This window comes from Martinezella paranaensis (assembly GCF_014200235.1).
In the GTDB taxonomy this organism is placed as follows: domain Bacteria; phylum Pseudomonadota; class Alphaproteobacteria; order Rhizobiales; family Rhizobiaceae; genus Rhizobium; species Rhizobium paranaense.
The window spans coordinates 55,842-168,008 of sequence record NZ_JACHBI010000003.1; the positions used below are offsets into that span (position 1 = coordinate 55,842).

The 112,167-nt window shown below is 58.8% G+C and carries 117 protein-coding genes, 1 tRNA gene and 1 riboswitch (2 of these 119 running past the window's edge); of the genes, 84 read left to right on the top strand and 34 right to left on the bottom strand.

From position 1 onward, the window contains the following. On the bottom strand, positions 1-332 hold the beginning of the coding sequence (gene carB / locus GGD50_RS09125) for a carbamoyl-phosphate synthase large subunit (RefSeq protein WP_107108621.1). The gene continues 3,154 nt to the left of window position 1, outside the view; the window shows 332 of its 3,486 coding nt (coding positions 1-332); its start codon is at positions 330-332; its stop codon lies beyond the left edge, outside the window. Between the two features lie 171 nt (positions 333-503). Continuing rightward, positions 504-1,328: a LytTR family DNA-binding domain-containing protein gene (locus GGD50_RS09130; protein ID WP_107108620.1), complete on the bottom strand. Its 825-nt coding sequence runs from the start codon at positions 1,326-1,328 to the stop codon at positions 504-506. An 85-nt stretch (positions 1,329-1,413) separates the two neighbouring features. Here GGD50_RS09130 and GGD50_RS09135 point away from each other — a divergent pair, with 85 nt between their 5' ends. Next, positions 1,414-1,908, top strand: coding sequence for a DUF2306 domain-containing protein (locus GGD50_RS09135; RefSeq protein WP_107108840.1), 495 nt, complete (start codon positions 1,414-1,416; stop codon positions 1,906-1,908). A gap of 79 nt (positions 1,909-1,987) precedes the next feature. Next, positions 1,988-2,923, top strand: a complete 936-nt coding sequence (gene ypfJ / locus GGD50_RS09140; protein WP_107108619.1) for a KPN_02809 family neutral zinc metallopeptidase — start codon at positions 1,988-1,990, stop codon at positions 2,921-2,923. A 19-nt stretch (positions 2,924-2,942) separates the two neighbouring features. Here the strand turns inward: ypfJ and GGD50_RS09145 are convergent, their stop codons facing one another. Beyond that, the gene (locus tag GGD50_RS09145; protein WP_107108618.1) at positions 2,943-3,935 is read right to left on the bottom strand and encodes an aldo/keto reductase; all 993 of its coding nucleotides are present in this window, start codon (positions 3,933-3,935) and stop codon (positions 2,943-2,945) included. Between the two features lie 117 nt (positions 3,936-4,052). On the opposite strand from GGD50_RS09145, the gene GGD50_RS09150 reads away from it, so the two are divergent. From GGD50_RS09150 to GGD50_RS09165, 4 genes are all read left to right on the top strand, one after another. Continuing rightward, the gene (locus GGD50_RS09150; protein WP_107108617.1) at positions 4,053-4,964 is read left to right on the top strand and encodes a LysR family transcriptional regulator; all 912 of its coding nucleotides are present in this window, start codon (positions 4,053-4,055) and stop codon (positions 4,962-4,964) included. Positions 4,965-5,126: 162 nt separating this feature from the next. Continuing rightward, positions 5,127-6,383, top strand: coding sequence for a TCR/Tet family MFS transporter (locus GGD50_RS09155; protein WP_107108616.1), 1,257 nt, complete (start codon positions 5,127-5,129; stop codon positions 6,381-6,383). A gap of 145 nt (positions 6,384-6,528) precedes the next feature. After that, positions 6,529-7,926, top strand: a complete 1,398-nt coding sequence (locus GGD50_RS09160) for an MATE family efflux transporter (RefSeq protein WP_107108615.1) — start codon at positions 6,529-6,531, stop codon at positions 7,924-7,926. A gap of 96 nt (positions 7,927-8,022) precedes the next feature. Further along, a complete protein-coding gene (locus GGD50_RS09165) occupies positions 8,023-8,595 on the top strand; it encodes an EVE domain-containing protein (RefSeq protein ID WP_107108614.1) in 573 nt (190 codons plus the stop codon). A 201-nt stretch (positions 8,596-8,796) separates the two neighbouring features. Here GGD50_RS09165 and carA read toward each other — a convergent pair whose 3' ends face one another. Then, positions 8,797-10,005 carry a glutamine-hydrolyzing carbamoyl-phosphate synthase small subunit gene (carA, locus tag GGD50_RS09170; protein ID WP_107108839.1) on the bottom strand — a complete coding sequence of 403 codons (1,209 nt, stop codon included), beginning with the start codon at positions 10,003-10,005 and terminating at the stop codon, positions 8,797-8,799. Between the two features lie 55 nt (positions 10,006-10,060). On the opposite strand from carA, the gene GGD50_RS09175 reads away from it, so the two are divergent. Beyond that, entirely contained in the window at positions 10,061-10,222 is a 162-nt protein-coding gene (locus tag GGD50_RS09175; RefSeq protein WP_181316078.1) for a hypothetical protein, read from the top strand. 91 nt (positions 10,223-10,313) lie between these two features. Continuing rightward, positions 10,314-10,766 (top strand): GatB/YqeY domain-containing protein, encoded by a 453-nt coding sequence (locus GGD50_RS09180; protein WP_107108613.1) that lies wholly within the window; start codon positions 10,314-10,316, stop codon positions 10,764-10,766. Here the strand turns inward: GGD50_RS09180 and GGD50_RS09185 are convergent. Next, a complete protein-coding gene (locus GGD50_RS09185) occupies positions 10,747-11,649 on the bottom strand; it encodes a hypothetical protein (RefSeq protein ID WP_246451106.1) in 903 nt (300 codons plus the stop codon). The two genes, GGD50_RS09180 and GGD50_RS09185, sit on opposite strands and share 20 nt — an antisense overlap. Positions 11,650-11,993: 344 nt before the next feature. Next, positions 11,994-12,236 carry a DUF1344 domain-containing protein gene (locus GGD50_RS09190; protein ID WP_107108612.1) on the bottom strand — a complete coding sequence of 81 codons (243 nt, stop codon included), beginning with the start codon at positions 12,234-12,236 and terminating at the stop codon, positions 11,994-11,996. Positions 12,237-12,806: 570 nt separating this feature from the next. Here GGD50_RS09190 and dnaG point away from each other — a divergent pair. Beyond that, entirely contained in the window at positions 12,807-14,798 is a 1,992-nt protein-coding gene (gene dnaG, locus GGD50_RS09195) for a DNA primase (RefSeq protein WP_107108611.1), read from the top strand. Positions 14,799-14,804: 6 nt separating this feature from the next. Beyond that, positions 14,805-16,685, top strand: coding sequence for a DNA helicase RecQ (recQ, locus tag GGD50_RS09200; protein ID WP_107108610.1), 1,881 nt, complete (start codon positions 14,805-14,807; stop codon positions 16,683-16,685). A gap of 17 nt (positions 16,686-16,702) precedes the next feature. Here recQ and GGD50_RS09205 read toward each other — a convergent pair whose 3' ends face one another. After that, on the bottom strand, positions 16,703-17,125 hold the full coding sequence (locus GGD50_RS09205; protein WP_107108609.1) for a type II toxin-antitoxin system VapC family toxin: 423 nt from the start codon (positions 17,123-17,125) through the stop codon (positions 16,703-16,705). After that, positions 17,125-17,370 (bottom strand): type II toxin-antitoxin system VapB family antitoxin, encoded by a 246-nt coding sequence (locus GGD50_RS09210; RefSeq protein ID WP_107108608.1) that lies wholly within the window; start codon positions 17,368-17,370, stop codon positions 17,125-17,127. Before GGD50_RS09210 ends, GGD50_RS09205 begins: the two co-directional genes overlap by 1 nt. 168 nt (positions 17,371-17,538) lie before the next feature. Between GGD50_RS09210 and GGD50_RS09215 the strand changes: the two genes are divergently transcribed. The 11 genes from GGD50_RS09215 to GGD50_RS09265 all read left to right on the top strand — a co-directional run bounded on the left by GGD50_RS09215 (position 17,539) and on the right by GGD50_RS09265 (position 30,957). Continuing rightward, on the top strand, positions 17,539-18,726 hold the full coding sequence (locus GGD50_RS09215; RefSeq protein WP_107108607.1) for a glycine C-acetyltransferase: 1,188 nt from the start codon (positions 17,539-17,541) through the stop codon (positions 18,724-18,726). A gap of 21 nt (positions 18,727-18,747) precedes the next feature. Further along, positions 18,748-19,785: an L-threonine 3-dehydrogenase gene (tdh, locus tag GGD50_RS09220; RefSeq protein ID WP_107108606.1), complete on the top strand. Its 1,038-nt coding sequence runs from the start codon at positions 18,748-18,750 to the stop codon at positions 19,783-19,785. A gap of 444 nt (positions 19,786-20,229) precedes the next feature. Next, the gene (rpoD, locus tag GGD50_RS09225; RefSeq protein ID WP_107108605.1) at positions 20,230-22,293 is read left to right on the top strand and encodes an RNA polymerase sigma factor RpoD; all 2,064 of its coding nucleotides are present in this window, start codon (positions 20,230-20,232) and stop codon (positions 22,291-22,293) included. 367 nt (positions 22,294-22,660) lie between these two features. Beyond that, positions 22,661-24,331 (top strand): DUF930 domain-containing protein, encoded by a 1,671-nt coding sequence (locus tag GGD50_RS09230; protein WP_107108604.1) that lies wholly within the window; start codon positions 22,661-22,663, stop codon positions 24,329-24,331. Between the two features lie 131 nt (positions 24,332-24,462). Further along, positions 24,463-25,428: a DMT family transporter gene (locus GGD50_RS09235; protein ID WP_107108603.1), complete on the top strand. Its 966-nt coding sequence runs from the start codon at positions 24,463-24,465 to the stop codon at positions 25,426-25,428. 254 nt (positions 25,429-25,682) lie between these two features. After that, positions 25,683-25,976 (top strand): GYD domain-containing protein, encoded by a 294-nt coding sequence (locus tag GGD50_RS09240; protein ID WP_107108602.1) that lies wholly within the window; start codon positions 25,683-25,685, stop codon positions 25,974-25,976. Between the two features lie 143 nt (positions 25,977-26,119). Next, positions 26,120-26,776, top strand: a complete 657-nt coding sequence (locus GGD50_RS09245) for a glutathione S-transferase family protein (RefSeq protein WP_107108601.1) — start codon at positions 26,120-26,122, stop codon at positions 26,774-26,776. Further along, positions 26,773-27,582 carry an AraC family transcriptional regulator gene (locus GGD50_RS09250; RefSeq protein WP_107108600.1) on the top strand — a complete coding sequence of 270 codons (810 nt, stop codon included), beginning with the start codon at positions 26,773-26,775 and terminating at the stop codon, positions 27,580-27,582. Before GGD50_RS09245 ends, GGD50_RS09250 begins: the two co-directional genes overlap by 4 nt. An 83-nt stretch (positions 27,583-27,665) precedes the next feature. Continuing rightward, positions 27,666-28,358, top strand: coding sequence for a B3/B4 domain-containing protein (locus GGD50_RS09255; RefSeq protein WP_107108599.1), 693 nt, complete (start codon positions 27,666-27,668; stop codon positions 28,356-28,358). Positions 28,359-28,507: 149 nt separating this feature from the next. After that, a complete protein-coding gene (locus tag GGD50_RS09260) occupies positions 28,508-29,737 on the top strand; it encodes an MFS transporter (protein ID WP_107108598.1) in 1,230 nt (409 codons plus the stop codon). Positions 29,738-30,030: 293 nt separating this feature from the next. Further along, positions 30,031-30,957, top strand: coding sequence for a LysR substrate-binding domain-containing protein (locus GGD50_RS09265; RefSeq protein WP_107108596.1), 927 nt, complete (start codon positions 30,031-30,033; stop codon positions 30,955-30,957). Between the two features lie 13 nt (positions 30,958-30,970). Here GGD50_RS09265 and GGD50_RS09270 read toward each other — a convergent pair whose 3' ends face one another. Beyond that, the gene (locus GGD50_RS09270) at positions 30,971-31,363 is read right to left on the bottom strand and encodes a GNAT family N-acetyltransferase (protein WP_107108837.1); all 393 of its coding nucleotides are present in this window, start codon (positions 31,361-31,363) and stop codon (positions 30,971-30,973) included. A 178-nt stretch (positions 31,364-31,541) separates the two neighbouring features. Here GGD50_RS09270 and GGD50_RS09275 point away from each other — a divergent pair, with 178 nt between their 5' ends. The 3 genes from GGD50_RS09275 to GGD50_RS09285 all read left to right on the top strand — a co-directional run bounded on the left by GGD50_RS09275 (position 31,542) and on the right by GGD50_RS09285 (position 33,071). Continuing rightward, positions 31,542-31,895, top strand: coding sequence for a DUF1428 domain-containing protein (locus GGD50_RS09275; protein WP_107108595.1), 354 nt, complete (start codon positions 31,542-31,544; stop codon positions 31,893-31,895). Between the two features lie 87 nt (positions 31,896-31,982). After that, a complete protein-coding gene (locus tag GGD50_RS09280; protein WP_107108836.1) occupies positions 31,983-32,420 on the top strand; it encodes a secondary thiamine-phosphate synthase enzyme YjbQ in 438 nt (145 codons plus the stop codon). Positions 32,421-32,732: 312 nt separating this feature from the next. Then, the gene (locus GGD50_RS09285; protein ID WP_107108594.1) at positions 32,733-33,071 is read left to right on the top strand and encodes a hypothetical protein; all 339 of its coding nucleotides are present in this window, start codon (positions 32,733-32,735) and stop codon (positions 33,069-33,071) included. 129 nt (positions 33,072-33,200) lie between these two features. Here the strand turns inward: GGD50_RS09285 and GGD50_RS09290 are convergent, their stop codons facing one another. Next, positions 33,201-33,941, bottom strand: a complete 741-nt coding sequence (locus GGD50_RS09290) for an SIMPL domain-containing protein (protein WP_107108593.1) — start codon at positions 33,939-33,941, stop codon at positions 33,201-33,203. A 164-nt stretch (positions 33,942-34,105) separates the two neighbouring features. On the opposite strand from GGD50_RS09290, the gene GGD50_RS09295 reads away from it, so the two are divergent. Beyond that, a tRNA-Ile gene (locus GGD50_RS09295) sits at positions 34,106-34,181 on the top strand. Positions 34,182-34,936: 755 nt separating this feature from the next. Beyond that, positions 34,937-35,407, top strand: coding sequence for an MEKHLA domain-containing protein (locus GGD50_RS09300; RefSeq protein WP_107108592.1), 471 nt, complete (start codon positions 34,937-34,939; stop codon positions 35,405-35,407). Positions 35,408-35,487: 80 nt separating this feature from the next. Here the strand turns inward: GGD50_RS09300 and GGD50_RS09305 are convergent, their stop codons facing one another. The 3 genes from GGD50_RS09305 to GGD50_RS09310 form a co-directional block, all read right to left on the bottom strand. Next, a complete protein-coding gene (locus tag GGD50_RS09305; protein WP_246451107.1) occupies positions 35,488-35,868 on the bottom strand; it encodes a hypothetical protein in 381 nt (126 codons plus the stop codon). A 2-nt stretch (positions 35,869-35,870) separates the two neighbouring features. Then, on the bottom strand, positions 35,871-36,203 hold the full coding sequence (locus GGD50_RS32540; protein ID WP_246451109.1) for a hypothetical protein: 333 nt from the start codon (positions 36,201-36,203) through the stop codon (positions 35,871-35,873). Between the two features lie 292 nt (positions 36,204-36,495). Then, positions 36,496-37,287, bottom strand: coding sequence for a S24 family peptidase (locus GGD50_RS09310; RefSeq protein WP_107108589.1), 792 nt, complete (start codon positions 37,285-37,287; stop codon positions 36,496-36,498). Between the two features lie 158 nt (positions 37,288-37,445). On the opposite strand from GGD50_RS09310, the gene GGD50_RS09315 reads away from it, so the two are divergent. The 5 genes from GGD50_RS09315 to GGD50_RS09335 all read left to right on the top strand — a co-directional run bounded on the left by GGD50_RS09315 (position 37,446) and on the right by GGD50_RS09335 (position 39,379). Continuing rightward, positions 37,446-37,640, top strand: coding sequence for a hypothetical protein (locus GGD50_RS09315; protein ID WP_181316077.1), 195 nt, complete (start codon positions 37,446-37,448; stop codon positions 37,638-37,640). Next, on the top strand, positions 37,637-37,888 hold the full coding sequence (locus GGD50_RS09320; RefSeq protein WP_107108588.1) for a hypothetical protein: 252 nt from the start codon (positions 37,637-37,639) through the stop codon (positions 37,886-37,888). The genes GGD50_RS09315 and GGD50_RS09320 overlap by 4 nt, the downstream gene beginning before the upstream one ends. A gap of 88 nt (positions 37,889-37,976) precedes the next feature. Next, positions 37,977-38,267 (top strand): hypothetical protein, encoded by a 291-nt coding sequence (locus GGD50_RS09325; protein ID WP_107108587.1) that lies wholly within the window; start codon positions 37,977-37,979, stop codon positions 38,265-38,267. 55 nt (positions 38,268-38,322) lie between these two features. Continuing rightward, on the top strand, positions 38,323-38,739 hold the full coding sequence (locus GGD50_RS09330; protein ID WP_107108586.1) for a hypothetical protein: 417 nt from the start codon (positions 38,323-38,325) through the stop codon (positions 38,737-38,739). Next, positions 38,714-39,379: a DUF6362 family protein gene (locus GGD50_RS09335; RefSeq protein ID WP_107108585.1), complete on the top strand. Its 666-nt coding sequence runs from the start codon at positions 38,714-38,716 to the stop codon at positions 39,377-39,379. The genes GGD50_RS09330 and GGD50_RS09335 overlap by 26 nt, the downstream gene beginning before the upstream one ends. Before the next feature lie 53 nt (positions 39,380-39,432). Here GGD50_RS09335 and GGD50_RS09340 read toward each other — a convergent pair whose 3' ends face one another. Further along, positions 39,433-40,125, bottom strand: coding sequence for a class I SAM-dependent methyltransferase (locus tag GGD50_RS09340; RefSeq protein ID WP_107108584.1), 693 nt, complete (start codon positions 40,123-40,125; stop codon positions 39,433-39,435). A gap of 292 nt (positions 40,126-40,417) precedes the next feature. Here GGD50_RS09340 and GGD50_RS09345 point away from each other — a divergent pair, with 292 nt between their 5' ends. The 13 genes from GGD50_RS09345 to GGD50_RS32715 all read left to right on the top strand — a co-directional run bounded on the left by GGD50_RS09345 (position 40,418) and on the right by GGD50_RS32715 (position 49,652). Then, a complete protein-coding gene (locus GGD50_RS09345) occupies positions 40,418-40,765 on the top strand; it encodes a hypothetical protein (RefSeq protein ID WP_107108833.1) in 348 nt (115 codons plus the stop codon). Further along, positions 40,722-42,206, top strand: coding sequence for a phage terminase large subunit (gene terL / locus GGD50_RS09350; protein WP_181316076.1), 1,485 nt, complete (start codon positions 40,722-40,724; stop codon positions 42,204-42,206). Before GGD50_RS09345 ends, terL begins: the two co-directional genes overlap by 44 nt. Positions 42,207-42,252: 46 nt before the next feature. Then, a complete protein-coding gene (locus GGD50_RS09355; RefSeq protein ID WP_107108583.1) occupies positions 42,253-43,653 on the top strand; it encodes a DUF1073 domain-containing protein in 1,401 nt (466 codons plus the stop codon). Positions 43,654-43,702: 49 nt separating this feature from the next. Beyond that, positions 43,703-44,818: a DUF2213 domain-containing protein gene (locus tag GGD50_RS09360; RefSeq protein ID WP_107108582.1), complete on the top strand. Its 1,116-nt coding sequence runs from the start codon at positions 43,703-43,705 to the stop codon at positions 44,816-44,818. A 27-nt stretch (positions 44,819-44,845) separates the two neighbouring features. After that, entirely contained in the window at positions 44,846-45,316 is a 471-nt protein-coding gene (locus GGD50_RS09365) for a structural cement protein Gp24 (RefSeq protein ID WP_107108581.1), read from the top strand. Positions 45,317-45,319: 3 nt separating this feature from the next. Then, positions 45,320-46,291, top strand: a complete 972-nt coding sequence (locus GGD50_RS09370) for a DUF2184 domain-containing protein (protein ID WP_107108580.1) — start codon at positions 45,320-45,322, stop codon at positions 46,289-46,291. Positions 46,292-46,360: 69 nt separating this feature from the next. After that, a complete protein-coding gene (locus GGD50_RS09375; protein WP_107108579.1) occupies positions 46,361-46,858 on the top strand; it encodes a DnaT-like ssDNA-binding protein in 498 nt (165 codons plus the stop codon). Continuing rightward, positions 46,858-47,214 (top strand): hypothetical protein, encoded by a 357-nt coding sequence (locus GGD50_RS09380; RefSeq protein ID WP_107108578.1) that lies wholly within the window; start codon positions 46,858-46,860, stop codon positions 47,212-47,214. The genes GGD50_RS09375 and GGD50_RS09380 overlap by 1 nt, the downstream gene beginning before the upstream one ends. 249 nt (positions 47,215-47,463) lie before the next feature. Further along, positions 47,464-47,883, top strand: a complete 420-nt coding sequence (locus GGD50_RS09385; protein WP_107108577.1) for a hypothetical protein — start codon at positions 47,464-47,466, stop codon at positions 47,881-47,883. A 36-nt stretch (positions 47,884-47,919) separates the two neighbouring features. Further along, the gene (locus GGD50_RS09390) at positions 47,920-48,351 is read left to right on the top strand and encodes a phage tail terminator-like protein (protein ID WP_107108576.1); all 432 of its coding nucleotides are present in this window, start codon (positions 47,920-47,922) and stop codon (positions 48,349-48,351) included. A 3-nt stretch (positions 48,352-48,354) separates the two neighbouring features. Further along, complete coding sequence (locus tag GGD50_RS09395; RefSeq protein ID WP_107108575.1) at positions 48,355-48,840, top strand: hypothetical protein; 486 nt, start codon at positions 48,355-48,357, stop codon at positions 48,838-48,840. A gap of 81 nt (positions 48,841-48,921) precedes the next feature. Further along, positions 48,922-49,323, top strand: a complete 402-nt coding sequence (locus tag GGD50_RS09400; protein WP_107108574.1) for a hypothetical protein — start codon at positions 48,922-48,924, stop codon at positions 49,321-49,323. A 23-nt stretch (positions 49,324-49,346) separates the two neighbouring features. Beyond that, positions 49,347-49,652: a phage tail assembly chaperone gene (locus tag GGD50_RS32715; RefSeq protein ID WP_107108573.1), complete on the top strand. Its 306-nt coding sequence runs from the start codon at positions 49,347-49,349 to the stop codon at positions 49,650-49,652. A gap of 206 nt (positions 49,653-49,858) precedes the next feature. On the opposite strand, the gene GGD50_RS09410 is transcribed toward GGD50_RS32715, so the two are convergent. Further along, the gene (locus tag GGD50_RS09410) at positions 49,859-50,536 is read right to left on the bottom strand and encodes a transposase (RefSeq protein ID WP_107108572.1); all 678 of its coding nucleotides are present in this window, start codon (positions 50,534-50,536) and stop codon (positions 49,859-49,861) included. A gap of 91 nt (positions 50,537-50,627) precedes the next feature. Continuing rightward, positions 50,628-50,951 (bottom strand): hypothetical protein, encoded by a 324-nt coding sequence (locus GGD50_RS09415; RefSeq protein ID WP_107108571.1) that lies wholly within the window; start codon positions 50,949-50,951, stop codon positions 50,628-50,630. A 110-nt stretch (positions 50,952-51,061) separates the two neighbouring features. Between GGD50_RS09415 and GGD50_RS09420 the strand changes: the two genes are divergently transcribed. Beyond that, entirely contained in the window at positions 51,062-51,265 is a 204-nt protein-coding gene (locus GGD50_RS09420) for a hypothetical protein (protein ID WP_146143996.1), read from the top strand. 29 nt (positions 51,266-51,294) lie between these two features. Here GGD50_RS09420 and GGD50_RS09425 read toward each other — a convergent pair whose 3' ends face one another. Beyond that, positions 51,295-51,849: a hypothetical protein gene (locus GGD50_RS09425; protein ID WP_107108570.1), complete on the bottom strand. Its 555-nt coding sequence runs from the start codon at positions 51,847-51,849 to the stop codon at positions 51,295-51,297. Between the two features lie 61 nt (positions 51,850-51,910). Between GGD50_RS09425 and GGD50_RS32550 the strand changes: the two genes are divergently transcribed. The 21 genes from GGD50_RS32550 (at position 51,911) to GGD50_RS09525 (ending at position 74,443) form a co-directional block, all read left to right on the top strand. Further along, a complete protein-coding gene (locus tag GGD50_RS32550; protein WP_210203684.1) occupies positions 51,911-54,424 on the top strand; it encodes a hypothetical protein in 2,514 nt (837 codons plus the stop codon). Beyond that, positions 54,424-55,068 carry a hypothetical protein gene (locus GGD50_RS09435; RefSeq protein WP_107108568.1) on the top strand — a complete coding sequence of 215 codons (645 nt, stop codon included), beginning with the start codon at positions 54,424-54,426 and terminating at the stop codon, positions 55,066-55,068. Before GGD50_RS32550 ends, GGD50_RS09435 begins: the two co-directional genes overlap by 1 nt. 3 nt (positions 55,069-55,071) lie before the next feature. Next, entirely contained in the window at positions 55,072-55,692 is a 621-nt protein-coding gene (locus tag GGD50_RS09440; protein WP_107108567.1) for a hypothetical protein, read from the top strand. Further along, on the top strand, positions 55,689-56,117 hold the full coding sequence (locus GGD50_RS09445) for a DUF6950 family protein (RefSeq protein ID WP_107108566.1): 429 nt from the start codon (positions 55,689-55,691) through the stop codon (positions 56,115-56,117). Before GGD50_RS09440 ends, GGD50_RS09445 begins: the two co-directional genes overlap by 4 nt. 104 nt (positions 56,118-56,221) lie before the next feature. Continuing rightward, positions 56,222-61,687 (top strand): phage tail protein, encoded by a 5,466-nt coding sequence (locus tag GGD50_RS09450; protein ID WP_183937685.1) that lies wholly within the window; start codon positions 56,222-56,224, stop codon positions 61,685-61,687. 4 nt (positions 61,688-61,691) lie between these two features. Then, positions 61,692-62,123, top strand: a complete 432-nt coding sequence (locus GGD50_RS09455; RefSeq protein ID WP_183937687.1) for a hypothetical protein — start codon at positions 61,692-61,694, stop codon at positions 62,121-62,123. Then, on the top strand, positions 62,113-62,565 hold the full coding sequence (locus GGD50_RS09460) for a hypothetical protein (RefSeq protein ID WP_183937689.1): 453 nt from the start codon (positions 62,113-62,115) through the stop codon (positions 62,563-62,565). Before GGD50_RS09455 ends, GGD50_RS09460 begins: the two co-directional genes overlap by 11 nt. Next, positions 62,552-63,205, top strand: coding sequence for a DUF4376 domain-containing protein (locus GGD50_RS09465; RefSeq protein ID WP_183937692.1), 654 nt, complete (start codon positions 62,552-62,554; stop codon positions 63,203-63,205). Before GGD50_RS09460 ends, GGD50_RS09465 begins: the two co-directional genes overlap by 14 nt. 138 nt (positions 63,206-63,343) lie before the next feature. Next, a complete protein-coding gene (locus GGD50_RS32720; RefSeq protein ID WP_246451143.1) occupies positions 63,344-63,673 on the top strand; it encodes a hypothetical protein in 330 nt (109 codons plus the stop codon). Beyond that, positions 63,657-63,977, top strand: a complete 321-nt coding sequence (locus GGD50_RS32725; protein ID WP_246451112.1) for a hypothetical protein — start codon at positions 63,657-63,659, stop codon at positions 63,975-63,977. The genes GGD50_RS32720 and GGD50_RS32725 overlap by 17 nt, the downstream gene beginning before the upstream one ends. A 60-nt stretch (positions 63,978-64,037) precedes the next feature. After that, complete coding sequence (locus GGD50_RS09475) at positions 64,038-64,355, top strand: cell wall anchor protein (protein WP_183937694.1); 318 nt, start codon at positions 64,038-64,040, stop codon at positions 64,353-64,355. Between the two features lie 27 nt (positions 64,356-64,382). Further along, a complete protein-coding gene (locus GGD50_RS09480) occupies positions 64,383-64,634 on the top strand; it encodes a hypothetical protein (protein WP_183937696.1) in 252 nt (83 codons plus the stop codon). A 71-nt stretch (positions 64,635-64,705) separates the two neighbouring features. Next, positions 64,706-65,035: a hypothetical protein gene (locus GGD50_RS09485; RefSeq protein WP_183937698.1), complete on the top strand. Its 330-nt coding sequence runs from the start codon at positions 64,706-64,708 to the stop codon at positions 65,033-65,035. Positions 65,036-65,327: 292 nt separating this feature from the next. Then, positions 65,328-66,413 carry an NAD(P)H-dependent flavin oxidoreductase gene (locus tag GGD50_RS09490; protein ID WP_183937700.1) on the top strand — a complete coding sequence of 362 codons (1,086 nt, stop codon included), beginning with the start codon at positions 65,328-65,330 and terminating at the stop codon, positions 66,411-66,413. A 105-nt stretch (positions 66,414-66,518) separates the two neighbouring features. Beyond that, positions 66,519-68,039 carry an arabinosylfuranosidase ArfA gene (gene arfA / locus GGD50_RS09495; protein WP_183937701.1) on the top strand — a complete coding sequence of 507 codons (1,521 nt, stop codon included), beginning with the start codon at positions 66,519-66,521 and terminating at the stop codon, positions 68,037-68,039. A 74-nt stretch (positions 68,040-68,113) separates the two neighbouring features. Further along, positions 68,114-69,250, top strand: coding sequence for an ABC transporter ATP-binding protein (locus GGD50_RS09500; RefSeq protein ID WP_183937703.1), 1,137 nt, complete (start codon positions 68,114-68,116; stop codon positions 69,248-69,250). Between the two features lie 164 nt (positions 69,251-69,414). Beyond that, on the top strand, positions 69,415-70,683 hold the full coding sequence (locus GGD50_RS09505; RefSeq protein WP_183937705.1) for an ABC transporter substrate-binding protein: 1,269 nt from the start codon (positions 69,415-69,417) through the stop codon (positions 70,681-70,683). A 65-nt stretch (positions 70,684-70,748) separates the two neighbouring features. Further along, positions 70,749-71,630: a carbohydrate ABC transporter permease gene (locus GGD50_RS09510; protein WP_183937706.1), complete on the top strand. Its 882-nt coding sequence runs from the start codon at positions 70,749-70,751 to the stop codon at positions 71,628-71,630. Further along, positions 71,630-72,454, top strand: a complete 825-nt coding sequence (locus tag GGD50_RS09515) for a carbohydrate ABC transporter permease (protein ID WP_183937708.1) — start codon at positions 71,630-71,632, stop codon at positions 72,452-72,454. The genes GGD50_RS09510 and GGD50_RS09515 overlap by 1 nt, the downstream gene beginning before the upstream one ends. A 137-nt stretch (positions 72,455-72,591) precedes the next feature. After that, entirely contained in the window at positions 72,592-73,515 is a 924-nt protein-coding gene (locus GGD50_RS09520) for an ArsR/SmtB family transcription factor (protein ID WP_183937710.1), read from the top strand. A gap of 67 nt (positions 73,516-73,582) precedes the next feature. Next, the gene (locus GGD50_RS09525) at positions 73,583-74,443 is read left to right on the top strand and encodes a sugar phosphate isomerase/epimerase family protein (RefSeq protein WP_183937711.1); all 861 of its coding nucleotides are present in this window, start codon (positions 73,583-73,585) and stop codon (positions 74,441-74,443) included. A gap of 148 nt (positions 74,444-74,591) precedes the next feature. On the opposite strand, the gene GGD50_RS09530 is transcribed toward GGD50_RS09525, so the two are convergent. From GGD50_RS09530 to GGD50_RS09545, 4 genes are all read right to left on the bottom strand, one after another. After that, the gene (locus GGD50_RS09530) at positions 74,592-74,798 is read right to left on the bottom strand and encodes a hypothetical protein (protein ID WP_183937713.1); all 207 of its coding nucleotides are present in this window, start codon (positions 74,796-74,798) and stop codon (positions 74,592-74,594) included. Positions 74,799-74,956: 158 nt separating this feature from the next. Then, a complete protein-coding gene (locus GGD50_RS09535; protein WP_183937715.1) occupies positions 74,957-75,103 on the bottom strand; it encodes a hypothetical protein in 147 nt (48 codons plus the stop codon). Further along, positions 75,100-75,396: a hypothetical protein gene (locus GGD50_RS09540; protein WP_183937717.1), complete on the bottom strand. Its 297-nt coding sequence runs from the start codon at positions 75,394-75,396 to the stop codon at positions 75,100-75,102. The genes GGD50_RS09535 and GGD50_RS09540 overlap by 4 nt, the downstream gene beginning before the upstream one ends. Positions 75,397-75,530: 134 nt before the next feature. Further along, positions 75,531-76,505, bottom strand: coding sequence for a polysaccharide lyase family 20 protein (locus tag GGD50_RS09545; RefSeq protein ID WP_183937726.1), 975 nt, complete (start codon positions 76,503-76,505; stop codon positions 75,531-75,533). 206 nt (positions 76,506-76,711) lie between these two features. On the opposite strand from GGD50_RS09545, the gene GGD50_RS09550 reads away from it, so the two are divergent. Next, positions 76,712-77,200 (top strand): heme-degrading domain-containing protein, encoded by a 489-nt coding sequence (locus GGD50_RS09550; protein ID WP_183937728.1) that lies wholly within the window; start codon positions 76,712-76,714, stop codon positions 77,198-77,200. Positions 77,201-77,243: 43 nt separating this feature from the next. Here the strand turns inward: GGD50_RS09550 and GGD50_RS09555 are convergent, their stop codons facing one another. Then, complete coding sequence (locus GGD50_RS09555) at positions 77,244-78,500, bottom strand: AGE family epimerase/isomerase (RefSeq protein WP_183937730.1); 1,257 nt, start codon at positions 78,498-78,500, stop codon at positions 77,244-77,246. A 270-nt stretch (positions 78,501-78,770) separates the two neighbouring features. Here GGD50_RS09555 and metH point away from each other — a divergent pair, with 270 nt between their 5' ends. Further along, a complete protein-coding gene (gene metH, locus GGD50_RS09560) occupies positions 78,771-82,547 on the top strand; it encodes a methionine synthase (RefSeq protein WP_183937732.1) in 3,777 nt (1,258 codons plus the stop codon). 78 nt (positions 82,548-82,625) lie between these two features. On the opposite strand, the gene GGD50_RS09565 is transcribed toward metH, so the two are convergent. Beyond that, entirely contained in the window at positions 82,626-83,390 is a 765-nt protein-coding gene (locus GGD50_RS09565) for a GntR family transcriptional regulator (RefSeq protein ID WP_183937734.1), read from the bottom strand. Next, positions 83,387-84,271, bottom strand: coding sequence for a glucosamine kinase nucleotide-binding domain-containing protein (locus GGD50_RS09570; RefSeq protein ID WP_183937736.1), 885 nt, complete (start codon positions 84,269-84,271; stop codon positions 83,387-83,389). The genes GGD50_RS09565 and GGD50_RS09570 overlap by 4 nt, the downstream gene beginning before the upstream one ends. Positions 84,272-84,817: 546 nt before the next feature. On the opposite strand from GGD50_RS09570, the gene GGD50_RS09575 reads away from it, so the two are divergent. The 7 genes from GGD50_RS09575 (at position 84,818) to phnF (ending at position 91,848) form a co-directional block, all read left to right on the top strand. Then, complete coding sequence (locus tag GGD50_RS09575) at positions 84,818-86,077, top strand: ABC transporter substrate-binding protein (protein ID WP_183937738.1); 1,260 nt, start codon at positions 84,818-84,820, stop codon at positions 86,075-86,077. A 309-nt stretch (positions 86,078-86,386) separates the two neighbouring features. Beyond that, positions 86,387-87,340, top strand: coding sequence for a carbohydrate ABC transporter permease (locus tag GGD50_RS09580; protein WP_183937740.1), 954 nt, complete (start codon positions 86,387-86,389; stop codon positions 87,338-87,340). A gap of 12 nt (positions 87,341-87,352) precedes the next feature. Next, positions 87,353-88,192 (top strand): carbohydrate ABC transporter permease, encoded by an 840-nt coding sequence (locus GGD50_RS09585; RefSeq protein WP_107108519.1) that lies wholly within the window; start codon positions 87,353-87,355, stop codon positions 88,190-88,192. Next, complete coding sequence (locus GGD50_RS09590; protein WP_107108518.1) at positions 88,189-89,253, top strand: Gfo/Idh/MocA family protein; 1,065 nt, start codon at positions 88,189-88,191, stop codon at positions 89,251-89,253. Before GGD50_RS09585 ends, GGD50_RS09590 begins: the two co-directional genes overlap by 4 nt. A 13-nt stretch (positions 89,254-89,266) precedes the next feature. Further along, positions 89,267-90,271, top strand: a complete 1,005-nt coding sequence (locus tag GGD50_RS09595; protein WP_107108517.1) for an ABC transporter ATP-binding protein — start codon at positions 89,267-89,269, stop codon at positions 90,269-90,271. Between the two features lie 160 nt (positions 90,272-90,431). After that, positions 90,432-91,118: a class I SAM-dependent methyltransferase gene (locus tag GGD50_RS09600; protein WP_107108516.1), complete on the top strand. Its 687-nt coding sequence runs from the start codon at positions 90,432-90,434 to the stop codon at positions 91,116-91,118. A gap of 1 nt (position 91,119) precedes the next feature. Then, the gene (phnF, locus tag GGD50_RS09605; RefSeq protein ID WP_107108515.1) at positions 91,120-91,848 is read left to right on the top strand and encodes a phosphonate metabolism transcriptional regulator PhnF; all 729 of its coding nucleotides are present in this window, start codon (positions 91,120-91,122) and stop codon (positions 91,846-91,848) included. A gap of 5 nt (positions 91,849-91,853) precedes the next feature. Here phnF and GGD50_RS09610 read toward each other — a convergent pair whose 3' ends face one another. The 7 genes from GGD50_RS09610 to GGD50_RS09640 all read right to left on the bottom strand — a co-directional run bounded on the left by GGD50_RS09610 (position 91,854) and on the right by GGD50_RS09640 (position 98,068). After that, a complete protein-coding gene (locus tag GGD50_RS09610) occupies positions 91,854-92,204 on the bottom strand; it encodes a VOC family protein (RefSeq protein WP_107108514.1) in 351 nt (116 codons plus the stop codon). A 59-nt stretch (positions 92,205-92,263) separates the two neighbouring features. Then, a complete protein-coding gene (locus tag GGD50_RS09615) occupies positions 92,264-92,740 on the bottom strand; it encodes a 6,7-dimethyl-8-ribityllumazine synthase (RefSeq protein WP_107108513.1) in 477 nt (158 codons plus the stop codon). 90 nt (positions 92,741-92,830) lie between these two features. Next, positions 92,831-92,977, bottom strand: a riboswitch (FMN riboswitch). A 102-nt stretch (positions 92,978-93,079) separates the two neighbouring features. Further along, positions 93,080-94,141 carry an ABC transporter ATP-binding protein gene (locus GGD50_RS09620; RefSeq protein WP_107108512.1) on the bottom strand — a complete coding sequence of 354 codons (1,062 nt, stop codon included), beginning with the start codon at positions 94,139-94,141 and terminating at the stop codon, positions 93,080-93,082. 11 nt (positions 94,142-94,152) lie between these two features. Beyond that, positions 94,153-94,941, bottom strand: a complete 789-nt coding sequence (locus tag GGD50_RS09625; RefSeq protein ID WP_107108511.1) for an ABC transporter permease — start codon at positions 94,939-94,941, stop codon at positions 94,153-94,155. Next, complete coding sequence (locus GGD50_RS09630) at positions 94,938-95,831, bottom strand: ABC transporter permease (RefSeq protein ID WP_107108510.1); 894 nt, start codon at positions 95,829-95,831, stop codon at positions 94,938-94,940. The genes GGD50_RS09625 and GGD50_RS09630 overlap by 4 nt, the downstream gene beginning before the upstream one ends. Before the next feature lie 72 nt (positions 95,832-95,903). Then, positions 95,904-97,007, bottom strand: a complete 1,104-nt coding sequence (locus GGD50_RS09635; protein WP_107108509.1) for an ABC transporter substrate-binding protein — start codon at positions 97,005-97,007, stop codon at positions 95,904-95,906. A 188-nt stretch (positions 97,008-97,195) separates the two neighbouring features. Beyond that, the gene (locus GGD50_RS09640) at positions 97,196-98,068 is read right to left on the bottom strand and encodes a MurR/RpiR family transcriptional regulator (protein WP_107108508.1); all 873 of its coding nucleotides are present in this window, start codon (positions 98,066-98,068) and stop codon (positions 97,196-97,198) included. A gap of 175 nt (positions 98,069-98,243) precedes the next feature. Here GGD50_RS09640 and GGD50_RS09645 point away from each other — a divergent pair, with 175 nt between their 5' ends. The 6 genes from GGD50_RS09645 to GGD50_RS09670 all read left to right on the top strand — a co-directional run bounded on the left by GGD50_RS09645 (position 98,244) and on the right by GGD50_RS09670 (position 105,910). Continuing rightward, positions 98,244-99,014 (top strand): N-formylglutamate amidohydrolase, encoded by a 771-nt coding sequence (locus tag GGD50_RS09645; RefSeq protein ID WP_181316071.1) that lies wholly within the window; start codon positions 98,244-98,246, stop codon positions 99,012-99,014. A gap of 130 nt (positions 99,015-99,144) precedes the next feature. Further along, on the top strand, positions 99,145-100,716 hold the full coding sequence (locus GGD50_RS09650; RefSeq protein WP_107108506.1) for an amino acid permease: 1,572 nt from the start codon (positions 99,145-99,147) through the stop codon (positions 100,714-100,716). 149 nt (positions 100,717-100,865) lie between these two features. Beyond that, positions 100,866-102,236: a glutamine synthetase family protein gene (locus GGD50_RS09655; protein WP_107108505.1), complete on the top strand. Its 1,371-nt coding sequence runs from the start codon at positions 100,866-100,868 to the stop codon at positions 102,234-102,236. Positions 102,237-102,398: 162 nt separating this feature from the next. Further along, positions 102,399-103,784, top strand: coding sequence for an aldehyde dehydrogenase family protein (locus GGD50_RS09660; protein WP_107108504.1), 1,386 nt, complete (start codon positions 102,399-102,401; stop codon positions 103,782-103,784). Continuing rightward, the gene (locus GGD50_RS09665) at positions 103,781-104,929 is read left to right on the top strand and encodes an iron-containing alcohol dehydrogenase (protein WP_107108503.1); all 1,149 of its coding nucleotides are present in this window, start codon (positions 103,781-103,783) and stop codon (positions 104,927-104,929) included. The genes GGD50_RS09660 and GGD50_RS09665 overlap by 4 nt, the downstream gene beginning before the upstream one ends. A gap of 264 nt (positions 104,930-105,193) precedes the next feature. After that, positions 105,194-105,910 (top strand): ParA family protein, encoded by a 717-nt coding sequence (locus GGD50_RS09670; protein ID WP_107108502.1) that lies wholly within the window; start codon positions 105,194-105,196, stop codon positions 105,908-105,910. A gap of 69 nt (positions 105,911-105,979) precedes the next feature. Here the strand turns inward: GGD50_RS09670 and GGD50_RS09675 are convergent, their stop codons facing one another. Continuing rightward, entirely contained in the window at positions 105,980-107,452 is a 1,473-nt protein-coding gene (locus GGD50_RS09675) for a L,D-transpeptidase (protein WP_107108501.1), read from the bottom strand. Between the two features lie 229 nt (positions 107,453-107,681). Here GGD50_RS09675 and GGD50_RS09680 point away from each other — a divergent pair, with 229 nt between their 5' ends. The 3 genes from GGD50_RS09680 to GGD50_RS09690 all read left to right on the top strand — a co-directional run bounded on the left by GGD50_RS09680 (position 107,682) and on the right by GGD50_RS09690 (position 109,372). Continuing rightward, a complete protein-coding gene (locus GGD50_RS09680) occupies positions 107,682-108,521 on the top strand; it encodes a DUF4432 family protein (protein ID WP_107108500.1) in 840 nt (279 codons plus the stop codon). 74 nt (positions 108,522-108,595) lie between these two features. Continuing rightward, on the top strand, positions 108,596-108,934 hold the full coding sequence (locus GGD50_RS09685) for a protein tyrosine phosphatase family protein (RefSeq protein ID WP_107108499.1): 339 nt from the start codon (positions 108,596-108,598) through the stop codon (positions 108,932-108,934). 93 nt (positions 108,935-109,027) lie between these two features. Next, complete coding sequence (locus GGD50_RS09690; RefSeq protein ID WP_107108498.1) at positions 109,028-109,372, top strand: RidA family protein; 345 nt, start codon at positions 109,028-109,030, stop codon at positions 109,370-109,372. A gap of 86 nt (positions 109,373-109,458) precedes the next feature. On the opposite strand, the gene GGD50_RS09695 is transcribed toward GGD50_RS09690, so the two are convergent. Together GGD50_RS09695 and caiB are read right to left on the bottom strand one after the other, a co-directional pair. Continuing rightward, on the bottom strand, positions 109,459-111,117 hold the full coding sequence (locus GGD50_RS09695) for a thiamine pyrophosphate-binding protein (protein ID WP_107108497.1): 1,659 nt from the start codon (positions 111,115-111,117) through the stop codon (positions 109,459-109,461). Next, on the bottom strand, positions 111,114-112,167 hold the 3' portion of the coding sequence (gene caiB / locus GGD50_RS09700; RefSeq protein WP_107108496.1) for a succinate--glutarate CoA-transferase. Its footprint extends 152 nt past the window's final position; 1,054 of the gene's 1,206 nt are visible here — the last part of the coding sequence; its start codon lies off the right edge, out of view — the gene reads right to left on this strand; the stop codon is at positions 111,114-111,116. Before caiB ends, GGD50_RS09695 begins: the two co-directional genes overlap by 4 nt.

Genomic DNA, 112,167 nt, shown 5'->3' on the forward strand with positions numbered 1-112,167 from the left:
TAGCGGTCGAGCACGCCCATGCGCTTCAGCGAAAGCGCCGTGTTGAGGGCCGTCTGGCCGCCCATGGTCGGCAGCAGCGCATCCGGGCGTTCCTTGGCGATGATCTTGGCGACCACTTCCGGCGTGATCGGCTCGACATAGGTCGCGTCCGCCAGGCCCGGATCGGTCATGATCGTCGCCGGGTTGGAGTTGACGAGGATGACGCGGTAGCCTTCCTCCCTAAGCGCCTTGCAGGCCTGCGTGCCGGAATAATCGAACTCGCAAGCTTGGCCAATGACGATCGGTCCTGCACCGATGATGAGGATCGATTTGATATCTTGGCGCTTCGGCATGGGCTCTCATCCGTTTTTTCGTTGCGCGAAAAACCGGCCAGGGTGGGAGATCACCGGCCGGGGCGCATGGGCAAGTCTTTTCAGGCTAGAAGCGGCTTATAGGCAAATGTATTTGCAAACGGAACCCCATAAATCGCGGAATCGACATGAATTCTACAGCCTTTGCCGCCATTAGCCAAAACGACGTTGGACAGCTTCGACATAGGAGCGGCTGACGGGCATCTCAACGCCGTCACGTGCGATGACGAAAAGCTTGCCGTTGTCGCGTTTCAGCCGGTCGACGTGTTCCGTCGCGATCCAATGGGATCGGTGCAGGCGTATGCCCTCCGTATTGCCGATTTCCGTGAGCGCATCGCCGAAACGCAGCAGGATGAGCTCCCGACCGCGTGTTGTCACAACCTCGGTATAGTGATCGCGAACGGTAAGCCTTACCAATGCACCCCGGTTTTCCGGTTTCAAGCGCAATAGAATCGGCGGCTGGGAAGCCAGCGTTCGAATCTCTGCCGCGGCGGTGAGCGTAGCTTTCGCCTCCGTGGCATCCAATCCCTCGGCCACCATCAGTATCTGCCGGTGCATGGTCAGATAGGTGAGAACACAGAAGAGGACGCAAAGCGGTATGGAGTCGAGCGAGTGATGCAGGCTGGCGGTCAGGCTGGGCGCTGTTCCGAAGAATGCGAGCTCAACGAGCGTGATACCGAAGCCAATCGGCAATGCCGCGACGACGGATCCGATCATCATCCGGGCGAACATGCTCGCTATAGCCCTGCGTAGCAGGATTTCGGCGGCGACGGAGAAGACGACCGCGCACGACCAGGCCATGGCGTGAAGGGCAAGCCAGTAGCCGAGCCGCGCTCCGGGCATCAGCCGATCAAGGGTGCCGTACGGGCCGGTCACGGCAAAGATCAGGACGATCGTGACAAAAGTCGCCCAGAAGCGCGGTGAACGCTGGATGACCTGCAATTCACGAAGCGTGGATTGCAGAAAGGTGTGATCCACGAAGATTTCCGTTCTTTTGCGCAATTTCGATTGAGAGAACAGCAATATCGCGGAAAGGCTCGATAAACTCAACCGGATACAGATGATGACTCTTGAGCCGCTTATCGATGCCCCGATCGCGATCCAGATCCATGTCGTGGCGGTCGTTCCCGCCGCCCTGCTCGGCGCCTATCTTCTCGTCAGACCGAAGGGGACGCCGAGGCACCGTCTGCTTGGCAAGATATGGTTGGCCTTGATGGTGATTGTGGCGCTGTCGAGCTTCTTCATTCATCAGATCAACATGTTTTACGGCTTCAGCCCCATTCACCTGCTTTCGGTATACACTTTGCTTAGTTGCTGGGGCGCTATCGTCAATGCCCTCAAGCACAATATCGAAGCGCACAAGCGTATCGTTAGAAGTCTTTATTTCGGCGGCGTTGTCGGTGCAGGAGCTTTTGCCTTGCTTCCGGGCCGCATCATGAACGAAGTGGCTTTCGATGGCGATGAACTCGCCCCGCTCCTGGTCGCGGCCGGTATAGGCGTCGCGCTTTTGTGGCTGACGTCGAAAGAAATGTGGCGCCGCCGTCGTTTAACCCGATAGCCAACTGGCTTTGTCCATCTTCCTGGATATATAAATGCCTAAGGGACTTTAGTTTTTAGGCATCGCCGGGAGGTGCGCTATGGATTGGAAGGGACGTCGGCAATCCGACAATATCGAGGATGAGCGTGGCTCATCGCCGATGGATGGCGGTTCGGGAGGTGGTCCCCTCGGCGGTGGCGGCATGGGCTTTCCCGGCGGCGGCATGCGGCGCGGCGGCGGTTTGAGCATCAGCACCATCATCATTCTGGTGGTGATTTTCCTTGTACTGAGGGCCATGGGCGTCGACGTCATCGGGCTCCTGCAGCAGAGCGGCGCTTTGGACGGTGGTCCAGGTTACCAGCAGAGCGATTCCCGCGGCGGCAACGCCCCGCCGGCCAACGACGAGATGAAGCAGTTCGTGGCAACAGTGCTCGCCGATACCGAAGACACATGGACCGGCATCTTCAAGTCGATGGGCAAGACCTACACCGATCCGAAGCTGGTGCTGTTCTCCGGCCGTTTCCCGTCAGCCTGCGGCACGGCATCGGCTGCGACCGGTCCTTTCTATTGCCCGAGCGACCAGAAGGTCTATCTCGACATGGCCTTCTTCCAGCAGATGAAGGATCAATTCGGCGCAGCCGGCGATTTCGCGCAGGCCTATGTGATCGCGCATGAAGTCGGCCATCATGTCCAGGACTTGCTTGGTATCCTGCCGAAGTTCAATCAGGCCCGCCAAACCATGAGCGAGGTGGACGCCAACAAGATGTCGGTGCGGATCGAGCTGCAAGCCGATTGCTTCGCCGGCGTCTGGGGCAAGTTCACCCAGCAGAAAGGCATTCTGCAGGAAGGCGACCTCGAAGAGGCGTTGAATGCCGCGCAGCAGATCGGCGACGATACGCTGCAGAAGCGCAGCCAGGGTTATGTCGTTCCGGATAGCTTCAACCACGGCACGTCGGCACAGCGTGTAAAATGGTTCAAGCAGGGTTTCCAATCCGGCAAGCTCAGCGACTGCGATACGCTGAACAATCCGGTTTAAAAGGAGAAGGTGACCCTTCCTACTTCTCGCTGTCCATGTGCGCCAATTGCGCCTCCGCATAGCGGCCGCCAGCGGCGGCGCCCTTCGGGATTGCGCGTTCGATCGCTGCGAAATCCGCTTCGGACAATTCGACGGATAGCGAGCCGAGGGCCTCGGTCAGGCGATCGCGGCGGCGGGCGCCGATGAGGGGGATGATGTCCTCGCCTTGGGCGTCGACCCAGGCAATGGCGATCTGCGCAACGCTGACGCCCTTGGCGTCGGCGATCTGGCGCAGTGCTTCCACCAGCTCCAGGTTCTTCTCAACGTTTCCGGCCTGGAAGCGCGGGCTGAAGGCACGGAAATCACCCTTCTGCGCCGCATCCTTCTGCCAGTGGCCGCTCATCAGGCCGCGGGAGAGGACGCCATAGGCGGTGATGCCGATGCCGAGTTCGCGGCAGGTTGGCAGGATTTGGTCCTCGATGCCGCGCGAGATCAGCGAATATTCGACTTGCAGATCTACGATCGGATGCACGGCAGCGGCGCGGCGGATGGTGTCGGCTCCGACTTCGGAAAGGCCGATATGCCTGACATAACCCTGCTTGATCAGATCGGCCATTGCCCCGATCTGCTCCTCGATCGGCACGTTCGGATCGAGGCGGGCAGGGCGGTAGATATCGATATACTCGACGCCGAGGCGCTGCAGCGTATAGGCGAGGAAGTTGCGGATTGCGGCTGGACGCGCATCATAGCCTGACCAGGCGCCGGCGGGATCGCGCAATGCGCCGAACTTGACGCTGATCAGGAAATCGTCGCGCTTCACCCCTTTGATCGCCTCGCCGATCAGCATTTCATTGTGGCCCATGCCATAGAAATCGCCGGTATCCAGCAGGTTGATGCCGGCGTCGAAGGCGGCGTGAATGGTGGCGATGCTCTCGGCGCGGTCGGATGGTCCGTACATGCCGGACATACCCATGCAGCCGAGGCCGATGGCGGATACTTCGGGACCGGTCTTGCCCAATTGACGCATCTGCATTTCAGTTCTCCTTCATCAGCGGCGCTCTCCGAGAGGCGTCTTCGAGATCGGTTTACTCCATCGCCTGCTGTGCGATAATCCGGTTAAATTGAAACGGGCCGTTTGGAATTTTGTATAATGAGTGATTTGCCGCTTGCCGATCTCGATGCCTTTGCTGCCGTCGCCCGTGAGCGCAGTTTTCGGGAGGCTGCGCGTAAGCGCCATGTCTCAGCGTCATCATTGAGCGAGGCGTTGCGGCGGCTCGAGGAGCGGCTCGGTGTGCGCCTGCTCAACCGTACCACCCGTAGCGTCACGCTGACAGAGGCCGGCGAGCGGCTGATCGAGCGGCTGGGACCAGCGATGGGCGAGATCGCCACAGCACTCGACGATATCAACACATTCCGCGATACTCCCGGCGGGACGCTGCGGCTCAATGTGCCCACGGTGGCCGCCATCGTGATCATACCGGGGATCATCAATCGCTTCCTGAAAGCCTATCCGGGTATCTCGGTCGAAATCGTCGCCGAAGACAGTTTTATCGATGTGCTGGCGGCGGGTTATGATGCCGGCATTCGTTACGACGAGCGGCTGGAACGGGATATGATCGCCGTGCCGATCGGGCCACGGCAGCAATGCTATGCTACCGCCGCTTCGCCGGCCTATCTTGCGGCGAATGGCACGCCTCGTCACCCGCGCGACATTCTCGACCATCGCTGTGTCCGTCACCGTTTCCTCAGCAGTTCGGCCTTTCCTTGGGAGTTCGAAAGGGAAGGCGAGACGATCGTCATTTCGCCGCCCATGGTTCTCGCCACCAATTCAGTCGATATCGAACGCTGCGCTGCCGTGGAGGGTCTCGGCATCATCCGAACCTTCAGGGAGTTCATCGCGCCGCAGATCGCAAGCGGTGAGCTGGTTCCTGTTCTTGAAGAGTGGGATACTGCCTTTCCCGGCCCGTTCCTCTATTACGCAAGCCGTCGCCATATGCCGGCGCCGCTTCGAGCCTTCGTCGATTTTCTGAAATTGGAGCAGCGGCGCGTGAACGGAGGATAGGCGCCGTCTTTGCGCCGAAGATCAAAAAAATCGGGCGGCAAATCAAGAAGATTGAAGCGTTCACGGATTGTTTCCGGCAAAATCTTTCGGTATGGGGACGCTTTGATTTTTCGTTCACGTTCTGTCTCTTCATGGAGATGGGGCCACCAATAGGCAAACTCCATGATCGATCAGAAATTTGTACGTCGCGGCCTTTTCCTCGTCTTTGTCATCCTCTTCCTCGATGTCATCGGCATTGCCATCATCATGCCGGTCATGCCGAAATACCTCGAGGAACTGACGGGCGCTTCGGTCAGCGAGGCGGCCACGGATGGCGGCTGGCTGTTGCTTGCCTATGCTGCCATGCAATTCCTGTTCTCGCCGCTGATTGGTAATCTGAGCGACCGTTTCGGCCGTCGTCCGATCCTGCTCGCTTCCGTGCTGACCTTCGCGATCGACAATTTCATCTGCGCGATCGCCGGCAGCTACTGGATATTGTTCGCCGGCCGCATCCTAGCCGGTATTAGCGGAGCAAGCTTCTCGACGTGCTCCGCCTACATCGCCGACATCAGCAATGACGAGAACCGGGCTAAGAATTTCGGGTTGATCGGCATGGCCTTCGGCGTCGGCTTCGTGCTCGGACCTGTGATCGGCGGTTTCCTCGGTGAATTCGGCCCGCGCGCTCCCTTTTATGGTGCGGCAGCGCTGTCGCTCCTGAACTTTATCGGCGCCTATTTCCTCCTTCCGGAAACGCTGGAAGCGAGGAACCGCCGCCGGTTCGAATTTTGGCGTGCCAGTCCGCTCGGCGCATTGCGGCAAGTGCGCCGCTATCAGGGCCTTGGTTGGGTCTTCGTCGTCATGTTCTTCAACTGGTTGGCGCATGGTGTCTTTCCGGCGGTCTGGTCCTTCGTCAGCTCCTATCGTTATGGATGGACCTCGCTGGAAATCGGCCTTTCGCTCGGCACCTATGGCATTGGCATGGCGCTGGTGATGGGTTTTGCTATGCCTCGCATCGTGCCGGTGCTCGGCGAATGGAAGACCGTGGTGTTCGGGCTCGTCTTTTCCGGCATCGGCTTGCTGGGATATGCCTTCGCGTGGCAGGGCTGGATGGTCTATGCGGTGATCGTAGTCACGGTGATCGAAAACGTTGCAGACGCGCCGCTGCGCTCCATTGCAGCAAGCAAGGTGCCCCCATCGGCACAGGGCGAGCTGCAAGGCGCTCTCGGCAGCCTGACCAGCATTACTGCGATCATCGGACCGGTGCTGTTTCCCTACCTGTTTCGCTATTTTACCGCACCATCGGCGCCCGTGGCTTTCGCGGGCGCTCCATTCATCATGTCCGCGTTGCTGATTGCGGCCGCAGTGTTCGTCTTTGTTGCCAAGGTGCACAAGAACGAATCGAAAGCCGCGGTGGAACCGGCCGTTCAGGAAGTGGCCTAAATATTCATCAGATATTTTGATGATATGATGAATTCTTCAGCATCGGGGTTTTGCCGACTGGCTTTTCGGGTCAAGTTGCGCTAAGCCGATGGGCTTGCGCACCCCTGGGTAGGCGGTTTGCGCTTTCTTAAATCGAGTTTTCAAGATGGATACGCCGGTAGCTGCGCGCCCCTTCGCGCACGACAATAATAATTCGTGGTCTGCGCATGTCCGCGCCACCCTGGCGCTCGGCATACCGCTGATCGGCGCGCAACTGGCGCAGCTTGGCATCAACACAACGGATGTGATGATCGTCGGCCGTCTCGGTGCCGAGCAACTGGCAGCCATGGTGCTCTCTGCGCAGTTTCTCTTCACGATCCTGATTTTCGGTTCGGGCTTTTCCATCGCCGTCGTACCGCTGGTGGCTCAGGCCTATGGTAGGGGCGATGTGGCTTCGGTGCGCCGTGCATTGCGCATGGGCCTATGGGTCGTCACGGCCTATTGGCTGGTGGCGCAGCCGGCCTTTCTTTATTCGGAGCAGATCCTTCTTGCGGCTGGGCAAAAGCCGGATGTCGCGAGGCTTGCGAGCGGCTATATTGCGATCGGCCACTTCGCCGTGCTGCCGGGGCTGCTTTACAACGTCATTCGCGCACTCGTGAGCGCCATTGGCCGCGCCGGCATCATCCTCAAGGTCACCATTGCCATGCTGGTGATGAATGCGGTGCTTGCCTACTGCCTGGTGCTCGGCCATTTCGGCATGCCGGCGCTCGGGCTGCATGGTGCGGCGATCGTCTCCGTTGCGGTGCAGACGGCGGGGTTCCTGTTCATTCTCGGCTATGTGCAGAGCCGCGAAGAGACGCGCCGCTACGAAATCTTCGTCCGTCTTTGGCGGCCGGATTGGCATGCGCTCTGGGAAGTCGTTCGCCTTGGCTTTCCAATCAGCATCACGGTTCTGGCCGAGGTCAGCCTGTTTACGGCCGCTTCGCTGTTGATGGGGCAGATCGGTACGATTGAGCTCGCCGCGCATGGTATCGCGCTGCAGTGGGCGTCGATCGCCTTCATGATCCCGCTCGGCCTCAGCCAGGCGGCGACCGTGCGGGTCGGTGTTGCGCACGGGCAGGGTGATCATCTCGGCCTAAAGCGCGCGGCAATCGTGGCGCTTATCGTTTCGAGCTGCATTGCGCTCTGCGGCAGCATCCTGTTCGCGACGGCGCCGGCGTGGCTGGGAAGCTGGTTCCTTGACGTCAAGTCGGCAGAAGCGCCGCAGGTGCTCGCCTATGCGGCGCCGCTGATCGTCGTGGCCGGCCTGTTCCAGCTTGTGGATGGACTGCAGGCAATCGCCAGCGGTCTGCTGCGCGGTTTGAAGGACGCGCGCGTGCCGATGATCATGGCGCTGATCGCCTATTGGCCGATCGGTTTCTTCCTGGCATGGCTGCTTGCCTTCCCGCTTGGCTTCGGTGGGATCGGTATCTGGTTCGGCTTTCTTCTGGGGCTGGCCTCGGCCGCAACGATGCTCTGCACGCGGTTCTACATCCTGGTGCGCTCGGAGAAATTGGCTGGCTGACGCCGGTCAATTTGACGCCGGAGCGGGCAAGACTGCTGACAAAAATTGACAGCATGGTCGTCTATATTGGTGCCATACCAACGACGGGAGACGATCATGATTTTCAAGGCAAGCAATCGTAACGATGCCGCGCTGTTCCCGCGGGAAGAATCGATCAGTCAGGGTGCACCGGTGCGCCTCCTGCCGCATGCCAACGTGTCTCGCGGAGAACCCAAGCCTGCCGAGAAATCCTATTGGCTGGCAGTGGCTTCCACGGAGCACGTTCGCCTCGGGCGCGAACATGGCTTCATGCAGGTTTGCCACGGCAAGCCGGGTCCGCTGAAGCGCATCAAGCCGGGTGACGGCATCGTCTATTATTCGCCATCGCTGACGATGGGAGACCGGGACGGTTTCCAAAGCTTCACGGCCATCGGCTATGTCCGCGAGGGCGGGGTTTATCAGGCGCAGATGGATTGCGGAAAAGCCTATCGGCGCGATGTCGATTGGCTCGATGCGCCCGAGCAGCCGCTTCGTCCCTTGCTGGGTTGGCTGGATTTTACCCAGGATAAGAACTGGGGCTACAGATTGAGATTCGGGCTCGTCGACTTTGGACAGTCCGATTTCGAATTCCTGCAGGAGATCATGATGAGCGAACTGGAAGTCGTAAAGCAGCGTCGCCTGCAGGCGTAAGCCGATGTGAAGACATAGAGCGGTTCAGCGTTTCACGGAATCGCTTTCCCGCTCTATCCCTTTGTTTTTGCGCATTCCGGACGGAAAACCGCTGCGCACTTTTCCTGGAAGTGCTCTATACCTCCCAACTTGACGCGTAAAAAAAAGCCTCGGATTGATCGCGAATCCGAGGCTTTCTTATGTGTTAGGCGGCTGATGCGCTCAGGCGCGCTCGGCCAAAGCCGGTTCGCCCTTCTTCTCGCGCACCAGATTGACGAAGCGGCGGAAGAGGTAGTGGCTGTCCTGGGGGCCCGGAGAGGCTTCCGGGTGATGCTGCACGGAGAAGACCGGCTTGCCGGAAACGCGCAGGCCGCAATTGCTGCCGTCGAACAGCGAAACGTGAGTCTCCTCAACGCCTTGTGGGAGCGAGCTCGAGTCGACTGCGAAGCCATGGTTCATCGAGACGATCTCGACCTTGCCCGTCGTGTGATCCTTGACCGGATGGTTGGCGCCGTGGTGACCCTGATGCATCTTCGCCGTCTTGGCGCCGAGCGCGAGGCCGAGCATCTGGTGACCGAGGCAGATGCCGAACAACGGGATTTCGGTCTTCAGCAGGTCCTTGATGACAGGCACGGCATATTCGCCGGTTGCCGCCGGGTCGCCCGGACCGTTCGACAGGAAAATACCGTCGGGCTTCAAAGCCAAGACATCATCGGTGGATGCGGTCGCCGGCAATACGGTGACCTTGCAATCGAGGCCTGAGAAGAGGCGCAGGATATTGCGCTTGACGCCGTAATCGAGGCAGACGACGTGATATTTGGCATCGTCGGCGTTGAGTTCGCCGTAGCCTTCGTTCCAAATCCAAGGCGTCTGGGACCATTGCGACGATTGGCCTGACGTGGCGACCTTGGCGAGGTCGAGGCCTTCCAGGCCGCTCCAGGACTTCGCATCCGCCTTCAATTGCTCGATATCGAAGACGCCGTTCGGATCATGGGCGATGACGCCGTTGGGCATGCCGTTTTCGCGGATCCAGGCGGTCAGCGCGCGGGTGTCGATGCCGCACATGCCGATGATGCCGCGAGCCTTCAGCCACTGGTCGAGATGCTTTGCGGCGCGGTAGTTCGAGGGATCGGTGATATCGGCCTTGAAGACGACGCCGACGGCGCCATGCCGGGCGGCAGGCGTCAGATCTTCGATGTCTTCGTCATTGGTGCCGACATTGCCGATATGGGGGAAGGTGAAGGTAACGATCTGGCCGAGATAGGAGGGGTCGGTCAGGATTTCCTCGTAGCCGGTCAGCGCCGTGTTGAAGCAGACTTCGGCTTGGACCTTGCCGGTCGCGCCGATACCCTTGCCTTCGATTACGGTGCCGTCGGCGAGAACGAGCAGGGCACTCGGCTTTTCAGTTGTCCATGGGGCTGTCGCGGTCATTGTCATCCCGTTTCCGGCGTCGTGCGCGGCCTTGAAAAGACCGTGGGCTTCCGCCATGTTTGTGCCGATTGCAGCCGGCGACGTGCGTCGCGGCTTGAGACCTTCATATCGATCTAATGTGCAGGTGCTGGACATAGCCAAACAAGGCGTGTCGGTCAATGCGCCCCGTTCGTTTCCCGCCAAGGAATTCGCCGGCTTTCGAGCAAACCTGATGTAATTGCATTGATCGCCGCTGATGGTCTATGAGACTGGCAACGTGAAATGAGAGGCTAGGCGATCGTCGCCGGCTTGCTTAAGGAGTTTAAGACATGATCCGCGAAACGCTTTCCAACGCCCAGAAAGATGCCATGAAGGCCAAGGACGCGGCGAGGCTTTCGACCGTGCGCCTCATCCTCGCCGCGATCAAGGACAAGGACATTGCCAATCGTGGTCTCGGCAAGGAACAGGCAAGCGACGACGAGATTCTGCAGTTGCTCGCCAAGATGATCAAGCAGCGCGAAGAGTCGGTGAAGATCTACATGGATGGCGGACGTCCGGAACTGGCCGACAAGGAACGCGAGGAAATCGCTGTTATCCAGGGCTTCATGCCTGAGCAGCTTTCCGACGAGAAGGTGCGCGAGATCTGCGTCGCCGTCGTGGCGGAACTGGGTGCGCAGGGTCTGAAGGACATGGGCAAGTGCGTCGCCGCCCTGCGCGAGCGCTATGCCGGGCAGATGGATTTCGCCAAGGCTTCGGCGATCCTCAAAGAGCTGCTGAAGTAAGTCTTTGTTGCTCCGTCGGTGCGGGCTCGGGCTGCGCGCCGACGGTTTCTTCCCAGACATTGCCGATGATGGCGAATTTTTCGGCCTGGTAGTCCCAATATTCCTGAATGAAGCCGCGGGAGAGCCAGAAGTGGCTCTTGCCCGGACTGCCGACCCAGCCCACGCTTCCCATCGCCGATGCCTTGCTCATCAGCCGTTTCACATGCGTTCTGGAGATCAGGAAGCGTTCGCAGATCTCGCTGAACGAAATCGGACCGATATCCATTCTCGCCGCCGTCGGATCCATCGTTCCGATGCGGGAGATCAGATAATCCATGATGACGCCGCCGGAATTTGCCCAGGTGAAGAGATCGAAGGTCTCGCCGGGATGGCGAACTCGGTCGCTGGCAATGATTCTGGATGCGACTGTCGGCTGCAGCACTGCAACGAGTTCCGGTCGTTCGACAAAAGTCGCAATCCGCTGGCTGCCATCCAGGCTGTCGAGCACCATGAGGTGGATATAAAACCATTTCGCGAGCTGTTCGACCGCCGCTTCGGTCGGCTCGATCGGGCGCAGGCGCTTGTCGGGTGAGTCGGGCAGATGGCGCATATAGCGATAGGCGAGCATTTCCTGGATGAAGCTCAGCGCCGTATTGTGGCTGGCGATCTCATGTTTGAGAACGTAATCCACAAAGCGGCGGGCATAGAAGCCCGGCGGCTCTCCGTCTATTCCGCCGTAATGCAGTCCGAGGCCGGCTTGGGCCATCAGCCAACGTTGCTGGGAAGCAAAAACAGAGCTCATGCGTGGATTGCCAACGTATGCGGCAACCATCTCGCGCGAGCAGCCGAGAACAATTGTGAAGAAACGAAGATCAGAGGCAAGTTCTTCCGCAACGAATGACATATGAAGATTTCCAATGAGCCGGGGAATTCATCGGCGCGGCGGTGTCAATTGTCAATTGAATTTGGATGTCATGGCGTAAATGGAGTATTGCTAATATATCCGCTCCGGCTAGAGCTTTGATGAGCTGGGGGCAATCGCCGAAACGGCGTCGAATTTAGCGCGCTTTGCGCCACCCTTGACCGCAAATAGAGAAGGCAGGAGCTGGGGGAGCTCCTGCCTTCTTGCGCTTTGCAGGCGTTTGATGACGCAGGGTGGGGCCCAAAAATCAAACGTCTTTTGCAAAGGCACCCAGGTGAGGCGGCGCCGGGGGTAGGGATGGTGCCTCACCTGGGTATGGGTGAACTTTACTTGATGATCCTGACTTGCTCTGGCGAATCCATGCCTTGCGACTGCAACCAGGATATCTGAACCTTGATGCCGGCTTTGAGGGCCGGAACTTTCATATCAACGGGTACCTGATAATCGGCCCCGGTATAAAGCACGTTCGTCGTCACCGCCGGTGCTACACCCTGCGTTGTCGTAGCCGAGCTATAGTTAGCTGTGGCGAAGAGGGCAGCGGCAGCAAAGGGTACGAGCAGAACGCGCATTTGAATTCTCCCAAACTGGAAACCTGTACCTCTGGCTTCCTGTCCGTCGGGGCGTCTAGGCATGTCGCGTCGCGAAGCATTTGTTCGCCGGCTTGTCTCGTCCCGTGAGAAGAAAGCTATTGCGCTGCACACCAACAATCAAATTACAAAAAAATAATGTTTGGCTTACGAACTATGCCTCAAATGCGCCACCGGCAGGGAAGAACGCGCGCCTTTCGACCTTCGGCAACGGTTGCCGCTTGCGTCGTTTTTCGCCCTTAACTGCTCATCCTTATAATCAGTAACTCTTTGCTTTTGCGAAGTTTTCGGCACGGTCTAGCTGTGGTGCCGGGTTTTTGCGATGCACATATAGGCGGGAAAAGCTGGACCTGATCCTGCCTCTGACGATGCCGAAAACCGCCTCCCAACCAGGGGCACGGACATGAATTGTGCCGAAGCTTTCACGGAGTTGTGATCGGAAAAGTTGAATTCGACTATCCAGCGAGAAGGCTGTGAATAGCGGGCGTGGCGGAGGGTTCTCGTGGCAATGCGCTCCGTTCCTGATTATATGGGGGCAAGCCAGAGGTAGTCATGCGATTTTCCAATACGTTTCTCGATGAGATTCGCGACCGCGTTCCCATTTCGGACGTGATCGGTCGACGTGTGACCTGGGATCGGCGCAAGACCAATGTGCCGCGCGGCGATTATTGGGCCTGCTGCCCGTTCCATGGCGAAAAGTCACCGAGCTTCCACTGCGAGGACCGCAAGGGCCGTTATCACTGCTTCGGTTGCGGCGTCACGGGCGATCATTTCCGTTTTCTGACCGAGATCGAGGGGCTCAGCTTCCCCGAAGCGGTGCAGCAGATCGCCGACATGGCGGGCCTTCCCATGCCGGTCGCCGATCCCATGGAGGCAAAGCGCGAAAAGGAGCGCACATCGCTGCTCGATGTCATGGAAATGGCAACGCAGTTCTTTCAGGATCAGCTCCAGGCGGCAAACGGTGCAAGGGCGCGCGCCTATCTGCGCGATCGCGGCCTGACCGGCCGCACCATCGAGACCTTCCGCCTCGGCTATTCGCCGGACAGCCGCAATGCACTCAAGGAGTTTTTAGCCGGCAAAGGCGTCTTGAAAGAGCAGATGGAAGCTTGCGGCCTTGTCGTGCACGAGAATGTGCCGGTCTCCTACGACCGCTTCCGTGATCGTATCATGTTCCCGATCCTGTCTTCGCGTGAAAAGGTGATCGCCTTCGGCGGCCGTGCCATGTCGCCGGATGCGCCGGCCAAATATCTCAATTCCAACGAGACCGAACTCTTTCACAAGGGCAATGTGCTTTACAATTTCACGCGTGCGCGCCGTGCCGCCCAGGGGAACGACGGTGCAGGGACGATCATCGCCGTCGAAGGCTATATGGACGTCATCGCGCTGCATCAGGCTGGCGTCGAGAACGCGGTTGCGCCGCTCGGCACGGCGCTGACGGAAAACCAGCTCGAACTCCTGTGGAAGATGACGCCCCAGCCGGTGCTCTGCTTCGATGGCGACGGCGCCGGCATTCGCGCCGCCAATCGTGCCGCCGATCTGGCGCTGCCACATATCAAGCCGGGCCGTACCGTGCGCTTCGCCTTGCTGCCCGACGGCAAGGATCCCGATGATCTCGTCCGCCACGATGGCCGCGCACCTTTCGACAAGGTCATGGCGCAGGCAAAGCCGCTGGCGGAAATGATCTGGAGTCGCGAAGCGGGCAGTGGCACCTTCGACACACCGGAGGCGCGCGCCGAACTTGAGGCGCGGCTGAAGCAGATGGTTTCGGTCATATCGGACGAGAATGTCCGCCGGCATTATCAGCAGGACATGCGCGACCGGCTGAACGGGCTGTTCCAGCCGCAGTTCCAGCGCGGCGGCAATCAGCAGGGGCGCGGTTTTTCCCGCGAAGGCAATGGCCGCAATTTCGGTGGCCGCGGCGGGTCGACCCGTGATCGGCAGCAGGTCGCCAATATAACGGCGTCGGATCGCTTGACGCGTTCAGGCATGATCAAGGGTCATCAGGACATACCGGGGCTGCGCGAGAGCGTGTTGGCGTTGACCATCGTCAATCATCCGGCGTTGCTGCAGGACGAATATGATGAGATCGCTGCGATCGATTACGAAAGCCGCGAATTGCAGCGTCTGTGGTCCGCCATGCTCGGCACGGCAGCAGCCATGGCCGGCCCGCAGCTCAATCGCGAGCGGCTGCTCGAGCAGTTGGAGGAGCAGGGTTTTGCCGCATTGCTGAAGAGCCTCGACCAGCAGGTGCGCAATGCCCGGCTTTGGACGGCGACCGAGGAAGCCGCCACGGAAGATGCGCGCGAGGGATATCGCCAGGCGCTTGCGCTTCACAAGCGGTCGAAGGCGTTGCGTTGGCACAAGATCGAGCTGCAAAGCGCGATCGCCGAGGCAACGGAAGAGGGTGACGGCGACCTTATCGAGCAGTTGATGCGCGCTTTGCAGGAAGTGCAGCTCGAGGCTTTGCGCCTCGAAAACCAGGAAGCGATCATTGATGGCTTTGGCGTGCTTTCCGGTCGCATCAAAGGGGCAGCGGGGAAATAGGGATAGATGTCACTGCCAGATCGACAGGAGCCGCGGTTTTCCGCCGATGATGCGCTGTTCGGGAGAGACAATTCGGGAGCGGCGCCGCTCGATATCCTCAAGCGGGTCTATGGCTATTCCGCCTTTCGCGGCAAGCAGCAGCAGGTGGTCGAGCATGTGGTTTCCGGTGGCGATGCGGTCGTGCTGTTTCCGACCGGCGCCGGCAAATCGCTTTGTTTCCAGATTCCGGCGTTGTGCCGCGATGGCCTCGGCATCATCGTTTCGCCATTGATCGCCCTGATGCGCGATCAGGTCGAGGCGATGAAACAGCTCGGCATCCGGGCGGCGGCGCTGAACTCGTCCTTATCGCGGGATGAGGCAAGTGATGTCTATCGCGCCATCTCCGGGGGCAGGCTCGATCTGCTCTATGTCACGCCCGAACGCATCTTGACCGACGGCTTCAGCCAGATGATCGCCAAGGCGAAGATTGCCTTGTTCGCGATCGACGAGGCGCATTGCGTCTCGCAATGGGGACATGATTTCCGGCCGGAATACCGTGATCTCGGCAAGCTTGCGGAACTCTTTCCCGATGTGCCGCGCATCGCGTTGACGGCGACGGCCGATCCGCACACGCGCGACGATATCATCGAGAGGCTGGCGCTCGATAACGCCAAGGTGTTCACCACCAGCTTCGATCGCCCGAATATCACCTATGAGATCGTCGAGCGTGATCAGCCGCGTCAGCAATTGCTGCGTTTCCTCGATGGTCATCGCGGCGATAGCGGCATTGTCTATTGCCTGTCGCGGGCCAAGGTCGAGGATACGGCGGAGTGGTTGAACGGGCAGGGCGTTCGCGCGCTTGCCTATCATGCCGGCACGGATCGGTCGGTGCGCGATGCCAATCAGGATGCCTTCTTGAAGGAAGAGGATCTTTGCCTGGTGGCGACGGTCGCCTTCGGCATGGGCATCGACAAGCCGAATGTCCGCTATGTCGCCCATCTCGATCTGCCCGGTTCCGTCGAGGCCTATTATCAGGAGACCGGGCGCGCGGGACGCGACGGCCTACCGTCCGAAGTCTGGATGGCCTATGGCATGGCTGACGTCATCCAGCGGCGGCGGATGATCGATGAGGGCAATGCTGCGGAAGAGATCAAACGCGTCGAGCGTGCCAAGCTCAACGCATTGCTTGCGATCTGTGAGACGGCCGGCTGCCGGCGACAGGCGATCCTTGCGCATTTTGGCGAGGGGCATGGCGGCGGCTGCGGCAATTGCGACACCTGCCTGAAACCGGTCGAGACTTGGGATGGCACGGAAGCGGCGATCAAGGCGCTCGCCGCGGTCTACCGCACCGGCGAGCGCTTCGGCACCGGCCATGTCATCGATGTGCTGATGGGGACGGTCAATGAGAAGACCGAGCGTTTCGGTCATGTGAACATGCCGGTTTTCGGGGCCGGCAAAGATATTCCCGCCCGCACCTGGCAGTCTGTCTTCCGCCAATTGCTGGCAAGCGGCTTCGTCAGCATCGATCACGCCGCTTTCGGCGCGATGAAGCTCGAGCCGGAGGCGCGGGCGGTCTTCAAGCACGAGCGCCAGGTTTTCTTCCGCAAGGACAGGCCGGAGGCGGGGCGTCGCGCCAAGAAGGCGGCGCGGATCGAGAAGCGGCAGTCAAGCCTGTCGAGCGAGGCTCAGCCGCTGTTCGAGGCGTTGAGAAGCGAGCGCGCCAGGATCGCTAAGGCGCTCGGCGTGCCGCCCTACGTCGTTTTCCCGGATACGACACTGATTGCCTTTGCTACGGAGCGGCCGACAAGCCGCGATGCCCTCCTGGAAATTTCGGGCGTAGGGCAGTCAAAGTTGGAACGCTACGGAGATGCGTTCTTGAAGGTTATCCGGGCGTTCGAAGAGGGATGAGCGGCAGGGGCTTTCCTTTACCCGATATCAGTGAAAGCGAGATCATTTCCCTTGTAGAGCAAGCCCACATTCAGGGCTTTGGCGCAAGCATAAGCGAAACAATCGCCAAAATTGAGATCGGCTTTGTGACCTACCGCCTTGCCATATCGAGCGCTTGCTTCCAGTGCGGCTTTGCCAATGTCCGATGAGATTTCGATCTCCTGCGCCCCGATATCCTCGATAAATGTATCAATAGCTTGTCCGGCCCGTCGAAGGAGAGATGGTGATGGTTTTTGCCCGGGGACCGGGGTTTTACGACGGGCGAGGGCTAAGGTTGCCTCGAACTTCACGAGTGGCGATACATAGAAATCGCTGTTGACCTTCGCCAGGCTTTTTTCAATTTCCTCATAGCCTGGCTCCTCGCCAAGTATTGCGACAATTGCCGATGCGTCGATAAACATCAGTCATCGCCCCACATTTCATCAGTGAACGCTTTCATATCGAAATTTGGATCATTGGGGCCTAGTGCATCGGCCATTGCTTTGGCGCGGGCCAGTCGATCGCGCAGCGGAAGCTCCTTCCTTGCGCGTGCAAGCTCATGTTTCAGCGCTTGGCGAACCGCCTCCGTTTTCGTGGGCGCCTTGGTCAATTTCTGAATTTCGTTAGCTAAGGAGTCTACTTCCGCATCGCGAATATAAAGTGCCATCGATATATCTCCCATGTATATCTGTATATCACGGCGGCGATATTCAAGCCAGCGACACTTTTGACCGTCGCGCTGACGCCTTCCTCGCGACATGGTGTGTGCAGATGTGCTAATTCGATGATGTCGTCGTTAGATGGTTCCATCTCTTTTCGAGAAAGCGCGTTCATCATGACATCTGCCTTCATCTCCCATCTTCAATCCGAAATCGCCAGTCTGAAGGAGGCAGGCCTCTATAAGTCCGAGCGGATCATCACATCCAAGCAGGCGGGCGAGATCGCCGTGGCTGGCGGCGAGCGGGTGCTGAACTTCTGTGCCAACAACTATCTCGGGCTCGCCGACAACGAGGAACTGGCCGAGGCTGCGAAGAAGGCACTTGATCGCTATGGTTATGGCATGGCCTCGGTGCGCTTCATCTGCGGGACGCAGGAGGAGCATAAGCAGCTCGAGGCAAGGATATCGGCCTTTTTGGGCATGGAGGATACCATCCTCTATTCCTCCTGCTTCGATGCCAATGGCGGACTGTTCGAGACGCTGTTGTCGGAGGAGGACGCCATCATCTCCGACGCGCTGAACCACGCCTCGATCATCGACGGCGTGCGCCTCTCCAAGGCGAAACGCTTTCGCTACGCCAACAATGACATGGCGGCTTTGGAGGAGGAGCTGAAGAAGGCGGAGGGCAGCCGATTCAAGCTGATCGCTACCGATGGCGTTTTCTCCATGGATGGCATCATCGCCAATCTCGAGGGCGTCTGCGATCTTGCCGAAAAATATGGCGCAATGGTCATGGTCGATGACAGCCATGCCGTCGGCTTTGTCGGCGATCACGGTCGCGGCTCGCCGGAACATTGCGGTGTCGAGGGCAGGGTCGATATTATCACCGGTACGCTTGGCAAGGCGCTCGGCGGTGCATCGGGAGGCTACACTTCGGCCAAGGCTGAGATCGTCGATTGGCTGCGCCAGCGTTCGCGCCCCTATCTTTTCTCCAATACCCTGGCTCCGGTTATCGCGGCCGCCTCGTTGAAGGTCTTCGAGCTGATCCAAAACGGCAGCGATCTGCGCGACCGACTCCGTGGTAATACGGAGTTTTTCCGTAGTGAAATGACCAAGCTCGGTTTCACTTTGGCGGGCGCCGATCACCCGATCATTCCCGTCATGCTCGGCGATGCGAAGCTGGCGCAGGAGATGGCGGCGCTGATGCTGAAAAAGGGCGTCTACGTCATCGGCTTCTCCTTCCCGGTCGTGCCGAAGGGCCAGGCGCGCATCCGCACGCAGATGTCGGCGGCGCATTCGAAAGCCGATGTCGAGCGCGCGATTGCCGCTTTCGCTGAGGCGGGACGTGAACTCGGAATCATTTGAATCGGATGGAGACGACAGCTCATGTCGAACATGATGAAGGCGCTGGTCAAATCGAAGCCGGAAGTCGGGCTATGGATGGAGCATGTTCCGGTTCCCGAGGTTGGGCCGAATGATGTGCTGATCCGGGTCAAAAAATCGGCGATCTGCGGCACGGATGTGCATATTTGGAATTGGGACCAATGGGCGCAGAAGACCATTCCGGTGCCGATGGTCGTCGGTCATGAATTCTGTGGCGAAATTGCCGAGATCGGCTCGGCGGTCACGAAATATCACGTCGGCGAGCGCGTTTCCGGCGAGGGACATATCGTTTGCGGCAAGTGCCGCAACTGCCGGGCGGGCAGGGGGCATCTCTGCCGCAATACGCAGGGTGTCGGCGTCAACCGTCCGGGCTCCTTCGGTGAATTCGTCTGCATTCCGGAAAGCAACGTGGTGCCGATCCCCGACGATATCCCGGATGAGGTGGCGGCGATCTTCGATCCTTTCGGCAATGCGGTACACACTGCACTTTCCTTCGATCTGGTGGGCGAGGATGTGCTGGTCACCGGCGCGGGGCCGATCGGCATCATGGGCGCCATGGTCGCCAAGCGTTCCGGCGCCCGCAAGGTGGTCATCACCGATATCAATCCCAACCGGCTGGCGCTCGCCCGCAAGCTCGGTATCGAGCATGTTGTCGATGCTTCAAAAGAAAATCTTGCCGATGTGATGAAGTCTATCGGCATGACCGAAGGTTTCGATGTCGGTCTGGAAATGTCGGGTGCAGCCCCCGCCTTCCGCGACATGATCGACAAGATGAACAATGGCGGCAAGATCGCCATTCTTGGCATCGCGCCGGCCGGCTTCGAGATCGACTGGAACAAGGTGATTTTCAAGATGCTCAATCTGAAAGGCATCTACGGCCGCGAGATGTTCGAGACCTGGTATAAGATGATCGCCTTCGTTCAGGGCGGGCTCGACGTCTCGCCGGTCATTACCCACCGTATCGGAATCGATGATTTCCGCGATGGCTTCGAAGCCATGCGTTCCGGTAACTCCGGCAAGGTGGTGATGGACTGGATTTGAGCAAAATTGTGGCCCGATCGCATCAATATTGCCGCGAACTGCGGAAATACGGGTGGTTTCATAGACCTGCCCTTGTCATCGCACGGGGACTTCCTAAATACGGGAAGCAATCGTTTCTGGGCGTGTTGGGCCTGTGGATAAGGCTTTTTCACGATTTTAACAGGCTTTTTTGCTGGAAAAGCTTGACGAGAACAAAAATTGTAGGAATCACCGTTTGTCCTCGGAAAAACGGTGAACTGGGTCAGGCGGATCACATATACCATGGCCGGAATTCCAAACGCAATCCAGCTTTGCTGTTCGGAGCCGGCGATCGTGGTTAATCAGGCATTAAAGGTCATTCCGTTAGGTGTTTGTCGGTGATTCGGGGCTGGCGCGAAGCGCGCCGGGCCAGAGCGGTCATTCACCGCGTGTAGTTTAAGCGTCAGGGAAAGCGACGATATAGAGATGGCAACCAAGGTCAAAGAGAACGAAGAAGCTGAAGTCGAACGCGACGGCGCCTCGGATGGCCCGCTTCTCGATCTTTCCGACGACGCGGTCAAAAAGATGATCAAGGCCGCGAAGAAGCGCGGCTATGTGACGATGGACGAGCTTAACGCCGTTCTGCCGTCCGAAGAAGTGACGTCGGAGCAGATCGAAGACACGATGGCTATGCTCTCCGATATGGGCATCAACGTCATCGAAGACGAGGATGTCGAAGAGGCGGGCGCGGCAGCCAGTGGCGGCGACGACGACGATTCCAGCAGCGACGAGGATGGCGAAGGCGGCGAGCTTGCGCCTTCCGGCGGTTCAGCGCTTGCAACCACCAAGAAGAAAGAGCCGACCGATCGCACCGACGATCCCGTGCGCATGTATCTGCGCGAGATGGGTTCCGTCGAACTGCTGTCGCGCGAAGGCGAAATCGCGATAGCCAAGCGCATCGAGGCCGGCCGCGAAACCATGATCGGCGGTCTTTGTGAGAGCCCGTTGACGTTCCAGGCGCTGATCATCTGGCGCGACGAACTCAACGAAGGCACCACGCTGCTCCGCGAAATCATCGACCTCGAAACGACCTATTCCGGTCCCGAGGCCAAGGCTGCGCCGCAGTTCCAGAGCCCGGAAAAGATCGAGGCGGACCGCAAGGCCGCTGAAGAGAAGGAAAAGGCCCGCCGTGGCCGTTCCTCCGGCGACGACGACATCACCGATGTCGGCGGCGAAGGCATGCCGATCGAGGAGGAGGAAGAGGACGAGGACGAATCCAGCCTCTCGCTCGCCGCGATGGAAGCTGAGCTTCGTCCGCAGGTCATGCTGACGCTCGATACGATCGCCGAGACCTACAAGAAGCTACGCAAGCTGCAGGACCAGCAGGTCGAGCAGCGCCTGTCGGCTTCCGGCACGCTGTCTTCCGCACAGGAGCGCCGCTACAAGGAACTCAAGGATGAGCTAGTCAAGTCGGTCAAGTCTCTGTCGCTGAACCAGAACCGTATCGACGCTCTCGTCGAGCAGCTCTACGACATCAACAAGCGCCTTGTGCAGAACGAAGGCCGCCTGCTGCGTCTTGCCGAATCCTACGGCGTCAAGCGCGATAGCTTCCTGGAGCAGTATCAGGGCGCCGAGCTCGACCCGAACTGGATGAAGTCGATCGGCAATCTGGCCGCTCGCGGCTGGAAGGAATTCGCCAAGAGCGAAAACACCACGATCCGCGACATCCGCCAGGAAATTCAGAACCTTGCGACCGAAACCGGCATTTCGATCTCGGAATTCCGCCGCATCGTTCACATGGTTCAGAAGGGCGAGCGCGAAGCGCGTATCGCCAAGAAGGAAATGGTCGAAGCGAACCTGCGCCTCGTCATCTCCATCGCCAAGAAATACACCAACCGCGGTCTGCAGTTCCTCGACCTCATTCAGGAAGGCAATATCGGCCTGATGAAGGCGGTCGATAAGTTCGAATATCGCCGCGGCTACAAGTTCTCGACCTACGCCACATGGTGGATTCGTCAGGCGATCACCCGCTCGATCGCGGACCAGGCGCGCACGATCCGCATTCCGGTGCATATGATCGAAACGATCAACAAGATCGTTCGTACCTCGCGCCAGATGCTGCATGAAATCGGCCGCGAGCCGACGCCGGAAGAACTGGCCGAAAAGCTTGCCATGCCGCTTGAAAAAGTGCGCAAGGTGCTGAAGATTGCCAAGGAGCCGATCTCGCTCGAAACCCCGGTGGGTGACGAAGAAGATTCCCATCTCGGCGATTTCATCGAGGACAAGAATGCGCTGCTGCCGATCGACGCCGCCATTCAGGCGAATCTGCGCGAGACGACGACCCGCGTTCTGGCATCGCTGACGCCGCGCGAAGAGCGCGTGCTGCGCATGCGCTTCGGCATCGGCATGAACACCGACCATACGCTCGAAGAAGTCGGCCAGCAGTTCTCGGTTACCCGCGAACGTATCCGTCAGATCGAAGCCAAGGCGTTGCGCAAGCTGAAGCATCCGAGCCGCTCCAGAAAGCTGCGCTCGTTCCTCGATAGCTGAGGGATTTGCGCTGTTACGAGATCAGAACCCGGTTCGCGGAAGCGAGCCGGGTTTTTCGTTTTGTGAGATGCCGGCACCGCCGTTTCCCGGCGCGTTCTTCTAAAGGTGCGACGTTGTATGTTACCTTGTCGGGGGGCTTCCTCGAGGCTTTGCCTGGGATCACGCAGGTTTGTTTTCCGGGCACTGCGGAGCTGTGGTCAGACTGACAGCCTGCAATTTTCCGGCTGCCTCTTTCTGGCCTTGATGTTTAACACCATATGTCGGGAATCTGGGCATCGTGGGATGTCGTTTGTTCGGTAAGGTTTGGATGAAATTGTTGAGCGCTTCTCCGTCTGCCCTGCGTCGTCAGCCTTGCGGCCGCTGACCGATGGAGCGCGTCGCCGAACAGCGGAAGCCGGATGAGCGTCGATGGGGACTGATCCCTTCGATCCTGCTGCATATCCTGTTTTTCGCGGCGCTTTTCTTGCTGCCGGTGGTGGCGATGCCGATACCGCAGCCGGAAGACAGCATCAATGTCGAGATGGTGCCGCAGCCCAAGGAGCAGGCACAAAATGCTGCGAAGCCACAGGAGCAGCGATCCGGCCGCGTGCCGACGCCGACGCCCAGGCCTGATCAGAAGGATACTTCGAAGGAAAAGGCAGCATCTGCCGATAAAACAGAGGGCGAGCAGACCGCCGACAAGCTGAGCGACGAGAGCAAGACGAAGACCGAGAAGGCTCCCGATCCGAATGCGCAAGACCAGAACGCCAAATCGCAAGAGCCGGCGCAGGCGGATAAGCCTGCCGATGTAAAGGCCGATCAGCCGTCACCGGCCACGCAGCAAGCTGACGCGCAGCCGCAGCCGAGTGATACGCCGTCGCCGACACCGGCTGATGATCAGGCGAAGCCGCAAGACCAGACGCAGGCGCGGCAGCAAGACCAGACGCCGCCCAACTCCGATCCGGCAACAGAGGCGCAGAAGCAGGACCAGACACCGCCGACCAGGGACGCGAACACCCAGCCGCAACAGCAAACTGCTGATCAACCGGCGCTGGATGCTTCGGCCGCGCAAGCTGCGGCGGAGGCCAACGTGCAGCCGAAGACAGATGTGACGCCGTCCCCAAGCGATGCCGCTTCACAGCAGCAACAGGCACAGGAGGCGGCAAAGACCGACGCGGAGGCGAAGGCCGCCAAGCCAGATGCTGCAACATCTGCGACCGATCCGAATTCCAGTGATCCAGCGTCAATGCCGACGCCGCAGGAGCTGGCGACGGACCAGGCGTCCGATACCCAGGTTGCGGAGCCGGATAAACCTTCGACGGATCAAGCAGGAACGCAGGCGGATCAAAAAGACGGAGCGGCGTCTGATCCCATTGCGGGACAAGCGAAGACCGCCGAAGGGCAGGTAGATCAGAATGCCCAACAGCAGGCCGCGGCCGATCCCAAGGTCGCCCCGGATGTCGCCGTTCCGACGACCGGCGGCGCACAGCCACAGCAACAATCGCAGGATCAATCGATCTCCGGCGCCGCTAGCGACCCAACGGCTGGAACCACATTCGTTCCCGAGCCTCAACCTCGACCGCAGCAGCGGTCGCCGGCGGACGGTACACAACAGGCATCGACATCCGATCCGTCGCAGACGCAACAAAAGCCGGTGGACAAAACCGGCGGCCAACAGGGCAAAGTCATCCAGGCCAAGCGCTTCTACTCCGGCACGGAAATAGCGCGCATGTCAAAGGACGAGTTGGACGCCTGGAAAAAACTCCCGCGGCGCGACCGTGTGCGGATGCTTTGCAACAACGAGCAAAAGCAGCAGTACTGGCATGATTTGAATGCCTATGGTCTCAATTTCATCAATTCTGCGCTCTCACCTAATATGTACATCTATACTGGCATCTATGGCGATGGCGTTGCCGTTCAAACACCCAAGGGATGGCAACAGGTCCAATTCAAATGTCAGGTTGATGACGATGCCTTGAAAGTTGTCGCTTTCTCCTATGCCATCAAAGGTCGCATCCCCGTCAGTCGGCTGGAGAAACTGGGCGTTCCCAGCAATTGAATGACAACACTCGCCTCGTCAGCTTGAAACAATAGTTTATTCCCATGCCCGATCGAAATTCGGCCAATTTCATCATACAATTCACTGTATCTATCTGATTCAATGTCCTCCCTTTGCATCGCACAATTCTAATGACATCGATCACAGCCGATTCCAAATCCATGGCCGCTGGCCATTCAACGCTGCGTGGCGTCCTCGTGGCATTCGCATCCTATGCCGTTTATGCGTTCAGTGACGCGTCGATCAAGCTATTGCATGGGACGCTGCCGTCCTATGAAGTGGCCTTCATCGGCTCGCTGTTTGGCTTTGCGGCCATTCCATTCCTGAAGGGGCGCGGGGATGGTTGGATGGATGTCGTCAAGACGACGAACCGGCCGTTGTGGATGCTGCGTTTCGCCTGTGGCGCGATCGGCACCATATGTTCGATCATAGCTTTCACCAAGCTGCCGATGGCAGAGGCTTTCGCGCTGCTCTTCCTCCTGCCGTCCTTCGTCACTATTCTTTCTGTCGTCTTCCTCAAGGAGGATGTGCGCTGGCAGCGTTGGACCGCGGTCATCCTCGGTTTTGTCGGCGTGCTCATCGTGCTGCGGCCGGGCTTTCGCGAGCTTTCGATCGGCCATCTCTGCGCGGCGATCGGCGGCTTGAGCGGGGCCGTCTCGATCATCATCAATCGCGCACTCGGCTCGAAGGAGAAGCGCATCTCGCTTTATGGTGCGGTGTTGTTCGGCACGCTCATCGTCAGTGGATTGCTGATGCTGCAGGAGATGACGTGGCCAGCGGCGTGGCAATGGATACTCCTCGCGAGCTACGGCCTTCTCGGCGCTGTTGGCACCGTTCTGCTGATGAGCGCGGCGCAGTTGGCTCCCGCCAATCTCGTCGCGCCGCCGCAATACAGCCAAATGATTTGGGCGATCGGTTTCGGTTATCTGCTGTTCAATGACAGCATCGATCTAGCGATGGCGCTCGGTATCGTCCTCATCATCTTTTCCGGCCTGCTGACGCTGGCGCGTGAGCGCAAACGCGGCACACCCTTGCCGGCGGCCGTTGTTGCGGCCAACACCCAAGGCGCCTTTGCGGCTGAGACATCAGATAGATGATGTGGCTCGCCTGCGATCCCATCGCGCGTCACCCGAATGAGTGGGGATTAGGTTTATTGTCGCCATGAGGTGACAAGCCTATGGTTGTTAAGCGCGACCTGTATTGACGGGACGGGGCCCGAAACGCCGGGGTGGCGGCGCGTAATTCCGAAAACTGGGATGGTTTTTCCAGGGCTTACGCGTGGATCAAACCGTTACTGCGTCATCTGCCTGCTCGTCTCAATGGATGCGCGACGCAGCGGAGGAGGTGTGGGATGACCACTTATATCGTTCTGCTCAATTGGACCGACCAAGGAGTGCGTAGCGTAAAGGAATCGCCGCGGCGGCTGGATGCTGCCAAGAAGCAGCTCCAGGATATGGGCGGTTCGTTTAAGCAATTTTTCCTGACCATGGGCGATCACGACATGGTCGCCGTCTGCGAGGCGCCCGATGACGCGGTGATGGCGCGCTTCGCCTTGACGCTTGGGATGGGCGGCAACGTGCGCTCGCGCACGCTGAAGGCTTTTCCCGAGGCCGCTTATCGCGAAATCATGGCGTCCTTGGGATAGTGTTGGGGGCGATTTTGTCACTGTTGAAACCCGGTCAGCGGCGGCTGACCGGGTATATGGAAGATGTGGCCAGCCGTGTCGCCATTGACCGCAGCGGCCGACTTCGAAAAGATGTCGGCGGATGAACAGAATGGCGTTGAGACATGGAAAAGCCCTGCCTCTTTGGCGCAGACTATAGCGTCTACGTGCGAATTGCGCGGCTTGCGCTTCTCGAGAAAGGCGTCGAGCACGAGAGGGTGCCGATCGACATTTTCGCTGAGGGCGGGCCGTCGGCATCCTATCTGGAGCGGCATCCATTCGGCCGCATTCCGGCCTTCGAGCACGGTGATTTTCGGCTCTATGAAACGGCTGCGATCACACGCTATGTCGATGAGGCATTCGATGGGCCGCGCCTTCAGCCTGTTGCGCCTCGTCAGCGGGCACGGATGAACCAGATCGTCAGCATTGCCGACGGATATCTCTATCCTCATCTGGTCTGGGGCGTTTGCGTGGAACGGGTCTCGAAGCCGGCAAAGGGCATCGCCGCCGATGAAGAGCGGATTGCGGCGAGCCTTGCCAAAGCTGCCATCGGCCTTGCCGCTCTTTCCGATCTGATCGGCGACGGTCCCTGGTTGTGCGGCCCGGAGTTGACGCTTGCCGATCTCTATGTGGCACCAATGTTCGACTATTTTCTCATGGCGCCGGAGGGGCGGGAAATGATCGAGCATCATCCGAAGCTGGCGGCATGGTGGTCGTGTATCGTTGCCCGGCCGAGTGTTGGGATGACGGGTTTCAGCAAGCCGGGCGGGCGGCGCGCATGAGGTCCAGCCAGTTCAGGATGCTTCGCTCTTCCGTTGCTGGTGTTGAAGCCGTGGCGGCGGAGACCGGACATAGCTTTCCCAAGCATACGCATGATCAGTTCGGCATCGGCGTCATCGAGCGCGGCGCGCAGGTGTCGCTGAGCGGGCGTGGCGTGGTACGGGCTGAAGCCGGCGACATCATCACTCTCAATCCGAACGAGGTGCATGACGGCATGCCGGTTGGGGAGAGCCGAGCGTGGTCGATGCTCTATTTCGATCCGCGGCTGGTGGGAGATCTTCTGGGCGATATCGGCGAAGGGGGCAGCGGCGAGGGGGAGTTTCCTTCTCCCGTCCTTCGAAACGGACAAGCTGCGGTGCGGTTCAAAGCACTGTTTTCGACGGTGACCGGCCAGGATGGCCCGGAAGCTGCGTTGCGGCGAGATGGACTGTTGTTATCGATTGTCGCGGACGTGATGCGCGAACAGCGGCAAGCGGATGAGGGTACCAATGTTCCCGCCGCAATCAGGCGTGCCCGCGATCTCATCGATGACGATCCGGCAGCATCGGTGACGCTGGCCGATCTCGCCGAGGCAAGCGGGCTCAGCCGTTTCCAGCTCCTGCGCGGTTTTGCCAAGGCAACGGGGCTGACACCGCACGCCTACCTGCTTCAGCGTCGCATCCTTCGGGCACGGGGGCTGATCGCCGCTGGCATGCCCCTGGCGGAAGCGGCTTTTGCCAGCGGATTTGCCGATCAAAGCCATATGACTCGGATCTTCGTGCGCAATTTCGGCGTCTCGCCACGCATCTACGCCGACACGAAGCGCTGAAGGCATCTGCAATTTCGTTCAAGACCGGCCGCCGGCTTCGGGTTTTTCTTCTGCTCCAAATCAGAACCGCAGAAGGAAAAGCCATGTATTTCCACCATTCGAATGAGATGTGGAACGAATTCCCCGATCTGGTCGCCGGCGCACTCTTCGTGGAAGGAGTCACCGCGAATGTGGGCGTCACCGATCGTCTCGCGACGTTCCATGCGATCGCCGAGGAACGGCTGGCGGGCAGTCCGGAAGGTGAGATGCCGGAGATCCAAGCCTGGCGGCGCACCTTCTCGAAAATGGGGCTGAAGCCGACGCAATATCGCTGTGCTTCCGAGGCTTTGCTCAGGCGATTCCGCCAGGAAAAATCGCTGCCGCAGTTGCATCCGCTCGTCGATCTCTGCAACGCCATCTCGATCGCTTTCGCCATTCCCATTGCCGTCTTCGATCTTGCGAAAATTTCCGGCGATCTCGAAGTCAGGCACGCGACGGGCAGAGAGACCTATCTGACCTTCGCCGGCGAAACAGAGCATCCAGAGCTGCGCGAGGTGATCTTTGCCGATGGTGCCGGTCAGGCGCATGCGCGGCGCTGGACCAACCGTCAAAGCGGTCTTTCCGCCGTTCGCGAGGATACGCGATCCGTGCTGATCGTCGCCGAGGCTATGCACGAGGCGGCCAGCAGTGATGTGCCGAAATTGATCGCGACCCTTGCGGCAGAACTCGCCGCCGTGTGGTCGGTCCAAGCCAGGACAAAGGTGCTCAGTTGCTCTTCACCACGATTTGATCTGTAGATCTTAGTATTTGCCGGCAAATGGCCGATCAGAAACAAAAATGCGGTTGACAAGCGCGGCATTCGGGCAGAGCAGGGGAACCCAATAGATATTTCATATTGCTCATAAATCTTGCTCTGGGCGCGGCGTCCGGAGCTGAAGAAAGACATATGGACACCCTGCAAAGCCAAGACCGGGCAAGCGTGCTCGGCCATCCCGGATATCGTTCCTTCGCTGCCTCTCGCGTCTTTTCCTCGATCGGTTTCCAGTCGGTCACGGTCGCCATGGGTTGGATGATCTACGATCAGACGCATAGCGCCTTCTTCCTTGGCCTGGTCGGCTTCTGCCAATTTTTGCCGATGGTCATCCTGACCTTCATCGTCGGTCATGTTGCCGACCGGTTCGACCGCCGGCGCATCGGCCTGGTCTGCCAGTTGGTCGAAGCCTTGACCGCGCTGGTGCTTGCCGTCGCCGTCTGGCAGCATTGGATCGGCCCGGCTGGCATCCTCGCTGCAGTCGCCGTCATGGGCGCCGCCACCGCCTTCGAACGCCCTACCATGGCCGCTCTGTTGCCCAATATCGTGCCGCCATTGATGTTACAGATGGCGATCGCGACCTCCACGTCGATGATGCAGACCGCCTTCATCATCGGTCCATCGCTCGGTGGCCTGCTCTATGGCGTCAGTCCGATCGCGCCTTTCGCGGTATCCGCCGTGCTGTATGTCATCGCGAGCCTCAATGTCATTTCGATCCGCGTCGAACGAAAGCAGCCGTCGTCACGCGAGCCCGTGACATTGAGTTCGGTCTTTGCCGGCGTCTCCTTTATCCGGAGTAGGCCGGTAATGATGGGCACGATCTCGCTCGATCTTTTCGCCGTGCTGCTCGGCGGCGCCACGGCGCTATTGCCGATGTTCGCGCGGGATATCCTGCATGCCGGACCATGGGGGCTCGGACTTCTGCGTGCCGCACCTGCAATCGGTGCTTTGGTCATGTCGATCTGGCTGGCGCGTCGGCCTCTGCAGACGGATGCTGGCAAGAAAATGCTGCTCGCAGTTTTCGTTTTTGGCGTTGCCACCGTCGTCTTCGCGCTTTCGACCAACATCATCCTTTCCGTCGCAGCGCTGCTTATCGTCGGCGCGTCGGATACGGTCAGCGTCGTCGTGCGCAGTTCGCTGGTGCAGCTCCTGACGCCGGACAATATGCGCGGCCGCGTCAATGCCGTGAATTCCCTGTTCATCGGCACGTCCAACCAACTCGGCGAATTTGAATCCGGCATGCTCGCCAGCGCGCTCGGCCCGGTTCTTACCGGTATCGTCGGCGGCATCGGCACAATCGCGGTCGTACTGCTCTGGATGCGGATTTTTCCCGATTTGACCAAGGTGAAGACACTCAAGGGGTGAGGCGGCTTCGCTCATGGATCGTCCGGGATTTTATCCAGCCCGGCATCTCGCTGAAGGTGGGCACTGATTGACAGGATACTTTGGCGTCCGGCCTCCTTGTCGGCGAGCTGCTTTCGCACAGAAGCAAATGCCCGGAGCATTCGGCCGAGCCACTTTTGGGCGCGACGCATCGGAGTGAATATATGAATGTTTCTCATCTATTATAAGCTCCATGTTCTTATGACATAGAGGAATGCGCCTACGTATTTGCGATGTATAATGAAGCCTTCGTCGATCAAGCATGAAGGATTTTCATGGGAAAAAGACCGCTTCCGCCGTTGGCCGTGTTGCAGACATTTTGCGCCATCGTCGAAACCGGCGGCTTTGGTCGTGCGGCCGAACGCATGGGACTGACGCAGACTGCGGTCAGCCATCAGCTTTCACAGCTCGAAGGCTGGATCGGCGGTAAGCTTTTCGATCGAGGACGCTCAGGCGCAAGGTTGACGCCGCTGGGTGCGCGTCTTCATCCGGCAATCGTCGACACGATCTCTCAATTGGAGACAGCGCTGTATCAGGCGCGGGCGAGCGTGTCGGTTCGCACCCTGACGCTGTCGGTAACGCCGGAATTTTCCAGTCAGTGGCTCGCTTCGCGGCTCGGCGATTTCTGCCAGCGCTATCCCGACATCGAGCTGAAGATGGTCGTCGGCTACCAGCGGCCCGATTTCGGGCCTAATGGCGTCGATCTTGCGATCTGGCTCGGGCGAGCCGAAGCCGGTCTCGTTCTCGATGAATTGCTGATGGATGAGGAGTTTGTCGTCAGCTCGCCAACACTGTCCGAGCGGCTGCCGAAGCGCTACGCCATAAAAGCCGCGCCCCTGCTGCGTTACACCGGCATGCGACATACGGTGCTCGATTGGCAACGCTGGTACGAACAAGTGCTTGATCATGATGTTGCGGGCGGAATGGCCGATTTTGATATCGGCCAGGCGGTCGAGAATGGACCTCTCTTCGAATCCTTTGCCGATATGCTTGGAGCATGCCGAGACGGCCTTGGCTTTGCGCTGGTTCGCAGTTCTCTTGTCGCGAAGGACATTGCGGAGGGGCAGTTGGTGCGTTGTTTCGTGGAGGTTCAGCCGGCAGCCGTCAGCTACAACCTGCTGTACCCGCCGAACGCCTTGCAAAATCCATCGGCGGCATTGTTCCGTACGTGGTTGACATCGCAGGTCAACGCAATTGCTTGAAAGGCGATCGCCGTCAATCGCGTAGCCTGATCAAGCCGGCCTCCGTCGCTGCAAAGCCCAGCCTCCGATAGAGGTCGGTGAGATGCGGTTCGAAATCGACATGTAGCCATTCCGCGCCGCGTTCGCGCGCAACATTCGTTGCCATTTCGACAAGCCTGGTCGCTATTCCCTGTCGACGGAATTCCGGGGCGACGCAGGTGTCGAGGATAAAGGCGTGTATGCCACCATCTGAGGCTACGTTGACGAATCCTACCAGGCGCGCTCCGTCGAAAGCGCCCATATGGGCGAGGCTTCTCGACAGAACCGATGAGAAATCGCGCACGGCGACTTCGTTCCAAGCCGTCGCCCACAAGGCGTTGAGTGCGTTGTTGTCAGGATAGGGATCGATCCTGAATTCGATCGTCATGACCATCCTCTCGTTATTGATGAAACTTCAATGCCAAGCTTATCCGCAGGGAGAACGACCGTAACGGGCTCATAAGGCAAGCGATATCCGAGTAATTGCAATGGGAAAGTGCATCCCATGTCGGATCGCGCTATAGTCAATCGTCTTTGGGGGTGGAAACAGAACAGAGGAGATTGCCATGCCCTATGTGGATGGGTTTGTTATCGCCGTTCCGAAAGACAAGATCGAGCTCTACAAGACATTGGCGCGGAAGTCCGGCGATGTCTGGAAGGAATACGGAGCGCTGAGCTACGTGGAGTCCGTTGGGGACGACGTGCCCTATGGCGAGCTGACATCCTTTCCCCGTTCCGTTATGGCCAAGGAAGACGAGATCGTGATCTTTTCCTGGATCACCTATGAATCTCGCCAGCATCGCGACACTGTGATGGAAAAGGTCATAGCCGATCCGCGGCTGAGGGATGAGATGGCGAATATGCCTTTTGATGGCAAGCGCATGATCTATGGCGGCTTCGATATTTTTCTGCAGCTCTAATCTCTCTTGATCCCGGCGGCCGGGCTTGACTTTCCGACCGCTGCGGCCGACCTCAAGCGCATCGCTGCGATCACTACCGGAGATGCCATGCCGCAGACCGTCATCACCCTGTCGACCCATGGCCAGGGACTTTACGAGTTCACGGGCCAGGCGGCGGAATTCGTCCGCGCGGCAACTTCGGCAGGCTCGGCATCCAGTGACGGTCTGTTGACCGTCTTCGTCCGTCACACCTCCTGTTCCCTCCTTATTCAGGAGAATGCCGATCCTGACGTGCAGACAGATCTCAATGCTTTCTTCCGCCGGCTCGTGCCGCCGTCTTCCGACCCTTCAATGCGGTGGATCGTACATACGACGGAAGGGCCCGACGATATGCCGGCGCATATCAAGACGGCGCTGACGCAGGTGTCGGTCGGCATCCCTGTGACGCGCGGTCGTCTGGCGCTTGGCACATGGCAGGGCATCTATCTTTTCGAGCATCGCGACCGTCCGCACCGACGCGAAATCGTGCTGCATCTTTCTGCCTGACGCTGCGAAAATTCCCGTAAGCCGATCGTAATTTGTGCTGAATGCAATCTGAATGGGTGATTCGCGGTTGATGGCGGACAGCCGCAGCGCTGTTTCAAAGATTAGGAGAGTCGTCCTCATGAAAGAGGGCGGCTGTTATTTTCTGCTGTGCGGCGACTCGGCCACTGGCCTCGCTTTTGCTTTCATTGTACCTGAATAGCGCATGAACGGTTGATTCTGAACTTGTTCAGTATCATGCCGTTACTCCCAAGATATTCCCTCAGGAGCGGCGGCAAGCACATGAGGGAAAGCCATTTGCTCTATGGAGGATAAATGAAACAATTGCTGGCAAAGTTGGGGATCGCTGCCGCGATCACCGTTACCGCGCTGTCGGGGACTACGGGATATGCTGCCGCCCAGGGCGTCGACATCTATATCGGCCCGGGCCGGCACCGGCCGCCACCGCCGGATTACGATATCCCGCCGCCGCGCTACGAGCGCCGTGGCTGTGACCCGCGCGAAGCCATGGATGTTGCCCGTAGCTACGGCCTGCACCGCGCTCGCGTGGTCGACGTAACGCCGCGCCGCGTCATCGTCGATGGTTTTGGCCGCCGTGGCCCGGACACGATGATGTTCGCCAATGTTCGCGGCTGCCCGTTGATCGGCCGCTGATATCACTACGGACGCCTAGTTGCGTCCAACGACCACCGCTTGACGCTTTCGCTTTTATCGGCGGGGGCCATGAAACCGCCCTTTGTTCGGTCCCCTAGGACCTGAGCGAAGGGCGGTTTTGTTTTGAAGCTATTGCTGGATTGAGTAGGTGATGCTGACCGAGGCGTTATAGGTGTTTTCGCCGCTCGCCACCGGCACCGCCTTCTCGGCAGCCATCGCCATGGATTGACGCATAAGTGGCTGCGGCGGCATGACGATGGCGCCCTCGTTGATCGCAAGGACGTGGCCGAGCTTGACGCCCGCCGCATCGGTCAAGGTTTTTGCTTTCGCCGCCGCATCGGCCACGGCGTTCTTCCGGGCCTCTTCCAGCGCCGCATCCGGCTTGTCGTTGGTAAACTGAATATCGCCGCCCTGGTTGATGCCGAGATTGACGGCCTGATCGAGGAGGGCGCCGAGCTTGGAGAGATCCCGCACGCGCACCGTCAGCCCGTTGATCACCTGATAGCCGGTCAGCGTCGGCGGCAGGGACTGGCCGTTCTTATCGTTCTGATAGACATATTGCGGCTGGATCGAGAAGCCCGAAGTCTGAAGATCGCGCTCCGCAATGCCTCTGTCCTTCAGCGTCGCCAGCACCGCGCCCATTGCCTTGTTGTTCTGATCGAGCGCGTCCTGGGCAGCTTTTGCCTGTTTGACGACCGAGAGCGTGACAACGGCCATATCCGGCGCGATTGCGGAATGCCCCTCGCCGGTGACCGTGATGGTCGCCTCGCGCGGTCTCGCATCCTCGGCGAAACTATGGGTGGCAGGCACGAGAAGAGTCGTGCCGAGAAAAGCGGCAAAAATAAAATCTCTGGTTTTCGTCAGGGGCATGGCTCATTCCTTGGTTGGTGTTTCCTTGAGGTTCGCTTTTGCGGATTGATTGTGAAGGTATTGCGGCAGTCCCTTGTGGGGAAAGACGAATTGGGCTAGAGCCAAGTCGGCTTCCGGGGAACCATTGCTCCGGTGCTGTATGCACGATCATTTTTACTCGTGCCGGGCCTGTAGCTCAATGGTTAGAGCCGGCGGCTCATAACCGCTTGGTTGGGGGTTCGAGTCCCTCCGGGCCCACCATCTTTTTTCTTCTGGCTGCAGCTACCAATGGTGCTTTTCGGAGCCCCTAGGCTACGTGACTTCAAATTTTCGTACATCCCGGCAACCATCCTCCAGTTCGCGTGTTCTTCACACAGTCTAGAGGAGGACCACGGAATGAGAACGATCCTATCTATCGCTGCGCTGACGGTATTGTTTTCGGCTGGCGTCGGTTTCGCCCAACAGGCGCCGAACACAGCGACGCCGACACAGCCGGCCCAGCAGCCAGCTCAACAGCCGACCCAGAGCGAAACTGCACCGCCAGCAAACTCGCCGCAACCGCCAACAATGGGGCAGCGCCGGCCCGATGACGACGCGATGAGGGGCGATTGGCATAGGGGCATGATGGGGCATCGTCCGATGATGTCCAAGGCCGCTCGTTTTCGCATCGAGAGCGGCGACGTTAAAATAGATATCAAATGTGCCGAAGATGAACCGATGAAGGCATGTGCGGACGAGCTAAACCAAATTCTGGATAGGCTTGAAGGGCGGCGGTCCTCGTCGCGAGACGACGACTATCAATAGTCAAGCGGGCGGTCGAGATTATCTGCGGAAGGTTTTCCGGTCCCGCTTTCGTCTAAATCATTGATTTTCGCTGGTTATGGTTTGCCTTCGGGCTCACCATCTTTTGAACCTATGCACCAGGCCAAGTCACAGGTATCAGCGAGATTTCCTGTTTGGTTTCCCGCACATCCGGCCTAAAGAAAAGCCGGATGTGCTCAACAGGAAAGATATCCATGGCCGTTAGCCCAGAACACAATGCCGCCGATTTGTCGGTCGATCCTGAGTTCTTCGATCTACTCACCGGAAGTTATGCGCGTATCGTCGGGGCGCCTCTCATCGGCGAGGGGCTGGGGCCGAGCTGGCTTTACAATGAAGCCCCCTTCGTGGTCGTGGCGCATAATACCGACGCCGATCCGCGTTTTATTTATGCGAATAAAGCTGGCCAGGCTTGTTTCGAATATCCCTGGGATGAGTTCATCACTTTGCCGTCGCGTCTTTCGGCGGAGCTGCCCAACCGGGCCGAGCGTCAGCAATTGTTGGATGCGGTTACGCGGGACGGTTTCATTTCGGGGTATCGCGGGTTGCGGATCACGAAGTCGGGACGGCGCTTCTGGATGGAAGACGGCATTGTCTGGCAACTCATCGACCGCGAGGGAAATCGGCGGGGGCAGGCGGCGACGTTTTCGAAATGGAAAAACGTGTAGGCCAACAGATTCCCCGTCGCGCACTAACGGAAGTTCAGGCCGTAATTCCGCACTCTTCTTCAAGGGACGTCGGCAGGATATCAAGCCACCGGCTCCAATATCCTCTCCTGCTCAATTTTGCGAAATATATCGTAATCGGTCTCCGTAGACTGTCCGTACTCGATGGCGAACAGCTCGGCGGCCTGACGGCCAGCGAGCGTCTTGTCGTTTTCGATCACGGCAGCGATGCGGCGGAACAGTTCGGCCTCGAAGCCGCCTGCGTTGCCGAGCGGATGTGGCCGTGCCAGGCGCGCACCGCCATCCAATCGGATCGCCGAGACATAAAACTCACCGTCATAACCATCCCCTGCCGATGTCAATTCGGCGCGGCCGTAGAGAAGCAGGCCCGTCTCCCAACGATCGCAGAGGTTAATGGTGAGTTCGTCGAATGAATATTCACAGGAGAAAACATCAGCAGGCATCATCAGGCGGCCATTTGTGCAACCGACGAACACGATTTTGCTGACAGATGATGGATCTCTTCCGCCAGCATTGCCCGATCCTTCGCAATCGACATTCCAAAAGGCCGGGCGTCGATGCGCAACAGTTCCAGTCTCAAGCCTGCAATTCGCTCGGCGCGGTTCTGATCTTCGGTTTTGGTCGCATCGGTTGCTTGTTGGCGTGCCCATGTCCAAGCCGTCGAAAGCGAGCGGGCAAACCATCTGCGCCGGGCGGCCGCAGTCGAAGGCCGGAGCAACCGCGTGTCGCGGCGATAGAGCGTCCAGGCGGTAGTCATGACATCGGATCTCGAAGGCATGCGTGGCGTCTTCCCTTTCTGCACCCGAGAGATGCACCATCTGTTCATCCGACCGCCGATCCGGTTTCGCTGACTTCACGCAAGATCTTCTGGACTTGCCTGGGCTCATTCCGTTTCGGCCGATCGGCTCACGAAAGGCAAGCTGTCATATGGCACGATATGTGTCAACATAATTTGTGTCTTATAATTGCAGAAAAACACGAAAGATGTTTAACTGGCTTGAGTTGAAGTGACCGGCCGGAATCGGTCAGGCTGGGCTGGACGGTTGATGAGGCTTAAGACGAGGGGGCGCTTACTTCCTGGCAATATGCCCGCAGATGCGCCCGATGATCGTCAGCCGCGCCAATTCAACCGTAAAGGTCTCCAGCGCAGGGTTGTCGGAGATGATCTTCACTTGGCTGGGCTGGGTGAAGGGAACGCGCTGGAGGCGTTTGATCTGCGGTTCGGAATAGCCGTCGCTGATGGCATAGACCGTATCGGTCGCCATCTGGTTCTGCGAGAGATCGACGACGACGCGATCGCCGGGCATGTAGGTGGGCTGCATGGAATCGCCGATCACTTCCATGATGATGGTATGGTTCGGTGATGCCTTTGCTTCGTTGCGCAAATAGCCCGAGGGAATCAGCCATTCCGCCACGATCTTGTGGCCGGCGACATTGCCTGCGCCGACCGGCAGGTTGATGACTTCGCCGACGATGCCGCTGCCGGCGCCGAGTTTGACGTCCACCTCCGGCGTCGCGCCTTCGATCTTCGGCTGCCAATGTTCCCGACTGTAGCTCAGGTCTTCGCCGCCTTCGGCAAACCCTTCATTGTACTGTTCATCGGGATCGAAGGAGGTGACCACCATGCGTGGCCCCGGTCGCTCCACCTTCCTTGGCCCTTCGCCGGTCAGGAGATAACCAGCGGTAGTGCCGAACTTCTTGGCATAGCGGTCGGCGATCTCAGGACCGAATTCGTTCTGGCCGTTTTCGTGCGCTCGGTAGGTGGACAGGCCAATGCCGAGTGCCTCCGCCGCCTTCGTCGCCGAGGGATAGTTTGCGGCTTCGCGCGCCGCCTTCAGTCGTTCGCCCATGGATTTCTGCATGATCCAACACTCGCAAAATAATTAACATAAATCATGTTGACATCGACATTAATAACAACATATTTTGTGTGCATCAAGATGCCGGCGACGAAATTCGCTGTAGGCCGAAGTGCTGAGGCGAACGGCGTCCGGCGAAGGATGATTTTGGGGGTGATCGTATGATCTCGACTATGAAGGGCATAAAGGTGGGTTATTTCGACTTCTTCTGGGGCTGCCCCGGCTGTGGCAGGGCGCTGTCGATCGGGGAGGTGATCGAGCGGCATTGTGAGACTTGCGATGAGCATGTCGAGCCAACGGAGATATCCGATCCCGGTTCGGTCGGGAGCGAGCCCGGTATGGAGAAGACGGTATGAGCGAGATGATTCAAGGTCTTCTTGCCTGTCTCGGCGCCGCACTTTTCTTCCTCTGCGTTCTTGCCGCTCTGGAGCCAATCATTTCATCTTCGAGGCTTGCCGGTCCGGAGGATGATGCCAGCGGCGCGCCGGAGGGGGATCTGATCCATTTCCAGATGATCAAGGATGAGCTTCAGCCAGAGACCAATCCGGTTGGACGTCGAGGACTTTGGCCATTCGGATTGCGCTCGAGATTCCGCACCCGCTGATACAGCGCGAACCGCCTGCTGCCAGGCATTTGGACCACTTTCAAAACTTAATTCGAAAGACCTGGCCGATGCGCCAGAGGAGGTTTCCATGAATGAATTTCAAATCGGTACTGAAGCTGTCGCCTGCGGTCACCTCGGCTGGATACGCAAGGTCCACCGCGCCACGAACGAAGTCCTTAGGGATCATCGCGGCGAGCCCATCGTCTTCCCGACCCAGGATGCGGCCAAGGCGGCAGCCGGCGAGGCGATGGTTGCCTATCTCAACACGCCGATGCTGCGCGATGGGGCGAGGGTGGAGAGGATGTCAAAGGCGGAAGCCCTGTTCAAGCCGAGGCATCCCTTTGCCGACGCCGGCGCGGCAAACGGGAAGGTAGCGTGACCAAGCGATTGCCATTGATTGCATTCAATTTTTTTGGAGGGGAGGCGATATCTTCATGAGCAAAGGCAGGCTCGACACTCTTCTTGACGGCCTCGGCATCAAGCTCGTGCCCGTCCATCGCCGCCGTGCGCCGGCACAAAGCCACGCCCGCGGCACGATGCAGGAAATTCGAGGGCAGTACGGCGATGGGCATCTGGTCTTCGTATTGCGCTGTATTCGCCAGACCGGCAACAACCGCGATGAACTATGGTCGGACACGATCGGAGCCGTTTCCGACATCCTTGTACAGCGCCAGGATTGGGCGCTGCACCGACCGGGTGATCTGCTTGCCGCCTTCGACGATATCGCGCTTGGCGCTTTGCGCGCCGACGCAGTGGCGCGGCGTCCATGGCCGGTGCGCGCCACACTTCGGATTTTGATCTATCGGGAATTGGAGAAGCGACTTGATGCACCACAGCGCCTTGCAGTTTGACGATCTTTCCGAGCGTGCGGCCGAGATCGCCGATCTAAGCCTCGTCGTTCGTGCCCGCTTCGTCGAGGCTGCCGATACGATGATTCATCTCGACGTGCGCGGCGTCCGCCCGGATCGGGTGCGCACGCTTTGGCCGGATGTTCTTCCCGAACCGACTGACCACGCCGATACCCGCATCCGTTATCGTCCGAATGCAGCGGCTATCAGCCGCGCCGAAGAGGTGCTGCAGGACTGGCTGCTGACCCATGTCAGGGATCAGGAACGTCGCATCCTGCTTTCCCGATGGTCGGTCTGCCTTGCTGCGCCTCATATTGTCGGTTCCTTCCGCGATTTCTGCGGGAAGACTGGGCGGGTGAGGCGAACGGCGGAACGGCGCATTCAGAGCGAATTTCAAAGTGTCGCCAATGCGCTGCTCGCGATTTCGTCGTCGCTACAGGAGCCTGATTGGTCACGCATATCCCCGATGATGCCGAATTCGGCAGGGAGTTTTGAGCGCGTGAAAACTCCGCCCGTCAAGTACGAGATGCATTGGCTGCCGGACGATTCAAAGCCGGTCTTCGATGCGGCCAGCCCGGAACTGGCGGCGCTGGCGAAACGGCTGGAACGAGAGAACCGGCGGCGTGCGAAGATGAAAGCTTAAGTTCGCTATCGGCCCTGATTCAACCCCAGGGCTTTCGTCGTCAAGATTGATCTTCATCGCCTCGGCTTTGCCGGGGCGTTTTGCGTTTCAAATGCAAAGACCCCGCTCGGCCTCGAGCTGGTGGTGGTGCCAAAATCCGGCACAGCATATTCCGCCAGCAACCGCAGCCGCGACTGCGGCAGATAGGCACGCCAGGGATCGCCGATCAGGACCTTGATGCCTCTTGCCAGGCAAGGGTCAAGAAATGAGGTAACACGCTCGGCAAGCGCGGCTTCATAGAAGAGATCGCCGACGCAGATAATGTCCGTGGCGGGAGGCTCGCCTGTCGTCAGATCGGTGAGAACAGGCAGAACCGTCATCCCATTGATGGCGGCATTCAGCCCTGTCGCAGCGATAGCATAGGGATCGACGTCGGCCGCGATTACCTCCGCCGCACCCGCCTTTGCCGCTGCAATGCCGACAATGCCGGATCCGGCGCCGAGGTCGAGTACGCGGCGGCCGGCGACGGCGTCAGGTCGGTCGAGAAGATATCGCGCCAGCACCAATCCTCCACCCCAATGATGCGCCCAATAGGGTGAACCAAACTCCTGATCCTGCTCGGCAAGCCGCCACAAGCCGCTTTGCGGTCCGGCCTTGTGCAAGCGAATCTCTGGAATTGAAGGGACGGGTACGATGGGGAGATTGGCAGAAATGAAATCCCGTGCCGCGGCGATCTTCGCATGATTATGATCTTGCTTGTTGGTCATTCGCTTTGTCTGGCGCAGAAGCCTTTTGAAGGAAAAAGGGGAGCAATCTTGCTCTGATCGTCGGACGACAGAGTGCGATATCTTAGTGTAATTTCAAGTGATTATCTGTGACGCGATCAAAGATTTCGCAATCCTTGCAGCCGTCTTATCGATCAAGGGTGTCGCCAACTGCGCCGAATTAGGGTATTGATTTTGGCATGATGAGAACAGTTGCAGCGACGCACTGTTGACCGCAAGCGGCTCCGTTGTCAGCCGCGAGTTTCCTTTCAACGTTCCATCGGAATTCCAAAGCATGTCCACTGCCGACAAGCCTGTCGTGCCGCGCAAGCCGCGTGCGCGCCCGCGAAAAACCGCGTCTGCCGGCGATACGCCGCTCGACTATATGCTGAAGGTCATGCGCGATGACGAGGCGGATCAGAAACGGCGGGATGAAATGGCGAAGATCGCCGCATCCTATGTTCATCAGAAACCGAGTGAACGCCAGAGCAGCGGCGCCAAGGGCGGCCAGAGTTTCACGATCGACTTAACCAACGCCACGGATGAGCAGCTTGCGACACTTGAATCCCTCTTCGGTCCGCTTGCCGGACCCGGCGGCGATGATGGCCGCGATACGCGAGGAGCGGACGAGACGGAAGGCTGAGGCGGAGCGGACGGAACTAGCCCGGCAGATTGCCGAGAACGCCGAGGGTATTCGGGCGCGCTGTCAGTCGCTTGTCGGTTTCGTCCGCGAAGCCTGGCATGTCGTCGAGCCTTCCGTCGACTATGTCTATGGTTGGCATATCGATGCCATCTGCCGACATCTCGAGTCGGTGACATCTGGCGAGATCACGCGATTGCTGATCAATGTGCCGCCAGGCACGATGAAGTCGCTGCTCTGCGGTGTTTTCTGGCCGGCTTGGGAATGGGGGCCGAAGAACATGCCGGAGATGCGCTATCTCGGCTCGTCCTATTCGGAACATTATGCCAAACGCGACAATAGGCGCATGCGCGATCTCGTCGCCTCGGAATGGTATCAGACGCTTTGGGGCGACCGGGTGAAGCTGACGCGGACGGGCGAAATGGCCTTTGCCAATACGCACACCGGCTTTCGCCAGGGTGTGCCATTTTCAAGACTGACCGGTGGGCGCGGCGATCGGGTGATCATCGACGATCCGCATTCGGTCGATGGCGCGGAATCCGAAGCGGAGCGGCTGTCGACCATCCGCACCTTCCGCGAATCCGTGCCGACGCGGCTCAACGACCCGCAGCGCTCGGCGATTGTCGTGATCATGCAGCGGCTGCACGAGGCGGATGTCTCGGGCGCGATCCTGGCGCTTGGGCTCGGTTATGAGCATCTGATGCTGCCGATGGAATTCGAGCCGGAGCGCCGATGCCGAACGTCGATCGGTTTCGAAGATCCGCGGACGGAGGAGGGCGAATTGCTCTTTCCCGAGCGGTTTCCGCGTTCGGTGGTCGAGCGGGACAAGGTACCGCTCGGCTCCTATGCTGTCGCCGGCCAGTTTCAGCAGCGGCCGTCGCCACGCTCGGGCGGTTTGTTTCAGCGTGGCGATTTCGAAATCGTCGATGCCGTACCGGCGGGCGCGAAGCGTTGCCGCGCCTGGGATTTTGCGGCCTCGAAGGAGCGTCCCGGTCGCCAGCCGGATTGGACTGTCGGCCTGCGCATGGCGCAAGCCAACGGCATCTTCTATGTGGAGACTGTCACCCGTGGCCGCTGGTCGCCGGCAGAGGTCGAGCGCAATCTGAAGAACATGGCGACGCAGGATGGGCCGGCGGTGATGATCCGCATGCCACAGGACCCTGGCGCCGCCGGCAAAGCCGATGCGGAGACGAAGATCAAGTTGCTTGCCGGCTTTCCCATTAAGGTCATGTCTATCACTGGTGACAAGGCGACGCGCGCCAAGCCGGCTTCTGCGCAGGCGGAGGCTGGAAATGTCAAATTGTTGCGTGGCGATTGGAACGAGGCATTTCTCGATGAGGTCTGCGCCTTTCCGAATGCGCAGTTCGACGATCAGGTGGATGCCTTGGCCGACGCGCTGAACGAGCTGGCCTTAGGCTCCTCCTTCAGCTTCAAGAATTTCTAAGGCCCTGCAAGGGTCTCTCCTTCACATAGATGCCAAAGGATAATCCATGGGACACGTACTCTCGATGGTTCGCGATGGGCTGATGAACCTTGCGTCTCGCATGGGGACGGAGCGCGACAAGGCGGCATCGGTCTTCTATGCCCAGCCGATCCTGACCGACGAACAGATTATTGCCGCCTATCGCGGTTCGTGGCTGCCGCGCAAGATCGTCGATATCCCGGCCCTGGACAGTTGCCGCAAATGGCGCAACTGGCAGGCCGAGAGTGATCAGATCGGGGCGATCGAGGCCGAGGAGCGCCGGTTGAACCTGCGCGGCAAAGTTCTGGAAGCCGCTAAGAAAGGGCGGCTCTTCGGTGGCGCTGCTTTGTTCATCGGCACCGGCGACGCAGATCCTTCGCAGCCGCTCGATGCAGAGCGCGTCGGCAAGGGCGGGCTGAAGCATCTGACCGTATTGACACGTCGTCAACTTGCCGCGGGGGAGATCGAGCGCGACCCGACGTCGGAATGGTATGGCAGTCCGAAATTCTACACACTGATGGGCGCGAACGGATCGCAGGTTGCCATCCACCCGTCGAGACTGGTGATCTTCAACGGCGCCATGGCGCCGGACGAGGATTTTGGTGGCACACTGGGGCAGGCCGGTCATGGCTGGGGCGAGAGCGTGCTCACGGCGACCTTCGATGCCATCAAGAATGCCGACAGCACGGCGGCCAACATCGCCAGTCTCATTTTCGAGGCGAAGATCGACATTATCAAGGTACCGCAATTCTCGGCCAATATCGGCAATCAGGCTTACGAGGATGCTGTACTGCGCCGCTATACGCTGGCCAACACCATCAAGGGCGTCAACGGGACGCTGATCCTCGACAGTGAGGAAGAGTACGATAGCAAGAGCGCGCCGCTGGCGGGACTGACGGACATCCTCATGGCTTTCATGCAGATCGTCTCCGGTGCCGCCGATATTCCGGTCACGCGCCTGCTTGGCCAATCTCCCGCCGGTCTCAACGCGACCGGCGATGGCGACATGAAGAACTATCACGATCGCATCCAGGCGATTCAGGAGCTCGATTTCACACCCGCCATGTCACGACTGGACGAATGCCTTATTCGCTCCGCTACGGGCGCCCGCGATCCCGAGATCTACGCTACTTGGGCGCCGTTGGAGCAGATGAGCGAGAAGGAGAAGGCCGAGATTTTCAAGACTAAGGCCGATGCCGCGCGGGCCTTGTTTGGTTCGTCTTCCGGTCAAGAAATCATCCCGCGGCAAGCATTGTCGGAGGCACTGGTGAACACCTTTGTCGAGGACGGGTCGCTGCCGGGACTGGAGGCGGCGATCGAGGCTTTTGGCGGGGGTCTGCAAGAAGGCATATCCGAAGAAACCACACGTCAGAGCCAGGAACAAAGCCCGGCATCTGCCGCCTCCGCAGCGAACCCCGCCTTGTCATAGGCGGCGGAACCATCTGCCAAAGTCGATTCCGACCAAGGGACATCCAATCATGAATTTTACAGACATTGTCACCGTCGCGGGAACGCGGCGGACTGGCGACGGCTATCTTGTCGCCGACGCCCGGATCGCTCGCACGGGTATTCAGAACTATCTCGGTGCGGAGGTCGGCAGGCCGGAAATGCGCACCGTGCGGGTCTATCGGCCGGGTGCGGAAGTCTTTTCCCAGGATACGCTGAAGAGTGCTGCTCACCGACCGGTGACAAATGAGCATCCGCCGGAAATGGTCACGTCGGCAAACTGGAAGACCTACTCCGTCGGCCAGACCGGCGATGAGATCGCCGGCGAGGGCATCTTCATTCGCGTGCCACTCATGGTCAGTGACGAGGCGGCCATTCAGGACATCGAGAGCGGCAAGCAGGAGCTGTCAGCCGGCTATGTCTGCGATCTCGACTTTACCGCGGGCGTGACGCCTGCCGGCGAAGCCTATGACGCCGTCCAAAAGAATATTCGCATCAATCATATCGCCATTGTGCGCCGTGGCCGTGCGGGATCGAAAGTCCGCATCGGCGATGTGGCAGCACCGTGGGGCTGCGCTCCTCTCGCAGCCCCACGCTCCAATTCCGATCACCATTTGAATAAGGAAGGAATGATGATCACAAAGACAATCACCGTCGATGGCGTCGGCATCGAGGTCAGCGACCAGGCTGCGGAGCTTATTGCGACGTTGCAGCAACGGCTCGCGGACGCCGACATCGCAAGCCAGAAGGCCATTGCCATTCGCGATGCCGAACTCGATGCCGTCAAGGCAGGGCTGTTGTCCGATGCTGAGATCGAACGGCGAGCCGAGGCCCGCGCCGATCTCATCGGGCTTGCCAAGGCGATCGTCGGCAACGTGAAAACGGCAGGTCTTTCCGACACGGCGATCCGCAAGGCGGTCGTCCTCGCCAAGGTCGGCGAAGCGGCGGTCGAGGGCAGATCGGACGCCTATATCGACGCTCGTTTCGACATGCTAGCCGAGGCCATCCGTGAGACGCCGGATCCTTTCGCGGCCGTGGTCAAGGACGGCATTACTACCGAGCAGACGTCGATGTCCGCGGCGTTCAGTGCCTATGCCGCCATGGTGCGTGACCTGCGGTCCGCTCACCTGCCGGCCAATCCCATCTAACCAGGTCAACGAAAAGGAGACGCTTCAATGGCGACTTATCAGACCACCTATGGAAACGCTCCTCAGAAGGGCCTGCACGGGCAGATCGCTTCGGAGGAAAAATCCAACAAGATCAGCCGTACGGTGGAAAATGCCGCCGGTATCAAGTTCGGCCAGCCGGCCCAGCGCGGTCTCGCCGATCATGGCGTTGCGCCCTATGCCGCAGGTGGCAAGTTTCTCGGTATCGCTGTGCTGACGCCGACCGTGCTGCCCGGCGCGACCCAGGTGGACGGCTATGCGCAGTTCATCACCGGCGCCTTTCTGACCTCGGGCCAGATGTATGTGCGGGCGGGCGGTGCGGTCGCTGACGGCGACGCCGTCTATTACAACCCGGTCACCAATGCCTATGTCAACGCCGCTGGCACCGGCATCGTCGGTCCCATTCCCGATTGTTTCTTCGATACGAGCGGCGGCAATGGTGACATCGTCGAAATCTCGCTCAAGCACAGGAGCGCTTAATCCATGAACCAGTTCGTTCGACAGCATTTCGCCGATGCCCAGGCAGCCTATTCCTTCGTCATTGCGCAGGGCCGCAACATCGAGACGCGCATCTATCAGCGTCGCTACCCCACACTCAATTACGGCCTGCATGTACCTGTCGTCACCGAGGGCAACGAATGGGCTGCCGGTACGACCTTCTTCACCGTCGATAGCGCGGGCGAAGCGAAGTTCCTCTCCGGCGCCGGCACGGATATGCCCTTCAACCAATCGACGCGTGACAGCGCCAGTCACGATTTCGCAATGGTCGGCTCCGGCTGGGAATGGAATCTGGAGGAGGTCAATCAGGCGGCGCTCTACAATCTCGATCTCAACGCCTCCAACGCCATCTTTGCTGCGGACAAGATCGAACGTCTGCTCAACTCCGTTGCCATGGTCGGCTCCGCGGAAAAGGGTTGGACGGGTTTTGTCAACGATCCCAATGTCTCGCGCGTCGATATTGCCGCGGATGGCACGGGCTCTTCGACCTTGTGGTCCGCCAAGACGGCCGATCAGATCCTGCGCGATGTCAACGATCTCATCGGCGGCGTGCGCGAAAGCACCGGCGAAGTGGAATGGGTGGATAGTCTGCGCCTGCCGCCGGAAGCCTTCCGCCTGATTGCCACCAAGCGGCTTGCCGATGGCGACGGCTATATCACCGTGCTGGAATTCTTGCGTCAGGGCAATGTCTACACGGCGGAGACCGGCCAGCCGCTGGATATCCAGCCGCTGCGCGAGCTTGCGACGGCATCCCAGGATGGCGGTGGCCGCATGGTCGTCTATCGCCGCGATCCGGAAGTCCTGCGCTTCCATCTGCCGATGCCGCGGCGTGTGCTGCAGCCACGCCAGAAATCGATCATGAGCTTCGAAACCGGCATCATCGCCCGCACCGGCGGCACGGAAGTACGCCTGCCGGCCGCGATGGCCTATGGCGACGAGATCACGGCTGCGTCGTGACTTTGATTTCCCTCTCTCCGCCTCGGCGGGGAGAGGGGCTGCGCCGCCTCATTTACCGCTGGAGTTCTCATGTCTGCAGCTTTCTACGGCACGCTCGATGCTGCCAATACCTATTTTGTCGATCGGGACAACGCAGCCTGGGCTGCCACCGGAGACAGTGAGCGCACGGCTGCCCTAGTGCGCGGATCGCAGGTCGTGGACGGCTTGTACGAGTCGCGTTTTCCCGGCCTTCGCGCTGGTGGTTATGACCAGGCTCTGTCCTGGCCGCGGAAGGTGGCCAGGACGGCCAATGGCGAGGCTGTTCCCGAAGATGTCGTGCCGTTGCCGATTACTTACGCTGCCTATGAGGCGGCCGCTGTCGAGCTCGCCGAACCTGGCAGCCTGACCCCCGTGGTCACTGCAGCGCAGACCGTCAAACGCGAAAAGGTCGGGCCGCTGGAGACGGAATATGTCGCGGCCGGTTCGCCAGCCGACATCATTTCTTCGGCAAGGCCGGTTATGACCATTCTCGACGGTCTGCTCTATCCCTTCTTGCGTCCGGTTCTGCCGGGCATCCTGGTGGTGTGATGGCCGCTTTCGACTATGCCAAAACCCGCACAACGGCCGAGCGGCTGATCGCCAAATTCGGCCAGCAGGCTCTGCTTAGGCGCATCACCAATTCAGGTGCGGATTACGATCCCTTCCAGACGAGCCAGGATTTTGCCTGCGTGCTGGTCGATCTCGATTATACGCAGGCGCACATTAGCAATACGCTGATCCAGCGCGGCGATAGGATGATCTATCTGTCTACGGCCGGGCTTTCGATTGCGCCGATGCTCGAGGACAGATTGCTGATCGCCGGCGTTGAGCATGCGATCTTCGATGTGCTGCCGCTGTCGCCGGGCGGGATTACAGTGCTCTGGCAGCTACAGGTGCGCCAGTGAGCGCCTTTGCCCGCTTCCGCGCCGCGCTCGTTCTTTGGTTGGTTTTCCGGTTTCTCCTGGCGCTGGACCGATTGATGTCGTTGTCAGAGAGCGAGCGGCAGGGGAGGCAGAGGGCTGCCCGGGAAAGTGGCGTTTCCGCGATCCGCGTGCGCTATGGCGCTTCGACCTTGCTGGATTTCGAACGGCGCACTCCGTCGTCGGGTGTAAGCGCGTGCCGCCAAAGCCGAATCATTTCAGAGGGCTGATACGATGGCTTCTTCCAATTTCTCCGATGCCGTTTCCGCCTGGGTTGAAAAGACCAAACGGCGGATGGAGGATGTTGTTCACACCTCCGCGACCCGGCTTGCTGAGGCCGTTATCGAGGGCACACCGGATGACAGCGGCGCGCTGGTGCATTCGTTCCAGGCCTCTGCTTCAGAGATACCGGTCTTGCGGTCAGGGCAATCCTCCGACACAGCGCCTGCGGGCAGCTACGGCTTCGATGCCGGGCCGGTCAATCTGGCGATCCTCGGCGTGCCGTTAGGCGGCAGGATCTATATGGGGTTTACCGCGCCCTATGCGGCTGCTGTCGAATATGGGGTCGACGGCAAGGCGGGCGCCGGCATGGTGCGGCTTGCCGCCCAGCGCTGGTCCGACACCGTCGAGCAGGCCGTGCGCGAGACCGCGTAACGCAAAACTCCTTCAACTCACAATCAGGCGGGATTCATGGCGACGGGAACGGACGCACTCATTCTGGCTGCGCTGCTGGACCACTTGGCGGCGCTGACTTTTACGCCGCCGCTGCCGGTGGCGCAGCCGGGCATTGCCTTTCCGCCGGCAGGGCAAATTAAGCCGGATAAATATCTGGCCGTCAGCTTCCTGCCCAACCGCACTCGGCAGGTGACGCTCGGCGACGATCCGCAGCAGAAGCGCGGGCTTCTGCAGGTTTCCGTCTATTGGCAGGCCGGCGGCGGGCTGATCAAGCCGCTCGATGCCGCCGGCCGGCTCATCGACCATTTCAACAACAAGACGCTGTTCGCCTCTGGCGTGAAGATCACGATCAGTAGCGAGCCGTGGGCCGCAGGCCCGATCCAAGAGGATGACCGCGTGCAGATACCGGTCACCATTCCCTACACCGCCTTTGAACCGGAGAGATGATCCATGGCGAATAAAAGTACCAAGAAGGGCTCCAAGGTCTACGTATGCGAGACGCCCCAGAATAGCGATCTCACGGCCAGCGCCTATGCCGCGCTGACCTGGGTGCAGGTGGGCAAGGTCGGCAAGGTCGGCGATTTCGGCTCCGACTCCACCATCAACAATTACAATACGCTGGATGAGCCGGTGCAGCAGAAGCAGAAGGGCGTTTCCAACGCCGGCGATCCGGAGCTCGAAGTCGCCTCCATCGCCGATGATCCCGGCCAGATCATCCTGCGCACCTTCGGCGATCCGCCTAATATCAACAACATGGCGATCAAGGTCGAGCGCAACGACGCGCCGCAGGGCAAGACCAACACGGTCTTCTATTCGCGCGGCGTCGTTTCCGGCCCGCTCTATCCGGGCGGCGGCTCCGACGATTTCGATCTGGAGAAGTTCAAGATCGGGCTCAACCAGCTTCCGATCCGCGTCGATCCTGTCACTACGCCGTAAGCGCCATCTTACGGAATCTTGCGCGTCGCTCTCCTGCGGCGCGCGGCCACTTTCAAATGTCCCAACCGATAAGGTGTTTCCTTGGATATCTCCAGTCTCGTCAATTCCGAAGATCTCTTCGAACTGCGGCTCCTGCATCCGGCCACCGAGGAGCCGCTCGGCATCTCCTTCATGATCCGCTCGGCCGAGAGCAACGAGGTGAAGAAGATCGTTCGCCAGCATAGCGACCGTTTCCTTGCCAGCCGCAAGAAGAAGCTGACGACCAGCAAGGTCGAGGCCGAATATCTCGACAAGGCCGCCGCCGCCATCGCTTCCTGGAGCTGGGGCGAGCAGCAGTGGAAGGGCGAGCAGCCGGCACTCTCCTTCGAGAAGGCTCGCGAAGTCGTCGAGGAAGCCGGCTGGATCTATGATCAGGTGGCCGGCGCCTCGGAGGACCGCGCAAATTTTATGAAGAGCTTGCCGAAGGGCTCTCCGAAGCCGTAAGGATCGTCGCACGCTATGATTGCGTGCGCGATGCGAACGGCGAGACCCGGCGCGAGCGTAACGAGGCCTTCGAGCTTGTAAGCCCGGAGGCCGAGGTGCCGGAGGCCGGCTATGCGCTCTGGGACTGGTTCTGGGACCTGCGTTCGGCGCAGGCCCCCGGCTTTTCCGGCCCCGCACCGCTCTCTCATCAGGAAATGCTTGCCTGGCTGCACCTGACCGGCAACCTTCTGCGCCGCGAGGACATCGCCGTGCTGAAGGCGATGGACGGGCGCTATTGCCAGGCGGTGGAGGAGGAGACGGAGGCGATCAGGGCGCGGGAGGCGGGGTAAGCTTTTGCTCTTCCAACAATTTTTCTGCGATTTTGCCGACGACACGATCAATGCAAATCCGCCCATGTCATACCATCCACTGATACATCTGGTTCCAAAACGTTAGAAGCGTCATTACCGACATAAGTGCATTTTGAAATGTGCCGTGTGGGCGTCCCGTAAGTATTCGGCTCGAATTACGGTGACAGAATTACGGTGACAGAGCACTAATTCTCGCCCATGAGGGCCTTAGCTTTGCGGCCGCGACGAGCCGGCTTGAGGGTGGCGTCGGTGAGGTCTTCGAGCCAGTCGAAAAAGTCGGTATTGCCAATGGGGCGGCCGATGCTTTCGGCGCGGCGAAGCGCGGCAAACGCCATCTCTTCTTCTCCGGCAGCGAGGAGGGCGGCGAAATCGGGAAAGCGAGCACGAACCGGTGTTATGGTCGTGACGCCGTTATCCTCAATCAGTCCAAGTTGGGCCGCGACACTCGACCTTCGCCAATCGGCAGCCCGTTCGACAAGGCGAGCGCGCACCGGATTGAGGGCGACGTAGCGGAGCGCTGCTGCCAGATGCTCTTCATCCATGGCGACACAACCGAAGCGGCCCTGCCAGAAATGGCCGGTCCGGCGCAGCCTTGCATGAATACGGCCGGCGTAGACGCGATGCACGCGAGATAGAGCCCGGCGAATGCCGTCGGCATCCGCCGGCACGAGAATGAGGTGCACATGGTTGGGCATCAATATCCAGCTCCAGACCTCGACACCGGCGGCGCGACAATAATGAGCTAGGAGATCGCGATAGAGCGCATAGTCGTCATCGCAAAAGAAGGTTTGAGCCCGCCTGTTGCCGCGTTGGGTGACGTGATGTGGAGTGTCAGGGATGACGATACGAGCGAGACGGGCCATTGGTTGCTTTGGTCAAATCTGGAAGTGTATTTGAATGCACTGTCACCGTAATTCTTGCATAATTCTTAGTTCAATTAATGAAGAGCGACATTCAATATTTATATTTTTGATATTTATCGAGTTTTATGAGTATATCGTTCTTGCCATTCGATAATACCTCAATGCATTTATCTTTGCTTGGCTTTAATTTGGTAAATTTAGGTCTATTTTTCATTTCTTCTTCAAGGCTGTTGAGCTTTTCTGAAACCTTCGTGTCGTCGATCACACTTTCGATCGCTCTTTCTGCCCCTCCACGAACTGCATCGTAATAATCCAAACCCAAGGCGGTACGGCATACGTAAGCATGAGCTATGGCAGTCAGTGCCGCATTGACAACCGTATTGGACAATTCAGTCCGCGTACTATCGTCTGCCATTACACTATTACTCCACAAACACATACAAATAGCCGCAAAGGTACAGCGCATTTTCATCTCCTGATTGATTTTAGTGGATATAAGACAAGTTTCCCGGAAAAGGAAAGCCCATGACGGACATTGCAACGCTGACTTTAACGGCTGATAGCTCAAGTATTAAGGCCGCGAACACCAATCTCGCCAGTATGACAGTGGCTACTTGGAATGCACAGAAGGGAACGGGAGCTTTAGCAAAAGCATTTGCTGTTGTAACTGGGAACGCCACAGCTTCACGAGGAGCACTTGACAAAGTAGCGGTGGGCGCTGCCGCATAGGGAGAAGGTAAACATAGTTGGCTGGACTACTATAGACCTTCCGCCGCCTTTCGAAGGTTCTCTTCGGCGATACCCGTAAGTGATTTGGACGTTAGTCGCGAAAACTCGGAAATATCTAAGGGTTTTAACCCTGTTACGAACGGAACGACGCTGGACTGTTTGCCGTCAAAAGAGAAATACTCGCACGCGAGCTTTGTTGTCACAGTTTCGGCGTTTTCGTCGTCAGCGGAAAATTGTAAATTTAGCATATAGCGTACCGGTCGCTCAGTTCCGTCGTCAAAACGCTCAAGAGCCTCTTTGCGCAATGCCTTTAATGGCGTGCCTTCAAAATAATTATCCAATTCGGATCGTGTGACTGGCATTGAAGTGATGTTGAAATCATGGCGCCGATAGCTTGAGGGTTTTACGAGCGCGCCTTTTAGATTTTCTTCGCATGCGGTAACGAGCGGTGGATCAAAAAAGTTGCAGCCGCTCAAGGCCGACGTTGCAAGCAAAGCGCTCGCGATGATTGAAGCCCGCTTCAAATAGCTGAGGTGTGGGCACACAGCGGCTGCGTCTGCAGCCGTAGATAAAAGATACAGCACGAAATTTTCCCAATGAGACAACCTAGAGACGATACTCTGCTATTCAGGGGAGGGCAAGCCTATGTTAGACATTGCAAGACTTGGTATTGTCATTGATGCATCCCAAGTACGCTCCGCAGCAAACGATCTTAGCGTATGGAATGCGGAGGCCACACGGGCGGAAAAGAAAACAAGCGCAGCAGCGCGAGCCATCGACGATATGAATGGCAAGGTTCGGGTCGCTGGCGGAACGATCGGCAAAGCAAACGCAGAAGTTATAAAACTTGCGGCAGCGAACGGCAAAGTGGCAGCAAATGCCACGACTACTTTCGCAGTTGCGCAACTCATTAATAGCGCGCCGCCAACCACACAAGCATCAGCCAGCGGTGCTAATAGAAGCATGTTAGATTTTAGTCATCCTACGGGATATTCTAACTTCGATTTTATTCGTGAACGCGCCTCGGGGGCAGGTGAACCCCTTCGCAAGAGCGAAATCCAGGAAGTTGGTGAAGCAATACATTGGTTTCTGCAGCTTGTTGGGCCGTTTGTTAGTGATGCGAAAGCAAAACTTGCTGCCACTCAAGGCGATAACATATTGACTCGGCTGTTGCGCGAGACCGATCTCAATAAACAAGCCACGGCATTTGAGGAAATAAAAAAAGACCGGGATGAAAAGAAAGATAGAAGCACGCTGAGCGGCGATTCTATGCCGCAATTTAAGAAAGACGCCGAAGACGCTGAGAAAATGCTTAGTGTGGCAAATACTATATATAAAAGTAGAATATCTATAAACGAAAAATACCAAGAATCAGAGAAAATTCTAGATAACTTTATGAAAGAAAACTATAATATTGTTGCGGACGCGAGAATTCAGCGGAATACTCCTGGTGCGAGTTATTATGAGTTTGCGGCGCCGTTGGAAAAGTTGATCAACGGATTACAGCACATGGACGCCGTTCCGGAGGATGTGAAAAAAGTTATCGAGGGTATTGCAGCAGCCCGAGCGAAGCCGGAAAATCTGGACGTGGCGCCCGACTTGGAGGCGTTACAAAACTCTTGGGAAAATAATTACGCCAGCTTGATTTCGCAGAGATTGGAAAAGATTCAAGAGACGAGTACGGAAGCTAAAGCTGCGGTTGTAAGCTATATGACTAACGGAGGTGCACCGGGAACTTCGGTTGATGCGACAAACATTAACAACGTTGGGGCATCGAATGCTGCGACGCAAATAGTCGCTTCAAAGTTAGTTGAATGGGCAAATAGTTCCTCAGGATTTGTTAATGGAATGGCCGCCATCACGCGATTGCTTATTCCAGGGTTGGCAAGTTTGTCCAGTTCGGCTGCGACAACGAATTCTGGCGCAAAAATTGCCGATCAATCTACCGTTAGCGTAGAGGCGAATCGAGTTGCAGGACGGACCGATAATGACGTTGCTATTGGGAGATCAGCAAAGGCCATTGATAACGCGACAAAATCCTCGGCAGCTTACGCTGGACAAACCAAGCTTACTACACAGACCTCCACCCAATCCGCTGCCGCAACAGACAATGTGACATCGAAGGTCGTCACGCTGAAGCAAAGTCAGGACGATCTTCAGAAAAGTGGTGCAGCGCAGTTGGTGCAAATGCCGCAATTGACCAAGGCGGCCAACGATCAGGCTGATGCCTATCGGCGTGTCGCCGAGGCGCAGGCGCTGCAGAAGCTCGCGCGCGATATCCAGTTCCAGCAGGATCAAATGGGCCGCTCGACCATCGATCAGACTGTTGCTTCGACACAGAAGCAATATGGCCTGCCGGTCGATATGAATTCGGCCTCGGCCAATATCATTCGTTACAATGAGCAGCTGAAATATGCTCGCGAGCTTGCCGGCGATTTCGCCTCGACGCCGGTCAGCGGCTTGCGCAATGGCGAGGGGCTCTGGAAATCCCTGGGGAAGGCGGCGATTTCCGTGCTCACCAAGATTTCCGACAGGTTGCTGAACGATGTGCTCAACAGCCTGTTCAAGGTCAACAGCGCCGCCGCGGGCGGCGGGCTGTTCGGTGGTGGAGGTATTCTTGGCGGGCTCTTCGGCGGAGGCGGTGGGCTGGATCTCGGTATTCTGGCGCGATCGCCGCAGGCGGCGGCAGCCGTTGCGAGTGGCATTCCCGGCCTTTGGGCCGATGGCGGCTATACCGGCCCCGGCGGCAAGCATGAGCCGGCCGGCATCGTTCATGCCGGCGAGGTCGTCTGGAGCCAGAAGGATATCGCCCGGGCGGGCGGCGTCGGCGTCGTCGAGGCCATGCGGCTTGGCCGGCGCGGCTATGCCGATGGCGGCGTGGTCGGCGAGGGCGGCCCGAAATTGGTACGGGCGCAGCCGGATGCTCCCGTTCCCGTCCGTCGCCTCTGGGCTGATAATCAGAACGATGCCTCGGGCTCCGCTTCCGGTGTGCATGTCACGGTCGGCGTTTCCGTCGATGAGGATGGCAATCTGAAGGCCTATGTGAAGAATGTCGCGCAATCGGAAGCGCAGAGTTCGACGCGTCAGGGGCTGAACGATTTCAATCAGCAGCTTCCCGATCGCGTCGCGCAAATCAACCGCAATCCCCGGAGGCGCTGATGGCCGTTTCCTATCCCTACAGCCTGCCGGCCTTTGCCGATCTTCTGAAGATTTCCAGCATCGTCTGGGACATTCAGCGTAACGACGAGCTTTCCGGCTCCGGCGATGGCAGGGTCTGGCAGGCGGAGCTGGCGCCGCCGCTCTGGACCGGCACGGTGACGCTGGCCGACATGTACAATGCGGAGGCGAAACAGATCGCCGCCCGCATCCGCAAACTACACGGCGCCCAGGAGGCGCTTTTTCTTTATGATCCGCTGTCGAAATATCCGCAGGCCGATCCGGACGGGACGAAGATCGGGGCCGCGAGCGTCAGCATTGCGGCGCTCGGGGGCGATAATGCTTCGCTCAGCCTCAAGGGCCTGCCGTCGGGATATCGGCTGACCGTCGGCGACAAGATGCAGGTCGGCTATGGCGGCCGCTACGCCTTTCTCGAAGTCTCGGAAACGGCAAGCGCCGACGGGCAGGGGATTACGCCCGTCTTCGGCGTCTTCCCGCATCTGCCGGCGGGCTTTGCCGCCGGTCTCGGCGTGATCCTGCTGCTGCCAGCCTGCAAATGTCTGATCACGCCGGGCAGCCACAATCCCGGCGCCGCGAGCGGCCCGATCACCTCGGGCGCCACCTTCAAGGTCATTCAGAAGAAATAGACGATGAAGAACATCACCTCCGCCTTCTTCGCGGCGCTGACCGGCGCGCGCGACAAGGGGCTCGTGCCCCGTCGCTTCGTATGGATCACCGGCAAGGACCTGGCGAGCGGCGCGCCCGCTTCCGTTGGCCTCTGGACCGGCGACGACGACATCAACATCACGGTCACTTCAGGCGTCACCGGTCTGCCGGAGGCGCGGACCTATTATGGCGGCCTCAATCTGAAGGTGAGCCCGATCCCCCGCACCGCCGACCTGACGATCCAGACCGTGACCATCACCGTCGGCCAGATCGCGCCCGCCGTGCAGCAGCTCGTGCGCGGCTACGATCTGCGGCTGGCGCCGATCGAAATCCACGATATGTCGTTCGATACCGGCACGCGTCTGCCGAGTGCGGTGCCGGAAATCGCCTTTCTCGGCATTGCCGATGGCGCGCCGATCAAGACGCCGGCGGTGGGGCAGGACGGCGATATCGAGATCTCCGCCATCTCCGCCGCCATCGCCATGCTGGAACGCACCAATCCGGCGAAATCCTCCTATGAGGGCCAGAAGCGCCGCAGCGGCGATGAGTTCGGCCTTTATTCCAGCACCGTCGCCAATTGGCAGATACCTTGGGGGCAGAAGTGATTGATGATCTTGTCAGGCTCAAGAACTGGCGTGCTCGCTTTGTCGCCGAGATCGATCGGCTGAAGCGCACTCCCTTTGCCTGGGGCAGCCATGATTGCGGTCCGGGCCTTGCCGGCAATCTGGTGCTGGCGATCACCGGCATCGATTGCGCTGCCCAGTTTCGCGGCGAATACTCGACCGCCGCCGGCGCGCTGAAGACCATGAAGGTGGCCGGTTTCGACAATCTCGCCGATCTCGTCGCCAGCATGCTGCCGGAGATCCATCCGAGCCAGGCCCATATCGGCGACATCGCTGCCATCCCGCATGAAGGCCCCTTCGGCTACGCCCTCGGCGTTGTCAATGGCGAGCGCATTTTCGTGCTGCGCGAAACCGGCCTCGGCACCGTCGATCTGCTCGACGCCAAGCGGGCCTTCAGGGTCGGCTGAGCCGGCGACGCCACCGCTTTTTCTTTATCACCTATCGGTGATATGCCGCTGCCGACCAACCGGCGGCGCGCTTTTTCCATGCGTCTTTCGAGGTCGCCCGGTCCATGAAAATTTTGATTTTGATCCTGAGCGTCCTCAGCTTCTGGCTGATGGCGGATGCGGCGCATGCCGATCCGATCACTGCGGCGATCGCCGCGATTTCCCAATTCATCGGTTCGGTCGGTGTCATCGGCAAGCTGGTGCTTACGGTTGCCATCAATGTCGGCCTGTCGCTGGTCGAAAAGGCGCTGGCTAAGAAAGACCAGCCGCAACAGGCCGGCGCCAAGCTGGAAATCAGCATGGGCGATGACCACCCCATGTCCTTCATCATGGGCAGCTACGCCACCGCCGGCCGTCGCAAATATGCCGGCTCTTGGGGCGAGGATGGCAAGACGCCGAACGCCTATTTCACCGATGTCATCGAAGTCGGCAACCTGCCCAACTATGCCGGCGAACGCGGGCTGACCAGCGTCTGGATCGATGATCAGCAGGTCGGCGTGCTCTGGGAAGAGCCGCATCCCGATGGTCGCGGTTTTCCCGTTCTGCAGTATCGTGTGAAAGGCAAGGACTATCTCTGGATCAAATTTCTCGACGGAACACAGTCCAGCGCCGACGCCTTCCTGACTGCGAAATTCGGTTCCAATCCCGATCGCCCATGGAAGCCGACGATGATTGGCCTTGGCTGTCAGGTCGTCATCCTGACTGCACGTTATAATACCAATCTGTTCTCCGGCATTCCCGCCGGCCTGTACCAGCCGCATCCGGTGCCGCTCTACGATATCCGCAAGGATTCGTCCGTCGGCGGCAATGGCACCCATCGCTGGGATAATCCGGCTAGCTGGGAGCCGACGAGCAACCCGGCCACGATGATCTACAATCTGGCGCGCGGCGTCTACCGTGGGTCGGAATGGGTCTGTGGTGGCCAGAATATCGCTGCCTTCTGTCTGCCCGCCGCGAACTGGATGGCGGCGGCAAACGCTTGCGATGCTCCAGTTGCACTCGGTGACGGCACTAGCGAACCCGCCTTCCGCGCCGGCTACGAAGTGCAATGCGATCAACAGCCGCTCGACGTGATCTCCGAACTCTTGAAAGGCTGCAACGGCCGCATGGCCGAAGTCGGCGGCATCTTCAAGGTGCTTATCAGCACGCCTGGCGGCGCTGTCTATTCTTTCTCCGACGATGATATCGTCGTGACGGAGGAGCAGGATTTCCAGCCGTTTCCGTCGCTTTCGGACACCTACAACGCCATCGAGGCGACCTATCCGGAGCCCACCGAGAAGTGGGCGACGAAGGATGCGCCCGGCCGTTACAATGCCGATCTGGAAGCTCAGGACGGCAATCGCCGTCTGCCGGCACAGATCCAGTTGCCGACAGTTCCCTTCGCCAATCAGGTGCAACGTGTCGGCCTGGCGATGATCCAGGACTACCGGCGCTTCCGCGTGCACCAGGTATCGCTGCCGCCGGACGCCTATCCGCTGGAGCCGAACGATGTCGTTTCCTGGACTTCGGTGCGAAATGGCTATGACGAAAAGAAATTCCTTGTCGTCAAGGTCGAGCCACAGCCGAATTTCCTCATCGTTGTCACGCTGAAGGAAGTCGATCCTGCCGACTACGACTGGCACAGCGGTTTGCAATTGCCCACTGCTACAGGTTGGATCGGCCCCATTACGCCGCCCTCACAGCCAATGGTCGGCTGGACCGTCGAGCCGGCGACTGTGAAAGACGCCGGCGGTATCGATCGTCGGCCGGCGATCAAGATCAGTTGCGCGGCGGACATGGACGATGTCGAGCGTGTGTGGGTGCAAGTCCGCTTAAAGGAAACCGGCGATATCGTCTTCGACAGCGATAGCACTCGCTATGCTTCGCCATTCTCCTGGATAATCTCGGGACAATGGATGCTGTCGAACACCGACTACGAGGCGAGGGGGCGTTACATTCCCAAGTCCAACCGCGCCACGGATTGGTCGGCTTGGCTGAGTGTGAAGACGCCGAATGTCCTGATCCAATCGGGCGACGTTCTCGACAACGCGATCACCGCCTCCAAGATCGCCGATGCGGCGGTGACCGCCGAAAAGATTATGGACGAGGCGGTCACCAATCTGAAGCTCGCTGACGAGGCGGTTTCGGCGGCGAAGATGCAGGTAGCTGCCGTTACCGCCGACGTGCTGGCAAGCGGCGCGGTGATCTCTACGAAGCTCGCGGATGGCGCTGTAACCGCGGCAAAGATCGCTCAGGGTGCGGTCGATGCAACGAGCCTCGCGAGTAGCATTAAGGCTGTCGAAGTCGTCTCTTCTTTGCCAACCATAGGCAATGTCGAAGGCCGACAGGTTTATTTGACGACGGACGGCAAGCTTTATCGCTACTACAGCGGCGCATGGACGGCTGCTGTCGCTGCCGGCGACGTCAACGGGACGCTGAACGCTTCGCAAATTGCCGACGGCGCGATCACGAACAACAAGCTGGCAGCTCTGGCAGTCGATGCGAGCAAGCTTGCTGATGGCTCCGTGAGTGCCGCGAAGCTTGCGGCAAATGCGGTGGATACGACAAAGTTCGCTTCCGATATTCGGCCGGTGGAAATTGTCGCCAGCTTGCCGACGACGGGCAACATCGAAGGCCGAACGGTCTATCTAACGACAGATGGCAAGCTCTACCGTTATACCGGTAGCGCCTGGACATCGGCGACGGCGGCCGGCGATATCACTGGTCAGATCGTTGGAACGCAGATTTCCGATGGCACGATCTCTACGCCGAAGCTCGCGGCCGGATCGGTCACAGCCAACACGATCGCGGCCGGCACTATCACCGCCGACAAGATTGCTGCCAATAGCATCACGGCCGGGCAAATTGCTGCCGGCGCGATCAGCGCAACACAGCTCGCTGCAAGTGCAGTGACGGCTAGGTCGGTTTCAATCGGCGATTTCGCCAACATGGTCACCAACCCGTTCTTCGATCAAGGAGCGGCCGGCACGGACGGTTGGCTGCTGGGCGGTATGATCGCACCAAGCCGGGTTGTTGGCACATCCGGAGACCCCGCTCCGAACTATATCCGCATTCCGGACGCGAACGGCGGGATCGACTACGCCATCTTCGACCCTGGGCAGGCCACAACAGGCTCAATGCCCTGCTCGGCCGGGGATAGTTACTATGTCGAGTTCTACATCCGGAAGAACGGTGCGCCCACAGCGCCGTTCGGCTCTTACTTATCGGTCTCAGATCGCTTGGGTGCCAACACTGTATGGCCGCAGGTGTATTTTGCGCTCGCGGCGGATGTTCCGACAGTTTGGACGAAGGTGCAGGCGCTGGTGAACATTCCCGCCACCGTGGCGAACAATGGTATTCCGGCAAGGTTCAATCTTCAGCTCACCGCGCGCCCTGGCACGGCGAACAACAGTGGGTCTTACGACGTTGCGAAGCCGGTTCTACGCAAGGCTACCGGCGCGGTCATGATCGAAGACGGTGCGGTCACTGCCTCCAAGGTTGCCGCAAACGCCATCACGGCAGACAAGATCGCGGCGAATGCCGTAACGGCCGGAACCATTGCCGCGAACGCAGTCACGGCAGGTACGATCGCAGCCGGCGCGGTTTCGGCCTCGCAGATCGCGGCTGACGCGGTGACTGCAGACAAGATCGCTTCCAATGCTGTTACCACGGATGCGCTTGCGGTCGGCTCCGGCAAGAACCTGCTGCAGAACGCAAGCTTCTCAATGGGTTTGGATTGCTGGGCCATATCGTACGCGAGCGGTACAATCCCCGGCGTCGTTTTCGCTATTCGGCAGCCGGGAGACGTTGGGGGCTGGGTTGGATACAATTGCCCCACGTTGATGCTCTATCAAGGCAGCGGACCTACCGGATTTTACCAAGATGTAATGTGGCAGCGTCTTGACTACCCAAGTGGCGCAGGCAACTTGAAATATTCGGTCCCATGCCAACCGGGGGAGACATTTGAGTGCTCCGCTTACATATCCGCGCATCGATGCACCGTGGAACTACGAATTATCTGGGTAGCAAGCGACGGAACGGCGATTGGATACACTGGCCCCGCACAGAACAACGCGGTCTATGGCGATTCCCATAATCCCGATTTATGGACCCGCCTCCGAGTTATCGGTATCGCTCCCGCTGGCACAGTTGCGGCAGGAATTCATCTTCGGAAGCTCGATACCAATACCGGTCAGACGGACAGTTTTATGTTCGTCAACAAGCCGATGCTTTGCAGAGCGCCCGCTGGAGCAAGCGAGGCAACGCAATGGAGTGACGGCGGCGTAGTCACGATAAACAGTGGCGGGATCGTTGCGGGAGCGATAACTGCCGCCAAGATCGCCACCAATGCTGTGACCGCAGATGCGATCGCAGCCAATGCGGTGACGGCCGGCAAGATTGCGGCCGGCGCGGTGACGGCGGCCACGGTAGCGGCCGGCACGATCACCGGTGACAAGCTTGCTGCCAACACGATCGGCGCATCTCAGATCGCTGCTGGCGCGATCACTGCCAAGCAACTCGTGCTGACCGACTTTTCTAACATGGCGGACAACGGCTGGCAGGCGGGAAGTATCGCCGGCTGGACGACGCAAAGCCTACAGAACTTTTATCTCGACAACAGCCAGGGCGACGCCTCAGGCTATCTGTTGCAGTCGCTTGGGCGAGACTGCGCCTATTCAAACTTCGTGGCGGTCTCACCGGGAGAAACCTACGCCTTTGATGTTTGGGTGAATAACACCGATGCGAACTTGGCCAATGTCTATGCCTACGCGCGTTCGCCTACAGGTGTGATATCGCCTGCACTGATCACTGGAACGGGCACCAAAAACGCGTGGGTGCGCCTTCAGGGCAAGTACACTATCCCTTCCGGTATAACCGCGCTCGCCATGGACCTGCAGGTTGCTAAGACGGCCGGAACAGGGACCTCGTGCTACTGGTCGCGGCCTGTTATGCGCCGTGCTGTGAGCGCGGAGCTGATCGTGGATGGTGCGGTCACCGCAAACAAGATCTCGGTCAACAGCCTGGACGCACTCACTGCAAATCTGGGCGCAGTCAACATCAGCTCGGCTGTCATCGGCACGCTGCAGGTGGGCACGTCCAACATCTCCGGTGGTGCAGTCACCGGGGTGGGCGTCGGGCGTACGGCCGGCACACAGACGATCGGTGCTGGCGGCACCGTCAATCTGGTGAGCTGTGTCGTCAATGTTGCCGGCGATGGCCGTGTCGTGATCGACGCTATGACACTTGGCCAGTACAACCAGAATGGCGGTAGCCAGAACTCCCAGCCGATCGGCGTCAACATCTTCCGCGACGGAACGGCGATCTTCAGCCAGACCTACTATCTCGGCGTGGTTCAGACTGTCGTCTCTGGCACAGGTGGCAGCAATGGCAGCACCACACAGACCACGTATACGGCCGGCCTGGTCGCAGTCTCTGGCCTCTATGATGCCCCCGGCGCCGGCAACCACACCTACATCCTGCAGATCTATTGCCCCGGCAACACCATCGGCTGGAACGAAAGCAACATCACCGCAACATCTCTCAAGAGGTAATTCCGTGACCGCGTTAGAAGACAGAACGATCCATTACATCGTCTATGGCCCTGACGGCGCGATCCGCCAGAGCGGCGACTGTGCCTTAAGCCTGCTGCCGCACTATGCGGGCCTCTATGGCGCTGGCTTCAAGGCGGTGGAAGTGCAGGCGGACCAATACTGGCGTGATATCGACGCGCACTGTTATGTCCTAGACGGCACTATTATTTCCAAAGGCACCGCCGTTGAAGTGCCGGACCTCAGCATCAAAGCCGACGGCGTAGACGAAGTGCGCTTTGCCCTGCCAGTCGGGACCTCCGTCATTCACAGCGGCCGGATTGTCGCCGTAGAGGACAATGTCTTCGAATTTGTCACTGATATGCCCGGCGATCACGAATTTTCTTTCCAGGCACCGGCCGCCTATCGAGATTTCAAGGTGACAATCCATGCGGTTTGATCGTCGTGCCGACCTTGATCAGCTCAGGGCACAGATAGCGGCAGATATCGAAGCGCAAGCCGCTGATGCTCGCGGGTTGTTTATCACTCTCGTGCCCGGTCAAGACGCCATTTATAGGCTCAAACGGCAAGAAGCCCTGTTGATTGTTGCCGACTTGCAGCAGGGCGCGAACGTACCCGAGGGCGAGACACTGCACATCACAGCGGAAGCGGCCGGCGACGCCGTAAGCCGTTTCGAGAAAGCAGTCGAGATCCTCACACGAGATCAGCATTGGGCAAGCGGATCGCAGATGATCGAATGCGTCCGCCGATCGGCAAAGTCTGCCCTTGCCGCCGCGACCACAGCTCCCGAAATCCGCGCCGCTGCCATTATCGATTGGCGCGAAGTGCGCGCTTTTGCCCAAGCCCAAACACAGGAAAGGACTGCCTATGTATCGCATTGACAGCATGTATGAACCGATGATCGAGGCGCTGTTGTCGGCGCGCGCCGAGAACAAGACCGATCGGTGGATGGCGTCGGCCGCCTTCTGGCTCGGTCGACAGCAGATCTACAATGTTAAAGACTATTGGCTGGCGCTGGCTGCCAAGATTACCGTCGAGCTGCCGGCCTCTGAAAAGGATGCGATCATCGAACAGCTCAGTAAGCAGGAAATCACATTGGTGGATGCCGCCAGCGATTGGCCGGAAGCACCGCCAAGCTTGATGTCTATCGTGGCTGGCTGGTCGCCCGAACCAGTCTCGGTCGATTTGCAGGCCTATGCGGCGACCAAACGTTATGCTGTTGAGACTGGCGGCATCGTGTTTGGCGATATGGCGGTTTCCACCGATCGTCAGAGCCAAGCACTCATAGCCGGGGCCTATGCCTATGTACAGGCCAACCCTACCATCACCGTAAATTTCAAGACTGCGAACGGCTTCGTCAATCTGACGGCCGCGCAGGTGAGGGCCGTCGCCAATGCAGTCGGCGCCCATGTGCAGGCTAGTTTTGCGGCTGAGGATGCGGTTGTTGAGGCAATCACCGTAGGCACGATTAAGACGGCGGCTGATGTCGACGCCTTCCCTTGGCCAGTAGTTGCGGCATAAGGGAGGAGGCCCTTACATGGATAAAAGTTTCTAACCAGCGACGGAAATAAATACGCGGCTAAATTGCCTGCGTTGGAGAATATCCTCTCGATCTCCAATGCTTCGATGCCGAATTTAACACTAGCCAAAGGATCATTCATGGATCGTGCGAAATTCTTCGCGGCATTGCGCTCCTCGCTGTTCCGCGGACGGCTGTCGCAAAATCAGGCGAACGGCATGGAGGCCATCCTCGATGCCTGGGAGGAAAGCCTATGCGATGTACGCTGGCTCTCCTACATGCTGGCGACGGCCTATCACGAAACAGACAATACGATGTGCGCCGTCGTGGAGAACCTCAACTACTCTGCCGCTGGTCTCAAGGTGACATTTCCGAAATACTTCACGGCAGCGCAAGCGGTGATCTATGCCCGGCAGCCGCAACGTATCGCCAATCGCGCGTATGCAAGCACGTATGGGCAATGGCGATGAGGCGAGCGGTGATGGATGGCGCTATCGTGGGCGAGGCTTGGTACAGATTACCGGTTACGACAACTATGCGAAGTACAGCCTTTCTGAGGAGCCCGACAAGGCCCTCGATCCCGCCAAGGCTGTCGAGATCCTGTTCGACGGCATGATCAATGGCCGTTTTACAGGCAAGAAGCTGGCCGATCACTTCAACGCCACTGTCACCGATTGGACCGGCGCCCGCAAAATTATCAATGGCAGTGATCGAGCCACTGACATTGCGGACTATGCCAAGTCCTTCGCCGCGGCGATCGAAGCGGCGCGGTAATCGGCGTCGCGAGACTGCGACGGCTCGATACAATCATTTCTCCTAGCAAAGGATTATCACATGCGTGCTCCGCTCTTAGCGGCGGCGATCGGATTTGCTTTGTCCGGCTGTCAGACGGCATCGCTCAATATCGCGATCCAGCAAAATCTCCCGAAGGCTTGTCAAGCATTGGAAACCGCATACGCCGCTTTCACGTCAATTGCGGAAATCGGTACGGTCAAACAATCTATGATCGACAAGGAAGCCGCGGCTTACGTCGGCGTCCGAAACCTTTGCGTCAATCCCGAGCGTGAAACGGCCGCGGATGTCGTGGCACAGGTGGCGCAGGCTTACGCGACAATCGATGCTGCTCTCAACATTGCTCGACAGGCGCAGTAATTTTCACATCTTCATAAAGGAAATTTCATGTTTAATACCAATGCTTTGCACAATATTTTGAACATACTGATTACCTTGTCCGCGCTGTTTGTCGCTATTCTCCTGGCGACGGGTTGCACACAGTTGGGCGATGGCACTTTGGAATGTTCGCGATCCTTTTTCAGCCCGAGCTACACGGCCTACATCGTCGCCGCCCTCGGTGGGCTCAAGATCGTGGTCAATATTACCCGCGACGGGCTTTCTGGTTTGGTGAAGCCTCAGCCGCCCGTCGTTAAATAATAGCGCCCCTCCTAGCCATATTACTTGGCGGGAGGTGGTAGCTTCCCAGCAAGGGCTTACAGGGATAGATCATGACGGTGAACGAATTTCTCGATGCATTGGGCATCAAGGCCGGCGTCGTCATCGCGGGCCTCTCCGGCGGCATTTTGCGCGGCTTGTCCCGTCGTCAATATACCACCAGAGAAATTATCGCGTCGCCCATTTGCGGGGCGCTGGCTGCGGCCTATCTGACAGAGCCCGCGCTTTACTATTTACGCGCTATCAATTGGCCGCTGCCGCAAAAGGACGCTGCTGCCATGAATGCGACTGCCTTCGTGGTCGGCGTCTGCGCCATGTGGATCGCCGACCTGATCCTCGATTCGATTGGCCGATGGATTAGAGGTGGAAGGGCCGCTCCCTGACCGCCACTATCATGTTCCATATCGTCGCATTTCAGTCCCCTGGTGGATGCGTCGGTTTTGCAGTGTGCCGTTTTTCCTATCTCCCTCTCCCGAACAGGAGAGGGCATTTTTTGCGTTTCTGGTTTTTGTAGCCTTTCTCAGCAGTGTTTTGTCGAGACAGGCTAATCCAGTTCGCAGCATGAGATTTTCGGTCCGTCGACAAACGCATGGGTTCATCCGCACTAATCATTATCGCCGCCTCTGTTAGGCTGATAATGATGGCTGGGGACACCGAAGACGAAAGGTGCTTGCGATGAGCCGATGGCCAGATACCCGGATCCTTGACCTATTTCACATCGACATTCCCATCATCCAGGCGCCCATGGCAGGCGCGACGACGCCAGAGATGGTAATTGCGGTAAGCGAGGCCGGCGGGCTCGGATCCCTGCCGAGTGCGCAATACAATGCCGAGCAACTCGGTGCGGCTCTGGATATGATACGAGCGGCGACGAAAAAGCCGATCAACGTGAACTTCTTCGCTCATACCATGCCTGAAGACGATCCCGCACGACAGATGGCCTGGCAAGCGCGGCTTGCTCCCTATTATGTCGAGGCGGGGCTTGATCCTGTCGCACCGGTTCCGGCTGGCGGCCGCGCGCCGTTCGACACCTCCTTCTGTGAGATCGTGGAGGCCTACCGGCCCGAGGTCGTCAGCTTTCATTTCGGAATGCCTGATGAGAAGCTGGTCCAACGGGTACAGGCAACCGAAGCGAAGATCATCTCCTCGGCGACCACGGTGGCGGAGGCGCGGTGGCTTGTCGAACGCGGTGTCCATGCTGTCATCGCCATGGGTTTCGAAGCGGGTGGCCATCGAGGCAATTTCCTGACGCAGGATATGGCGACGCAGGTCGGCACGATGGCGCTGGTGCCGCAGATTGTTGATGCTGTCGCGGTCCCCGTCATTGCCGCTGGCGGAATTGCAGACGCGCGTGGAATCGCAGCTGCTTTCGCACTTGGCGCTTCCGCAACACAGCTCGGCACTAGCTACCTGTTTACGCCTGAAGCGAAAATTCCGTTGGTTCATCGCGCGGCTCTGGAACACGCAGGCGATGACAATACCGCTTTGACGAATGTTTTCACCGGCCGGCCCGCGAGGGGCGTGATGAACCGCGTTATGCGCGAGCTGGGGCCACTCTCTGATCTTGTGCCGGCATTTCCCACGGCCGGCGGCGCTTTGGCGCCGTTGCGCGCCAAGGCCGAAGCGGCTGGTTCCGGTGATTTCACCAATCTCTGGTCAGGCCAGGCCGCGAAACTGGCGCAATCGCTTCCGTCGGCTGAGTTGACCGCTCTTTTAGGGAAGGACGCAATCGCGCTTATGGAACGGCTGGCAAGGAGCTGAACTACCAAGTAAATCAAAAATCACGATATAAAACAAAAAACTTGAATAATAAAATCTTTCATCATAACCTCGCAGTCAACCAACAGCAATAAGCGAGGGAGCACGATGAAAGCTGCAGCCGTCATCAACAAGGATTTTACTGTTTCCAACGTCGATAAGCGGGTTTTCGGCTCGTTTTTGGAGCACATGGGTCGGGCGGTCTATACCGGAATTTATGAGCCGGGGCACAGGACGGCGGATAAGAACGGGTTTCGTCAGGATGTTCTGGAGTATGTCCGCGATCTTGATATGCCGATCGTGCGCTATCCGGGCGGCAATTTCGTCTCGGCCTATCGTTGGGAGGATGGTATCGGTCCGCGTGATGAGCGGCCAGTGCGCCTCGATCTTGCATGGCGGACGCGCGAGACCAACCAGGTCGGCGTCAACGAATTCTCCGACTGGGCGAAGCTCGCCAAGACCGAGATGATGCTTGCCATGAACCTCGGCTCGCGCGGCCTTGATGACGCCCGCAATTTCCTCGAATATTGCAACCATCCGAGCGGCACCTATTGGAGCGATCTGCGCGCCAAGCATGGCTACAAGGACCCGCACAATGTCCGTATCTGGTGCCTCGGCAACGAGTTGGATGGTCCCTGGCAGGTTGGTCATAAAAGTGCTGCTGAATATGGGCATCTCGCCAATGAGGTCAGCAAGGCATTTAAATACTTCGATAAAACCCTCGAGACGGTGGCTTGCGGCTCCTCCAACGACAAGATGAAGAGCTATCCCGAATGGGAAGCTACCGTTCTCGATCAGGCCTATGAGAGCGTCGATTATATCTCGTTGCACAAATATTTCGGCAACGAGAAGCAGGACACGCTCAACTACTTCGCCAAGGCGATGGATCTCGACCGCTACATCGTCACTGTCGGCGGTATCATCGATTATATCAAGGCAAAGAAGCGCTCGAAGCGCGATGTGAAGATCTGCTTCGACGAATGGAACGTTTGGTATCACGATCGCAAGGAGGACGGCGAGCGTATCGCCAGTTGGAACTGGCCGGAAGCGCCGGCGCTGCTTGAAGAGGTCTATAACCTAGAGGACGCGTTGTTCGTCGCCTCGCTCCTCAACGTGTTCATTCGCCGTTCCGATCGCGTCAAGATCGCTTGCATGGCTCAGCTCGTGAACGTCATCGCACCAATTCTGACGCGTACCGATGGCCCCGCTTGGCGTCAGACTATCTATTATCCGTTGCAGCTTGCTTCCAAGTACGGACGCGGCACGGCGTTGAATGTCTCGGCGTCGGGCCCGACCTATGATTGCGAAGTCGCTCAAGATGTACCCTATCTCGACATATCGGCGGTGCTGCATGAGGGTGGCAAGAGCATCGCTGTTTTTGCCGTCAATCGCAGCGTTGATCAGTCACTCGATCTTTCTGTTGCGCTTCAAGGGTTTAAGAACGTCAAGGTCGAGAAGCACACGGTTATGGCCGGTGAAGATCTCAGGGCCCGGAATACCGTCGATGCGCAGCACACTGTCGTACCGAAGGAAGGCTCCGGTCTCGTTTTGACGGACGAGGGCGCTGTTGCCGGCAAGCTGCCGCCAAAATCCTACCACTTCATCCTGTTGTCGGTCGCATTGGCCTAACAGGCGGATCCGCTGGGCGGTGGCGAAAGAGGCCGCCGCCCGGAGGTAGAGTTGATCACGGGAGGATCAGGCTCATGGTGGGAATTCAGACTGCCGACGTTCAGAATGCCAAAGTCCAGAATTTAGGAATCCAGTTGACCGATGTCAGCAAGTCCTTCGGTGCGCTGAAGGTCATCCACGGTGTTGATATCAAAATAGAACAGGGGGAGTTCGCCGTCTTCGTCGGTCCCTCCGGCTGTGGGAAATCGACCTTGTTGCGCATGATCGCCGGACTGGAGGAAACGACAGGCGGGCGAATCGAGATCGAGGGCAGGGATGTCACACATAAGGAAGCTTCCACGCGCGGCGTCGCCATGGTCTTCCAATCCTATGCGCTTTATCCGCATCTGACCGTCTTCGACAATATGGCCTTCAGCCTGTCGGTGGCGGGCCGGCCTAAGGCTGAGATTGCCGAGAAGGTGCGGTCGGCTGCCGAGATCCTGCGTCTCACCGATTATCTCAAAAGCAAACCCAGCCAGCTTTCCGGCGGTCAGCGTCAGCGTGTTGCCATCGGTCGCGCCATTGTCCGCGAGCCTCGGGTTTTTCTGTTCGACGAGCCGCTGTCGAATCTCGATGCGGAACTGCGCGTGAAGATGCGGATGGAGATCGCCCGGCTGCATCGCCAGATCGGCGCGACCATGGTCTATGTGACCCACGACCAAGTCGAAGCGATGACACTTGCCGACAAGATCGTGGTCCTGAAGTCCGGCGTGGTGCAGCAGACCGGGGCTCCGCTCGATCTCTATCGCAATCCCGACAATATGTTTGTCGCCGGTTTTATAGGCTCGCCGGGGATGAATTTCCTCTCCGGCAAGGTTACCGGCAACGCCGACGGTCGTTTGGTTATCGCGCTTGATGACCAGCCTGAAACCTCGGTCGTCCTGGCTTTGAAGGGGGCTTTGCCGCAGATGGGAGCCAAGGTTTTCATCGGCGTCCGGCCTGAGCAATTGGTGCTGGACGGCGAGGTTCGGTCAGTCGCCTTGCAGGTGAAGGCGGAGTTCGTCGAGGAGCTCGGCGGCATCGCATACCTGCATGCACTGACCCGTACCGGCACTGAACTCACGATTGAGTGCCGCAGCGATCACCGCCCGAAACCGGGCGAGCCGGTGGAGCTGACGATGACGCCGGAGACGCTGCTTGCATTCAGTGAAAACGGCAAGCGCATTCGTTAGTATCGATTTTTTTGATACATACCAAAAAACTTTGAGTGAGCAGGCAGTTAGAGGTGCGGAATACGGCCGGCAAGAGGATGCCGGGTGTTTCCGATGGATTTTCCGGCTCGGTGGAGCGAGCCGGGTTCAATGGCAATCATGCCCCTGTGTTGGAGGAGACAGACATGAGACGACTTTTGAAATTGGCCATGGCGGCCGCTTTGACCTTGCTGCCGGCAACGGCGGCTTTCGCGCAGACGGAAATCACCTGGTGGGATTTTCTGAGCGGCGGCGATGGCGTGCGGATGAAGGCGCTGATCCAAAAATTCAACGATACCCATCCTGACATCAAGATCAACGCGACGACTCTCGAATGGGGCGTACCCTTCTACACCAAGGTGCAAACGGCCGCCGCCGTCGGCCAGCAACCCGATATCATGACTTACCATATCTCGCGCTATCCATTGGCCGTGCCGACCGGCATTCTGCGCCCGTTTACCGCCGACGAGCTTTCGGCAGCGGGTATCAAGAAGGAGAATTATGTCGACGCCGCTTGGAACTCAGCGACCTCTGACGGCAAGACTTACGGCATTCCCTTCGATGTCCATTCGATCATTCTCTACTACAACAAGGACATATTGAAGCAGGCCGGCCTGCTCGGCGATGACGGCCTGCCGAAGGGGCTGGACGGACTCGACAATTTCAATGCGGTGCTGGGCAAGATCAAGGCGCTCGGCAAGGTCCAATATCCGTTGTCGATCAACAGTGATCAGGGCGCCTCTATCTGGCGCATCTTCTATACACTCGTCGCTCAGCAGGGCGCGAAGTTCATGGACGGCAAAGAAATCATGCCGGGAGATGCCAGCCTGAAGGCGCTGGATACGATAACGAATTGGGTCAAAACAGGTTATTCCCCGCAGCTTATCTCCTATGAGGCGTCGATTGCGCTCTTCACCTCCGGCAAGGCTGCGATGCATATCAACGGCGTCTGGGAAGTACCGACCATGGTTGACCTGGAAAAGAAAGGTCAACTCGGCTTTCAATGGGGTGCGATCGAAATTCCGAACCTGATGGGGCAGCAGGCGACCTGGGTCGACTCCCACTCCTTCGCGATCCCGAACAGCACCGTAAAGCCGATCTCCGAGGAAAAGGTCAAGACCGTGCTCGAAGTCATCCGTTGGATGAACGAGAACAGCATCTCCTGGGCGAGTGCCGGCCACATCCCGGCTTATAAGCCTGTGACCGCAAGCGCCGACTTCAAGAATATGCAGCCGAACGCTGTCTATTCAAAGCTCGCCGATACCGCCGTCTACGATCCGATCTCGCCGCTCGCCGGTGTTGCTGGACCGATCTACGAGGCCGCGCAGAACTTCATCATTCCGGCAATCAACGGTCAGCTCGATCCGAAGGATGCCATCGATCAGATGCGTGAAGAGCTGCAGAGCCAGCAGTAGGGGCCCAAAGCGCAAAGCCGACCGGAGTCATTCCGGTCGGCGTCCGGCCGGCAAGAGGAGACGCCATGTTTGCGAACGAAGGACGAAAGAAGGGCTTGACCGCCGTGTTGATGGTTGCGCCCTTCGTGATCGTCTACCTGATCGTATTTGCCTATCCCGTCTATAAGATGTTTGCGCTGAGCTTCACGAATGCCCCGCTGATCGGCGACGGCCAGTGGGTGGGCTTCGACAACTACGTCAAACTCTTCAGTCAGAAGCTGTTCTACACGTCGATGTGGAACACCGGCTATTTCGTCCTTTTGAGCGCCGTACCGAACACGGTGATTGGGCTTGCACTGGCGCTGATGGTCGTTCGGTTGGAAGGCCGCTTGCAGAGCCTGGTGCTCGTGCTGTTCTTCATTCCATATATTCTACCAGTCTCTGTTGTCACGACGATCTGGAAATGGGTGCTGGACCAGCAATTCGGCATCGCGCAAAACGTGATCCAACTTTTCACCGGCCATCCCGTCAGCGTTTTTCGTGATCCCATCTGGGCAATGCCGATGGTTGCTTTTGTCACCATCTGGTGGACGAACGGCTTCAACTTGCTGCTTTTCATCGCTGCGCTCAAGAACATTCCCAAGGACTACTATGAAGCCGCCGCCCTCGATGGTGCGTCTCGCTCCCAGGCATTTCGCCGCATAACTTGGCCTCTGATCTGGCCGGTAACGACCCTTGTGCTGACGCTGCAGCTCATCCTGCAACTGAAAATCTTCGATCAGATCTATCTGCTCACCGAAGGCGGGCCGTTCAATTCCACCTATGTGCTGCTGCTGCTCGTCTATCGCGAGGGCTTCCGCCTCAGCCATGGCGGCGCTGCTTCCGCGATCGCGGTCATATTGTTCCTAATCATCGTCGTCGTGTCAGTGCTGCAATACCAGCTTCTGAGAGTGAGGAGGGCAAGCTGATGCCAGGACGCGCGATTGGTAACTCGCTGCTATTGATCTTGACGCTTTTCATAGCCGGTCTCTGGGCCTTTCCAATTTACTGGGCGATCGTAACGTCGATGAAGCCGGAGCAGGACGTCATTGCCAGCACGACTTTCATTCCACGCGTGTTCGATTTCTCGTCCTATTATTTCGCGCTGTTCCAGACCAATCTACCGACCTGGTACATGAACTCGCTGGTGACATCGATCAGCGTCACTGTAATCGTCATTTTGATCAGTATGATGTGCGCCTATGCGCTCTCGCAGATCGTGTTCGCCGGGCGGCGAGTGCTCTATTTCGTTATTCTGGCAAGCTTCATGGTGCCGTCGCAGGCGCTGATCATTTCGCAATTCGTGCTGATGCAGAAGCTGGGGCTGATCAATACACTGAGCGGCATCGTCCTGCCGCAGCTCATCGTGCCGGTTGTCGTCATCGTCTACAAGCAGTTCTTCGATTCCGTGCCGAAGGAGCTGCGTGAGGCGGCAAAGCTCGATGGTTGCGGCGAGTTCCAGATTCTCTTCCGGCTTTACCTGCCGCTGAATTGGGGGATCACGACGGCGCTGGCGATTATCACCTATATCATGGCATGGAACGCCTTCTTGTGGCCCTTCCTGGTGTCGAATTCCGAAAACACCATGACGGTCACGGTCGGCATCACTCAGGTCGACGATGCTTTTGGCATCAAATATGCCCGGGACATGGCCGTGGCGATCCTTGCCGCTATGCCTGTTGCCGTCGCCTATCTCCTGTTCCAGAAACGGGTGACGCAGGCTTTGATGCTGTCTTCGGGCATCAAGGGGTGAGCGGCTGCGTTTTCCCGACCGGCCCGCGGTATCTCTCCCGAACCGCGGGCCGGTACCCTGAAAAAGTGAGAGGAAAGCAACCGAAGAGCGTGGTATGAGCCAAAGATTGCTATGACGTGGAGATATGACAGTTCGATATGGAGACTAAGCTTCTAACAGTCGATCCGATGAAGGATACGGAGGTCGTCGAGGCCCTGGGGTCGGCAACGCGTATCGAAATTCTCAATCTTCTCCGTCTCAAAGGGCCTTTGAACGTCAATGACATTGCGGCGCATATGAAGCTGCCGCAGTCGACTGCCGCCATCAACATCAAATCGCTCGAGAAGGCCGGACTAATCGAGACCCATACGATGAAAGCGAGCAAGGGCAACCAGAAGATTTGTTCCAGCGTTTATGGCGAAATTCTCATTCGCTTCGAAAATCGTTCTACCAGCCTGCGTGAGGACGTCGTCGCCGTCAGCATGCCGATCGGCCTGTTCACGGAGTTCGAAGTTGGGCCGCCCTGCGGTCTGTGCTCGGTCCACAATGTCATCGGCATGCTCGATGTGCCGGGCGTATTCCTCGATCCGCAGCGCATGCAGGCGGCGCTTCTCTGGTTCACGCGCGGTTATGTCGAATATAAGTTCCCGAACAATGCCAAGGTGAACGGGCGTCGTATCCGCAAGGTGGAATTCTCCGCCGAACTCAGTTCCGAGACGCCAGCCACCAATTCCAACTGGCCATCTGATATCTCCATCTGGGTCAATGGCATCAAGGCCGGCCACTGGACATCCCCAGGCGATTTTGGCGACAGGCGCGGGCTCTATTCGCCAAGCTGGTGGAAACTCAGTGGTTCGCAATACGGCAAGCTGAAGACTTGGAGCATCGACGACCAGGGCACTTGGATCGACGGGACCATGGTCTCGATGCAAACGATCACGTCGCTTGGGTTGCACGATCATCATTCGATCCGCTTTCGCATCGGCATCGATGAGACGGCCGGCAATCCCGGTGGCCTCAATATTTTCGGCAAGGGTTTCGGCGATTTTGATCAGGACATCGTCATGTCGCTCTATTTCTGATTTGCTGCCGAAAGCTTGGGCTTCGTCAAATCGGGAAGTCCGCTGCGGGTAATTAGGAGGAGATTCAATGGCTTTCACGGCTGATTTGGCAGATCGTTTTGCCGTTTCCACATGGTCACTGCATCGCGCACTCGGCGGCACCTATCCCTACAAGCCCGGCGGCGCGGACACTCCAGCGCGCCAGCCGACCTATGGTGAAGGCTCGGTAGAGCTGATCGATCTTCCGAAACAGTTTGCCGAACGCGGTATCTTCCGCATGGAAATTTGCTCGTTTCATCTGCCGAGCCGCTCGCCCGACTATATCGCCGGCCTGCGGAATGCCTTCGACAGGGCAGGGGTCAAGGTGCAGACGCTATTGATTGAAGACGGCGACCTCAGTGATCCCGAGACGGCCAAGCGCGACGTGGAATGGATGGCGAGCTGGATTGAGGTCGCTGTGACCCTCGGTGCCGAGAATATGCGCGTGATCGCCGGTAAGGCGCGGCCGACCGACGAAGCACTGAGCGGGGCGGAAAAACATCTTCGTTGGCTGGCCGAACGGATTGCCGGCACTGGTATCCGCCTTGTCATCGAAAACTGGTTCTCGCTGTTGCCGGGGCCGGTCGAGGTCCATCGTGTGCTTGACGCGCTTGATGGCAAGCTTGGCCTCAACGGCGATTTCGGCAATTGGACGGGCGTGGGCAAATATGGCGATCTCGCTGAGATCATGGGTCGTGCCGAACTCTGCCATGCCAAGGCGCATTATTCGGAAACCGGCCTCGATACCGAGGACTATGTTCGCTGCGTCGAACTCTCCAATGCCGCCGGCTATAAAGGCCCATTCACGCTGATCTACGACTCCTCGTTTTATGAGGATGAATGGTCGGGGATATTGGAGGAGCGGGATTGTATCGCGGGCGTGTTGCGGAAGGCCGCTGCGGCGGCGTGACCGCACCATGATTACAGCGGCGAGCTACATTCGCTGCAAGCATGCTCACGCCAGCCGAAATCTAGCGCTTCCGACTTGTCCACGGGTTGCGGCGAGGCCGTCTTCTGCCGATGAGACGCTAACAGAGGGCTGAGCCGGCGCTACGATTTCAATGAAATTCGTAATTGTGCAAGGCGCCGAGCAGTTGGTCCTGCGTCTGATAGCCAGCATCATAGAGGCTGATCGCGACATTGGCCGCCGACAGTCCTTCCTGGCTTTGCAGTTTGATCCTGTGTTCGGCACACCAGGCATAGAGCGCGCCGGCGAGGATATCGACATCATCGGAATATAGGGGCGAGTTGACCATCATAGACATTCGCTACACCGTGGTTGGAAGCTCGAACTTGAGCGGGAGCGGAGCAAGACTGCTTTGATTCCGAAAGTTTGCAATCGGCTTCTCTCGCCGGCGTTAACGCCTGCCTGATTTGATACAGATACAGTTTCGTATTGGCACAGGTGCTGGCTCGAAGGGGACTATTGCGGCGTCTGATCCGGTGCGTGTGGCGCCGGGTTTTCAACCTGATCCTTGCCGTTATGCGGTACGGCGAACAGGAGCACACCCAGCGCAAGGGCGAGCGCCACCATGATCAAAAGGATCAGTCTTGGCCGCGAGGGCATCATTGGTGGACCGGCTGCGACGCTTCGACTGCTGCTTCGATCAATTCCTCTGCATAGGATAGTGCGGAGGCTGTATCTTCGCCATCGAGTTTCAGTTCCCGGCATTTGCGATGCATGGCCCTGCGAATCTCAGAAAGTAAGGTCGCGTCGACATCGACATGACCTTCGAAAAAGACGTGCGTCAAAGCGGATTGGGCTACGACTTCGAGGACTGCGACACGCCCCTCGATTTCGCCAAGTGAAGGAATGGCATTCTTCTCCACATGGTGTTTGCAATCGCGATGAGTGGTGAGCATTTCAGTGGTCTCCTCTGCTGAGGCAAATAACCAATGAGAGGCAAAAAAGTTCACCCAAATCTTACGAAAATCTGGACCGGTGGCAACTAACTTTTCGCGGCGATATCATGGACGAGGAAGTGTGCGAAAATCGGTCATTTCAATGGGCAGAGCTTCGCATCCGACAGGACATCGGCACAGCGGGGCGAACGGCGAAAATCGTCATAGTAGAGCGTCCATTCCGTCGTGTCGGCGGCGCGATAGGGGCCAAACTTGAAATACTGGTTTTTGCCTAAGCCCTTGTCGGCATGACCGATATGTCCCTTGACGGTGACAATCCATTTATCATTGGCGAAGATTTCGATATGGCCGGTGCCGTCAGGGCCGGGCTTGCTGTAGATGGCGAAGTCGATCCAGCCGGAATCCGGCGTCGGCAATTTGTTGCCGTGGTCGGTGATGGTGATGGCGCTGGTGCAGCCGGTGAATTCCTTGCCGTCCTCCTTACCCCAACTGCTATCGGTGGCGACCAGGGCTCGCATCTGGTTGGTGTCCGAGCGGAACCAGACAGGCGTCTGACTGTCGTCACATTTCTTGGTCGCGTCGCTGACCGCGGTCGTCGGCGGAGCCACATAGTTGGTTTCGACGGTGGCGAAGAGTTTGCCGTTGTTCAGTCGCAGTGCCAGGAAAGGGCTGAAATCCCCCTTTGCCTTCGGCCCGATCTCTCGCTTCCACTGCGCAATGAGATAGCGATGATCACCGGAGGGAATGGGGTCGGCGAATTTGACCGCGAAGCCATACCAAACGCCTTGGTTATAAGGGACCCGATATTTGGTGCGCTCCCAGATCTCTGCTCTTTCGCTGCAGTTCGACTTGCCCGCGTCGCAGAGTGGCTTGACGCTGAGCTTCAGTGCCCCGGTGCCGGTGCGTTTTACTTCCGATTGAAATTCGATCTTACCAGCCTTCTGTTCTGAATTGTCGCGATAGTAGAGATGGCCCGACGGCGCGAAGTCCGTACCGTCGAAACCATCGTGCAGAACCAATTGAGCTGGATCCTCGGCCATAGCGGGGGGCGTCATGGCGCAGGTGCAAGTGCAGGCCAGGATGGCGGGCAGTGCATATTTTGCGTTCATGACAGCGGGCTCCTTCGGCGCGATGATCTTGGTGCACTATCAATGACCTGTTCGCCTTCCATGGGCAAGAGGAGGCGGCATTCGGTAAGTGATCGCTGGCAGTTTGGCCAAAAGTGGCGGCTCGGTTTCGACATGCCGAAGAGATAGGTAGACAAATCATCTCGTTCGCGTTTGATAAGCCGGCCAATTTTGGAGGAAGGATTTTCATGACGATCGAACACGACCTCAGCCGCATCGCGCTGCAGGAGGAGACGCTGCGCTTCGATGCTTTCGATCTTTCGACCGCCTGGGTGCTCGGCAAGTTGCTGCACGATCTTGCCAGCGAACGCAATTTGGGTGTCGCGATTGACATCACGCTGCATTCCATGCCGGTTTTCTACATCGCGCTGCCCGGTTCGACGCCGGATAATTCCAACTGGATCCGCCGCAAGCGCAACATGGTGTTGCGCTATTTCCGCAGCAGTTATGCGAGCACTCTGCGGCTGGAACAGCAGGGCAAGAGGATCGAGGACAACGGGCTTTCAAGCGCCGACTATGCCGCATCCGGCGGCAGCTTTCCGATCTTCGTCCACGGCACAGGCTGCATTGGCGCCGTCACCGTGTCGGGACTTCCGCAGCGTGAAGATCACAATCTGGTCGTGGAGGCCCTGGCGCTCACGCTTGGCCACGAACTGCACAATCTCAGCCTGTCGTAAAAGATGATTGCGGCGTCACGCTTAGCGGACGCCGCGATCGATCTCAGATATTCCCGCCAGCCTCGGCGATGACTTTGGTCAGGCTGCCCGTTGCCGGGAAGAGGGGGATGAGGCAAGCCTGCAAAGCATGGTAAATATCGCCCTTGCCCGGGAAAATCGTATGAGCGGGCATCAAGTCTTCCGTCAGCTCCTCATGCCAGCCGCCGTTCCTATGGTCGATAAAGCAGCGGCCGATAGTGCCCCAGATCTTACGATAGCTCTCCTCGTGGAAATCGCTCGGCATGTGTTCGTTGAGATAGTGCGCCGCACCGGCTGCCTCGCAGGCCGGCCACCAGAGCTTGTTGCGTTTGGCCGGCACGTCAGCCCAGTCGAGCGTATAGAAGAAGCCGCCTTTATCGCTGTCCCAACCTAGTGACATTGATTGGGAGAACAGACCTTTGGCGGCGTCCGGCATCCAGTTGTGCTGCTTGCCGCCGAGCGACCAGAGTTGCAGGATGAGGCGCGCCCATTCCAACCAATGGCCGGGCGTCGTACCCGAGGGGCGGAACATTTCATTGCCGCGATAGTCCTTATCGAGCGCCCAATTGGCGGTAAAATGCTCGGCGACGCGCCAACCGACAGAACCCGCCGAGCGGCGGATGACGAGATCGGCGATGCTTTCGGCTTTGTCGAGGTACGCTTTGTCACCGGTTGCTTCGAAGGCGGCCATCAGTGCTTCCGTCAGGTGCATGTTGGAATTCTGGCCGCGATAGCTGCCGCCGTCGATCGGCGACCAATCCTGGTTGAATTCCTCGGCGATGGCACCGTGTTTTTCTTCCCAGAATTTCGTGTTCAGAATTTCGGTAGCATCGGCGAGCATGCCGTCGGCAAGCGGATGGCCGATGGTCTTGGCGGAGGAGGCGGCGAGCAGCACGAAGGCATGGCCATAGCCTTGCTTGGTGGCATCGACGGGGCCGTCATTGTTGAGCGACCAGACATAGCCGCCATGGGTGGCATCGCGGTGATGCTTCCAGAGATAGTTCATGCCGTGATCAACGATATCCTCGGAGCCGGGACGGCCGAGGAGCGAACCGATGGAGAAGCAATGAACCATGCGCGCGGTCGAATGAATGCCGCGGACAGGATTGATCGCATCGAGCGGCCTGCCGGCATCGTCCATATCGTAGAATCCCCCCTTGGGATTGATGGCACGATACTGGAAGAAATCGAAAAGCCCGCTTACCTGATCAAGCAGCCAGCGGCGGTGGTAGGCTCGCGAGCTCCAATTGCCGAGTGCCGCCGTTTCACGCTGTATGCTCATGCTCGCCTCCCAAGACTCTTTTGCCATAAGCCCTATAGCGCTGCCTGAAAGCGCTGTCATGGCTTTAAGGAATGAAACTGTGTCGGCTGCCCTGCGTTGTCCATGCCTGTAGAGGATAGAGGCCGATCGCATCGATATTTTTCGGGGACACGGCAAGCCAAAGCAGCACTATCCTTGCGCGGGGCCTCTTCGAGGTATAGATATGTTGACATAAAGATATCTTTATGTGATCTGAATGCGAAGTCGCAATCAGGCCAGTGGAGTTCGCTTATGTTTGACAATCTTTTTGGCTCGGAATCAGCGAAACGTGATGGCAGTGAAGTGTTCGCCGCCCTGAAGCAGGCAGCGAGCGAGCGAATCCTTGTGCTTGACGGCGCTATGGGCACACAAATCCAAGGGCTCGGCTTCGACGAGGATCATTTTCGCGGTGATCGGTTCATCGGCTGCGCCTGTCATCAGAAGGGCAATAACGACCTTCTCATTCTCACTCAGCCTAACGCGATCGAGGAAATTCATTATCGCTACGCCAAGGCCGGTGCGGATATTCTGGAAACCAATACCTTCTCTTCGACCCGCATTGCCCAGGCCGATTATCAGATGGAAGGCGCGGTCTACGATCTCAATAAGGAGGGCGCAGCAGTTGCCCGCCGGGCGGCGATCCGTGCCGAACATGAGGATGGCAGGCGCCGTTTTGTCGCTGGTGCCATCGGCCCGACCAACCGCACTGCTTCGATTTCCCCTGATGTCAACAATCCCGGCTATCGCGCGGTGAGCTTCGACGATTTGCGACTAGCCTATGGTGAGCAGATCGACGGGCTGATCGATGGCGGCGCCGATATCATCCTGATCGAAACAATCTTCGATACGCTGAACGCCAAGGCCGCGATTTTTGCCTGCGAGGAGCGGTTCGAAGCAAAGGGCGTCCGCATGCCGGTGATGATCTCGGGAACGATCACCGATCTTTCCGGCCGGACTCTCTCCGGCCAGACGCCATCGGCCTTCTGGAATTCGGTACGCCATGCCAGCCCCTTCACCATCGGGCTCAATTGTGCACTTGGCGCCAACGCCATGCGGCCGCATCTGCAGGAGCTTTCGGCCGTTGCCGATACCTTCGTCTGTGCCTACCCCAATGCCGGCCTGCCGAACGAGTTCGGCCAATATGACGAAACGCCTGAGATGATGGCCGCGCAGGTCGAAGGTTTTGCGCGCGATGGCCTCGTCAACATCGTTGGCGGCTGCTGCGGCTCGACGCCGGAGCATATCGCCGCGATTGCGCAAGCGGTTTCGAAATATCAGCCTCGCCAGCTTGCCGCACACCGCCCATTCATGTCGCTCTCCGGCCTAGAGCCGTTCGAGCTGACCAAAGACATTCCCTTCGTCAATGTCGGCGAGCGCACCAACGTTACCGGCTCGGCAAAATTCCGCAAATTGATCACCAATGCCGACTATACGGCGGCGCTAGCCGTTGCTCGCGACCAAGTCGAAAACGGCGCGCAGGTGATCGATATCAACATGGATGAGGGCCTGATCGATTCCGAAAAGGCGATGGTCGAGTTCCTCAACCTGATCGCCGCCGAGCCGGACATCGCCCGCGTGCCCGTCATGATCGACAGCTCGAAATTCTCGATCATCGAAGCGGGTCTGAAATGCGTGCAGGGCAAGCCGATCGTCAACTCGATCTCGCTGAAAGAGGGCGAGGAGAATTTCCTCAAGCAAGCCCGACTGCTGCGCCATTACGGTGCGGCCGTCGTCGTCATGGCGTTCGACGAGCAGGGGCAAGCCGACAGTTATCAGCGGAAGGTCGAGATCTGCGCGCGCGCTTACAAGCTTTTGACGGAAGAGGCGGGATTGCCGCCGGAAGACATCATCTTTGACCCGAATATCTTTGCGGTCGCGACCGGCATTGAGGAGCACAACAATTACGGCGTCGACTTCATCGAGGCGACGCGGACGATCCGCGAGACGATGCCACTGGTGCATATCTCAGGCGGCGTGTCGAACCTCTCCTTCTCCTTCCGCGGCAACGAGCCAGTGCGCGAGGCGATGCATGCCGTGTTCCTCTACCATGCCATTCAAGCGGGCATGGACATGGGCATCGTCAATGCCGGCCAGCTCGCAGTTTACGACAATATCGATCCTGAGCTGCGGGAGGCCTGTGAGGATGTGGTGCTTAACCGCCGGCCTGACGGTACGGAGCGGCTGCTCGAAATAGCTGAGCGTTTTCGTGGTGCCGGCAACCGGGAAGCCAAAGTGCAGGATGTCGCCTGGCGCGAATGGCCGGTCGAGAAGCGGCTGGAGCACGCACTGGTCAACGGCATCACCGATTATATCGAGGCCGACACCGAAGAGGCGCGGCAAAAGGCCGAGCGACCGCTGCATGTCATCGAAGGGCCGCTGATGGCCGGCATGAATGTCGTCGGCGACCTGTTCGGCTCGGGCAAGATGTTCCTGCCCCAGGTCGTGAAGTCGGCCCGTGTCATGAAGCAGGCCGTTGCCGTGTTGTTGCCCTATATGGAGGCGGAAAAGCTTGCCAATGGCGGCGGCGGAGAGCGTCAGGCGGCGGGCAAGGTGCTGATGGCGACCGTCAAGGGCGATGTGCATGATATTGGCAAGAACATCGTCGGCGTCGTGCTCGCCTGCAACAACTACGAAATCATCGATCTCGGCGTCATGGTGCCGGCGACGAAGATTCTGGAAACGGCAATCGCCGAAAAAGTCGATATTATCGGCCTCTCCGGCCTGATTACTCCATCCCTGGACGAGATGGTGCATGTCGCCTCGGAAATGGAGCGGCAAGGGTTCGATATTCCACTGTTGATCGGCGGCGCCACCACCAGCCGCGTGCATACGGCCGTGAAAATCCATCCGCGCTATGAGAAGGGGCAAACGGTCTATGTCACCGACGCCAGCCGTGCCGTTGGCGTCGTCTCGGCGCTGTTGTCGCCGGAGGCCAAGCAGGGCTATGTCGACACGGTTCGCGCCGAATATGCCAAGGTCGCCGCGGCGCATGCCCGCAGCGAGGCGGAGAAAGTGCGCCTGCCGATCGCAAGGGCGCGCGAGAATGCCGAGAAGATGGGTTGGGCGAGTTACAAGCCGGTGGCGCCGCAGTTCTTCGGAACGAAGGTGTTCGAAAATTATGATCTGGCGGAGCTTGCCACCTACATCGACTGGACGCCGTTCTTCCAGACCTGGGAGTTGAAGGGGCGCTTCCCGGCGATCCTCGAAGACGATAAACAGGGGGAGGCGGCGCGGCAGCTTTATGCCGATGCGCAGGCCATGCTGGAAAAGATCATTGCGGAAAACTGGTTCCGCCCACGCGCCGTTATCGGCTTCTGGCCGGCGGGCACGGTTGGCGATGATATCAGGTTGTTCACCGACGAGAGCCGCACCGACGAACTCGCGACCTTCTATACGCTGCGCCAGCAATTGTCGAAGCGGGATGGCCGCCCCAACGTGGCGCTCTCGGATTTCGTCGCGCCGGCTTCGAGCGGCGTCAGCGATTACGTCGGCGGTTTCGTCGTCACGGCCGGTATCGAGGAAATTGCCATTGCCGAACGCTTTGAGCGTGCCAATGACGATTATTCCTCAATTCTCGTGAAAGCGCTCGCCGATCGTTTCGCCGAGGCTTTTGCCGAGCGGATGCATGAGCGGGTGCGGCGTGAGTTCTGGGGCTATGCCAAGGATGAAGACCTTAGCGGCGACGAGCTGCTGTCGGAATCCTATGCCGGCATCCGGCCGGCGCCGGGCTATCCCGCCCAGCCCGACCATACGGAGAAGGAAACCTTATTCCGTTTGCTCGATGCCGAAGCTGCGACCGGGGTGAAGCTCACTGAAAGCTACGCCATGTGGCCTGGTTCCTCCGTCTCCGGCCTCTATATCGGCCATCCCGACTCCTATTATTTCGGTGTCGCCAAGGTCGAGCGGGACCAGGTGGAAGACTATGCGGTTCGCAAAGGCATGCCGGTTGCCGAAGTGGAACGCTGGCTCGGACCGGTGCTCAATTATGTGCCGGAAAAGCGCGATGCGGCGGTGGAAGACGCGGCATGACGATCTGATTTTGAAGGCGGAGGTCGACGGGCTTGCCGATCGTTCCGACTGGATTGCCCGGCTCTGGTGAATTCGCCGTTACGTCGACCCGATCGTCAGCTCCGCAACAAAGTCATAGGCGTCGCCTCGATAAAGCGAACGGGTGAATTCCACCGCGCGGCCGGAGCCGAGGTAGGAGATACGTTCGATCGATAGGCCTGCAGCCCCGACGGGGACGCCGAGCAGACCGGCGTCGGCCTCTTTCATGTTGGTTGCGGAGATGCGCTGGACGGCACGAACCGGACGGACTTGGCGCTTTTCGAGTTCGGCATAGAGCGACGCAGTCACTATCGATGGGTCAGGCAGGAACTCGCCGGAGACGCTGGCATGTTCGATGGCGAGCGGCTGGTCGTCGGCGATGCGCAAACGGCTGAGGCGGGAGACCTTGGTGCCGGCGGCAAGGCCGAGGATCATCATTTCATCGGGTGATGGGGTGTGCACGCCTTTATGCAGCCATTCGGAGCGTGCCGTCATGCCGCGCCGCGCCATGTCTTCGGTGAAGGACGTTAGCTGCGATAGGCGCTGTTCGACTTTGGAGACTGGTTTGGCGACGAAAGTGCCGGAGCCATGCCGACGGACGAGGATGCCCTCCGCCACGAGATCGTCGATCGCCTTGCGTACCGTCACGCGGCTGACTGCTGCGTATTCGGCTATGTCGCGTTCCGGGGGCAGGGCGTCGCCATGTTTCAGCGTTCCGACCTTGACCGCCTCTTCAAGCGCGCGGCGCAGCTTCACATAGAGCGGGCCGGTGCCGCCGGCGAGCAGGCGTTCCGGCGAGAAGATATGGCTCAGATCCTCCGTCATTGCGTGCTCCCCATTTCTTTTTGCAGGAGCTTGGCCGCCAGTTCGACCGCGCCGCGCAATACGTCGCCTTTCGGTTCCGTCAAAAGCGCTTTATGCCGTGATTCGAGCCAGGGATGATATGCCTTCGATAGACCGCCAAGCAGGCAGATCGATGAGCACTCGGGCCAGAGCAGCGTGTCGAGACTTTCAGCGATAGCGTTCGCCGCGGCCTTAACGATGCCGACAGCGACTACATCGCCCGCTTCGGCATGTTCGAAGACCATCGGCGCGTAACGCGCGAAATCCTTCGGTTTGGAAACATGTGCGAATTCGACGACGCGTTCGGGATCGCCGTCGAATTCAGCCATGACCTTTTCGGTGATCGGCGAGGGTGGGTGCACCTTGTCATGCGCCAGAAGCGAGCGTTCCAGCAGATCGCGGCCGAGACGAGCACCACTGGCCTGGTCGCCGATGACAAAGCCCCAGCCGCCGATACCCCAGACCTTGCCATTGCGGCGAGCATTGTAGACGGAACCGGTGCCGAACGCGCCGATGATCCCATCGGCATCGCCAAGCGCGCCCTGAAGCGCAATCATCGCATCAGTGACGACATGACTGTTGGCAAAGGGCAGGGCTTTTTCAATGCGCTTGCCATAATCACCGACATTGGCGCCGGCGGTGCCGACAACGGCGGGCAGCGTATAAACCAATTCCGGATCAAGTCCGGCTTCGCTGAGGGCCTGTCGGGCCGATGCGACGATGTTGACCAGAGAGTTTTCGAGATCGGAAAGGATATTGGCAGCCCCCGCCTTGCCGCTGCCGAGAACTTTGCCCATCCTATCTGTCACAGCAGCGCGGCAGCTCGTCCCCCCGCCGTCGATACCGATCGCAAACTCCGTCATCACACCCTCCGGATACCGCTCGTTCCCCGTTTTTTTCTACAATACCAAAAAAATACCATTTACCAATAGGTAATGCGCTGCTTTTTTCGCGTTTTTATCTATTTGAAAAATAAAGATAAAATTTTTTATCGCTTTTTCTCACTCACGAAAGTTAAATTTCGGCTGGACAATTGGTATTTTTTTGGCCTTAATTCTTTCAAGGGAACAGTTCGAGCAGGCATCGGCAGAACCGGCAGAATAACAATAGCCGGCGGCCAGCAGAAGGTGGCGGACCTCTGCCGTTGTCAGGAGTCGCGTGGATCAAAAGGATCTGCGCGACGGCGTTCGTCATGATTTCTCGTGTGTTGAGTTTGTGTGTCCTTGGCCGGTCGTCCGGCGGGTCACGATTGGTCGGGCCGACCAGGCACAGTGCCTTGCGCGCCCTTGTGCATTTGGGACCGGCAATGTTGGCGGTCCTTGTGGAGCGTTGGCTGTTTTCTCAGATGGCCGGCGGATTTTCAGATCGAGAACAGTGCCTGATTCCGGGCGCTTAAACAGGAGAGGGAAATGAAAAAGAATGTTCTGAAAGGCTTGCTCCTCGCATCCAGCCTGCTGACCTCGGTCGGCTTCGCGCATGCGGCGGACGTGACGCTGACGGTTGAAAGCTGGCGCAACGACGACCTGCAGATTTGGCAGGAGAAGATCATCCCGGCATTCGAAGCCAAGAACCCCGGCATCAAGATCGTCTTCTCGCCGACGGCTCCGACCGAGTACAACGCATCGCTGAACGCCAAGCTTGAAGCTGGCTCTGCGGGCGACATCATCACCTGCCGCCCCTTCGACGCCTCGCTGGATCTCTTCAAGAAAAAGCAGTTGACCGACCTGACGGCGCTGAAGGGTATGGACAACTTCTCGCCGGTCGCCAAGGCCGCCTGGACCACCGATGACGGCAAGTCGACCTTCTGCGTACCGATGGCTTCGGTCATTCACGGCTTCATCTACAACAAGGATGCCTTCGACAAGCTCGGTTTGAAGGTTCCGGCAACTCGCGACGAATTCTTCGCAGTGCTGGACAAGCTCAAGGCTGACGGCACATACATTCCGATGGCTATGGGCACGAAGGACCTCTGGGAAGCCGCAACCATGGGCTACCAGAACATCGGCCCGAACTACTGGAAGGGTGAGGACGGCCGCCTGGCTCTGATCTCCGGCAAGCAAAAGCTGACGGATGCCCCGTGGGTTGATCCTTACAAGGAACTCGCCAAGTGGAAGCCTTACCTCGGCGACGGCTTCGAAGCCCAGAGCTACTCGGACAGCCAGAACCTCTTCACGCTCGGCAAGGCTGCCATCTATCCGGCTGGTTCGTGGGAAATCGCGCTGTTCAACACGCAGGCTCAGTTCAAGATGGGTGCCTTCCCGCCGCCGGTCGCAAAGGCTGGTGACACGGCCTACATCTCCGACCATCCGGATATCGGCGTTGGCCTGAACGCCAAGAGCAAGCATGCAGAAGAAGCCAAGAAGTTCCTGAGCTGGGTTGCTTCCGACGAGTTCGCCAACATCTACGCCAACGCGCTGCCGGGCTTCTTCAGCCTGAATTCGCACCCGGTAAAGATGAGTGATCCGCTCGCCCAGGAATTCGTCTCCTGGCGCGACAATCATAAGTCGACCGTTCGTTCGACCTACCAGATCCTGTCGCGCGGCACGCCGAACCTGGAAAACGAAACCTGGACGGCATCTGCAAACGTGATCAATGGCACGGACACGCCGGAACAGGCTGCCACGAAGCTGCAGAAGGGCCTCGATAGCTGGTTCAAGCCGGGCAAGTAATCCTGCTTTGACGCAATATGGGTGAGGGGCCTCATCGCTCCTCACCTTATTCCACAGCCGGTGCATGCGAATAGACGAAGGATAGAGTCATCGGTTGCCGCTTTCCCGCTTTTGACGGGTAAGTATATGACATGCCTTCATTATTTCGTATGCCGATGAGCCGCCGGACCGGTTGTTGCCGCGACACTACGTCGTGCCGCGCCCGATATTGTTTCTCCATATTTGTCTGGAGAGCCGGAACAGCGGGCGAATTTGAACATTTGCGCTGCCGCCCCGATACGCAGCCATAAAAAAAGCAGGCAGAGAGCCATGAGCGAAGCCGATATATCAGCCGCTTTCGATGCGGTCCCAATCAAGCGTCAAAGACGTTGGCATATCTTCGTTTTTCTTCTTCCGGCCTTCATCGTCTACACCGCGGTGATGATCCTGCCTCTGATCGAGACATTGCGGCTGTCGCTGTATAATGTCGTCGACAACCAGTCGACCTTCGTGGGTCTCAACAATTTCAAAGTGTTGTTCGGGGATGAACGCTGGTCGCATGACTTCTGGAATGCGCTGCGCAACAATTTGATCTTCTTCGTCATCCATATGTGCGTGCAGAACCCGATTGGTGTTGCGCTCGCGGCGCTGCTGTCGCTACCGAAGCTGCGGTTCGTCGCCTTTTATCGCACCGCCATGTTTCTGCCGACGCTGCTTTCCTTCGTTATCGTCGGTTTCATCTGGAAGCTGATATTATCGCCGCTCTGGGGTGTGGCGCCCGATTTGATGGGCCTTGTCGGCCTTAAGTCGTTCTTTGCCCCCTGGCTCGGCAAACCGGGAACGGCTCTGATCACCGTCGCGCTGATTTCGGTCTGGCAATATGTCGGCATCCCGATGATGCTGATCTATGCCGCGCTGCTGAACATTCCTGAAGAAGTCATCGAGGCGGCCGAGTGCGATGGTGTTACCGGCTGGAGCCAGTTCTGGAAGATCAAGCTGCCGTTGGTGCTGCCGGCGATCGGCATCATCTCGATCCTGACCTTCGTTGGCAATTTCAACGCATTCGATCTTGTCTATACTGTGCAGGGCGCGCTGGCGGGGCCGGATGGTTCCACCGATATTCTCGGCACGCTGCTCTACCGCGTCTTCTTCGGCTTCCAGCTACAGCTCGGCGACCGCTCCATGGGCGCGACGATCGCGACAGTGATGTTCCTGATCATTCTCGCCGGCGTCTCGTTCTATCTTTTCATCGTCCAGCGGCGCATCCGCCGCTACCAGTTCTGAGGAGAGGCGACCATGTCCAAGGCACGCACTTCCCTTGCCCGCTCCAGCCTCGTGCATCTGGCGTTGATCGCCTACACGTTGCTTGCCGTTTTCCCGGTGTTCCTGACCATCATCAATTCCTTCAAGGACCGCGCCTCGATCTTCCGTGCGCCCTTGAGCATCCCGACGCCCTCCAGCTTCAGCCTGATCGGTTATCAGACCGTTCTTAAGCAGGGGGATTTCCTGACCTATTTCGAGAACAGCTTCATCGTGACGATTGTCTCGATCGTCTTGACGCTGCTGTTCGGCGCCATGGCCGCCTTCGCACTGTCGGAATACCGTTTCCGCGGCAATACGATCATGGGGCTTTATCTCGCAATCGGCATTATGATCCCGATCCGCCTCGGTACGGTCGCGATCCTGCAGGGCATGGTCGCCGCCGGCTTGGTCAATACGCTGACCTCGCTGATCCTTGTCTATACGGCCCAGGGCCTGCCGCTCGCCATCTTCATACTGTCTGAATTCATGCGGACCGTCTCCGATGACCTGAAGAATGCGGGCCGCATCGACGGGCTTAGCGAATATGCGATTTTCTTCCGTCTCGTGGTGCCGCTCATTCGTCCGGCCATGGCAACGGTCGCCGTCTTCACCATGATCCCGATCTGGAACGACCTGTGGTTCCCGCTGATCCTGGCGCCGAGCGAGGCGACAAAGACGGTGACGTTGGGCTCGCAGATCTTCATCGGCCAATTCGTGACCAACTGGAATGCGGTCCTGGCGGCGCTGACGCTCGCCATCCTGCCCATCCTCATCCTCTATGTCATCTTCTCACGCCAACTCATTCGCGGCATTACCTCCGGAGCAGTCAAGTGAGCTCATCTCATAAGCCGATCCGCGTCTTGGTCGCCGGCCTTGGCAATATGGGCCGCAGCCATGCGCTCGCCTATCACAACAATCCCGGTTTCGAGATCGTTGGCCTGGTCAATCGCTCGATGCCGAAGCTGGCCGACGAGCTGCAGGGTTACACGATCCATCCGGATTTCGAGACGGCGCTAAAGGAGTTGAAGCCCGATCTCTGCTCGATCAACACCTATTCCGACAGCCACGCGGACTATGCGGTCATGGCTTTCGAGGCGGGCTGCGACGTCTTCGTGGAAAAGCCGCTGGCGACGACTGTCGAGGATGCGGAGCGTGTTGTGGCCGCAGCCAAGAAAGCCGGCCGCAAGCTGGTGATCGGCTATATTCTGCGTCATCATCCGTCCTGGACACGGCTGATTGCGGAAGCACGCAAGTTCGGCGGTCCTTATGTCTTCCGAATGAACCTGAACCAGCAGTCGAGTGGGCCGACCTGGGAGACGCATAAGGCGCTGATGCGCACGACGCCGCCGATCGTCGATTGCGGCGTGCATTATGTCGACGTCATGTGCCAGATCACGGACGCCAAGCCCGTCGAGGTGCGCGGCATGGGTCTGCGCCTATCGGACGAGATCGCGCCGGACATGTACAATTACGGCCATCTGCAGGTGATCTACGAAGACGGTTCGGTCGGCTGGTATGAGGCCGGCTGGGGGCCGATGATTTCCGAAACCGCCTTCTTTGTGAAGGATGTGATGTCGCCGAATGGCGCGGTATCGATCGTCATGGACCCCAACGCCAAGTCCGACGACATCGATACGCACACCAAGACCTCCGTCATCCGGCTACATACCGCCGAGACCGGCCCGAACGGCAAGTTCATCCGTCCGGACCAGGATCTGCGCATGGATGGCGAGCCGGGTCATCAGGAGCTGTGCGATCGCGAACAAGCCTTCATGCTGAAGGCCATCCGTGAGGATATCGACCTCAGCCGCCATATGGCCGATGCCGTTCAATCGCTGCGCATTTGCCTCGCCGCCGACGAGAGCGTGCGTACCGGCAAGCCCGTTTATTTGTAAGGGATAAGAGACTGTGGGATCGCTTCAACTGAAATCCATTCGCAAGGCCTATGGTACGCATGATGTGCTGAAGGGCATCGACCTCGAGGTGAAGGATGGCGAGTTCGTCATTTTCGTCGGCCCTTCCGGCTGCGGCAAGTCGACCCTTCTGCGCAGCATCGCCGGCCTGGAGGACGTGACCTCGGGCGCGGTGCTGATCAACGGCACCGACGTGACGGTAACGCCGCCCGCCAAGCGCGGCATTTCCATGGTGTTCCAGTCCTATGCGCTCTATCCGCATCTGACGGTGAAGGACAATATGGGCCTTGGCCTGAAGCAGGCCGGCACCGCCAAGGATGAGATCGATAACCGTGTGGAGAAGGCGTCGAGCATGCTTTCCCTCGCGCCTTATCTCGCCCGCCGCCCGGCGGAGCTCTCCGGCGGTCAGCGTCAGCGTGTCGCCATCGGCCGCGCCATCGTGCGCGAACCGGAGCTCTTCCTCTTCGACGAGCCGCTGTCGAACCTCGATGCGGCATTGCGCGTCCAGACCCGCCTCGAAATCGCCCGCCTGCATCGCAGCCTCAAGGCGACGATGATTTATGTCACCCACGATCAGGTGGAGGCCATGACGCTGGCTGACAAGATCGTCGTGATGAACGCCGGTGCGATCGAGCAGATCGGTTCGCCGATGGAGCTTTATAACCGCCCTGCGAATGTCTTCGTTGCCGGCTTCATCGGTTCGCCGCAGATGAATTTCATCCCTGCGGAAAAGCTCGAACAGAGCGGCGCGAAAACCGTCGGCATCCGTCCGGAGCATATCACGTTGTCACGCGAGCAAGGCACATGGGCGGCCAAGGTCATCCATGTCGAACACCTCGGCGCCGACACGATCATCTATCTCGAATCCGATCAAACCGGCCTTCTGACCGCGCGCCTCTTCGGCGAACACAAATATGAGCCGGACGAAACGGTCTATGCCACACCGGACACGGGACACATGCATCGCTTCGACGAGAATGATCAGGCTATCCGCGCGTAGGCCTTGGCTCTTAGCGAATTGAAGAGGGCTCTGCTTCGGCAGGGCCTTTTTTTATTTGTCCAGCGATAGCTTCCAATAGTCCAGTCGTCCGGACGAATTCACATGCCTGTCACAGGGCTGCGTTATTGCTCGCTCAGTCCACTCCAACAGCGAGCGCATGATGACAAACGCAGCAACCACCTACGCAACGTGGCATACCGAACCGAACGGCGACATCGCGATGGCGGAGTCGCATAGTCCGCTTTGGCGGCATTTCATCGAGACCGTACCGGAGCGGGACTTTTCGTCGAAGACGGTACTGGATTTTGGCTGCAATCGTGGCGGCTTCCTGCGGCTGCTTCACGCGATGCGGCCGTTTCGCCGCGGCGTCGGCATCGACATCGCCTCGGAATCGGTTGCGGCGGCTGTCGCGGCCAAGGGCAATATGCCGTTGGAATTTCATGTCACCACCGATCTTTCGCCTTTTGTCGACAGCTTCGATGTCGCGTTCAGCTATGAGGTGGTCTATCTGCTGCCGGAATTGAAGCGGCACGCGGAGCAGATGTTCGAGGTCATGCGCAATGGTGGCATCTATTATGCGGTCACCGGCTGCCACAACGAGATGCCCCTCTGGCCGAAATGGCGCGAGCTGATCGGCGGCAACAGCAATGCGCCGGTACAGGATCGCTCTCCCCAGGACTATATCGACGCCTTCGTTGCCGCAGGCTTCAATGTCTCCGTCAGGCGTTTCGGCTATGACGGTTTCGTCAGCGGCTCGAAGGATCGCAAATATTATCCGAGCATTCTCGATGCTCTCGCCTATCCCGCCGAATACAAGCTGTTGTTCCGGCTTGAAAAGCGCGTGTGACATGGAGACGATCGACCGCAAGAGCGGCAGCGCTCTCTGGCATCAGATCGGCGAAATCCTGGCGGCGGATATCGCCGCCGGGACCTTTGCTCCGGGCGCCAAATTGCCGACCGAACCGGAGCTTATGGAACGCTTCGGCGTCAGCCGCTTCACCGTCCGTCAGGCGCTCGGCCATCTGGAGCAGCGGGGACTGGTGCGCGCCGAGCAAGGACGGGGAACCTTCGTGCACCGAGGGGCTCTCGATTATACGCTGTCGAAGAAGACACGGTTCTCCAAGAATCTGATCGAGCAGGGTTTCGAGCCTGGCGGCGAGCTATTGATCCACGAGGTCGTTGCAGCGTCGGAGCGTGTAGCGGCACGGCTGAAGCTGGCGTCCGGCGCACCCGTCATCCATCGCCGCGGCGTGATGACGGCAGACGGTGTTCCCGTCGAACTCGGCGACAGTTATTATCCGGCTGACCGCTTTCCTGATTTCGATAAGGCGAGGTTGCAATACGAGACCATCAGCGCGGCGCTCGCCAGCTACGGTGTCCACGACTATGTACGCCTGTCGACCGAGATCGAGGCGCGCATGCCAAGTGCCGAGGAGGCACGGCTGTTGCGGCAGCCGAAGTCGACACCGGTATTGGTCATCCTCAAAGTGGATGTCGATAGCGACGGCGTACCCATAGCCTATGCTGAGACACTATGGTCGGCGGAACGGGTGACCTTCAACGTCGATTTGGGATGAACTGCCTATCGGTGGGACAGAATATTCACGATCTTGCCCAAGGGGTCGCGGACATAAAAGCGCCGGACGCCCCAGGGTTCGTCGTTCAGTTCGTAGACGATATCGAACTGCATCGATCGGGCGCGCTGATAGACCTGATCGACATCGTCGACCTCGATCGAAAGATCTGGAACGGTCGTGCCTGAGCCGCCTTCGCTGGCTATGCTGATCTGTGGGACAGTCTGGGCTTTGGAGGCGAAGGTCATGATCCAGCCGTGGTCCATGACGATATCCAAGCCGAGCAGGTCGCCATAGAAGACACGGGCGCTTGCGGGATCGGCGGCATGCAGATTGGGCACAATTCGCAGGACGGTCATGTGATGCTCCTTGCCCGAGAAATGGAGGCGGGCCTTTGCCGCGCCTCCATCATCTTAACTCAGACCGTCACCGATGGCAGCAGTTTGGCGCGTTCGCTCAGGATCTGGCGGCAAGCGTTTGCCACTTCCTGACCCTTGATGACGAAATGCTGCTTGAAGAAATGAATATGCGCTTCCGTTTCCTGGAAATGGTGGGGCGTCAGCACGGTCGAAAGAATCGGAACGCCGGTATCCAGTTGCACACGCATCATCGCATCGAGAACGGTATCGGCAACGAAATCGTGGCGGTAGATGCCGCCGTCGACGACGAAGGCGGTTGCGATGATCGCGCTATAGCGGCCGTTGCGCGCGAGCGTCTGCGCATGCAGCGGGATTTCCAGGGCACCCGGCACATCAAAAATGTCGATCGGGGAGGCGCCTTCGGTCTTCTGCCATTCGGCAACGAAGGAATCGACGCACTGATCGACGATGTCGGCATGCCAGCGAGCCCGGATCAACGCTATGCGGCCCGGCTGTGTCGAAATGGAAATGGTCATTAACTTTGCCTTTCAAGGGTTTAACTCAATATCCCTTGGGCGAACACGCAAGGTCGCAGAAGCCCCTTATGCGAAGGAGCTGTCGACCCAGCTTGCTCTCTTCCATCCGGACTATACCGTCGGCTCCGGCCTCTCACCGGATCTGCTGACCCTTCCGGCAACCGGAAGGCGCTCGCGGGCTCGGAGACCAGTCTCCATACCGCCGGTGGGGAATTGCACCCCGCCCTGAGAACGGCTGGACTATAAATGCGGTGCAACAGAAATCAAAGAAAAACGCCGGGCTTTTGGCCCGGCGTTCGCGAATAATTTTCCAAACTTCCCTGCCGCGCAGGGAGGCGATCAATCCTGGATGACAAGCAGATCGGAGGAGGCAAACCGTAGCGTGACCTTCTCGCCGACGCTCGGAGGCATCATGCCCGGGCTGTTGAACATGTCGAAGGAAATGGTGTTGCCGGCCACGTTCATGCGGGTGCGGATGACCGAACCCAGGAAGTGCGCCGAGGAGACTTCGCCCGTCAGTGCGGTGTCGCCCTTGGCCGATTCCGCCAGCGAGCCGGCTTCCGGACGTAAAGCAAGCGATACGGTGTCGCCGGGCTTATAGGCGGTGACCGATTGCTTCAATGTGACGTTCTGATCGCCGATCGTGATGCGGCTGTTGTCGGGATCGACGACCTTGCCTTCAATGAGGTTCAGCGTGCCGACGAAGGAGGCCACGAAGCGGGTGGCCGGCGTATTGTAGATTTCAAAGGGCGTGCCGATCTGATCGGCGCGGCCGGCATTCATGACGACGATGCGGTCGGAGATCGACAGCGCCTCTTCCTGATCGTGCGTCACGAAGACAGTGGTGATGCCAAGCTGCTGCTGGATCGCACGGATTTCTTCGCGCAGCGATATGCGGATCTTAGCGTCCAGCGCCGAGAGCGGCTCATCGAGCAGGAGCACTTGGGGCTTGACGGCGATGGCGCGGGCGAGCGCCACGCGCTGCTGCTGACCGCCGGACATCTGATAGGGGAAGCGGGTGGCAAGATGATCGAGCTTGATGAGGCTCAGCATCTCCTTGACGCGCTTGTCGATGTCGGATTTCGCCATGCCGGCGACCTTGAGGCCGAAAGCGACGTTGTCATGCACCGTCATGTTCGGAAACAGGGCGTAAGCCTGAAAGACCATGCCGATGTTGCGCTGGTTCGGTTTCAGCGCTCGCTGGTCTTTGCCATTGATCGTCAGCGTTCCGGCCGTCGGGTTTTCGAAACCGGCGATCATGCGCAGCACGGTCGTCTTGCCGCAGCCAGAGGGTCCGAGGAAGGAGATGAACTCTCCTTTCTCGATCTGCATATTGAAATCGTGAACGACGTGAACGTCGCCGAAGGACTTCTTGATGTGGGTGAGTTCGAGAAAAGCCATGGTGCGAAGCCTTACGCCTTAACCGGAGCCAGTTTTGAGAAGCGGGAAACGAGCTGCAGCAAGCCCATGCTGAGCCAGGTGACAGCGAGCGCGATGATAGCCAGCGCCGAAGACTGATAAGCCTGGTTGGCGCCGACAAGCTGCATGTATGGGCCGAAAGCCGGACGATTGAGCAGGGATGCCATCGTGAATTCGCCCATGACGATCGCCAGCGTGATGAAGGCGCCGGAAAGGACGCCGCTCATAACATTGGGAAAAATGCAGCGGAACATAATGGTCGTCCACTTAGCGCCAAGACTTTCGGCGGCTTCCGTCAGGGTGCCGACATCGATCGTGCGCATCGCCGTATCGACTGAACGATACATATAGGGGAGGGAGAGGACAATATAGGAGCAGACCAGAAGGAAGTTCGTCGACTGCTCGAAGCCCGTCAAAGGTAGGATCGACGACGAATTATAGAGGCGCAGATAGCCGAAGACGATGACGATGGCGGGAATGACCAGCGGCATCAAGGTGATGAATTCGACGATCGGGCGTATCTGCGGCAAACGGAGGCGCACCCAATAAGCCGTGGGCACGACGATCAGCATGCCGAAGATGATGGTCAGCAAGGCCATGAGCATCGAATAGCCGAACGCGTACAGGAAGTGAGCGTCCGAAAAGACCGATGCATAGGCGTCGAAACTATAGGCGTCGCGTCGCATGCGCAGCGAGAATTCCAGCGTACCGATGAGCGGAACGATGAAATAGATGGCGCCGATGACGACCGCGATCCAGGCAAAGAATTTTTGCAGCTTCATTTCTGCCACCGTTCCGCGCGCATGCGCATGATGATGTAGATGACGTTGGAAATGCCAGTGATGACGATCATGCCGAGAGCCATCGCATAACCGAGATTGGCGTTGTGCAGGACGTCGCCACGGATCTGGGCATAGAGCTGGATCGGTATGATGTTCAGCGAGCTGCCCGTCAGTGCGATGGCCGTTGCGATGGCGCCGAAGGCGTTGGCAAACAGCAGCAGCGTCGTGCCAAGCAGACTCGGCCAGAGAATGGGGAGCGCCACCATAAGCCAATATTGTCCAGTGGTCGCTCCGAGGATGGATGCGGCTTCACGCCATTCCTTTTTCATACCGTCCAGTGCCGGCGTGATGATCAGCACCATCAGCGGAATCTGGAAGTACATATAGGTGATGGTCAAGCCGACGAAGCTGTAGAGATTGAAGCCTGCATGAAAAATGTCGAAGCCAAGCCAGTTTTTCAGCAGCAGCGTGACGAGGCCCAGGCGACCGATCGTGGCGATGAATGCAAAAGCCAGAGGTACGCCGGCGAAATTCGAGGCGACACCGGAAAAGGTCAAAAACGTATGGCGCAGCCAAGCCGGCAGGCCGCCCATGACGAGCGCCCAGGCCAGATAAAAGCCGATCAAGGCGCCGCCAAGAGAGGATGCCAGCGATACCTTGATGCTGATCCAGTAGGAGTCCCAGATGGACTCTGTGAACAGATCGCCGATGTTCTTTAGCGTCAAGCTGCCATCGGGCGTCAGAAAGGCGCCTGCGATCAGATAGATCGTGGGGAGAATTAGAAACAGCAGCGCGAAGATCAGGAAGGGCGCTATGCCCAGCCAATCGACAACCATGCGTTTATTGATCATGGGAGTGGAATTGATCGTTGATGTCGTGACGATGCTCATGATTGGCCCGATCCGCGGCGTCAAAAAAAGGAAAACCTCCCCGCTGAGGCGGGGAGGCCATGTCAGGTCTGATTACTTTACGTTCGAACCGACGACCGAATCCCACTTGGTGGTGATGGCGGTCTTGCCAGCGGCCTGTTCGTCGAGCGTCGGGAAGACAGCCTTTTCATAGGCGGCAGCCGGCGGCAGCTTGTCGAGAAGTTCCTGCGGAACTTTCTTGTTCTTCGCCAGGTCGTTGAAGCGGATCGGGTGGCAATAGCCCTTCAGCCAGCCAATCTGACCTTCGTCGGAATAGAGGAACTCCATCCAGAGCTTGGCAGCGTTCGGATGCGGAGCAAAAGCCGAGATCGCCTGAACGTAAACGCCGGCGATGACGCCCGAAGCCGGAACCGTAACGTCAATCGGCGGGTTGCCGTTCAGGCTGTCGCGCCATGCGAGGCCGTTATAGTCCCAAGCGACGACGATCGGGGTTGCGCCCTGTGCGAGCGAAGCGGACTTGCCGATGACCGGAACGAAGTTGCCAGCCTTGTTCAGCTTTGCGAAGTAGTCGAGGCCAGCGGCACCGATCTTGGTGGCATCCTTTTCACCGGCAGCCAGGCCAGCGGCGTAAACGGCCTGAACGGCCTGGTTCGACGTGCGCGGGTCGCCAGCGAGCGAAACGGTGTTGGCGTAGTCCGACTTCTGCAGGTCAGCCCAGTCCTTCGGCGGGTTCTTCACAACGTCCTTGTTGGTGACGAAGGAGAGAACGCCGTAGTAGTCGCCGTACCAGAAACCGTCAGCATCCTTGGCGCTGTCCGGAATGGAATCCCAGGTGGAAACCTTGTAGGGCTGCAGCAGGCCTTCCTTCTTGGCGGTCGGGCCGAAGGAGAGACCAACGTCGATCACGTCGGGAGCCTGCGGGCCGGTGTTGCCCTTGTTGGCGCGAATGGCTTCAACTTCATCGCCCGACCCAGCGTCCGGGTTCAGTTCGTTGACATCGATGCCGTATTTCGCCTTGAAGGCAGCGATCAGATCGCCGTAACCGCACCAGTTGTGGGGCAGAGCGATGGTGGTAAGCGTGCCTTCCTTCTTGGCGGCGGCGATAAGGTCTGCGCTCGGTTCAGCAGCAGCAATGGCAGTCGAAGCTACGAGCATTGCAGTGGAGAGCGTCAGAAGACGATGAATTGTCGAGATCACTGGTATTCCTCCTTTTGGGTTTTCAGTGTCTGGCGTTGCTGTTAATGACGTTGCATGAAGGTTGTGTGACGGGTTCCAGTGGGTTGCGTCTCCTGAAAACACCGGGGATTTACTTTTATCCGCCGATGATGACAGGCTCTGTCTTGCTGGCCGATCCCCAGGTTGTGTTTTTATACTTTCCTTTCCTCCTAACCTAGTTTGCGGAACAGCCTTGTTTGTTCGAACAGGCCTTCAAGCGTTTTCATACGTTCACTCGTCTCGTCCCAGGTCGAGCTTTGTACGGCTTCGATCAGGGCTTCGATGATGAAGAGGGTGACGACGGAGGAATCCCAGGCGGAAGGCGCCTCGATTTGTACGCGGAATGTGTGTTTTGCGTATTTGACGGCGGGGCTCGCCCATTGGTCGGTGAAGACGATGATCTCGGCCCCGCGACGGCGCGCGGCGGCGGCAAGGCTGACCATTTCCTGCTCGTAGCGTCTGATATCGAAGATCACGAGCAGGTCGCCGGGATTCATGTTCAGAACATATTGCGGCCAGGAACTGGAATTGGAGGACAGCAAGGTCGTGTTCGGGCGGATGACCTGCATGTGGGTGAAGAAATATTCGGCAAGCGCGCCGGTGATGCGTCCACCAACGAAATAAAGCCCGCGCTTGGGCTCCGACAACAGCGTAGCCACGTTATCGAAAGTTGCCGCGTCGATGTCCGTCAGGGTCTGACGGAGATTGCCCATGATGGCGTCTGCAAAGCGATTGAGAATATGCGTACCGGGAGCATTGGACGCCCAGCGGTCATGCTTCGTAAGCGGATTCGAGATGGTCGCCTCGACCTCCTGATGGAGGCGCGACTGAAAGTCCGGATAGCCTTTGAAACCAAGTTTCTGCACCATGCGCGCCACGGTCGGCGTGGATACCCGCGCATTTTCGGCTACCGTCGTAATGCTGCCCAACCCCGAAACGGGATAGTTGTCGAGCAGGCTCTTGGCGAGCTGCTTCTCGGCGCGTGTCAGCGCTTCAAATTGGTCATTGATTACGTCCGAAACTGTTTTCGACGCATTGCTCACTCGATTTTGCTCCCCGGGCTGGTCTAATGCCAAGCTCCTGAAATGAATATAACTACGCTGTCACATTTCGAGTCAATGTCACAAATGAAGAAATAATTTCAGTTTCCAGTTGACAGCCGCCAAAACCTGAAGAATTCTTTTCTTATAAAGATTTTATTAAGAGGGTAGGGCGCATTTGATGCTTGCCGGGCAAGGCATTTTGACAAAAGCTGATGGCGATTGCGTCGCGGTCGAGCGACCGGATGGAAAAAGCGCGGTTTTGATCATTTGTGAACATGCCTCGCGCACGCTGCCCGAATATTTTGGCGATCTAGGCCTTTCGGCCGAAGCGCTTTCCAGCCATATCGCCTGGGATCCGGGTGCACTGGCAGTCGCCAGGAAGATGTCTGTCAGCCTCGATGCGACGCTGGTTTACCAACGCTTCTCGCGCCTGGTCTACGATTGCAATCGTCCGCCGGAAAGCGCGGGCGCGATGCCGGAAATCAGCGAGATCTACACGATCCCCGGCAACCAGCATCTGCAAGCCGCTGATCGGCAGGCACGCACCGAAGCGCTTTATGTGCCGTTCCATGACCGCATTCGCGCTCTCCTGAAAGAGCGGGCGGCGCGGGAGCAAAAAACCGTGATCGTCACGGTTCACAGTTTTACGCCTGTTTACAACGGCAAGCAGCGGGCAGTGGAGCTCGGCATTCTGCACGATGAAGACCGCTGGCTGGCGGATCGCATGCTTGATGGGGCGGCGGGGGCGCCGCTCTATCGTACTGAACGCAATCAGCCTTACGGACCGGAAGACGGCGTGACCCATACGCTCAAGCTGCATGGGCTCGCCAACGGTTTGCATAACGTTATGATCGAGGTCCGCAACGACCTCATCGGAGATGACGTCGGCCAAGGGGTCGTGGCCGACTATCTGACAGGGCTTATCCAGAGCAGTCTGGAAGCCTGAGCATAGAAAGAAAAGACCCCGGGGAGCAGTTCAACTGCAATCGGGCCGTATGGCAAAAAGCCAGCGGCGCAAGTGGCACATGGTGGCCCGCAATTCCGTGGGCGACCGGGTTTTAGGGGGAATGACATACATGTCTGATTACTCAGAGTTAGACAAGAAACAGGACGTGCATATTCTGCACTCCATGGGCTATGCCCAGGAGTTGGAACGGCGCATGAGTTCGTTCTCGAACTTTGCCGTATCCTTTTCCATCATTTGCATTCTTTCGGGCGGCATTAATTCGCTCGCCCAGGCAACTTCGGGCGCAGGCGGTGCCGCGATCGGCATCGGTTGGCCGGTCGGGTGCTTCATCTCTCTGGTCTTTGCCGTGGCGATGGCGCAGATCAGCTCGGCCTATCCGACTGCGGGCGGGCTCTATCACTGGGGATCGATCCTCGGTAACCGTTTTACGGGCTGGCTGACCGCTTGGTTCAACCTGCTCGGCTTGGTCACCGTTCTCGGCGCGATCAATGTCGGCACCTATTATTTTTTCATCGGCGCTTTCGGCGGCTACTTCGGCATGGTCGATACGACATTGATCCGTATCGTGTTCCTCGTGGTCATCACCGGCCTTCAGGCGCTGGTGAACCATATGGGTATCGGGTTGACGGCGAAGCTGACCGACTTCTCGGGCTATCTGATCTTCGCAACCTCGATCGCACTTGCGGCCGTATGCCTGATCGCCGCACCGTCCTATGATTTCGCGCGGCTGTTCACCTTCACGAACTATTCGGGCATAGCGACGATTGCCGCCGACGGATCGGCAACCGGCGCGCCGGTCTGGCCGCAGGTTTCCACCTTCTGGGTCTTCGCCCTCGGCCTCCTGCTGCCGATCTACACGATCACCGGCTATGACGCATCGGCGCACACCTCCGAAGAAACGGTCAAGGCAGCACATTCCGTTCCGCGCGGCATGGTAGCCTCCGTGCTTTGGTCGGCATTGTTCGGCTACATCATGCTGTGTGCATTCGTTCTGATGCTTCCGAACATGGACGATGCAGCAAAGCAGGGCTGGAACGTGTTCTTCTGGGCGATGGATGCTCAAGTGAATCCCATCGTCAAGGACATCCTCTATTTCCTGATCTTCATCAGCCAGTGGCTATGCGGCCTTGCAACGGTCACCTCGGTATCGCGTATGATCTTTGCGTTCTCGCGTGACGGCGGTCTGCCGGCATCGAAGGCACTCTCCAAGGTCAGCCCGAAACACCGCACGCCGGTTTCCGCGATCTGGACCGGCTCGATCCTTTCGGTGCTGTTCGTCTGGGGGTCGTCGCTGGTATCGATCGGCGATACGCCGGTTTACACCATCGTCGTGTCGTGCACCGTCATCTTCCTCTTCTTCTCCTTCGCGATCCCGATCACGCTCGGCCTCTTCGCTTGGGGCACGTCGAAGTGGGACAAGATGGGTCCGTGGAACCTCGGCGAGGGTCTGTTCAAGCTTTTTGCGGTGCTGAGCATCATCTCGATGATCGTGATTTTCGTTCTCGGCATTCAGCCGCCGAATGACTGGGCAGGCATCATCACCGTCGGCTTCCTTGTCCTGACCGCAATCGTTTGGTTCGGCTTCGAGAAGCGCCGCTTCAAGGGACCGCCGATCGGCGATGCGATCAGCAAGCGCAAGGCTGAAATAGCAGCGGCAGAAGCGGCCGTCGGCGAAGGCTAAGCACCGGAGCTGCATTTCTCACATGGCGGGGCCGCCTGCATGCGGCCCCTTCACCGGTACAAGCGAAAGGCACGGCGTCGAGTTGCTCGCAGCCATGAGGCCGCCGTTTGTTCTCCGACACCCCAATTCATTGTTCAGGCGGATCACTCATGAGCACTAGCTATACGTTCGACGACCTCAAGAAAGATGTGGCCGAAGGGCGCATCGATACGGTTCTGGCATGTCAAGTGGACATGCAGGGTCGCTTGATGGGCAAACGCTTCCAGGCGGAATTCTTCGTGGAAAGTGCCTGGAAGGAAACGCATAGCTGCAACTATCTCCAGGCGACCGACCTCGAGATGGAGACCGTCTCCGGCTACAAGTCGACGAGCTGGGAGAAGGGCTATGGCGACTATACGATGAAGCCCGATCTCGCCACGCTTCGCCGCATTCCCTGGCTCGAGGGCACGGCGCTGGTGCTTTGCGACGTGCTCGATCATCACACTCACGAAGAAGTGGCGCATTCGCCGCGTGCCATCCTCAAGAAGCAGATCAGGCGGCTTGAAGCGATGGGCATGAAGGCCTTCATGGCCTCCGAACTGGAATTCTTCCTGTTCGACCAGAGCTATGACAGTGCCCGCGAGTCCGGCTATCGCAACCTGCATCTCGCCAGTGGCTACAATGAGGACTACCACATCTTCCAGACCACCAAGGAAGAGGATGTGATGCGGGCGATCCGCAAGGGCTTGCAGGGCGCCGACATTCCGGTCGAGAATTCCAAGGGCGAGGCTTCGGCGGGACAGGAGGAAATCAACGTCCGTTATGCAGACGCGCTGACCATGGCGGACCGCCATACGATCATCAAAAACGGCTGCAAGGAGATCGCCTGGTCGAAGGGCAAGGCCATCACCTTCCTGGCGAAGTGGAACTACAATGCCGCCGGCAGCTCGTCGCATATCCACCAGTCGCTGTGGAGCGCCGACGGCAAGACGCCGCTGTTCTTCGACAAGGAACAAGAGCATGGCATGACGCCGCTGATGAAGCATTATGTCGCCGGCCTTTTGACGCATGCCAGCGAGATCACCTATTTCCTTGCGCCCTACATCAATTCCTACAAGCGTTTCGTGGCCGGCACCTTCGCGCCGACGAAGGCGATCTGGAGCACCGACAACCGCACGGCGGGCTATCGTCTCTGCGGTGCCGAAACCAAGGGAATCCGCATCGAATGCCGCGTCGGCGGCTCCGACCTCAATCCCTATCTCGCCTTTGCGGCGCTGATCGCCGCCGGTCTCGACGGCATCGAGAACAAGCTTGAACTGGAGGCGCCTTTCGTGGGAGACGCCTATGGTGCCCGCGAGGTTCGTGAAATTCCGCGCACGCTGCGAGACGCTGCGGTGGCGCTGAACCGCTCTGAGATGCTGCGCGCAGCCTTCGGCGACGATGTCATCGATCACTACACCCGCGCTGCCGAATGGGAGCAGGAAGAATATGATCGCCGCATCACCGACTGGGAGGTGGCGAGAGGATTCGAAAGAGCGTAAGCCTTGCTGTGTTTTTTGTTCCCTGCCTGATTTTCGTCGTCAGGCGCGGGCAAGGGAAGGTGGCTGCGGTAAATCGCTTCTTTCGGCGACGTAAGCTCTTGGGGTAGTCTCTCGGCCGTCAGCCGAGACTATATTCGTGACTATAGAAACAGGATTTCGATCATGACCATGATCACATGCGTGTCCCCGGTAAACGGGGAGGTTTATGCGGAGCGTCCGGCGCTGTCGCTGGATGCGGCCAAAGACGTGGTGGCCCGCGCCCGCAAGGCGCAGAAGGATTGGGCGCGCCGTCCGCTGGAAGAGCGCGTTCAGCTCGTATTGAAGGGGGCTGCGCGTCTCAACGAGATGGCTGATGTCGTCGTGCCGGAACTCGCATGGCAGATGGGTCGCCCGATCAAATACGGCGGCGAATATCGCGGCTTCAATGAGCGCTCAAATTATGTGGCCTCGATCGCAGCAGATGCGCTGTCGCCGATGGTGGTGGAAGACAGCGCGAATTTCGCACGTCGTATCGAGCGCGAACCGCATGGCGTCGTGTTCGTCATCGCGCCCTGGAACTATCCCTATATGACCGCGATCAACACGGTCGCTCCGGCGCTGATGGCCGGCAATACTGTCATTCTGAAACATGCCAGCCAGACGCTTCTGGTCGGCGAGCGGCTGGTTCAGGCCTTCGTCGAGGTCGGCGTTCCCGCTGACGTCTTCCAGAACGTCTATCTCGATCATGATACGACGTCGACTCTGATCGCGGCCGGCAGTTTCAACTTCGTCAACTTCACCGGCTCGGTCCAAGGCGGGCGATCGATCGAACGCGCTGCTGCAGGCACCTTCACCAACCTTGGCCTCGAACTTGGCGGCAAGGATCCGGGCTATGTCATGGAAGATGCCGATCTCGACGCTGCCGTCGATACGCTGATGGACGGCGCCACCTACAATTCCGGCCAATGCTGCTGCGGCATCGAGCGCATCTATGTGCATGAATCACTCTATGATGCCTTCGTCGAGAAGTCGGTTGCCTGGGTGTCGAACTACAAGCTCGGCAATCCGCTCGATCCGGAAACCACGCTTGGCCCGATGGCAAACAAGCGTTTTGCCAAGGTGGTGCGCGAGCAGATCGCCGATGCCGTCGCCAAGGGCGCCAAGGCGCTGGTCGATCCCAAGCTTTTCCCTGCCGATGACGGCGGCGCCTATCTCGCGCCGCAGATCCTCGTCGACGTCAATCACTCCATGGCCTTCATGCGCGAAGAAACCTTCGGCCCCGCCGTCGGTATCATGAAGGTGAAGAGCGATGCGGAAGCATTGGAACTGATGAACGACAGCCCTTATGGCCTGACGGCCTCGCTCTGGACCAAGGATGTCGAGCGTGCCTCGCGCATCGGCCGCGACATCGAAACCGGCACCGTCTTCATGAACCGCGCCGACTATCTCGATCCGGCATTGTGCTGGACCGGTGTCAAGGAAACGGGCCGTGGCGGCTCGCTCTCCGTGATCGGTTTTCACAACCTGACGCGCCCCAAATCCTACCATTTGAAGAAGGTAACAGCATGAGCAATATCTCAGCCAATTGGAGCTATCCCACCGCCGTCAAGCTCGGCCGCGGCCGGATCACGGAACTGGCGGATGCCTGCAAAAGCCTGGGGATCAAGAAGCCGCTTCTGATCACCGACCGCGGGCTTGCCTCGATGGCAATCACCAAGACGGCGCTGGATATTCTCGAAGATGCAGGCCTCGGTCGCGCCATCTTCGCCGATGTCGATCCAAACCCGAACGAGAAGAACCTCGAAGCTGGCGTGAAGGCCTTCAAGGATGGTGGCCATGATGGTGTCGTCGCCTTCGGCGGCGGCTCGGGCCTCGATCTTGGCAAATGCGTTGCCTTCATGGCCGGTCAGACGCGGCCTGTCTGGGATTTCGAGGATATCGGCGACTGGTGGACCCGTGCCAATGTCGAGGGCATCGCTCCGATCGTTGCCGTGCCGACGACTGCCGGCACGGGCTCCGAAGTCGGTCGCGCCAGCGTCATCACCAATTCCGCAACGCATGTGAAGAAGATCATCTTCCACCCGAAGTTCCTGCCGGGCGTCGTCATCGCCGATCCGGAGCTGACCGTCGGCATGCCGAAGATCATCACCGCCGGCACCGGCATGGATGCCTTCGCCCATTGCCTGGAAGCCTATTCCTCGCCCTTCTATCACCCGATGTCGGCCGGTATCGCGCTGGAAGGCATGCGGCTCGTCAAGGAATTCCTGCCGCGCGCCTATAGGGAAGGCACCGACCTCGAAGCCCGCGCCAACATGATGAGCGCCGCCGCCATGGGTGCCGTCGCCTTCCAGAAGGGCTTGGGCGCCATTCATGCGCTGTCGCACCCGATCGGCGCCGTTTACAACACGCATCACGGCATGACCAATGCCGTCGTCATGCCGGCCGTCCTGCGCTTCAACCGTAAGGCCATTGAAGACAAGATCGCTCGTGCCGCTGCCTATCTCGGCATCTCCGGCGGTTTCGACGGCTTCTATGACTATGTGCTGAAGCTGCGCGCCGAACTCGGCGTTCCCGAAAGCCTCTCGGCTATGGGCATTGCGCCCGATCGCATCGATGAGCTCTCGGCCATGGCGATCGAAGATCCGAGCGCCGGCGGCAATCCTGTGGCGATGACGCTGGAAAACACCAAGGCGCTGTTCAGCGACTGCTTCTAAGAATATTGCCTCAGCTTCCGATCGTGCCGCGAGATGATTGCGGCACGATTTTTTTATGCCGATCTCGCAGGTTGGCGATCGCAATCTTCGCCGGCAAATGGCGCAGCCGGTTGGGCTTCGTCGACGCGATATCTTAATGCCTGACAAGCGCCGTTAGGGCTTTGTTAACCATATCTCGAAACAATACGTTAACTGCACCGATGAGTCAGATGGTGCTGAAAAGAGCGATGTTCGTGCTCACCGCCATCTTGCCGGAGACCGACTATGCCAGTTATCACATTTGCAAATACGAAGGGTGGGGCGGGGAAGACGACGGCGGTTTTGCTGTTATCTACCGAACTGGCGCGACGCGGTTATCGCGTCACCATTCTCGACGCTGATCCGCAACATTGGATTTCGCACTGGTACGAAATTTCCGGCAGCCGTGTTCCCAATATCTCGGTCATCGATTTCGTGACCAGCGCATCCTTGCCCGTGCATCTTTCCGAAAACAGCGGGACGGACTATTTCATCCTCGATCTGCCCGGCGCTCGCACGCCGCTGCTGGCAACGGCGCTTGGTCTCTCCGATCATGTGCTCATTCCGATCCAGGGCTGTGCGATGGATGCGCGGGGCGGGGCCCAGGTGCTGGAGCTGCTGCAGTATCTGGAACAGAGAGCCGGCATTCGCATCAATCATTCCGTCGTGCTGACACGCGTCAATTCGATGGTGACGACCCGGGCGCTGCAGGTGGTGAAGGCGCTGCTGTCCGAGCGGAGTGTCACGGTTCTCGAGACGCCGATCATCGAACGCTCGGCTTTCCGTGATATCTTCGATTGCGGCGGCACGCTCTACACTATGGATCCGAACCGCGTCAGCAATCTCGACAAGGCCCAGGAAAATGCCCGCATCTTTGCCGAGGAAATGATACGGCTCCTGCCGGTGCGGCTGACGGCTTCGGCCCGCAACGCCGGCTTGGAAGCGATCCGCAACGCGGCCTAAGCGCTTCCCCAACAGAAAGGCCGCCGAATGAGCCATTCGGCGGCCTTTCTTATTTGCTCAAATGCGATTTTAATCGACGAATTCAACAACCACGCCGGGCTTGACCATTTTGGCGAGTTCGGTGGCATCCCAGTTGGTCAGGCGCACGCAGCCATGGCTCTGCGACTTGCCGATCTTCGACGGGTCAGGGGTGCCGTGAATGCCGTATGTCGGCTTGGAGAGCGCCATCCAGACAACGCCAACCGGACCGTTGGGGCCGGGCGGAATGTCGAGGATCTTGTCGTTGGCACCCTGCTTGAAGTTAATCTTCGGATTGTACGTATAGCCCGGATTGAAGGCGACACGCTCGACAGTGACGGTGCCGGACGGTGACGGCGTATCGGTCGAACCGATGCTGGCGGGATAGGCGGCAATCAGGGCGCCGCTGGCATCATAGGCGAAAACCTGCTTACGGCCTTTGTCGGCCAGAATCTTGGCGACGGCGCCGGTCTTGCCTGAGCCGGTGTTGACCACTTTGATTGTGCTGCCGGGGACCGTGAAGTCGACGCCGGGATTGAGCTCCTTCAGATAGCCCTCATCCATATGGAAGCGTTCGGCCAGCATTTCCGTGGTCGACGTGTAGCCGAGCGAGGGCATCAGCGCCTTTTCGGCATAGTCTTCAGGGATCGACGCGACATAGGGACCGGCGGCATCGGCGGGCGTGATCGTATAGTTGATGATCGGCATGCCGCCCGACAAACGCAGTTGTTCGAGGATCGAATCCGTGTCGTTCGGGTTCAGCGTCTGACCGGTCATCTGCTGGTAGGCGTAGATCGCCTTCGTGACATTGGCACCCATGCGGCCATCGATCGCGCCCGGCGAAATGCCCTGGCGGGAGAGGAAGACCTCAAGCGCCGTGATCTCCATCTTCGACTTGCCCTTCAGTGTGATGACGGGCTCGGCCGGCGGCTTGCGTTCGATGGCAGGTGCCTGCTGCTGTGGATCGATCGATGCGTAGTCGTTGCCGCTCGGATTCTGGGATTGGTCGTTCGCGTCCGGCAGCGGCTGGTTGTCTAGCGGCTGGCTCTGGATTTCGCCGTCGCGCGGAATGCCGCTGGTGATGACGCCGCGATCCTGCTGCTGGCCATAGCCATTGTCGACATAGCCGTCATTGTTCCCGTAATCGTCGCTGCGATACTGACGATAGTCGCGATAGCCGCCATTGTTGGAAAGAAGCTTCGTGTCGCCATAGCGGTTGCCGTCGCCGGAGCCGTCGTCGTTGGAGACGTCACGACGGGGCGCGCGGGGGTAATAAGTGCTGGCGCGCATCTCGGTGGCGACGACGTTGCCGTAGCGGTCGATCAACACGCGATGGCCGCGCCCGTCGCGGGCGACGGTCACGACGCCTTGTTCAGGATATTGATCGAGGATTCGCCCGTCAGGGGTCACTAGGACGACATCGTTCCCGCTGCGATAATATTGCGCCTGCGCATTGGTCAACGCGAGAGCAGATGTCGCGGCTGTCAGAGCCAGAGTAAGGCTGAATTTCAGGAACCGGTTCACTTCTGTCGAATCCTCGGGTGATGGCTGAGCCGACACACACATGGCAAATTTGACGCCAGTGTGGAATTTGAATGTATCATGCTGAATAAAAGATAAAAATTTGTGTGATCAAGGCGTCAAATTAACGTTCAATAAGACAAACCACCGCTAATTCTCGTCCTGTCTCATTTCGAAACGATTTTTGAGGGGGGACGGGCGATCGAAAGCCGACAAGGGAGGATTGCAGGAGATGATGGATTTTGCCGCAGCCAAGGGACCGAAACTAACGCTGGATGAAAGCTCTGTGCTGGACATCGGCGCCTGCATCGTCGACGGCAACAATCTCGCGCCGGGACGCGCCATTCCGGATGATGGTGACCCGCGCATCGATCATTCGCTGGAGGGCTTTCTCTTCACCTGCGGTCCGGATCATATCCGACATCCGGAACCCATGTCAGGCGCTTTCGAGGGCAAGCGCTATCCGCTGCACGGCTCGATCTCCTCACATCCCGCGAAGGTCCTGTGGACCCGGTTCGAGAATGGCAATGCGGAGTGCCGCGCCGATATCGACATCATCACCGCCGAACGCCGCGCGGCGCGGCTGGAGCGTCATTGGCGTATCGACGGCGCGACAGGCGAGGTTTCGCTTAACGACCGTGTCGTCAATACCAGCATTGAGGCGATGCCGGTGTTTCTGATGTATCATATGAATGTCGGCGGCAAATGGTTCGATGACGGCGTTCGCCTCTCCGGCCAGATGCTCGAGAATGGCGGTTTCCCCTGGACCTTCGGCGAGGAATTGGGCGGTCTTTTCTGCGCGCCGGCAACGGCGAAGGGCGAGGACTGGTCCGAAGTGTGTCTCGGGCCGATCGCTTCTATCGGCGGTAAATCGCTGCGGGTTCGGTTCGGCACGGATACGCTGCCGTTTATGCAGGTCTGGCGCAACCAACGCGCGCCGGCACATGTCCTCGGCATCGAGCCCGTTTCGCATCGTTTGACATCGCGCGGCGAGCTGGAGGAGGCCGGTGAATTCAATATTCTTCAGCCCGGGGAAGCCAGGAGTTTCGCACTCAACTTTGCCTTCGTCTGAAAGGCTTGAATCGGTTGACGCTCGCTCTATCGCGGCGTAGACCAAGGCCCTCGGTTTCACAGAGGAAATGAACCATGGATATCCGCCCGATCGATGACGAATACTCGGTTTCCGGCCAGATCACCCTGGAGGATCTCGATCAGATCAAGGCCATGGGTTTCAACTCGATCGTCTGCCATCGCCCTGATAATGAGAGCCCGAATCAGACGCCGTTTTCCGTCATCGAAGCCCGCGCCAAGGAGCTCGGTCTCGAAATCGCGCATGTGCCCGTTGGGCCGATGGGCGTGACCGAAGAGGCCGTGCAGGGCATGGTCGACGCGCTCGATGAATTCCCGCGGCCGATGCTCGGCTATTGCCGCTCCGGCGCACGCTCGACCGCGATCTATCAGAAGACGCACCATATTCGCGGCTGAGCGACCGCGACCAAATATGCGAGAGATTGAGGGCGTTGCCGATGGGCAGCGCCCGGTTTGTTACCCGTCACTGCACAACATCAGGAGAGAAGCATGAGCATCAAGCGTATCGACGTCGGAGCCCGCATGAGCGGCGCTGTCATCCACGGCAACACCGTCTACCTCGCCGGCCAGGTTGGTGAAGGCGAAAGCGTCACCGATCAGTGCAAGTCGGCACTGGCCGAAGTTGATCGTCTGCTCGCTGCAGCCGGCAGCAACAAGTCGAAGATCCTGCAGACGATCATCTATCTCTCCGACATCGCGTATTTCGCTGAAATGAACGCCGCCTGGGAAGCCTGGGTCGATCCGGCCAACACGCCGGCCCGCGCCACCAGCGAAGCCAAGCTCGCTGCCCCGAAGTATAAGGTCGAGTTCATCGTCACCGCCGCGATCGACTGATTTGAATTCGATGCGTTTCTGAAAAGCCGGTGAGCAGGAGCATATTGTCCGTCTCCAGTTTGAGAAGGGCCAATATGCTTCAGGGCTCACCGGCTTTTTGTTTGCGAAATCTCGGTCAAGGTACGGGACGGCGTAATCGCCTCGGGATCGAGCACAATTTCGATGATCGCCGGCTTGCCGCTGGCGCGTGCGCGTTCAAAGGCAGGGCCGAATTCTTCCGTCGTCTTTACCGTCTCGCCATGGCCGCCATAGGCACGGGCAAAGGCGGCGAAATCCGGATTGCTGAGCGTCGTTGCACTGACGCGGCCGGGATATTCTCGCTCCTGATGCATGCGGATAGTGCCGTACATGCCGTTGTTGATGACCAGTGCGATCAAGGGTAGGCGATATTGCACGGCGGTCGCGAATTCCTGTCCGTGCATCATGAAACAACCGTCGCCGGCAAAGCAGATCACCTCGCGCTCCGGAAAGAGCTGCTTGGCGGCAACCGCCGCCGGCAAGCCATAGCCCATCGAACCCGAGGCAGGGCCGGCCTGGGTGTTGAAGCGGCGAAAACGATGGAAGCGATGTAGCCAGGTGGCATAATTGCCGGCACCATTGGTGAAGATCGTATCAGGTGCTGTATTGGCCTCGATCCAGTCCATGATCCGGCCCATATGCAGGGCGCCCGGGCTCTTCTCCGGCGTCGTCGACCAGGCGAGATAAGCGGCATGCATGCGCGCCGTCCGCTCGGCCCAACGCGGTTCTGCCGGTGCTTCGAGATCGGCGAGTGCCGCCACGAAATCGGCGGGGCTGGCGCAGATTGCCAGATCGGGGCGATAGACGCGGCCGAGTTCGGACGGATCGGGATGGATGTGGACGAGCTGTTGTTGCGGGTAGGGGATGTCCATCAGCGTATAGCCGGAGGACGGCATTTCCGAGAAGCGGCCGCCGAGCAGGATCAGCAGATCGGCTTCCTTGACCTCTTTTGCCAATGCTGGATTGATGCCAATACCGACATCGCCGGCGTAATTCGGGTGCAGATGATCGAACAGCATCTGCCGGCGGAAAGAGCAGCCGACCGGGAGCTTGAAGCTTTCGGCGAAGTGTCTGATGTCAGCGACCGCATCCTCATCCCAGCGTGTGCCGCCGAGGATGACCATTGGTCGTTCGGCGGCGATCAGACGAAGATAGAGATCGTCGATCTGGCTGCGGCTCGGATGGGCCGCCACCGGCATGTAGCGCTTGGCATGCGGAGCTTCCACCTCATCGCGCAGCATGTCTTCGGGCAGGGTCAGCACGACTGGGCCGGGCCGGCCTGATGTGGCCACGGTGAAGGCGCGGGTGACGAATTCCGGAATGCGGGCGGCATCGTCGATCTCGCCGACCCATTTGGCGAATTCGGTGAAGGCGCGGCGGAATTCCACCTCCTGGAAGGCTTCGCGTTCGCGGGCGTCGCGCTGCACCTGGCCGATGAAGAGGATCATCGGGATTGAATCCTGCCGGGCAATATGCAGGCCGGCCGAGGCATTGGTCGCACCCGGACCGCGGGTGACCATGCAGATGCCGGGCTCACCCGTCAGCCGGCCCCAGGCATCCGCCATCATCGCCGCACCACCCTCCTGGCGGCAGACGAGCACGTCGATATCGCTGTCATGCAGCGCATCGAGCACGGCAAGAAAGCTTTCGCCGGGAACGCAGGAGATGCGCTGAACGCCGTTTGCCTTCAGGGCTTCGACGATAAGCTGGCCGCCGGTGCGCTTCATGGTTTTGCCTTTCCTTCCTCCAGTTCCGCCAATTCGGCGAGAACCTCCTCCTGATGCTCCCCAAGACGCGGGCTAGGCCGCGTATACGTCAGCGGCGTTTCCGACAGGACGACCGGTGTCCGCACGCTCGGAATGACGGTGCCGGCGGCATCCTCGAGATCGATCCGTAGGCCTCGAGCCTGGATCTGCGGGTCGGCAAACATGTCTTCGATCGTGTTGATGGCGCCGGCCGGCACGGCATTGTCCTCGCAGGCCTTCAGCAGGTCCGCCTTTTTCCAGGAAAGCGTTTTCGCCGAGATGAAAGCGCGGACGTCATGGCGATGGGCAACGCGGGCTTTGTTGGTAGCATAGCGCTCATCGTCCGCATGTGCCGCGATGCCGAGAATTGCGCAGAGACGGCGAAACTGTCCGTCATTGCCGACGGCAAGGATCAGGTAGCCGTCCGCTGTTGGGACGACCTCATAGGGCGAGATATTGGGATGAGCGTTTCCGAGGCGTGTGGGAGCCTTGCCCGAAATCAGATAGTTCATGTTTTGATTGGCGAGCACGGCGGATTGCACGTCGAGCAACGCCATATCGACAAGCTGGCCTTCGCCGGTCTTCAGCGCGTGGATCAGGGCCGCTTCTATCGCAGAGACGGCGTAGATGCCGGTGAAGATATCCGCGATCGCGACCCCTGCTTTCATCGGCTGGCCATCCGGCTCGCCGGTGATCGACATGAAGCCAGACATCCCCTGGACGATATAGTCATAACCTGCGAGGCCGGCATAGGGACCGGTCTGGCCGAAGCCGGTGATCGAACAATAAACCAGTTTGGGATTGATCTTCCTCAGGCTCTCGTAGTCGAGCCCATATTTGACCAGGCCGCCCAGCTTGAAATTCTCGATCAGCACATCGGCGGTCATGACCAGCCGCCGAACAAGGGCCTGGCCCTCTTCCGTCTTGAGATCGGCGACAACAGACCGTTTGCCGCGGTTGGCGGAGTGATAATAGGCGGCCGAAAGGTTTTCCCCATCCTTGCCCTCGACGAAAGGCGGACCCCATTGGCGC

Excerpts from the sequence above, each read along its gene's own strand:
- GGD50_RS09135 (WP_107108840.1), top strand. The coding sequence starts at position 1,414 with ATGACTCTTGAGCCGCTTATCGATGCCCCGATCGCGATCCAGATCCAT.
- ypfJ (WP_107108619.1), top strand. The coding sequence starts at position 1,988 with ATGGATTGGAAGGGACGTCGGCAATCCGACAATATCGAGGATGAGCGT.
- GGD50_RS09145 (WP_107108618.1), bottom strand. The coding sequence starts at position 3,935 with ATGCAGATGCGTCAATTGGGCAAGACCGGTCCCGAAGTATCCGCCATC.
- GGD50_RS09150 (WP_107108617.1), top strand. The coding sequence starts at position 4,053 with ATGAGTGATTTGCCGCTTGCCGATCTCGATGCCTTTGCTGCCGTCGCC.
- GGD50_RS09155 (WP_107108616.1), top strand. The coding sequence starts at position 5,127 with ATGATCGATCAGAAATTTGTACGTCGCGGCCTTTTCCTCGTCTTTGTC.
- GGD50_RS09160 (WP_107108615.1), top strand. The coding sequence starts at position 6,529 with ATGGATACGCCGGTAGCTGCGCGCCCCTTCGCGCACGACAATAATAAT.
- GGD50_RS09165 (WP_107108614.1), top strand. The coding sequence starts at position 8,023 with ATGATTTTCAAGGCAAGCAATCGTAACGATGCCGCGCTGTTCCCGCGG.
- carA (WP_107108839.1), bottom strand. The coding sequence starts at position 10,005 with ATGACCGCGACAGCCCCATGGACAACTGAAAAGCCGAGTGCCCTGCTC.
- GGD50_RS09175 (WP_181316078.1), top strand. The coding sequence starts at position 10,061 with ATGTTTGTGCCGATTGCAGCCGGCGACGTGCGTCGCGGCTTGAGACCT.
- GGD50_RS09180 (WP_107108613.1), top strand. The coding sequence starts at position 10,314 with ATGATCCGCGAAACGCTTTCCAACGCCCAGAAAGATGCCATGAAGGCC.
- GGD50_RS09185 (WP_246451106.1), bottom strand. The coding sequence starts at position 11,649 with ATGTCATTCGTTGCGGAAGAACTTGCCTCTGATCTTCGTTTCTTCACA.
- GGD50_RS09190 (WP_107108612.1), bottom strand. The coding sequence starts at position 12,236 with ATGCGCGTTCTGCTCGTACCCTTTGCTGCCGCTGCCCTCTTCGCCACA.
- dnaG (WP_107108611.1), top strand. The coding sequence starts at position 12,807 with ATGCGATTTTCCAATACGTTTCTCGATGAGATTCGCGACCGCGTTCCC.
- recQ (WP_107108610.1), top strand. The coding sequence starts at position 14,805 with ATGTCACTGCCAGATCGACAGGAGCCGCGGTTTTCCGCCGATGATGCG.
- GGD50_RS09205 (WP_107108609.1), bottom strand. The coding sequence starts at position 17,125 with ATGTTTATCGACGCATCGGCAATTGTCGCAATACTTGGCGAGGAGCCA.
- GGD50_RS09210 (WP_107108608.1), bottom strand. The coding sequence starts at position 17,370 with ATGGCACTTTATATTCGCGATGCGGAAGTAGACTCCTTAGCTAACGAA.
- GGD50_RS09215 (WP_107108607.1), top strand. The coding sequence starts at position 17,539 with ATGACATCTGCCTTCATCTCCCATCTTCAATCCGAAATCGCCAGTCTG.
- tdh (WP_107108606.1), top strand. The coding sequence starts at position 18,748 with ATGTCGAACATGATGAAGGCGCTGGTCAAATCGAAGCCGGAAGTCGGG.
- rpoD (WP_107108605.1), top strand. The coding sequence starts at position 20,230 with ATGGCAACCAAGGTCAAAGAGAACGAAGAAGCTGAAGTCGAACGCGAC.
- GGD50_RS09230 (WP_107108604.1), top strand. The coding sequence starts at position 22,661 with ATGGAGCGCGTCGCCGAACAGCGGAAGCCGGATGAGCGTCGATGGGGA.
- GGD50_RS09235 (WP_107108603.1), top strand. The coding sequence starts at position 24,463 with ATGACATCGATCACAGCCGATTCCAAATCCATGGCCGCTGGCCATTCA.
- GGD50_RS09240 (WP_107108602.1), top strand. The coding sequence starts at position 25,683 with ATGACCACTTATATCGTTCTGCTCAATTGGACCGACCAAGGAGTGCGT.
- GGD50_RS09245 (WP_107108601.1), top strand. The coding sequence starts at position 26,120 with ATGGAAAAGCCCTGCCTCTTTGGCGCAGACTATAGCGTCTACGTGCGA.
- GGD50_RS09250 (WP_107108600.1), top strand. The coding sequence starts at position 26,773 with ATGAGGTCCAGCCAGTTCAGGATGCTTCGCTCTTCCGTTGCTGGTGTT.
- GGD50_RS09255 (WP_107108599.1), top strand. The coding sequence starts at position 27,666 with ATGTATTTCCACCATTCGAATGAGATGTGGAACGAATTCCCCGATCTG.
- GGD50_RS09260 (WP_107108598.1), top strand. The coding sequence starts at position 28,508 with ATGGACACCCTGCAAAGCCAAGACCGGGCAAGCGTGCTCGGCCATCCC.
- GGD50_RS09265 (WP_107108596.1), top strand. The coding sequence starts at position 30,031 with ATGGGAAAAAGACCGCTTCCGCCGTTGGCCGTGTTGCAGACATTTTGC.
- GGD50_RS09270 (WP_107108837.1), bottom strand. The coding sequence starts at position 31,363 with ATGACGATCGAATTCAGGATCGATCCCTATCCTGACAACAACGCACTC.
- GGD50_RS09275 (WP_107108595.1), top strand. The coding sequence starts at position 31,542 with ATGCCCTATGTGGATGGGTTTGTTATCGCCGTTCCGAAAGACAAGATC.
- GGD50_RS09280 (WP_107108836.1), top strand. The coding sequence starts at position 31,983 with ATGCCGCAGACCGTCATCACCCTGTCGACCCATGGCCAGGGACTTTAC.
- GGD50_RS09285 (WP_107108594.1), top strand. The coding sequence starts at position 32,733 with ATGAAACAATTGCTGGCAAAGTTGGGGATCGCTGCCGCGATCACCGTT.
- GGD50_RS09290 (WP_107108593.1), bottom strand. The coding sequence starts at position 33,941 with ATGCCCCTGACGAAAACCAGAGATTTTATTTTTGCCGCTTTTCTCGGC.
- GGD50_RS09300 (WP_107108592.1), top strand. The coding sequence starts at position 34,937 with ATGGCCGTTAGCCCAGAACACAATGCCGCCGATTTGTCGGTCGATCCT.
- GGD50_RS09305 (WP_246451107.1), bottom strand. The coding sequence starts at position 35,868 with ATGCCTGCTGATGTTTTCTCCTGTGAATATTCATTCGACGAACTCACC.
- GGD50_RS32540 (WP_246451109.1), bottom strand. The coding sequence starts at position 36,203 with ATGCCTTCGAGATCCGATGTCATGACTACCGCCTGGACGCTCTATCGC.
- GGD50_RS09310 (WP_107108589.1), bottom strand. The coding sequence starts at position 37,287 with ATGCAGAAATCCATGGGCGAACGACTGAAGGCGGCGCGCGAAGCCGCA.
- GGD50_RS09315 (WP_181316077.1), top strand. The coding sequence starts at position 37,446 with ATGATCTCGACTATGAAGGGCATAAAGGTGGGTTATTTCGACTTCTTC.
- GGD50_RS09320 (WP_107108588.1), top strand. The coding sequence starts at position 37,637 with ATGAGCGAGATGATTCAAGGTCTTCTTGCCTGTCTCGGCGCCGCACTT.
- GGD50_RS09325 (WP_107108587.1), top strand. The coding sequence starts at position 37,977 with ATGAATGAATTTCAAATCGGTACTGAAGCTGTCGCCTGCGGTCACCTC.
- GGD50_RS09330 (WP_107108586.1), top strand. The coding sequence starts at position 38,323 with ATGAGCAAAGGCAGGCTCGACACTCTTCTTGACGGCCTCGGCATCAAG.
- GGD50_RS09335 (WP_107108585.1), top strand. The coding sequence starts at position 38,714 with ATGCACCACAGCGCCTTGCAGTTTGACGATCTTTCCGAGCGTGCGGCC.
- GGD50_RS09340 (WP_107108584.1), bottom strand. The coding sequence starts at position 40,125 with ATGACCAACAAGCAAGATCATAATCATGCGAAGATCGCCGCGGCACGG.
- GGD50_RS09345 (WP_107108833.1), top strand. The coding sequence starts at position 40,418 with ATGTCCACTGCCGACAAGCCTGTCGTGCCGCGCAAGCCGCGTGCGCGC.
- terL (WP_181316076.1), top strand. The coding sequence starts at position 40,722 with ATGATGGCCGCGATACGCGAGGAGCGGACGAGACGGAAGGCTGAGGCG.
- GGD50_RS09355 (WP_107108583.1), top strand. The coding sequence starts at position 42,253 with ATGGGACACGTACTCTCGATGGTTCGCGATGGGCTGATGAACCTTGCG.
- GGD50_RS09360 (WP_107108582.1), top strand. The coding sequence starts at position 43,703 with ATGAATTTTACAGACATTGTCACCGTCGCGGGAACGCGGCGGACTGGC.
- GGD50_RS09365 (WP_107108581.1), top strand. The coding sequence starts at position 44,846 with ATGGCGACTTATCAGACCACCTATGGAAACGCTCCTCAGAAGGGCCTG.
- GGD50_RS09370 (WP_107108580.1), top strand. The coding sequence starts at position 45,320 with ATGAACCAGTTCGTTCGACAGCATTTCGCCGATGCCCAGGCAGCCTAT.
- GGD50_RS09375 (WP_107108579.1), top strand. The coding sequence starts at position 46,361 with ATGTCTGCAGCTTTCTACGGCACGCTCGATGCTGCCAATACCTATTTT.
- GGD50_RS09380 (WP_107108578.1), top strand. The coding sequence starts at position 46,858 with ATGGCCGCTTTCGACTATGCCAAAACCCGCACAACGGCCGAGCGGCTG.
- GGD50_RS09385 (WP_107108577.1), top strand. The coding sequence starts at position 47,464 with ATGGCTTCTTCCAATTTCTCCGATGCCGTTTCCGCCTGGGTTGAAAAG.
- GGD50_RS09390 (WP_107108576.1), top strand. The coding sequence starts at position 47,920 with ATGGCGACGGGAACGGACGCACTCATTCTGGCTGCGCTGCTGGACCAC.
- GGD50_RS09395 (WP_107108575.1), top strand. The coding sequence starts at position 48,355 with ATGGCGAATAAAAGTACCAAGAAGGGCTCCAAGGTCTACGTATGCGAG.
- GGD50_RS09410 (WP_107108572.1), bottom strand. The coding sequence starts at position 50,536 with ATGGCCCGTCTCGCTCGTATCGTCATCCCTGACACTCCACATCACGTC.
- GGD50_RS09415 (WP_107108571.1), bottom strand. The coding sequence starts at position 50,951 with ATGGCAGACGATAGTACGCGGACTGAATTGTCCAATACGGTTGTCAAT.
- GGD50_RS09420 (WP_146143996.1), top strand. The coding sequence starts at position 51,062 with ATGACGGACATTGCAACGCTGACTTTAACGGCTGATAGCTCAAGTATT.
- GGD50_RS32550 (WP_210203684.1), top strand. The coding sequence starts at position 51,911 with ATGTTAGACATTGCAAGACTTGGTATTGTCATTGATGCATCCCAAGTA.
- GGD50_RS09435 (WP_107108568.1), top strand. The coding sequence starts at position 54,424 with ATGGCCGTTTCCTATCCCTACAGCCTGCCGGCCTTTGCCGATCTTCTG.
- GGD50_RS09440 (WP_107108567.1), top strand. The coding sequence starts at position 55,072 with ATGAAGAACATCACCTCCGCCTTCTTCGCGGCGCTGACCGGCGCGCGC.
- GGD50_RS09450 (WP_183937685.1), top strand. The coding sequence starts at position 56,222 with ATGAAAATTTTGATTTTGATCCTGAGCGTCCTCAGCTTCTGGCTGATG.
- GGD50_RS09460 (WP_183937689.1), top strand. The coding sequence starts at position 62,113 with ATGCGGTTTGATCGTCGTGCCGACCTTGATCAGCTCAGGGCACAGATA.
- GGD50_RS09465 (WP_183937692.1), top strand. The coding sequence starts at position 62,552 with ATGTATCGCATTGACAGCATGTATGAACCGATGATCGAGGCGCTGTTG.
- GGD50_RS32720 (WP_246451143.1), top strand. The coding sequence starts at position 63,344 with ATGGATCGTGCGAAATTCTTCGCGGCATTGCGCTCCTCGCTGTTCCGC.
- GGD50_RS32725 (WP_246451112.1), top strand. The coding sequence starts at position 63,657 with ATGGGCAATGGCGATGAGGCGAGCGGTGATGGATGGCGCTATCGTGGG.
- GGD50_RS09475 (WP_183937694.1), top strand. The coding sequence starts at position 64,038 with ATGCGTGCTCCGCTCTTAGCGGCGGCGATCGGATTTGCTTTGTCCGGC.
- GGD50_RS09480 (WP_183937696.1), top strand. The coding sequence starts at position 64,383 with ATGTTTAATACCAATGCTTTGCACAATATTTTGAACATACTGATTACC.
- GGD50_RS09485 (WP_183937698.1), top strand. The coding sequence starts at position 64,706 with ATGACGGTGAACGAATTTCTCGATGCATTGGGCATCAAGGCCGGCGTC.
- GGD50_RS09490 (WP_183937700.1), top strand. The coding sequence starts at position 65,328 with ATGAGCCGATGGCCAGATACCCGGATCCTTGACCTATTTCACATCGAC.
- arfA (WP_183937701.1), top strand. The coding sequence starts at position 66,519 with ATGAAAGCTGCAGCCGTCATCAACAAGGATTTTACTGTTTCCAACGTC.
- GGD50_RS09500 (WP_183937703.1), top strand. The coding sequence starts at position 68,114 with ATGGTGGGAATTCAGACTGCCGACGTTCAGAATGCCAAAGTCCAGAAT.
- GGD50_RS09505 (WP_183937705.1), top strand. The coding sequence starts at position 69,415 with ATGAGACGACTTTTGAAATTGGCCATGGCGGCCGCTTTGACCTTGCTG.
- GGD50_RS09510 (WP_183937706.1), top strand. The coding sequence starts at position 70,749 with ATGTTTGCGAACGAAGGACGAAAGAAGGGCTTGACCGCCGTGTTGATG.
- GGD50_RS09515 (WP_183937708.1), top strand. The coding sequence starts at position 71,630 with ATGCCAGGACGCGCGATTGGTAACTCGCTGCTATTGATCTTGACGCTT.
- GGD50_RS09520 (WP_183937710.1), top strand. The coding sequence starts at position 72,592 with ATGGAGACTAAGCTTCTAACAGTCGATCCGATGAAGGATACGGAGGTC.
- GGD50_RS09525 (WP_183937711.1), top strand. The coding sequence starts at position 73,583 with ATGGCTTTCACGGCTGATTTGGCAGATCGTTTTGCCGTTTCCACATGG.
- GGD50_RS09530 (WP_183937713.1), bottom strand. The coding sequence starts at position 74,798 with ATGTCTATGATGGTCAACTCGCCCCTATATTCCGATGATGTCGATATC.
- GGD50_RS09535 (WP_183937715.1), bottom strand. The coding sequence starts at position 75,103 with ATGATGCCCTCGCGGCCAAGACTGATCCTTTTGATCATGGTGGCGCTC.
- GGD50_RS09540 (WP_183937717.1), bottom strand. The coding sequence starts at position 75,396 with ATGCTCACCACTCATCGCGATTGCAAACACCATGTGGAGAAGAATGCC.
- GGD50_RS09545 (WP_183937726.1), bottom strand. The coding sequence starts at position 76,505 with ATGAACGCAAAATATGCACTGCCCGCCATCCTGGCCTGCACTTGCACC.
- GGD50_RS09550 (WP_183937728.1), top strand. The coding sequence starts at position 76,712 with ATGACGATCGAACACGACCTCAGCCGCATCGCGCTGCAGGAGGAGACG.
- GGD50_RS09555 (WP_183937730.1), bottom strand. The coding sequence starts at position 78,500 with ATGAGCATACAGCGTGAAACGGCGGCACTCGGCAATTGGAGCTCGCGA.
- metH (WP_183937732.1), top strand. The coding sequence starts at position 78,771 with ATGTTTGACAATCTTTTTGGCTCGGAATCAGCGAAACGTGATGGCAGT.
- GGD50_RS09565 (WP_183937734.1), bottom strand. The coding sequence starts at position 83,390 with ATGACGGAGGATCTGAGCCATATCTTCTCGCCGGAACGCCTGCTCGCC.
- GGD50_RS09570 (WP_183937736.1), bottom strand. The coding sequence starts at position 84,271 with ATGACGGAGTTTGCGATCGGTATCGACGGCGGGGGGACGAGCTGCCGC.
- GGD50_RS09575 (WP_183937738.1), top strand. The coding sequence starts at position 84,818 with ATGAAAAAGAATGTTCTGAAAGGCTTGCTCCTCGCATCCAGCCTGCTG.
- GGD50_RS09580 (WP_183937740.1), top strand. The coding sequence starts at position 86,387 with ATGAGCGAAGCCGATATATCAGCCGCTTTCGATGCGGTCCCAATCAAG.
- GGD50_RS09585 (WP_107108519.1), top strand. The coding sequence starts at position 87,353 with ATGTCCAAGGCACGCACTTCCCTTGCCCGCTCCAGCCTCGTGCATCTG.
- GGD50_RS09600 (WP_107108516.1), top strand. The coding sequence starts at position 90,432 with ATGACAAACGCAGCAACCACCTACGCAACGTGGCATACCGAACCGAAC.
- phnF (WP_107108515.1), top strand. The coding sequence starts at position 91,120 with ATGGAGACGATCGACCGCAAGAGCGGCAGCGCTCTCTGGCATCAGATC.
- GGD50_RS09610 (WP_107108514.1), bottom strand. The coding sequence starts at position 92,204 with ATGACCGTCCTGCGAATTGTGCCCAATCTGCATGCCGCCGATCCCGCA.
- GGD50_RS09615 (WP_107108513.1), bottom strand. The coding sequence starts at position 92,740 with ATGACCATTTCCATTTCGACACAGCCGGGCCGCATAGCGTTGATCCGG.
- GGD50_RS09620 (WP_107108512.1), bottom strand. The coding sequence starts at position 94,141 with ATGGCTTTTCTCGAACTCACCCACATCAAGAAGTCCTTCGGCGACGTT.
- GGD50_RS09625 (WP_107108511.1), bottom strand. The coding sequence starts at position 94,941 with ATGAAGCTGCAAAAATTCTTTGCCTGGATCGCGGTCGTCATCGGCGCC.
- GGD50_RS09630 (WP_107108510.1), bottom strand. The coding sequence starts at position 95,831 with ATGAGCATCGTCACGACATCAACGATCAATTCCACTCCCATGATCAAT.
- GGD50_RS09650 (WP_107108506.1), top strand. The coding sequence starts at position 99,145 with ATGTCTGATTACTCAGAGTTAGACAAGAAACAGGACGTGCATATTCTG.
- GGD50_RS09655 (WP_107108505.1), top strand. The coding sequence starts at position 100,866 with ATGAGCACTAGCTATACGTTCGACGACCTCAAGAAAGATGTGGCCGAA.
- GGD50_RS09660 (WP_107108504.1), top strand. The coding sequence starts at position 102,399 with ATGACCATGATCACATGCGTGTCCCCGGTAAACGGGGAGGTTTATGCG.
- GGD50_RS09665 (WP_107108503.1), top strand. The coding sequence starts at position 103,781 with ATGAGCAATATCTCAGCCAATTGGAGCTATCCCACCGCCGTCAAGCTC.
- GGD50_RS09670 (WP_107108502.1), top strand. The coding sequence starts at position 105,194 with ATGCCAGTTATCACATTTGCAAATACGAAGGGTGGGGCGGGGAAGACG.
- GGD50_RS09680 (WP_107108500.1), top strand. The coding sequence starts at position 107,682 with ATGATGGATTTTGCCGCAGCCAAGGGACCGAAACTAACGCTGGATGAA.
- GGD50_RS09685 (WP_107108499.1), top strand. The coding sequence starts at position 108,596 with ATGGATATCCGCCCGATCGATGACGAATACTCGGTTTCCGGCCAGATC.
- GGD50_RS09690 (WP_107108498.1), top strand. The coding sequence starts at position 109,028 with ATGAGCATCAAGCGTATCGACGTCGGAGCCCGCATGAGCGGCGCTGTC.
- GGD50_RS09695 (WP_107108497.1), bottom strand. The coding sequence starts at position 111,117 with ATGAAGCGCACCGGCGGCCAGCTTATCGTCGAAGCCCTGAAGGCAAAC.